The sequence below is a fragment of the Synechococcus lacustris Maggiore-St4-Slac genome (assembly GCF_024345595.1).
Lineage (GTDB): Bacteria > Cyanobacteriota > Cyanobacteriia > PCC-6307 > Cyanobiaceae > Synechococcus_D > Synechococcus_D lacustris.
Genome location: NZ_JAGQBK010000007.1, coordinates 1 through 109,136 on the forward strand (window position 1 = coordinate 1; position 109,136 = coordinate 109,136).

The window sequence follows — 109,136 nt, forward strand, 5'->3', positions numbered from 1 at the left end:
ATTTGGGCAATTTCGCTAGGGGGGGGGGGGGAGTGCCCAATTAATGCGGATATTGCATATTTTTGGCCTTTATTTAGCCAAAGGCCAAACTGATTCAAGCTTCACCTGCCCCTGCCATGGCCAATCTGCTCTTAACCGGCGGGGCTGGTTTTATCGGTAGCCACACGGCCCTAGTGCTTTTAGAAGCCGGCCATCAACTGGTGGTGCTCGATGATTTCCGCAACAGCAGCCCGGAATCCCTGCGCCGGGTGGAGCAGCTCAGCGGCAAAAAAATCAGCCTGGTGGCTGGTGATATCTGCCATCCCGCCTGCCTGCAACGGGCCTTCAGCAGCATCCCCATCGATGCTGTGATTCACTTTGCCGGCCTCAAGGCCGTGGCTGAATCGGTAGCCAAGCCCTTGCTTTATTGGCAGGTGAACCTAGAGGGCACTCGCCTCTTGCTGCAGGCGATGGCAAGCGCCGGCTGCCGCAGCTTGGTTTTTAGCAGCAGTGCCACCATCTATGGCATCCCAGATCAGGTGCCGATCCCAGAAAGCGCAGCGATAAAACCGATCAACCCCTATGGCCACAGCAAAGCAGCTGTGGAACAACTGCTTGCTGACCTAGCCGCCAGTGAAGCCGGTTGGCGCATCGCCCGCCTGCGTTATTTCAACCCCGTTGGCGCCCACCCCAGCGGCAGGATTGGCGAAGATCCCCTTGGCACCCCCAATAATCTCTTTCCTTTTGTGAGCCAAGTTGCCGTTGGCCGCCGCGCCGAATTGCAGATTTTTGGCAGTGATTGGCCCACCCCAGATGGCACTGGCATTCGCGACTACATCCACGTGATGGATTTAGCAGCCGGCCACCAGGCCGCCCTTGATGTGTTGCTGGCGGAAGCACCCCAATTGCTAAGCCTCAACCTGGGCAGCGGCCAGGGTTGTTCGGTATTTGAGGTGGTGAATGCCTTTGCTGATGCCAGTGGTGTTGCCATCCCCCATCGCCTGGTGGATCGCAGGCCTGGTGATGCTGCCATCACCGTGGCTGATCCTTCCCTGGCCCTAGCGCGTTTGGGCTGGCGCACCAAATTGGATCTAGCTGCCATGTGCCGTGATGGTTGGGCCTGGCAGCAGGCCAACCCCAATGGCTATCGCTAAAACTCAACCCCAAGGCGCCCTTGTGCTAGCTGGTGGTGGCCACAGCCATGCCCTCTTGCTGCAGCGCTGGGCCATGGCACCCAGCAGCCGGCCAGCCCTTGGCGCCATCACCCTGGTGAGCCGCAGCGGCAGCAGCCTTTATTCCGGCCTAGTGCCAAGCCTTTTTGCCGGCACCATTGGCCTCGAGGCTTGCCGGATCGATCTACGCCGCCTTTGCAATGCAGCCCAGGTGGCCTTTGTGGAAGCCGAAATCATTGGCCTTGATAGCAGCAAACGCCAACTGCAGCTACGCCATAGCGATGGCAGCCCCCGGCCGCCCCTCAGCTGCCCCTTGCTCAGCCTTGATCTCGGCGCCAGCACCGCTGCGGGCCCAGCCCAAGCAATGGCCATCAAACCGCTTGAACCGGTGCTCGCTGCCCTAGGTGCCCTCACGCCTGGCGCCTTGGTGCAACTGATTGGAAGTGGTGCAGCAGCAGTGGAGCTCAGCTTTGCCCTGCGCCACCGCGGCCTGCAGGTGCAGTTGCTGCTGCAATCAAAAAGCCGCCCCTATTGGGATCGTTTTAGCGATGGCTTACGGGCCGCTGGTGTGGAACTGCATGTGGATTGCGAACCCACCAGCGCTAGCCCGGCCCTGAGGCTGCTCTGCAGCGGCAGCCGCGGCCCCGCCTGGCTTGCAGCCACTGGTTTACCCCTTAATCAGCAGGGGCGCCTCTGCACGGATGCCAGCCTGCAGGTGCTTGGTTTTCCCGGCTTTTTTGCCAGTGGTGATTGCGCCGTAATCCAGCAGCAACCAAGGCCCGCCAGTGGTGTGTGGGCGGTGCGGGCAGCGCCGATCCTGGCCGCAAATCTGCAGCGGCTAAGCCTTGGGAAAAAACTGCGCCTTTGGCAGCCGCAAACCCATGCCCTACAGCTGCTTGGCGATGGCAAAGGCCGTGCCTATGGCCAATGGGGGCCCCTGCGCTGGGGTGCCTCGCGGCTGAGCTGGCTATGGAAGCAAAAACTTGATCAGCGCTTCATGGCGATGTTGCAGCAGCCCAGTTCAGTGATGGCTGGTTCAGAGGAAATGGCCTGCAGTGGTTGCGCCGCCAAGCTGCCAGCCCAAGTGCTCAATCAAGCCCTAAATCAACTCGGCTTGGATCAAACAGGCCCCCAGGATGCCGCCATTGTTAGCAATAGTTTGAGCAATAGCTCCAGCCAGCAGTGGCTGCAAAGTTGTGATGGTTTCCCTGCCCCAGTGGCAGATCCCTGGCTTAATGCACGGCTCACCACCCTGCATGCCTGCTCTGATCTATGGGCCAGTGGCGCCCAAATCCAGAGCGCCCAACTCTTGATCCAGCTGCCCCGCTGCTCGGTTGCACTGCAAAGCGAATTACTAAGCCAAAGCCTTGCCGGTGTTCAAAGTGTGCTTGCTCAACATGGCGCCCAATTGCTCGGCGGCCACAGCCTCCAGGCCATGGCTCAAGAGGCAAACAAACCACTGAGCCAGCAACTGCTGCTGGCCCTCACCGTGAATGGTTTTGCCGCTGATCCTTGGCATAAGGGGCCCCTGCAACCGGGTGATGTGTTGTTGATCAGCCGCTCCATTGGCACGGGAGTGCTGTTTGCCGCGGCCCAACTTGGCAAAGCAAAGTCCAGCTGGATTAGTGAAGCCCTGGAGTTGATGCAACAAAGCCAAGCGGCCCTGCTGCCTTTGCTGGCAGCCCATGGCTGCCAGGTATGCACCGATGTAACCGGTTTTGGCCTGCTGGGTCATTTAACGGAAATGTTGGCTGCCTCCCCGGGGGTGCAATTGCAATTGGAGCTGGATGCAGCACCAGCCCTAAAAGGTGCCCTAACACTGTTGCAACAGGGCATAGCCAGCAGCCTGGCCCCTAGCAACAAGGCCATCCTGGAAAAATGGCCGCAATTAATTAATCATCAATCTGAAGCGATCTTGCAGCTATGGCTTGATCCACAAACCTGCGGGCCGCTATTAGCAGCAATTCCAGCCGCCCAAGCAGAAGCCTGCCTTACTGCAATGCAAACCAATGGTTTTCCCCATGCCCGCCAAATTGCAAGGGTGATGGGTTAGTTAGTTCATGGGTTAGTTAGTTAGTTCATTTAAAAGTGATCCATCGCCTGCAACAGTTCAATTACTGCCGTGGCAGTGGCAATAGCACCATTGGCATCGGCGGGTTCAAATAGATCAGCGGGCGGGGTGGCATCCATCGGATACCTACTGGTGGCAGCCAACCTGCTAAGGCTACGCAGTGGCAGGGCATCAAAGCCATTCACATCGCAGCCAAGCCGTTTTAGATACTTAATTAATTCAGCCAAAACATGGGTGTGGGGCGGTTCAGCCCCTAATTCCAAAATCAAGCCCTTAAGTGCTTTTTCAGCTGCTTGGGAAGCGAAATAACAGGCCTGGGCATTAAAGCCGTTAGCGCAAACCAATTTTGCAACGCCTAAATCATCTTGGGCTTGTTGAAACCAAGCTTGCGGCCTTGCATTCATTGATTTTTACCCGCCAGTAGCTGGGCATCCCGTTTAATCGCTTGCCAATGGAGAGATGATTCGCTGCCTATCGCCTGCCAATAGGCAGCACTCACAGCTATTACATCATCACCAATTAAGCCATCTCTTAATTTATCGGCTTGGATTTCAGCCATTTCTTGGCTGCTGCCCACCACCAATAGATCGGTATCTGAATAACCATCCCAATCACCCCGGGCGCGGGAACCAAAGAGATAAATAGCGCAACTGGGCAGCAAAAAATTGTTCAGCTTTGCCTTTAACTGCTCTAACCATTGGGCATGGGAAGCCAGCCGCAACTGCTGCACGGGCGAAAGGGGCTGCAGGGTGCTATCCACAAAATCATGCTAACTAGCAAACACTCAATTTCAGCAGCCAAACCACTGCTAGAGCGATATTTCTGGCCGCTACTGGCCTTGATCTGGCTGGCCGCCACTGGCCTGGATCGGCTCTGGCTGCATTTGGATCAACGGCTGCCCGCTTGGGACCAGGCCGACTACCTCAATAGCGCCCTCGACCATGGCCGGGCCCTTGGGCTGCTAGCCGGTGGCAGCTGGCAGGGCTGGCAGCCATTGCTGGATTTATCGCCCAAAATCCCGCCCCTGGCTTCGTTGCTTAATGGCACTGTGCTCGCCATCGCCGGCGACCATCCCGACCAAGCCGCATGGGCCCTCAGCCTTTGGTTTGGCTTGTTGCTGCTGGTTGTGGCCCTATGGGGCCGTGAATTAATGGGTGCCGGCCTTGGTTTAGGGGCAGCCCTGCTCTGCTGCTTGATGCCCCTTTTGGCTGAATTAAGGGTGGACTACGTGCTGGAAATACCGGTTTGCGCCAGTTGCACCTGGGCCCTATGGCTGCTGGGGCGTTGGCTAAAAGGCGGCAAATGGCCCCAGGCGCTTGCGGCAGCAGGGGCGATTGCGGCTGCCCTACTGATTAAACAAAGTGCCCTGCTGGTGTTGCTGCTGCCGGTGCTTTGGGTGAGCTTGAGCGCCCTATGGCTGGGCGGCCCTAGGCGTTTGCAGCTGCTGGCGGCCATGGCACTGGTGCTGGCATTGCTGCTGCCCTGGTTGCAGCACAATCTTGTTACCACCTTGGGGGGCACCCAACGGGCCACCTTGGAATCAGCGGCCCGCGAGGGCGACCCCAATGCCAGCAGCCTGGCGGGCTGGCTTTGGTATCCGAAACGGTTGCCGGCCCTTGCGGGTGAGCTGCCCCTATTTGGCGGCATTGCTGGTTTATTAATTGCCACCTGGCGCCGGCCAGTGGCAAAAAAATGGTTCTGGCTAAGCGGATGCCTTGCGGCCGGGGCCCTGCTCACAGTGCTTAGCCCCAATAAAGACCCCCGCTACCTAGCGCCGCTACTGCCGCTGCTGGCCTTAGTGCTAGCCCGCGGTTGGCTGGCACTGCCCCTGCCCCTATTGGGGCTGGGTTTAGTGGTTGCTGGCGGCTTAACAGCCAGCACAAGGGCAAGGGCAATCGAACGCCAAGGCACACCACCGGAACCATTGGAAGCAATCGTGCGCTACCTGCAGGCCCAGAAGCCCATGGCGGATCGCACCTTGATCGTGGTACCCAGCACCGGCAGCCTTAATCAACACAATGTGAGCTACTACGGCCGCCGCGCTGGCGGCCAGCTGGTGGGGCGTCAGTTGGGTAATAACCCGGCCCAGATCCCAACGGCATTAGCGAGTGCTGAGCAGCTGCTGCTAGGCACTGGTTTCCAAGGATCTGTGGGGGCAGAAGCGCAGGTATTTAGTGATTCAATCCGCAAAAGTGGCCTGTTCAAATTGGAGCAGAGCTGGCCAAAACCATGGGGAGGCACTTTTGAACTCTGGCAGCGCAAGCAAACGGCCCCAAAGGCCAAAGGATTTGCTGATCGGTTTTCGCTGCTTGCCGCAGGCTTAGCCGAAGGCCCCAAGGGCTTAGCTCCCTTATTTGATGCGATTGGCGTGCAACATCAACTCGATGGCCACCGCTCCTATCAAGTGCAAGTGCGCCAACAGGCCCTCACTCAGCTGAGGCGAGATCCAAATAACGCCAAGGCCCTATGGAGCCTTGCCCTGCTTGGCGTATTGCAAAACCGCGCCCTAGAAGCGGAGCAGTGGTTTGCACGGCTTGAGCAGCTGGAGCCCCAAAACCCCTGGCCACCGGCCTACCGGGCGGTGGTGCTGAATGCAGCTTGGCAACCGTGGCGGGCAAGGGCTGTGGCGGATGCAGGCCAAAAGCGCAGTGCAAACCCTGTGCTGGAGGGTCTAGGAGATCTCAGTGGCGCTCTAGCGGGTGAAATCTGGCGCCTGGGTGAACTGCAAAAGTCTCTGCCAAAGGCGGTGCAGGCGGTGGAGCAGCAGTTAGCTAAGTGAATGAATTTTTAAGGCAGTGAATCTTTTAAAGCAGTTAGTTTTTCGCGAAATTCACCTTTTTGCATGCCGCCCTTTAACTCGCCGTGGATGCTGAAATCAGCCTCAGGGTTTGATACCAATAGGTAGGTGGGCCAACCCATGCCTTCTTTATTTGGGTATTGGGCCAGCAACACCGGCCGATATTTGCGATATGCAGTGGTGTCTTGCAGCATCACACTCACAAATTCAAAACCCAATTCTTCAGCCACCTTGCTGTCGTAGTGGCTCATGCGATGGCAGGTGCCACAGTCTTCTGAACTGAACTTGAGCAGAGTGATCACGGCCGGCGGGCTACATGGCGGCGATGGTAACCAAAACCTGGCGCTTGTAACCGTGGCTTACCACAGCCAGCAGGCCCTTGAAAGCTTGGCGCAGGACCTCGCCAGGCAACAACAGTGCCAATTTGTTTGGTTGCTAGTGAACAATGCACCGCTTTCGGCTCCCCTCAAGCAAGACCAGCTGGGCTGCAGGGGAGTGGAAATTCGGATCATCAATGGCCAAGAGGGAGAGGGCTTTGGCAGGGGTTGTAACCGCGCCTTTGATGTTTTAAAAGCGCAAGGTTTTAACGGTTGGGTGTGGCTGCTTAATCCCGACACCCAATTGCGACGGGGCGATGAATGTGCCCGCATGATCCAAAAGCTGAAAAGCTGTGATCAACGCACAGTGCTGGGTACCGCTGTTTTGGGAGCTGATGGGATGTTGGAAGCCAGTGGCGGCTGGATTGATCCTGGCTTGCAATTTCGGCGAAGGCGTGTTGGTGAGCAGCTGATCAAAAACAAAGCAATAGAAGCTGCTGCAGTTGAAGTTGATTGGCTAAGTGGTTGCAGTTTGGTATTAAAACCTGAAGCCCACAGGCCAGTGGCACGCTTCGACGACGATTTTTTACTTTATTACGAAGATATTGATCTATGCCTGCGTTTAAAAGCCCAAGGAGCTCAGGTGCTGTGGTGGCCACAATTATTAATTGGCCATCAAAAAGGTAGCGGCAGCCAAGTTCCATCCTCGCGGCGATTAAAACTATCAACCATTAGTTATCTACGTTTTATTCAACGCTATTGCCCCAAGTGGGTGCAACTATTGCGGGCTGCTCGCCTATTAATCAATGCCCTACTGCGTATGCCGTTGCAGCCAAAACGCAGCGTTGCCGTGCTTTCCTCCTTGCAAATCTGGCGCTAAACTCCAGGAATGCAAGCAAAAACAGGCTGGGTAAGGCGGCGGCTGCTTGAGCCGATCCGCGAGCGGTTGGCGCAATTCCCAGCGGTGGCCCTGCTGGGGCCCAGGCAGGTGGGCAAAACTAGCTTGGCGCGCGAGCTGGCAGAGCAGTGCCCAAGTGTGTATTTAGATCTTGAAGCACCAGCGGATCGAGCCCGATTAACGGATCCAGCTCTCTATCTCTCAGCCCTAGCCAACCGCTTAGTGATCCTGGATGAAGTGCAACAAATGCCGGAGTTATTTGCCAGCCTGCGGGGTTTAATTGATAGCGGCCGCAGGCAAGGGCTACGCAGCGGCCGCTTTTTGCTACTTGGTTCCGCCTCTGGAGAGTTAATCCGTCAGAGTAGCGAAAGTTTGGCTGGAAGAATTGCTTATCTAGAACTCACAGGCTTAAATATTTTAGAAGTGGGCGAGAAAGAACAAGATAAACTATGGATTCGCGGTGGTTTTCCTGATAGCTTCTTTTCCACTAATGATGGCTCTAGCGCAATTTGGCGAGAAAATTTTATCCGCACTTATTTAGAACGCGATGTGCCGCAATTGGGGTTACGCATCCCTGCCGAAACATTGCGTCGATTTTGGCTAATGCTTGCCCATCACCAAGGCTGTTTACTAAATGCAGCAGAGCTGGGTAGAAGCCTGGGAATTGATAGCAAAACCGTGGCTCGCTACTTAGATCTGTTGGTAGATTTGTTGCTGGTGCGCCGCCTACAGCCATTACATGTAAATATAGCCAAACGATTAGTGAAATCAGCAAAGATTTATGTGCGAGATAGTGGCTTACTTCATAATTTACTAGGCGTAGATGATCGAGATGCATTATTTGGTCATCCCGTTGTGGGTGGCAGCTGGGAAGGGTTCGTAGTGGAAACCCTATTAAGTGTGGCACCGGAGCGATGCGAAGCCTCGTTTTATCGCACTGCTGCAGGAGCCGAAATGGATCTGGTGTTGGATTTTGCTTGTGGCCAACGCTGGGCAATTGAAATAAAGCGCGGATTAGCACCAAAACTCAGCAAAGGCTTTCACCAAGCCCGAGCTGATCTGAAGCCAAATAAAACCTTTGTGGTGAGCTCAGCAGCAGATCGCTATCCGATTGGGGAAGCCATTGAAGTAATTAGCCTTGCTGAACTAGGTGGATTAATAAGCAATTTCAATGCTATAAACATGTTAAGTTAAATAAGTTTTTCCGCTAAAGCATCCCATGGCACTAAAGTAATTAATTAGCCGAATAAATCAATGAATTCTGCTCAATTTGCTTGGTTCACATACCTATTTCAAGCCGGTTTTTTTAAGCAACCGGGCGCTTTATTAATGTGGCAAACAATATTGCAAAGCCTAGCAACACCTTCTGCCGCATCAAGCATTCCTCCTGCACAATCAAGTTTATTTACGCCATTCTTTGCCTATGAGAGTGGCAGCACCTATCCAACTTCCTATGCCCTTCAAGGCATAACTGGTGGCAATAGTAGCGGTGATTATATTATCACCGGAACAAAAAATTTAGCCAATGGCGGCAACCCAGCAGCACAGGGACTTGTTTACCAAGGCCCCATAAATGCCGCCAATACATCACAAGGAAATGGCAGCGGCACCTGGACAATAATGAATGTTCCCAATGGAATTAACACCATAAATAATCCCACTGTGAATAGTTATACAAATACAAGTATTTATGGGGTAAATAATCTTGGCAGTGGCCTTGTAAATCTTGTTGGTTCAGTTTCACCAGCCAATGTAACCTACGACAGTGCTGGATTTCCAGCAAGTACCCTTGGCTTTTATTACGAAGGGCCAATTACAACAACACCAGATAAAAATAACTTTCAAGTATTTCAACCAAAGTTTAGCGATGGTAGTTTAGCTAATTACACATTTATTCATAGCGTTGATGGTGGATTAGCCGCTGGTGGCTACGATTCTTTCCCAACTCGCCCAGATATTCATGCTTTTATTTATAATCCAACCGCCAGTGATTCCAATAAACAAAAAGACATCATCCTGCCAGGTAGCGACAACGCCCTAACAAAAACAGCCTATGGTATTTGGCATAATCAAGGCTCCAGCTACACCATTGCAGGTGGTGTTGGCCTTCAATATGATGCCAGTCGTAAAAAAATATCGGCAATCAATCCGAGGGCCTTGGCTCCGCCTATCTATTGGATTACGATTCCGTTACAGGCCTATTTAGCAACTACAAAACCTTTAATTACCCATCTACAAGCTCTTCAAAAACGCTTGAAACCCATTTCGAGGGTATTTGGTATAACGGCAACGGCACATACAAATTGCCAGCCACAATTTCACCAGGGCCCAATGGCAGCCTTGGGGCTGCAGCTACTGCAACAATCACCAGAGATAACTTAACTGGTGGATTTTCAAACGCTAGCTGGGAAATACTGCCGCTCAATTACCCTTCCACTGGTGCCGTTCCAGTTTTCACAACAAATGATTCCATCTTTGATAAAGCAAGCGTTGGAGCTTACACATTAAGCCAGGGCAATTTTTCTGATTATGCATTTCTAAATGCAACCTAAAACTAATTATTTACTTTTTATCATTTTTATCAATTTCTTTGGCCCGCTCCTGCCACAGCCGCCTTCCTAATTCCGGCCCCGGTTGATAACCCATTGCGAGCAATTGCTTACCGCTAATTGCTGGCCGCTGCAACCGCCAACGCAATAACCAACGCAGTAAATGATATCTAGCCGGCTCACCAGGCTGCAAAAGCACCAGCAGCACCGCCAATGGTTGGCCGCCATTGCCGGGTTGTTCTAATGCGGCAGTCCATTGAGATGGCCGCCAACCATTGATGGGGCACACCCTTTGCAACCAATGGCGCAGTGCAGCCACCTGGCCAAGCAGCTCCCATAGCCGTTGCGGAATTTGCAAACGCTCTGCAATCGCTTGTTTATCAGCCACAACACCGGGGGCTAAATCGATCAATGCAAACAGCCTTAAATCCACCGCCGTAAACGCCGGCTCCAAAGCAGCTCCCCAGCAACCAAAACGGCTCAAAAAGCGAGCGCTACCCCTTGGCAATCGCTGCCAACCCCGCTGCAGTAGCTCCAAACCACGCCACTGCTCAAGCAACAACAAGGCCCCACGCCAGTTGGTTTCAGCAAACAACAATTCCAATTCCATTCGCAACCTTGCCCCTAAAGCAGGAGCCCCCGGAGGCCAGGGCCAGCTATTGAGCATCACGCTTGCCTGCTCCCAACTCGCGGGGGCCCATTGCAAATCAAACCTTGCCCCGTAGCGCACCGCCCTGATCAAGCGGGTGGGATCATCCCTCAGGCTGCTCCCATGCAGCAAACGCAGCTGCCTTGCGCCTAAATCAGCGGCTCCACCCAAGGGATCCAGCAGCTCCAGCCCTGGTATGCGCATAGCCATGGCATTAAGGCTGAAATCACGCCGTTGCAAATCAATTTGCAAATTTGCAGGTTGCACCACGGGCTGAGCCCCTGGAAAGCCATAGCTTTCACTGCGGGCTGAACTCAAATCACACAGCAACAATTGGCCATTAATTTGCAATTGCAACCGGGCAGTGCCATAGCTGCTGTGGGGGGTGCACTGCAACAGCTGGTAACCAAGCGGCAACTGAGAAGCGGCAGCAGCAGCAACGATCGCCTCAGCCAGCACCAAGGCCGGCCAAGCCATTGGCCCTTCCACCACCAGATCAAGATCCTTCAATGGCAACGGTTGGCCCAGCCATTGATCCCGCACTACCCCACCCACCAAGCTCAACTGCAGCCCCAGGGGAGTAGCTAGAGCCAGTAGCCATTCAAGCCACTCCGCATGGGGCAAACTCATGGGCGCAAGCGCCATAGGCCTGTGAAGGATCGCCCTAAGCCTGCCCGTTGGTGGAACAAGTGCAAGCAACCAAAACGGGTATTAGCGGAAAGGTTGGTGCCAAAACTGGAACGTTGGCGCGGTGAAATCTGGGCTGATTTGTGGCGCTATGGCTTAATTCGAATCCAACCAGGTCTGAGGGCAAGCAAAACGGCAAGCGCTGATTTCAGCCTGCTGTTGCCGCCCGGCTGGCCGATCTCCAAGCGCCAACACAAGCGCCTGAGGCGATTACTAAGTGCCCGGCAACATTGGAGCAATGCCCTTGTTGTTAGCTGCGACGACTGGCTGCCCCAAGCAAATGGCAAACGGGCCTGGCGTCAAAAAGGTTTATTAGATCCCTTTTTAGATGGGGCCAGCGCAGAAGCGGAGGGTCCGCTATTGCTTAGCAATGCTGTTTTGCAACACATGGGCCCGGCGCCATTGGCCGGCCCCGAAAGGATTGAATGGCGCAGCCGGTTACTGGCTTGCGTTGGCCCAGAGCGCTGGGCCCATGTGCCCCTGCCCCTGCTGCAGGCGCCAGCGCCAAGCCCCACGCCCCAGCTGGCTAGCCCAAAAGGCACACCCCTGGTGAGTGTGTTGATCCCCAGTGGTGGTTTTTCCAAAACCATCAAGGGGCGCTCCACCCTGCTGCTGCGCCACTGTCTGGAAAAGTTATTGCAGCGCAGTAGCTATCGCGAATTAGAAATCGTAGTGATCGATGCAGGTGAACTATCACCGGAACTACTTTCTGAACTTGAAACACTCACCAGTTCAAAACTTGGTGCTGGCCGCTGGCGCCATGAACGCAGCTATGAACCCTATAGCTACAGCCAAAGGCTCAACCAGGCCGCTGCCGCCAGCAAAGGTGAATGGCTACTGCAACTAAACGACGACACTGAACTGCTAGAGCCAAATTCAATTGCTTCCATGCTGGCCCAAGCCCAAAGGCCTGAGGTGGGGGTGGTGGGTGCACTGCTGCTCTACCCCAATGGCCGCGTACAACATGCAGGTGTAGCAATAGACAACTTGGCCCCACGCCATGCCTGGGCTAGCTGCAAACCAGAGCGCCTGCCGCCTGGGCTACTAGAAACAGCTAGGGCATTTCAAGCCGTTACCGCTGCCGTGTGCATGTGCAGTGCAAATCTCTGGCGGCAACTGGGTGGTTTGTGCCTTGAGCTACCAATTAACTACGGCGATGTGGACTTCTGCCTGCGAGCTCGCCAAGCTGGCAAGGTTGTGCTGCTGGATCCCGCCAGCCGCTGGATCCATTTCGAATCCGCCAGCCGCAGCCTTGATCTGGTGCCCCCAGAACTGGGTTTATTCCAGGAGCTATGGGCTCAACAGCTGGGCGGCATTTGGTGCACAGACCCCTACGTATCCCGTTGGCGGCAATTACTAGCAATGAAAAGCTGAACGATGCCATTCCAGCAGGCACCAAAGTTTTGGCTCTACAGCCACAACTTCACCCATACCGGTGCACCGCTGGTTTTAGGCGCCATTGCTCGGGAATTAGCGGAGCAGGGCTGGCGCCGGCAGCTACGACTACTCAGTTGGGGAGGCCACCACGACAGGGTGCACACCAAACTGCGCCGCGAACTTGAGGCGGAAGGCTTCCATTGCAGGGTTTTAAACCCGGAGCAAGCAGCACCAAAGCCAAAGCCAAACGACCGCATCCTGCTCAATAGCCTTGCCCTGCCCGAGGCGGTGATCAAAACAGCCTTAGCGCGGCTTGAGTGCGGCGAAATCAAACGCTTGGATTGGTATGGCCATGAGGGCAATCCAAGCCAGCTACTGGCGGATAAGCAGTGGCCCCAAAGGCTATTGCCACTGCTAAGCACAGGCAAATTGCAAATGAGGCTGCCCTCTATTCACACCCTTGGCAGCTATCAAAACTGGCTTGAATACAGCGGCTCAAACCTTGCGGTGCAAACACCTCTATTACCGCTGAAAAACGGTGGGTGTTCATTATTTGATCAACCCCTTCCAACATTTAATAGCTTGCGCTTACAACTCACCGGCATGGCCGGTGATGGCAACAAGGGGCACCTATGGCTATTGCGTTTACTCCAAGCTGTTATCCAAAGTGGAGCAGGTCAAAATCAAAACCAACGACCACTTGAATTACATTTCAATGGCTTAGAAATGGATTCTGGTGCCTATTTAGCTAGGGAGCTACGTTTGTGGGGCCATGCCTTATTGGGTGATCGCTTTAATTCAACCCCCCATGGCAGCCGCAATCAAATTTTAACGGCCATGGCTAATGCCAACCTAGCTGTGAGTTGTTCACGTATTGAAACCTATTCACTTGTGGCCATGGAGGCCATGGCCATGGGTCAACCATTACTGCGCAATCGCACTGGCGGCTGGCAGGAACAACTGAAACCAGATGTTACGGGTTTTGATCTTGGTGAAACGGAATACCATCTGCGTACGGAACAGGTGCAGCTACTGCAAAGATTGCTTGATCCGCAACTCACCCCTTCTTGGCAATTAAGTGCCATCTCCCTTAAGGCCCGCCAACATGCCCAATCAATTAGCCAGGGGCGTTACGCCAACTGGTTATTAGCCTAGGGTGTAGCAATGTTGATGCCATTTGATCTACTGCTACCCCTTGGGGGATTGCTATTTTTGTTGCCCCTAAATCCACTGCTAAGCAGTGTGGCAGCAAGTGCATGGGTGATGGCACAACTTGTGCTGGCACCAAAGCAAAAACGCTGGGCCCTATGGCCCCTAGCAATGGTGATCCTGTTGATGGCTCGCACCTGGTGGCTAAATGAAATGCCCCATCCAGCCTCCAGCCAAGACGGCCTTCTGCTAGTAACTAGCTTGCTTGCGGCAACAGGTATTAGCCAGGCCAGATGGCCATGGCTATTGCGCTTTTCTTTATTGCCACTGCCTCTTTTAATAACTCAAATAACTGCCAAACCCTGGACACCTAATCCGCTGGTGGGCGCAAACCAAGCTGCATATCTACTTGGCTTATTGCTAATAATTGCCATTGCTTGGTGTTGGCAACGGGCTGCGCCATTAGCGGTTTTGAGTGCTATTTTAGCATTGCTAATGGTGTGGCAAACTTCTTCTCGAGCGGCCCTATTGAGCTCGGTTTTAGCACTTGCTTTTGTTTATTTACGCGAAAGGGCTAAAGAAGCTAGTTTGCTGCCAAATCTATTTATTTTAATTGCTTTAGCGATAGCAGGCTTAGCTGGAAAACAACTATTACGTCCATCGAGTACTGGCATTCCTGGATTGAATCCAAGTTCAGATATGGGTCGCCTAGCCATAGGCCAGTGTTACTTCAACCTACCCTTTTCAGGAAACAATCGCTTGCTACATGGGGTTGGATTTGAACGACCAAAAGAGTTTTGTCATCAAATAATTAACGGTGGCATCGCCGACCATGCCCACAACCTCTACCTGCAACTCTGGGCAAATGCAGGCCTTTTGGGGTTGATTGGCCTTGGCCTACTAATAACATTGTTATTGAATAGTTGGCGCCAATCAGAAGGCTTGCTTGAACCTCTACCAAGGCGTGTTGGTCAAGCTGCCCTTGCATATACATTGCTCCAGAGTTTTTTTGATGTGTCCCTCATCCACTGGCCCATCACCCAAGTTTTTACAGGAATATTGCTAGCAATCCCCCTTAGCGTTAACGGCTCAGTTACTACGCCGGATCGGAGCTAAACGCGGATCCAGAATTTTTGGGCCCATGCCAGGAAATTTCACGGCAATTGAGATCTTTTCGCCACTACCAAATAGATGGGTAACTCTGCCTTCCCCAAACACATCATGCTGTAATTGATCACCAACCGCCCAAACTTGGGCAGCATTTCTATTCCCCATGGAAGGGTTTTTAGCCGGTTCGCGATCGATCCTGGTGAGCCGCTCCAGCCGCTGCTCCCTGGCACCGCTGCGGGGAATATCGGCTTGCAGTGAACCCTCCGGCAGTTCAGCTAAAAACGCAGATGGCACCGCCGCCTCTCGCATGCCGCCCCATAGCCTTCTTTCACTGGCATGGGATAAAAACAAACGCTCCTTTGCCCTGGTAATCCCCACATAACAAAGCCGGCGCTCCTCTTCCATCGAAGCTGGATCATCCAAAGAGCGATAGCTCGGGAATAAGCCCTGCTCTAGGCCCACCATGAACACCACCGGAAATTCAAGCCCTTTGCTGGCATGGAGGGTCATCAACACCACCCGTTCTGCGGCTAAATCTTTGTCGTCGGCATCACTTGCAAGGGCTGCTGATGCCAAAAAGCCCTCCAAATTGCCCTCTTCATTTTCCTCTTGATATTGCAGCGCTGCATTCACCAATTCCTGCAGGTTGCGGCGCCTTTCCTCTGCCTCATCTGTTGCTTCAGCTATGAGTTCGGCCAAATAGCCACTGCGCTCCAGCACCAGTTGCACCATTTCGCTTGGGCTTGAAGCATCAAGCTTGCCGCGTAATTCGGCTAATAAATCGGCAAATTGCAGTAGCCCCCGGGCTGAACGGCCCGCCAAGGTGCGCACCGATTCCGCATCGCTCACCACCTCCCAAAGCGGTATTCCCAATTGACTCGAGGCATCATTTAGCCGCTCTATTGTGGTTTTACCAATGCCCCGTTTAGGCACATTCAGCACCCTTAATAAACTCACCGAATCAGCTTGATTAACCAATAGGCGCAGATAAGCAAGCACATCTTTGATCTCGCGGCGATCATAAAAGCGCAAACCACCCACCACGGTGTAAGGCACCCGCCAGCGAACCAAACTCTCCTCAATGGCGCGGGATTGGGCATTGGTGCGATAAAGAACTGCCATATCGCCATAGCGCAATTCAGGGTGGGCAGCCTGCAATTCACGCATGCGTTGCACCACTGTTTCCGCTTCTGCAATCTCATCATCACAACGGCTTAGCCTGATTAATTCACCGGCCCCACGGGTGGGGCGCAGCACCTTATCAATCCGTTCCGTATTACGGGAGATCAAGGTATTCGCCGCCTCTAAAATAGTTGCCGTGGAGCGATAGTTTTCTTCTAATTTCACCATTGTTTGGGTGCTGCCATCTGCCACACCATCACCAAAATCACCCTGGAAACCCATCAGGATTGTGAAATCAGCAGCGCGAAAGCTATAGATACTTTGATCAGCATCACCCACCACAAAAACTGAGCGGTTTTCCCAGCTCTTGAATTGAGCCGGATCCACACCATCGGTTACGATTAACTTTAAGAGGTCGTATTGGGTGCGGTTTGTATCTTGATATTCATCAACTAAAAGATGCCTAAAGCGGCGATGCCAATAGGAACGCACCTGGCTATTTTGCTGCAATAGTTGCACTGGCAGCAGCAATAAATCATCAAAATCAAGGGCATTATTAGCGGCTAAGGCACGGCGGTAACGGCGATAGGTTTCCACCAACAGGCGGCCCCTTTGCCCCTGGCCCAGCTCCTGCTGCTCTAGATGTTGCGGCAACCAACCATGGTTTTTCGCATTGCTAATTGCCCAACGCATCTTTTTAGGTTCAAACCGTTTGGGATCTAATTGCAACTCTTGAACGGTAATTTCTTTAACTAAACTTTGGGCATCGGCTTCATCATAAATCGAAAACTGACGGGTCCAGCTGAGGCCATCTGGATCCGTATATTTATCAATATCAAAGCGCAATAATCTTGCAAATAGGGCATGGAAAGTGCCGATCCATAGCTCCTTTGTTACCTCCCGATAGATGCGGCTGCGCAATTGGCGTTGCTCGTGGCTTGCAAGGCTGGTGAGCGGTTGGCCAAAGCTGCTTTGGGCTAACCGCTGGGTGAGCAGCAGCTCCAGCCTTTCCTTCATCTCCCGGGCTGCCTTATTGGTGAAGGTAACCGCTAATAATTCAGCTGGATCAACGCCGTGGTGACCGATTAGGTGGGCGATGCGGTGGGTGAGCGCCTTGGTTTTACCGCTGCCTGCCCCCGCCACCACCAGCAATGGGCCGCAGTGGTGTCCCACCGCCTGGCGCTGGGCGTCGTTGAGTCCGGCGAGGAAACCCTGGGTCATTCGGGCAGATTAGGGCGCGCCTGCATCTGGCGAGCAAATGCCCATGCCGCTATCATTATAAGATGGAAAGCAGCCCTTCGATTCCCATCTTCATCGGCGTTGATCCCCGCGAACGGGCCGCTGCAAATGTGTTGATCGATTCACTATTAGCCCATAGCAGTGCACCGCTTGCGATCACAGCATTAATCACACCCCAGCTGCAAAAGCAAAACCTCTACTGGCGCCCTAAGGATCCAAAACAAAGCACCGCCTTTTCATTTACTCGCTTCCTTGTGCCCCAGCTGCTTAATTTTCAAGGTTGGGGTATTTTTATGGATTGCGACATGCTCTGCCGCTCTGATATCAGCGAACTATGGGCCCTACGTGATCAAACCTATGCCTTGATGTGCGTTAAACATAACCATAAACCAAATGAAACAACTAAGTTCCTAGGCGAACCGCAAACTGCCTACCCACGCAAAAACTGGAGTTCTTTGATGCTGTTTAATGCATCCAAATGTGAGGCTTTAACAGCTGCCTATGTGAACAGTGCTAGCGGTCTTGAATTACATCGTTTCCAGTGGTTAGAAGATCACAAAATTGGCGCCCTACCCGAGCAATGGAACCACCTTGTTGATGTGCAAACGCCTGATCCAGAGGCAAAACTTTTGCATTTCACCCTCGGCGGGCCATGGTTTGCAGGCCAAGAAAGCAGCCACTCAGCCGAATGGTTTATCGCCCGAGATCGGGCCAGCCAACTTTGGCAGCAGCCCACATGAGCTGCCTTGTAGTTATCCCAGCCAGGCTTGAATCCAAGCGTTTACCCCGCAAATTGCTGGCTGATGTGGGTGGCAAAGCCTTGCTGCTTCGGGTGATCGAGCGTTGCCTACTGGCTCAAACAGCCCCACAGGTGGTGCTCACCACCGATAGCCAAGAGATTAAAACCGCTATCCACGCCTGGGGCCTTGCTGAGCAGGTGCCTGTGCTAATCAGTAGCCCTGATTGCAGTAGCGGTAGTGAACGCATCGCCTCTGTGCTGCCGGAACTGCTCGCTTTAAATAACAATTTAATTAAAAACAATTCAACTAAAAAAAGTTTAGTTGAAAGCAGCTGGATCCTTAATGTGCAAGGGGATCAACCCTTCCTTGATCCAGCGGTGATCGATGCTTTAGCTGCCGCCTGCAAAAGCACCACTGCCAAAGTGCTCACTCCCGTTTATCGGCTACCAGCAAACAAAATCCACAACCCTGCCGTAGTGAAATGTTTGCTTGCCAGCAACGGCCAATGCCTCACCTTTTCCCGCAGTGCCCTGCCCCATGTGCGTGATGTGGAGCCTGAAAACTGGCATCTCCATGCCAACTACTGGGGCCATGTGGGCATCTACGCCTATCGGGCCGAGGTGTTAGCGCAATGGCCAAATCTGTCGCCATCGCCACTGGAGCAGGCTGAAAAGCTAGAGCAGTTGCGTTTGCTAGAGGCCGGCATCAGCATCCACGGCCTTGAGGTGGCTGGTGACTCCCTATCGGTTGATACCGCAGCTCAATTGGCCTTAGCCCGCAAGATCTGCTCCACCAGCTCCCGCACAGCCCCATCACCACCACGTTGATTCAATACCAAATCAGCTTTGCGTTTTAAGGCAATGCAGCCATTGGCGGGGGTTACTAACAACCCAACGCTGGGGCGCACCTGCAGATCATTAACGTCGTCTCCAATAAAAGCAGTGGCAGCAATTGAAATCTGCAACCGCTCCTGCAATTCCGCCAAAACCCCTGCCTTATCTCTTATCGCCGTGAAGCAATGCTTAATCCCCAAATGCCGCGCCCGTTGCTTGATTGCTTCTCCGCGGCCGCCACTTAAAAATGCCAATTCCAAGCCCGCCTGCTGCAGCAATTTCAAACCAAGGCCGTCGCGGGCATCAAAACGGCGTTGCACCACACCATCATCGCCATAAATCAAGCCCCCATCCGTTTGCACCCCATCCACATCTAAAACCAACAATTCAATGGCAGCTAAACGCCGTTTTAAGCCAAACCAATTCATAGGCTTGATGCTGCATAGGCTTCAGCTTGGCTAACGGCGCGAATTGCGAGCAGTTGTTTAAGCAATGGCTCCAGCCGCTGCAACGGCACCATATTTGGCCCATCACTGCAGGCAACTTCAGGGTTGGGGTGGGTTTCCATAAACAAACCATCAACCCCCACGGCCACAGCAGCACGGGCAAGGGGCGCCACAAATTGCCGTTGGCCGCCACTGCTCTTGCCAAGCCCACCCGGTTGTTGCACCGCATGGGTGGCATCAAATATCACCGGGCAAGCCAACGCCTGGAGCTGGGGCAGGCTGCGGTAATCCACCACAAGGGTGTTGTAGCCAAAGCTGCTGCCCCGTTCCGTGAGCCAAAGCTGACCAGGCTCCCTTAAGCCCGCCGCCCGCAATTTCTCCACCACCGCCGCCATATCCCATGGCGCCAAAAACTGACCCTTTTTCACATTCACTGCCCAGGCGCCGCGGCCAGCTAAAACCGCCGCCGCTGCTGCCTGCAAAAGGCTGGTTTGGCGGCAAAGAAAAGCTGGTATCTGCAACACATCAACCACGGCCGCCACGGGCAATGCCTGCTCGCTTTCGTGGATATCGGTAAGCAACGGCAAGCCAAATCGCTGCTTCACTTCAGCCAAAATTTCAAGCCCGCGGTTTAGGCCAGGGCCACGAAAACTATCGCCAGCGCTGCGATTTGCCTTATCAAAGCTGGCTTTAAATATCACCCTGATCGCCAAGCGCTCGCTGATTGCCTTTAGTTCTGCTGCCACCTCCAGCACCAAATCACGGCTTTCGATCACACAGGGCCCGGCGATCAAAGTGAAGGGGAAATCAATGGCCATCAGCTAAAACCCGCCTGCACCAGATCATGGAGCCGCAACAGGCCAAGCAACTCACCATCCTCCGCCTGCACCGGTAGAACTGCGATCGCCTTACGCCGGTTGCGTTCCATTAATTCCAAGGCCGCCACCGCTAATAACTGGGGTTGCACCGTAATTGGGTCTGCCGTCATCAACTGGCTGGCGGTTAGCCCTGCCCATTGATGGGCCTGCTTTTGTTGCAAGGTGCGGCGCAAATCACCGTCGGTGATTAAACCCCGCAGGCGGCCAGGCCGCTGGGGATCCGCCACCCAGGCGGCGCCAACGCCAGCGGCCGTGAGGCCAGCCAACACCTCCGGCAATGGCGCCATGGCGGCAAGGGGCGGCCAGCGCTGCACAGGCAGCATTAAATCAGCAGCGGTGAGGGTTAGCTGGCGACCAAGGGCGCCAGCGGGATGGTTTAAAGCAAAATCCTGGGCTGAGATGCCGCGCCTTTGCATCCACACGGCCGCCAGGCCATCACCAATCGCCATCGCCACCGCAGTGCTGGCGGTGGGTGCCAAATTCAAGGGGCACACCTCCCGATCAACACCACCGTCAAGCACCACTTCACAACTAAGCGCTAATGGAGATTGCAAACCACCGGTAATTGCAATGCAACGGCTACCGCGGCGACGTAGGTGGGGCAGCATCGCCAATAATTCACTGCTAACGCCACTGCGCGATAGCAAAAGCACCACATCTTTTGGCGCTACAACACCTAAATCACCATGGAGGGCATCAAGGGGATTTAGGTAGATGGCCATCAGGCCAATCGATGTGAATGTGGCTGCGATCTTGCGGGCAACGATGCCGCTTTTACCAACGCCAGTTACCACTAATTTAGCGCCGCAGCCCTGGCAGCCCTCAAGCAAAGCCAAGGCGCGATCTACTTCGCCTGGATCCAAGCGCTGGGCGGCGGCGGCAATTGCTGCTGCCTCCTGCAACAACACCTCCTGCACAAGCTTTTGCATCGCCTTAATTAATTGAGCTAAAGCGCTCCAAGCTGGCTAATTCTTGGAAGCTGGCTGATCGCTGCCGCAGTTCGTCAAAACTACCTGAGGCTTTAACTACGCCCTTTTCAAATTCATAGATGCGATCGCAGCGGGCAATCGTGCTGAGCCGGTGGGCAATCACAACGGTGGTGCAGCGGCGACCCACCACCTCAAGAGCATTAATAACTTCGTTTTCAGTGCGGTTATCGAGGGAACTGGTGGCTTCATCCAACACTAAAAAGCCTGAATTGCGATAAAAAGCTCTTGCTAATGCAAGCCGTTGGCGTTGGCCACCGGAAAGTTGATGGCCATTTTCACCCACTTGGGTGAGCAGGCCAAAGGGCAAATCAGCCACATATTCCTCCAGCTGGGCTGCTTCTAATGCTTCCCATACCCGGTCGTCGTCTATGCGGTTGTTATTAATGCCAAAGGCCACATTTTCCCGCACGCTGGCATCTAAAAGCTGAATAAATTGTGGTACCTGGGCGCAATTTGCCTGCCAAGCCGGCACCTCTTCTGCCGTTAAGGGATTGCCATCCAGCTCAAAACTACCCAGCTCCGGTTGCAATAGGGCAAGCAATAGATGGGCGGTGGTGGTTTTACCACTGCCGGTGCTGCCCACTAGGGCGATGCGGGAACCAAGCGGAATCGTGAGATTCACGCCCTTCAAAACCCATTCTTCAGTATTTGGATAGCGATACCAGGCATCCCGCAAGCGAATCGAATGTTGCGGGTAGATGCCGGCAGGGCTTGGCACCCCAGGGCAGCCAAGGGTGAGCCGCTCCACAGGTAGTTCCAATAGATCAACGGTGTGGCTCACCTGGGGCAGCCCCCCCCGCAATTCAGTGAGGGAATGGAATAAATCCTGTAGGGGTGGTGTTAGCCGCTGGGCTGCAATTGCAAGGGCCGAAAGGAAGGGCAAAATTCCCAATACCTTTTGCGGTTCACCCTGCATCAATGCAGGCACTGCACCGATTACAAATATCAAAGTTATTCCCAATGGTTCGATCAACAGCCGCGGCACAATCGGCAACATTGCCGACATCCAGGCATAACGGCGGGCTCTTTCCCCTGCCACACTAAATGACTTTTGGAAATGGGCTTCAGTGCCAGTGAGGGTGATATCCCGCACGGAAGCCAATGATTCCAATAGCAAATGGGTAGAGCGCACCTCTAAACGTAAATTTTGTTGGCGGGCGTGGCGCAGGTATGGGGTAACAAAAGTGGAAAGGCCCAAATAAGCCAGCACCACCGTGATCAAAAGCAAAAAGGCAGGGAAGCGGCCGATCCAAAGAATGCCAAAAGACAAAAGCAGAATTGATACCAGTGCACTAAATATGCGCAAGGTGGGATTGATCACACCACTGGCTGCCTGGCGGATATTGGAAAGGATTGAGGTGGTTAATTCCGCTGTGGAACGGGTGAGGTGATATTCATATTTTTGACGCAACACCCGCGCATGAATTTCATTTGATAAATCACGCCAAATCCGTGCTGTTAATTTCTGCTGAACTAATTGCAGAAATAATTTTGAAAATGATGCAAACCAGGCAAGGCCTATAAACACTGCAATCAACCAAAGGGTTTGATCAAGTGGTTTGCCGCCAAATACACGAACCCCAGGCAACTTATCTTCTAAGTTATTGCCAACTAGGGCCCCCACTAACCTTGCACCCACTGCCACCAGCGCTAAATCCAGCAGCCCTGGCAGCACTGAAATCGGCAGGATTTGCCAGAGGGCCTTGCGCCGTTCCTGGGGCAAATAACTAATTAAGCGTGATAGTTGGTCGATGGTTTGGCTGCGTTTACGCAACCACGCCATGGGCGCTATGCCGCCTACGGACGGCCGGTGGGGTTGATGGGCAGTCACGCCGGCAACCCTATGGCGCCAAAGCGGTTCAGAACAGTCTTTTCAACCGGCTCAAGCGCCGGCCCCAGCGCAATCGCCAACTGGGAACACTTTTTAAGGCCGGTGCACCAGCAAGCAACTGATCCCAATGCTGATTAACAGCGTTTAGGGCCTGCTGCCAGCGCTGCTGCACCTTGCTTTCTGAATGGGCCGCCAGCAGGGCCGCCAGTAATTCAGGCTTTGGCCTAAAGGCATCAGGGTTTGCAACTGCTGCTGTGATCTGCTCCAAATCATTGGCAAGGCTGCCGCAACCGATCTGCCATGCGCTTACGCCTGGATCCAAACTATCGGCGAGGGCATGGTTAAAGCTGCTAAATAAAACGCAACCACTGGCGAGAGCCTCCAGGGGCGGCAAACCAAAACCCTCCGTTACGCCCACACTGCGCCAATAATCGGCGGAGTCGTAAAGCAACACCTTGGCGCTGCTAAACAGGGCCGCTAGATCCTCCACCCAGCCGCTTTGCACCTCAACGGCCACCCCCCGCTTGCGCAGGGCTGGCACCAAGCAATCGAGCACATAACTGCTGGTTTTACGGGCCTGCACCAACACATCAATGCTTCTGGTGTTGCTAGCAGCAGTTGTGTTGTTGCCAAAAGCTGGATCCAAAGCATTGGGCACCAGTTGCAATGGTGCCCTTGGGGCGCGATCACCCCAATAGCCAAGCGTATTTCTACTCACGGCCAGCACCGGCACCCCAGGGGGTAGCTGAAAGCCATAACCACTGCTATGGGCGTGGTAAGCAACGGGTCTACCGCGCAACTGCCGCAATAACGCGGGCACATCAAAACCCCAACTCACAATCCATAGGGCTTCCCCTGGTGTTGCTTCCTGTTGCAACAGATCGGCAAGGAACAGATGGCCCGGTTCCCTTTGGCGATAGGTAACAACCTCCACCGAAGGCGCTAATTCAGCGCATAGGCGAGCACTTTGCAGCTCCACCAGCAAGCCACCGCAGCGGAAACGGGCGCTGGTACCCGGTACTAAAAACCGCAGGGGGCGGCTACTCACTCAGTTATTAACAGTTTCGGTACTGCCAGTGATTTGACGGCGGGTGAGGAAACCAAACAACACCTTGCCAATGGCAGCCACCAAATTGCCATCGAGCTCTTGGAATAGTTTCATATTGAGGTGAAAAGCATGGTTGGCTTCTTCCACCATCCGATCAGCCATCACCTGATCAATCACTAACGCATTCAATGCAGCCCTGTAGGTATTTTTAAAAGCCTTTTCATCCTCAATTGCAGGGAATACATAAAACTGCAAACCAGCATCACCCTGCATATTCATTGCTTTTTGGGCAATGGTTTTCAGAATTTGGCCACCGGATAGATCACCCAAATAACGGGTGTAGTGGTGACCCACCAGTAGTTCGGGGGCGCTATTTGCTAATTCATGGATGCGGGCTACATATTCCTTAGCCGCTGCTGTTGGTTGGATTTGCTCGATCCAATTTTCGCCGTAGTAATAAACAAGATCTGCTTCAAGGGCGCCGCGACGGTTTAAGGCCTCAAAGGCGATCGGTTGCAGCACTGGATTTTGCCGGAGGCGATCGATCTCCTCCTCCATTGCCGCATATACGAAATACAAACTTGCTACCAGCTTGCGATAGCTGAGTTTGTCTACCACCCCTTTTAGAAAGCAGCTAACAAAGCCAGTATTTTCTGCCATGGTGTGGGATTTTTTAGTTCCCTCCCGCAGCTGGGTAGCTAAGGGAACAGCTGCATCAGCGCTAGTGAGGGCAACGTTTGAATCGAGGGCAACAGCCATGGGGCCAGGTGCACGGGCAATCTTGATTGGAGCGTAGGCGCCCTATAGCTAGTAAGGGCTGCAAAAGTTGCGAAGGATTACGAGCCCTTGGGCCAGTTCGGCAGCATCAATAACCGCAGAACACGCAAAACTAGGCTCATCTAACCCATAACTTTTGCGGCTAACGCCCAGATGGCTATCTACGAAAAGCTCACAGCCCCAAGCCGCGGCGCCGCAATTAAATTTGTGGACGGCCTTCCTGTGGTGCCAGCCAACCCGATCATTCCCTTTATTCGCGGCGATGGCACCGGTGTTGACATCTGGCCCGCCACCCAAATGGTGCTCGATGCTGCTGTGGCTAAGGCCTATGGCGGTGAACGCAGCATTGAATGGTTCAAGGTTTATGCCGGTGATGAAGCCTGTGAGCTCTATGGCACCTATCAATACCTGCCCCAAGACACGCTCACCGCAATCGAAACCTATGGGGTTGCCATCAAAGGGCCCCTCACCACACCAATCGGCGGTGGGATTCGCTCTTTGAATGTGGCCCTTAGGCAAATCTTTGATCTCTATTCCTGTGTGAGGCCCTGCCGTTATTACAGCGGCACCCCAAGCCCCCACAAACGCCCCCAAGACCTTGATGTGGTGGTTTACCGCGAAAACACAGAAGATATTTATATCGGCATCGAATGGGCCGCCACCGACCCCGTGGGCCAAGAGTTGCTGCAGCATTTAAACAACACCGTTATTCCCGCCAGCCCGCAATTAGGTAAGAAACGCATTAAGGAGGGTTCTGCCCTTGGTATCAAACCCGTTAGCAAAGCTGGCACCCAAAGGCACATCCGCCGGGCGATGCAGCATGCCCTGCGGCTTGAGGGCAATCGCCGCCACGTAACCCTGGTGCATAAGGGCAACATCATGAAATTTACCGAAGGTGGCTTTAGGGATTGGGGCTATGAATTAGCAACCACTGAATTTCGTGCCGATTGTGTTACCGAAAGGGAGAGCTGGATCCTGGCGAATCAAGAAAAGAATCCACTGCTTTCAATTGCAGATAATGGCCGCTTGATCGAACCGGGTTACAACAATCTCACCCCTGATAAACGCGAGGCGATCGATGCTGAAGTTGAGCTGGTTTTAGCAACTATTGGCGCCAGCCATGGCAATGGCAAATGGCGTGAAATGGTGCTGGTAGATGATCGAATCGCCGATAGCATCTTTCAACAAATCCAAACCAGGCCCCAGGAATATTCGGTGCTGGCAACCCTTAATCTCAATGGTGACTACATCTCCGATGCTGCTGCAGCGGTGGTGGGGGGCCTTGGCATGGCACCAGGGGCCAACATCGGCGATCGCGCTGCCATTTTTGAAGCCACCCATGGCACGGCACCAAAACATGCGGGCCTTGATCGCATTAATCCCGGTTCGGTGATTCTCAGCGGTGTGATGATGTTGGAATTTATGGGCTGGCAAGAGGCGGCCAACTTAATCACTGCTGGCCTCAGCGCTGCCATCGCCAATGCTGAAGTTACCTACGACCTAGCCCGCCTCTTGGAACCGCCGGTGGAACCGCTTAGCTGTTCCGGTTTTGCAGAAGCGGTGGTGCGTCATTTCAAGGCATAATACGTATATAAACTGGACCTGCATGGAGTTTCATCGGATCACCTATAACCCCGCTCAATGTGGAGGAAAGCCTTGCATAAGAGGAATGCGCATAAGAGTTAAAGATGTTCTTGATCTCTTTGCCGCAGGATTAAGCAGCAATCAAATTCTCGATGATTTTCCTGATCTAGAACAAGAAGATCTAAATGCAGCCCTTCAGTATGCTGCCAACGAGATAGACCATCCAGTGCTTTTAGGATGAATCTTTGGCTTGACGCGCAGCTGTCTCCACTGATAGCTAAGTGGATAAATGATCAAGGCCTAAGAGTATCAGCAACCCCGCTCAGAGATATTGGTTTACTGAAAGCAAGCGATCGAGAAATCTTTCAAAAAGCCAGAATGTCTGGCGCAATTATTGTAACCAAAGACAGAGACTTTTTGTTGCTTCTCAAGGATGAAGGCCCACCTCCCCAGGTGATCTGGCTCAGGGTAGGAAATAGCAACAATATTTTTCTTCAGCAAGTTCTTAGTTCCACGCTACCAAAGGCTTTAGAACTGCTGCGGGAGGGTGAACCCTGGGTGGAAATTCGAATGAAGCTAAAAAATAGATCTTTATATGCAGAATAGTTGCTATGAATTCATCTTCAGCCTTAGCCACCGACCCCTGCGTGCACTGCGGCTTCTGCCTGCCCAGTTGCGCCAGCTACCGGGTGTTGGGCACGGAGATGGATTCACCCCGGGGCCGCATCCATAGCCTGAAGGCGATCGAGGCCGGCGAACTAACGCTTGATGCCACCGTGGCTAGTCATTTTGATAGCTGCCTTGGCTGCTTTGCCTGCGTTACCGCCTGCCCCGCCGGAGTGCGTTACGACCAACTGCTTGAGCAGGTGCGCCCCCAACTAAACAACCCCAGCTTGCGCACCCCCTGGCAGCGGCAATTGCGGCGACTTTTACTTGCCCTACTGCCCTACCCCCAGCGGTTGCGGGCCTTAATGCTGCCGTTGCAGGCCTATGCCGGCACGCCGCTGCAGCAACTTGCTCGCCGCAGCGGCATAACGCGCCTATTTGGCGCGGAAATCGCAGCGATGGAACAGCTGCTGCCGCCCTTGCCACCCCAGGCCAAAGATCCGGTGGGGCTGATTCCCGCTGAAGGGCCGCGCCGCGCCAGGGTTGGCCTAGTGCTTGGCTGCGTGCAGCGCGTATTTGATCCTGGCGTTAACGCCGCCACCTTGGCGGTGCTTGCAGCCAATGGGGTGGAAGTGCTGCTGCCGGAGGGTCAAGGCTGTTGCGGGGCGGTGAGTCATCACCAGGGGGAACTAAAACAAACCCAAGCCCTCGCCATGGATTTAGTGGGCAGCTTCAATCGAGCCGCCGCCAACGAACCGCTTGATGCAATCCTTGTTGCCGCTTCCGGTTGCGGCCACACCCTGAAGCAATATCCCCAGCTTCTAGCAGGCAATCCAGGATTTAAGGCAGCGGTAAAAGATGTGCATGAATTCCTCTATGAATTAGGGCTAAGCGATAGTTTTAAGGCGCGGCTTAAACCATTAAAAGAAGCGCTGGTTGTTTATCACGATGCCTGCCACATGATCCATGGCCAAGGCATTAGCCAGCAACCAAGGCAATTGCTTAGGGCAATCCCAGGGCTGGAGTTGCGAGAAGCGATGGAAGCGGGGGTGTGCTGCGGCAGCGCCGGCATCTACAACCTGGTGCAACCAGAGGAAGCAGCGGAATTAGGTGCAATAAAAGCGAAAGATCTAATCAATAGCGGTGCCGCAATGGTGGCCAGCGCCAACATCGGTTGCAGCCTGCAGATACGCCAACACATGCTCGAGCAAAAAAAGCCTTTACCCGTTGCCCATCCCATGGAATTACTGGCCCGCAGCGCTGGTTTATTGGAGTTTGGTTAATTGCTATAGCTAGCAATCCAGCCGCCAAGCTTCTAGCAACTGCCAACACTGCCGCAGGCTGGTGGCATCACCGAGATTGCCGGGGAAGGTAACAATTGGCAGATCGCCCCAGATTGGATGGTGGGGTTGGGGCTGCACCAGGGAAAGGCCCGGCAGCAACTGGCCCAAAAGTTGCAGACGATCTAAACCGAGGCCAGCGCGCAACAAAGTAAAACTGGTGGTGCCGCCCTTAGCGATCACAAAACCCAAAGGTGGCCCCAGGCTTAGGGCTAATTTGGCCATCCTTAGGGCTAGTTGCTGCTGCTGGGCTGGGCTGAAGCCACGCCGTTCACCGCGGCTGCTAAACAGCACTGGCGTTAGCCCCTGGCTGCGGATTGATTGCAGCTTGGTTAATAACAACGGCTCAAAATCTGTTGCTGCTGGCTGATCAACTGGATATTCCACACCCCTGCAGCCGGGTTCAGCAAGCAGCAGTTCCAACTGTTGATCCGCCAGGGGCACATGGGATCCCACTATCACCAAGCCAGGGCCGCGGCAGGGGGGTAGATCAGCTTTGCTAAGTAAACGGGGCTTGAGCTCAGCCAAACCATTCAGCAAGCTGGCGGCGCTTTGGCAAAAGTGACGCCTACCGCCAGCTATCAATTCAAACCGCAGGGTTTTAGCTAACTCATCTAAATCTTCTGGTGTGTGGGCATCAATCACCGCCCATTGGCCTACCGCTAAATCAGCCAATGGTTGATTTGCTCTTAAAAGCGCCACCTGGGCTGCATTTATGCGGCCAGCACTTTTAGTAGCCAACCACTCGCTAAGCACACTGGTTTGATAACCAAAACGCTGATCTGCGGCAAAGGCGCTCAGATGCACCGGTTTGCCATGGAGCAAATGGCTGCCCGCCTCAGTGGTGCGACCCCCCTGGGGGAATGCTGGCACCAACAGGTTGGCGTGGAATGGCCCAAGGCCAGCGCTGATCAGCTCCTGCTCCAAGGGGGTGTGGCCCCTCAAGGTGGAATCACCGCGACTAACCACCAGCCAAGGCCGTTGATAATTTTCCAAAAGCGGCTTGAGCCGAGCGCAGATCAACTGCAGTTGATCCCTCACCTGTTCAGGTTCTAAGGCACGGCTATTGGTGATTAAAAACAAGAGGGCAGAGGGGTCTGCAAGGCCCGCCGCCAGGTTGCTGCTGCTGAAATTCAACAACAAAGAACAACCATGAACGGTTTGTGAGCCTGTGGGGTCATCGTCAAAGACGATGATCTTGATGTTGTGCTCCATCTGCCGGCATGCCGGATCTCGCTCCAGTTGTAATGCCAGAGCGCGAGGAATTAAGCCAATTGGTGCTTGAACTCCATGCCGATGGCAGCCCATGGGTACCGAGCGGCCTTGGCAATCACCTGCATTGGGGTGCTGCCTTGCAGGCGGATGCAGGCATGGTGCTGAGCATGGCCCGCTGCAACCGCGTTATTCACCATGCCGTAGCCGATTTCACCGTAACGGTAGAAGCCGGATTGGGCCTAGCCAAACTGCAGGAGGTTCTTGCCGCCCAGGATCAATGGTTGCCCTTGGATCCACCCCTGGCTGGCCCCAGCAGCATCGGCGGTTTAGTGGCACGGGGTTTAAGCGGCCGCCTGCGCCACCGCTACCGCGACCTGCGTGATCAATTGCTAGGGATCAGCCTCTTGCGCAGTGATGGCACCGCAGCAAAAGCCGGCGGCAAGGTGGTTAAAAATGTGGCCGGCTACGACCTAATGCGTTTGTTTTGTGGCAGCTGGGGCAGCCTTGGCCTGATCAGCGAACTAACCTTGCGCACCATGCCATTGCCCAAGGGGCGGCAAATAGTGCAGCTAAAAGGTGCACTGGAAGATCTACAACAACTGCGCCAACAGTTGCTTTTGCATAGCTCCATGGCGCTGGAATTTATTGAATGGCGCCAGGGGCCAGGGGCAGCAACCTGCCTGCAACTGGGCCTATGCAACCTTGCTCAAGAGCAACAACTGCAATTGCAATTAACGCCAAATATCCAATTGGAAAAGCTCCCCCAACCAACAAGTTCAACAACAACTTCAACAACCGTGGAAGCTGGCCAATGGTTGCTGCGGCTGGGCCTTGAACCAGTAAAAATAATTGAATTTATGCAAGATCCAGTTGCCCAGGGTTGGCAATTGCAATTGGGGGCAGCCAGTGGCCTAGGCCTTGCCCAGGCTGCCTTCGAGGGGATGGCGCCCTACAGGGTGGAAGCCCTTAGGCGGGCCTGCGAAAGGCGCAGCGGCTACCTAACAGTGCTGCAAAGCCCAAATAACAGCAAGCTAGATGCCTGGGCCGATATAAAAGCAAAGCCCCTAATAGAAGCTGTTAAAAAACAATTCGACCCATTGAATCAACTTTGCCGCGGCCGCCTACCTGGTGTTGCCTCCTGTTAAACCTTGGCTATTAAGAAAACGTTGGAATCCTTCTGCTAAACCCTTACTGCCGGAATAGCTAAGGTGATGGCTATCGGCATATTGCAAGGTGCCATCTGGGCGTCGATGTTGCACGCGACCTGCAAATAAAAGTTGATCGGTGGGATCAAAGATATGCACATTTGGTAAACCCTTTGCCACCTGGGCCAGGGTGTTGCGCAGGGTGGTTTGCATCTCGGCTGTGATTGCAGCCGTGGGTGAGCAAAATGTGCCCCCCTCTCGATTAGCTAATAATTTGCCCCAAGCTTCACAAACCACGGGCTCCCTAGCCAGGGTTGGGATATCAAGCACCAACACCAACTGAATGCCTTTTGCCGCTAATTGCTTGGCGATGCGGCGGCTACTTGCAATGTAGGCAGAGCGAACCTGGGCTGGGGTTAGGCGTTTGCCATTCACATAAACCGGGAAATCATTTGGCCTGCCGCGGCCATCAATATCAGCCAATTGTTTATTTAACCAGGTAGAAACCAAAACGATGTCGTTTGGCTTCAGCCGCTGAATGGCACGGTCGATTTCACCTGCTGCAAATGAACGACAGGGTTCATAGGGTTTATTATCAAAGCTAACTGTTATATCAGGGCTGATTAAACAACTACTTTTAAATGTAAAACTAATACTTTGACCAGTTTTATTTGTAACTTGATCTAACATTGGCAGCAGGTGATGGGCATGGGAATCACCAAGCAGAAATATTTCTCCGGCACCGGCACGCCCCGCTTTACTGCAACGGCTGAAATCGGTTCTGTTCTTAATGTTGTAAGGCAACCAATTGGCAACACTGCAACTGGCATCACTGATATCGGTGCCAACAATCACAGGCCGATGTTCAGCAATCTTTTCGAGTTTTGGCACAGGATCTACGCCACTACCAAGAAAAAACTTGCCCCTATAGGGATGGGCTAGAGCGTCGATGCCCGTCCAGGTAACAGCGATGGCTGCCAAGGAAAGGCCCCATTGCAAGGGGGCTGATAGGGGCCGCCGCCGCACCGGCTGCTCCACCAGCACATAGGCCAACCAGGCCAAGCCAAAAGACAAACCAATCGCCAGGCTGTAGAGCCAAAAGCGATCGATGCCGTAGGTCCAGCGCAAAAAGGTGAGCACTGGCCAATGCCAGAGGTAGAGCGAATAGGAAATCAAACCGCAAGCCACTAAAAAGCGCTCAAGGCCTCGCCATGGCAAAAACCGTTCTGATGTAGCCCCATAGCCCGCCTGCAACAGCAACAAAGTTGCTAACACCGCCACCAGGGCGCCAGGGGCTGGAAACCATTGCAGGGAAGATGTTTTAAGCAAGGCCAGCAACATCAGCCCATAGCCGCCAAGGCGCAACCAAAGCCGGTTTAAGTGGCCGCCAAAGCCCTTTAACTGGGCAAGCAACAGCACGGCACCGGCGCTCAATTCCCAAAAGCGGCTGGGCATCAAAAAGAACGCCAATATCGGCGCTTCCTGGGTCCACCACAAACTGAGGCCGAGGGATGCAAGTGAAAGGCCCAGCAGGATTGGTAGTGCCCGCCTGCGGCCCACGCCGATCAGCAATAGCAAGAGCGGAAAGATCAGATAGAACTGCTCCTCAACCCCTAAAGACCAGGTGTGGGATAGGGGGTTGAGGTTGGAATCAAGGCCGAAATAATCGGTTGCTTTTGCCGCAAAGCGATTGTTAGACCAGCCATAGAGCGCTTTTACCGCATCAACAAAGAGGCTGCGGGTTTCTGATGGTGGCACCAGCAGCGCTATGCCAAGGCTGGTTACACCAACAGATGCCAAGAGATTTGGCAGTAGCCGCCGAATTCTGCGCACATAAAAACCAGCCAATTGCTGCCATGGCCCCTCCCCTTGATGACCCAGCAACGATCCGGTTACCACGTAACCGGAAATCACAAAGAAAACATCTACACCGGTAAAGCCACCGGGCAGCCAGGCCTCATTCAGGTGATAAATAAAAACCGCCAATACGGCGATGCCACGCATGGCATCGATATCAGGGCGGTAGTTAAACCTCAGCACTAAATGCTTTCCACCACATAACGGCACTGCAACACCTGGCTTGCACCGGCAGCCAGCTCCAACTTGCCATCGCCACTGATCAAACTTTGACGTGGACCAGTCCAGGGTTCGATGCAAACCATCGGTCTGGGGGGATCAGTCCAAAACACTGCCAGGTTCCAAGGGCTGCTCAGTTCCATGCGTAGGCGCCTTGCTGCTGCCTTATCAACTAAGGCCACATCAGCGCTGGGGCGCACCAGCAGGTCGATGCCCTGCTCTAACTGTTGCAGTTGCTCACTGGTGGCGCCGGGGGCCATCAGCTTGTGGTTTAAACATTCCTCAGGCATCCCTTCAAATTGGAGATCGCCAAGGCCACTCACGTTGAAATAGGGGTGGATGCCAAAGCTAAATGGCAGGGCCTGGTTTGCCCTGTTGTGGAGGGTGGCAGTTACCTCAAGGGCGCCAGGGGCTAGTCGGTAATCAAGCTGCAGCAAAAAAGCAAAGGGGAAATCCAGCAGGGTGGCAGGGGTATCACTGAGCTCTAAACGCACCCCACGGCCATCATCCAGGGCCGATATTTGCCAGGGCATGGTGCGGGCAAAACCGTGCTGCTTAAGGGTGGCGATGCGGCCATCAGCTAGGGGCAACTGGTCGTTTGGCAGGTTGCCGCAAATGGGAAACAACACCGGTGCTCCGCCCCTGATCGACTGGCTTGGATCCAAAAAGCGGGCTTCATCTAGGTAAACGATTTCATTGCCACCGCAACACCAACCACTGAGCAAGCCACCCCGTTCAGGCACTAAACGGATTTGATCACCGCTGCTGGCATCAGTGAATAGCCAATGGGGGTAGGGGCTGGTTTGTTGTTGCAGGGCCATAGCCGTTGAATTTAAGCGAGCGTGCTTAACCATTGCAGCAGCTCTGCATTAACAACTGCCGGCTGTTCATCGTGGGGGCAATGGCCAGCTTCCAAAACCACTTCAGTGGTGGCAGCGGGGGCGTGGCTTTGAAATAGGGCCCTGCGACCAACAGCATTGATCCAGGGATCGCGGATACCCCAAAGCAACAGCAACGGGGCTTGCAACTCAGCAAACAAATGGTCGAGCGGTTCGCCTTTAGGGAAATCAAAAACCGTACGAAACACCCCAAAGGCACCTGGATCCAAAGATGGGGTCCTGATGGCCTCCACCAGGGCTTCATCCACATTGGTTTTATCCACGTAAACCTGATTCAAGGTGCGGCGGATCGTGGCTCTACGGCGCAGGTTTTCAAAGATCAAGCGCTGCAGCACAGGGCTTTGCAGCAAGGCGCCCGCAATGGTTTGGCGGGCGATGGCAGCTAAACCCTGGGCTGGTTTTTGTTCACTACTAAAAGGCCCGGCGGCATTAAGCAGCACCACACCAGCGCACTGCTCCTTGAGGGCGGCACCGGCGGCTAGGGCTGCATAACCGCCCAGGGAATTACCCACTAACACCGTTGGTTCAGCGATGCGCTCGTGCACATAGGCGCAGAGTTGATCACGCCATAGTTCACCGCCATAGGCCTCACCAGCTGGTTTTGCACTGGCACCAAAGCCGAGCAGATCAATGGCATGCACTGGATGGTGCTGCTCCAGGGCGGGGATATTGAAACGCCAGTGGTAGGTGGAAGCACCAAAACCATGCACCAAGAGCACTGGTATCCCGGCGCTGCTGGTGCGCTCAAGGCTGTGAATGGGGTGGCCGCGAAAGCTCCAGGGTTCCTTCACGGCCAAATCAAAGATGTTTGCGGATGCTAAGGATGCTCCACCTGCAACGGTTAGCTCTGCCCATGGTTGATGCTGATTTAAGTGTGCTATTCAGCGGCAGCGCTTTATGGGCACTGGCTTTTTATGTGCCCTTGAGCGGCCCAATCGCGAGGTTTGAGGCTGAATTAGTGGCTGCGGGGGTGGCAGAAATAAAACGCCAAGTGCTTTTGGTGCTGAGCAGTGTGGCCCTAGCGGTGGGAGTTGGCGTGGTGTGGCAATTGCTGTTGAGCTGGGCGCTTAGCCCCAGTTGGGCCGCCAGCATGGCCTTGCTGGCGGTTTTAGCAACTGGTTTCTGGGTACTTGCTAATCGCGAATAGAACTATCTATTTGCACCAACAAATCCACGGATGTAGTCGATTCCCCAATCGAGGGTGTGGGGCGGAAGTTCATATATGTGGTAAAAAATTAAACGTTTAGCAGCTTCGATTCGCTCCATCCCAACGGCCCTGAGATTTGCTTCAGAAGCGATAAAGAATTCAGCCATGGCAATTTGATTGCCATTTTTAACCCCACTCACATACAAATCACGCAGTTTTCCAACAAGTTCAGCTGTGGCAGGGGCAAAGCTAATGAGTTCGTCACCCAGGGGAATAGTCATATTTTTGATGCAGCCCATGGAAAACTTCATGGCGGCCCTGGTTTCTTCCACACTCAAAGCATCATCTGAACCATCTCTGAATTGGTGCTGGATTACACCGTTGGTGCACTCGATCATGCGCAGCAAGGCAACCTTATCTAGCTCTTCAGGGGGAAGGGCGGAAAACAGTGCGTCCCAATCAGAGGTCATGGAAATGAATAATTTTACAAATCGTAACAACTATCGGGAGCAGTTGTGTGGCAGATTTAACCAAATTGAAAAACCAATCTGCATGGCCTTAGTTCCCCGCTGGCAATACATGACAGAGGAATCAAAAGCGCTAGCAAAACGCTTGGCCATTTCAGGTGCGATATTAGTAATTTCCCTGATTATTGTTAGGGCTTTACTACCCTGGGTGTTAGCTGCCTTGGCAGTTTGGTGGCTGTGGAAATTAGTTAAAAAGTGATCAAAAGTTATATATAGCTATATACAATTAATAATCATCACCGTATTTAACACCTGCATCAACATTCATTAATTCAACCGTTGTTTTATAACCCTGGGCAACGGTTAGATCGTGTTGGTAGCCGATGTCACGCAGGGCAGCCACGTCGTATTCAGGGGCAGTGAGCCAACTAAAACCCTTGCCAAAGGTGTTGTCGGGGTTAACCACATACCAATGACATGCGGTGTCGGGCACATGGACTGAACATTTTGTCCAATCGTTATCCCACTGGGGCACCTGCACAAAAGAAAGTGCCGCAAATAAAAAGCCGAAGAAACTAAGAAACATCAGCTGCTTAAGAATTCGTTACACAATAGCAGCCTTTGGCGCGGAAGGGGCAAATAGCGCCGATATCAGGCAAAATCAGGGCAAATTCATTGCTTTAGGAAAAATCACCGATCTACGCTGGCGGCAAAGGCTAGAAAACCTGCAAAGGGCCCTAGGCCAGCTCAAAGCTGCCCTAGAAGCCCACAACGCCTGCATCAACGATGAGGTGATTGGCATGGCTGTTGTTAAAGCCTACGAATTCAGCTTTGAATTGAGCTGGAAAACCTTGAAGGATTTGCTTTCCTACGAAGGCATTGATGCCCAGTTACCAAGGGAGGTTTTAAGGCAGGCATTTAGCTATGGGCTACTTAAAAATGGTCAGTTGTGGATTGATATGCTTGAGCAGCGCAATTTGATGGCCCACACCTACGATCAAGCCAGGGCAAATCAGGCTTTAATGCTTATTCGAGAAACATTTGCGCCAGAATTACTGCAACTTGCAGCTGAACTGGAGAAACGGCCGTGAAGGCAGTTATTGGCGGCCTGCCAAGCCAAACAATTGAACAAATTCAATCCGTAAAGCAAATATATCCAGAAATCCGCTGGTTCAAATTATATGGTTCAAGGGCTCTGGGGCTTGAAAAACAGGGATCCGATATTGATATTGCCTTCAGTAGCCCCATAGATTACAGCACTCAACTGGCAACAGCATTTGATGAACTTGCTACTCCTTACAAAATAGACATAACCCATTGGGAAAGCATTGAACATGGCGGTTTAAAAGCTCATATCGAAGCTGTGGGCATATTGCTATAAATAACGCAAAACCAGAATAAGCTGCCTAGAATATGAGCAAATAGCTTAGGTGCAGCTTGCCGATAAGAAAACTACTAAGAAAAAGCTTGCTTTGGATTTTACGTGAGCCAAATAAAACTGCAATATTGCCAGAACCAACACTGCAGCCAGCTTCCAGCAATCCCGAAACAAAAAATACTAAGGCCGTTAAAGAATGGACCTATTTAATCAAAAAAAGGTGGGATCAAATGCCCACGATCCAAGGCAAAACTGGACTGGTGCTTAAATCACTACTATTAATTCATGAAAAAATAAGTGATGCAAACCCCCTGGAGGGATATGAGGGCTTGCCATTGCAAGTGGAACAGATCTACTGGGAAATCTGGGATTTAATTGATGAACATCAAGATTTGGAAACACCAGCTGAAGTTTTAGAACAATGGATGACTCAGTGCACACCAGGAGACTTTTATTTATAAACAAACAGAATTAAAAATCTACGTTGTGTAATCGGCGTTGATGCGAACATATTCAGCCGACAGGTCGCAACCCCAGGCCCGGCCAGCACCAGAGCCAGATCCCACCACTAAATGAATATCAACTTGATCGCTCTCTAGATATTTGCCAGATCCCTTTGTTTGTAAATACAATGATGCTGCCGGCCGATCAAAATTAAGCGGTTCGCCATTAGCCATTAATTGATGGGTGCCAATCCATAGGGCAACGGCCTCTGGATCAAAACAAACCCCTGCCCTACCCGCTGCTGCAACGATTCTGCCCCAATTGGGATCACGGCCATGGATTGCAGTTTTAAATAAGGAAGAGCCACATATTGTGCGAGCTATTTGGCGGGCCTGGTTATTAGTTTCAGTGCCTTCCACCAACACTTCAATTATACAACTAGCGCCTTCCCCATCACGGGTTATCGCCCGAGCTAAATATTCACACATTTGATTTAAACCAGCTTCTAATAATGGCCAATATTGTTCCTCTAGCTGGAGCCCAGCGGCAAAAGCGATCAATGAATCATTGGTGCTGGTGTCGCCATCAACAGTGATTGAATTGAATGAATTATCAGCAGCCCGCCCTAACATTGCCTGCCATTGCTGCGCAGGAACAGCCACATCACAACTAATAAATGCAAGCATTGTTGCCATATTTGGATGGATCATGCCCGACCCTTTTGCAATACCTCCGAGCCGCACAAGCTGGCTACCTATTTGCAACTCCAATGCATGGCTTTTTGCCACTAAATCAGTGGTGAGGATCGCGGTAGCAGCTGCAGCACCAGCTTCTGAATTAGCAGCTAATGCATCCACCAAGGGATCGATAGCTGTTAATAACACATCCATTGGGATCGGCACACCGATCACACCGGTGGAGCAAATCAACACCTCTTCATGGGCTAAACCAAGCCGATCAGCTAAAGCAGCAGTGGCCCTCAAGCTATCGATTAAGCCAAGATCGCCAGTGCAGGCATTGGCTTGGCCTGAATTTATAAGCACTGCCCTTGCCGTGCCTTGGCTTTGTTGCAACCTCTCAACGCATAGATCAACGCAGCCAGCCCGCACGATGTTTGTGGTGAAAACCCCAGCCGCCAGCGCCGCCTCTGGCGCCAAGAGGAGTGCTAGGTCTTGCTTACCACTGGCCTTAAGCCCAGCTGTGATGCCAGCGGCTTTGAAACCATTTGGGGCTGTGATGCCACCGCTAATTGGTTGCCATTGATTCACGGCCGGTTCACACCACTGGCACCATCCTGCCGGTGAAGATGGTGATGCTCAATCAATTGATTGCCATGGGCCAACGCCGCATCGGCCTCACCGGTGGAATTGCCAGTGGTAAATCGAGCGTGGGGAAACTGCTGCAGGAAAAATACGGCCTGTTGGTTTTAGATGCTGATCGCTATGCCCGCGCTGCCCTAGCCCCTGGCACTACGGCTAGCCAAGCGGTGCTGAAGCGCTATGGGCAAAAGCTATTTTGCGGTGATCATCTTGATCGCAGGGCCCTAGGTGATCTGGTTTTTAATAACCCCACAGAACGCATATGGCTTGAACAACTGGTGCATCCAATTGTGCGGCAAAAGATAGCTGAGGAATTAAATAAATCAACTACAATCGAAACCATAGTGTTAATGATCCCACTCCTATTCGAAGCGGGCCTTGAATCACTATGCACGGAAATCTGGCTTGTAGATTGCGATGAAAATCAACAATTAGAACGCTTAATTGCTAGGGATATATGCACGAATGAACAGGCATTAGTACGCATTAATGCCCAATGGCCTTTAGCCCGTAAGCGCCTCCTAGCCGATCGCCTGATCAACAACCGCGGCAGCAGTGCTGAACTGGAAAACCATGTGGCGCTGGCCTTGGATCATCCTGAAGCCTAGATTTAGGGCACTTCACTGCTGGCGCCATGGTGATTAACTACAACGCCTCGCAACCACTGCTTAGGTGGCTGCTTTTTTTAAATGCCATCTGTTTAGCAGTGCCTTCTTTTGCAGCTGGGGAAACCGCCACAGTGCAAGAAATCCTTGATGGCAATCAACTTTATATTGATGGCAACCAAGCCCGGCTAAAACAAGCGGCCCAAGTTCCCCAAGTAATCAGCACCGGCGATAGCCGCGGCCAGCTGGGTTTTGAAAGTGGTGCCGTTGCAAGAATAAATCGCCAATCCCTGCTCAAATTAGGCAGCAGTTGTTTCCTGCTTAATAAAGGACAAGTCCTGGTGTCTGGCCGCCAAGATGGCTGCACCCGCTCCGCTCGGATGAGTGTGAGGGGCACTAATTATTTGTTGCAGGTAGACGAAAATGGCAATGCTGATCTCGCAGTTTTGGAAGGCACTGTGCAAGTGGAAGCAACTGAATCCAAAACAGCACCCGTAACAGTTCAAGCTGGCCAGCGCTTGCGTTTAAGCCCCGCGGGTGTAGTGCTGGGATTGGTGAAACTTGCCCTTGGTGATTACCAATCAATACTTGATGGCCCTCTATTTAGTGGCTACAGCTTGCCCTTGCCGGCTTATGCAAACCTTGAAAGTTATCTACGCAGCAATATGCCTGGATTAAATCTACCTATTACCCCTAGCCTGCCAATACCAACAACGCCTTCCGTGCCCGGCCTATCCCTACCGCGTTTTTTCTGATCGCAAATCTGCAATAGGCAGCGATGGCCCCCTCCCTTGGATCGAATTCACGTTTAAGCATTTTTGTTTTAAGCCTGGCGATCATTAGTGGTGGCTTGAGCGGTTGGGCTCCTCCGTTATGGCGCAGCTGGGCAATAGCTACCTACAACCAAATACTCGCTTGGGCCGGCCCGCAAACGCCGCCGGCTGGTTTGTTTTTAGTTGCCATAGACGACGCTTCTCTACAGCAGGGCCAATGGTTTGAACAACAACAAAATGCACCTGGCTGGAGCAAAGGTTTAGGCCAATTGCCTTGGCCAAGGGCTAGTTATGCCGTGTTGGTGGAAAAACTCAGGGCCGCTGGCGCCGAAGCAATCGCCCTGAATGTTTTGTTTGAAGGCCCAAGCAGCCGTAGCCCCAAAGACGACAGCCAATTGGCAGCAACCCTGGCTCGCCACAAAGGCCATGTGGTGCTTGCCGCTGAAATGCTGGAACCAAATGATTCCCAGGGGGCTGGTGGGCTCAGCCTGGCGCCGCCCCTTTTGGCACTACAGAAAGCAGCCGGGGGCAGCAAAGCACTTGGGCTCACAAACATGCTTAAGGGGGAAGACAACGCCGTTGGCCCCCACCCCGAGGCCTACATAAGCCAAATCCTTAAGCCCCATGGCATTGGTTTACAGCGTTCACTACCCCTTGCCCTGTTGGATGCAGGCGCACAAAAAAGCCGCCAACCCGATGCCCTAAGGGCCCTGCGCCCATACGGGCCAGAGGGACACCTACCGCGTATATCAGCATGGGAAATACTTGATCCCGATCGCTGGCAACAACAGCCTTTGCGTAAAAAGTTAAAAGGGGCGTTGGTGCTTGTGGGCCCCACCCTTGATCAAGGGGAAAACGGCCACAGCAGCGCCTTTGGCGTGCTTTCGGGCCTGGAATTATTAGGTACCGCCAGTGCCAACTCCATCGACGGCACAGGCCTAGCCCCATGGCCTGCCACAGCTTGGCCCCGCGCCCTGGTGGCATCGCTACCACTGCTGCTAATTGGCCTGATTGGTTTGCAGCGGCCAAAACTGCGCTGGCGCTTGGCCTGCTGCGGCCTTGGCTTGATCTTGCTTTTGCTGATCAGCACGAGCGCACTGTTGCGCTGGCAGCGAGCCCTACCCCTATTGGCTCCCACCGCCGCTCTGATCCTGCTGGCTAGTGGTTTTGGTATTGATGGCTATTGGCGGGAAGAGAAAGAACGCAGGCGACTGCGCCGCACCTTTGAACGTTATGTAGCCCCCAGTGTTGTGGCGGAAATCCTGCAAAACAGAGAGGCAGCCGAGGGAATCTTGCTGGGCCGCACCTTACCCGTAACGGTGTTATTTAGTGATCTAAAAGGATTTACTGCCCTCACCCAACAATTATCTAAAGAAGGACGCAGCACAGATTTAGTGCAGCAACTAAATACCTATTTAGGCGCCATGGTGGAGGTGATCACAGCCCATGGCGGCACCATAGATAAGTTCATTGGTGATGCTGTGATGGCGGTATTTGGCTCGCCCCGAAGCCGTGGTGTTGCCATAGAAGCAGTTCAAGCAGTTCGTTGTGCCCTTGCCATGGGCGAGCGCCTGGAGCAACTAAATCAACAATGGCAAATAGATAACATCGCTCCCCTTGCCAGTGGCATTGGCATTGCCAGCGGAGATGCTGTGGTGGGTCAAATCGGCAGCCCGCAACGGCTGGATTTCACTGTGATTGGCGACACTGTTAATTTGGCAAGCCGGCTGGAAAGCCTCACCCGTGTGTTGGATGCTCCAGTGTTAATCAATCAACGCACTGCCGAATTGATGCAACCGCAAATGGGGGCTCAAAACCTTGGCAAACATTCAATAAAAGGCATGGGCGATGTGGCAGTATTCAAGCCAAATTAATGCAATAAATCAATCAATTGCATTCACAAACTTATCCATCAACCCTTGAGCTTAGTTAACAGGATTTGATTAGCAAGCTTTGGATCAGCTCGGCCGCCAGTTTGCTTCATTAATAGGCCCACAAAGAAGCCTTGTAATTTATTCTTACCGCCCCTAAAAGCTTCCACTTCAGCGGGATGATCCGCAAGCAACTGATCAACAATTGCAGTAATTGCCGCAGGATCACTGATCATTCCCAGGCCCTTCGCTGCCACTATCGCTTTAGCTGAACCACCCTCAGCTAATAACTGGGGCAGGATTTCTTTGGCGATTTTACCGCTGATCTCAGCAGCTTCTATTAAACCCACTAATTCCGCTAATTGCTCAGGCTTTAAGGGCAGATCAACATAGGAAAGTCGATTGGCATTCACGTGGGCTGCGATATCACCGGTTATCCAATTTGAAACCGCCTTTGCATCAGCGCCAGCCGCTACTGTGGCTTCAAAATATTCAGCCATCTGGCGTTCATCCGTTAATACCCTGGCATCATAAATTGATAAACCAAATTGATCTGCGTAGCGATGCCGTTTAGCGGCTGGCAATTCAGGAAGCTCGGCAAGCCAAGCATTCCGTTGAATATCTGATACTTCAATCGGCCCTAGATCCGGCTCCGGGAAATAGCGATAATCGGCGGCACCCTCCTTGCTGCGCATGCTCTTGGTGTGCTGTTTGCTTTCATCCCATAGGCGCGTTTCCTGCACCACCCGCTCACCACTTTCGTAGGCCTTTATCTGGCGCTGGATTTCAAAATCAATCGCCTTTTGAATTGCTGAAAATGAATTCATATTTTTTATTTCCACCTTTGTGCCAAAGGGTGCATCCGGCCCCCTACGCACAGAGATATTCACATCGCAGCGCAATGATCCCTCTTGCATATTGCCATCACTAACACCTAAATAACGCATGATGCGGCGAATTTCAGATGCATATTCAGCCGCCTCCCTGCCGGTGCGGAGATCAGGTTTACTAACAATTTCGGCCAGGGCCACACCCGCCCGGTTGTAATCCACGAGGGAATGGGTGCTGCCGGCTAATCGATCGCTGCCGGCATGCACCAACTTGCCCGCATCCTCCTCCATATGCAAACGTTCAATGCCAATGCGTTTTAGATAGGTTTCTTTGCCTTTTTCAGCCACCTCAACTTCTATCCAACCATCCTCAGCAATCGGTTGGTCAAATTGTGAAATCTGATAGTTCTTTGGTAGATCTGGATAAAAATATTGCTTACGATCAAATTTGCTATGGGCTGCAATATTCAGATTTAAAGCTAAAGCTGCCTTCACGGCATATTCGAGCACCTTTTGGTTTAACACCGGTAGGGTGCCAGGCAATCCGCAAACCACAGGATCGATGTGGGTATTTGGCTCATCACCGAAAGCGGTGGAGGCACCGGTGAAGATTTTGCTGGCCGTAGCCAGTTGAACATGGGTTTCTAAACCGATCACCGCCTCCCAATTGGCCTCTGCCATCGCTCTGCTCCAGCCTTGAATGGCATTGATCCTATGAACTCAGCCGCTATGGATCGATCTGAACCAATCCTGATCCTTGGCGGTGGCTTAATTGGCCTTGCCATTGCCCATGGCCTCGGCCGCCGTGGCCATGCCGTAACCGTGTTGAGCCGCCGCCGCAATGAAGCGGCTGGCTTTGTGGCAGCAGGCATGTTGGCCCCCCATGCGGAAGGCCTTAGCGGTGATCAACTGCTGCTGGGGCAAGCCAGCCTGGCGGCCTATCCAAGCTGGATAGCCCAGGTAGAGGCAGATAGCGGCATCAATTGCAAACTCAAACCCTGCGGCATCGTGGTGCCCTTTAAAAGCGCTAGCAACCGGGATGCCTATCCCACTGCTGCCATGGGTAAAAGCCTTGATCGAGCTGGCCTGGAGCAGGAAATACCTGGGATTGGCCCCCAATGGCAGGCGGGCTTGTTGTTTGAGCAAGACGGTCAAATTGATAATCGCCGCCAATTGATGCGGGCCCTAGAGCGGGCCTGCACAGGCCTTGGTGTGCAATTTCAAGAGGGTGCCCAGGTGCAAAAGCTGCAGCGCCAGCAAAACGGGCACCTAGAGGCTGTTGAGCTGATCAGCGCAGAAGGTGAACGGCAGCGGCTGCCATGTGGCCATGCCGTTCTCGCCTGTGGTGCTTGGAGTGGTGAGTTGTTATCAAACCTGCCCGTTTTTCCGGTGAAGGGGCAAATGATGTCGTTGCAGGCACCGCGGCAGGCCCTAGGGCGAGTGTTATTCGGCCCCGGCACTTACTTAGTGCAAAGGGATGATGGTTTGCTGGTGGTGGGTGCCACTAGCGAAGCGGAAGCCGGCTTTACCGATGGCCTCACCCCAACGGGGCAACGGCAATTGCAGCAAGGCATTTGCGCCCTCCTGCCGGAAGCAAGCCATTGGCCGCCCATGGAGCGCTGGTGGGGTTTTCGCCCCTGCACCCCCGATGAGGGCCCGCTTCTTGGCCGCAGCGCCGTGCCAGGCCTATGGCTAGCAACAGGCCACCATCGCAATGGGGTGTTGCTGGCAGCAATCAGCGTTGAACTGATAGTTGCCGCCATCTGCAATCAACTCGATCCTGATCAAGCGGCAATGCTCGCCTGCTTCAGCTACAAACGATTTGAGTAGTTAGTTATTTAACTAGCTTTCCGTGCGCCACCCCTGGTCGGCAGGGGTCCAGCTGCTTAATTCAGCGGCTTGGAACCAGAGGCCAATTTCAAATTCAGCTGTTTCTGCTGCATCGGAACCATGGATCACATTGCGGCCGATATTCACCGCCAAATCACCGCGGATGGTGCCGGGTTCAGCTTCTAAAGGCTTGGTGGCACCAATCAATTTACGGGCGCTAGCAATTACGCCATCACCTTCCCAAACCATTGCCACCACAGGGCCACTGCTGAGGAAATCCACCAAACCAGCAAAAAATGGCCTTTCGCGATGCACGCCGTAGTGCTCCTCCACCAAGCTGCGGCTAGGGGTTAGCTGCTTAAGCCCCACCAGCTTGAAGCCCTTGCGCTCAAAGCGGCCGAGGATTTCACCCACCAGTCCCCGTTGAACACCATCGGGCTTGATGGCAATAAAAGTGCGTTCGGTGGCCATTGGGCAGGGGGAAAGCTCGGCCCCATGGTGGGTGCCTGGGGGGCTGCTTGGCAAGAACACAGTTTCAAGCTCCAATCACTTGCCTATAGTCATGTGCCTATAGTCATAATTAGAGACTTGTTTTTATGGCTCTACCCCAAGATCAGGGCCCATGGATTTCAAAATCCCTATTCAAAAGCAAGGCTTTGGAATATTTCCGCCATGTTGAAACCAGCGGCGAAACCATTGTGGTTACCGATCACGGCCACCCCACCTTGGAAATCCGCCCCTATGAGCCCCTGCCAAATTCCGAGCTAGACCCTTTGGATCAACTGCGCAACTCAGTAATTAGCTACATCGAACCAACGGAACCGGTGGATCAAGGGCACTGGGAAGCATTGCAGTGATTTTGCTTGATACCCATGTGCTGATCTGGTGGGTAAATGGTGATTTAAGCCGTTTATCAAAAGCAGCCCTAGCTGCGATAGATCTACATAAACAATCCAATCAAAAACAACAACTTCTTGTAAGTGCAATCAGCTGCTGGGAGGTGGCAATGCTGCTAAAACGCGGCCGCCTAAGCCTCAGCATGGATAGCGAAAAATGGTTCAACCTGATCAGTTCCATCCCTGCCATCAAATTCCTGCCCCTTCAGCCTCGAGTTGCCATAAACGCCACCCAACTGCCAGAACCGTTCCATGCCGATCCAGCCGATCGCTTCCTTGTGGCTCAAGCTCGCCAACTAAATCTGCCGTTGGTGTCTGCTGACGCCAGAATCAGGCAATACGCCCACGTGCAATCGATATGGTGACTTCCAGCCCCGCACAAGCCTGGACCAGTGCCGATAGCGCTGCCCTATACGGCCTAGAGCGCTGGGGTGATCCCTATTTCAGCGTTAATAGTTGCGGCCATGTGATCGTGCAGCCCCGCGGTGACCGTGGTGGTTCCCTGGATTTGGTGGAACTGGTGGAGGGCCTGCAAAACCGCAACCTGCACCTGCCACTTTTGATTCGCTTCGACGACATCCTGGAAGACAGGCTGGAGCGGCTCCATGGCGCCTTTGAACGGGCAATCGCCCAATACGGCTATGGCGGTAGATATCAGGGTGTTTTCCCAGTTAAGTGCAACCAACAGCGCCATGTGGTGGAACAGCTGGTGGAGAGTGGTCGCCGTTGGAATTTTGGCCTTGAGGCGGGCAGCAAAGCGGAATTACTGATCGCCCTATCGCTACTAAACGATCCCGCTGCGCTGTTGATCTGCAACGGCTACAAAGACAATCGCTATATAGAAACCGCGATCCTGGCAAGGCAGTTGGGCCGTCAACCGGTGGTGGTTATCGAACAAGCCGATGAGGTGGAACGCATCATCAGCGCCAGCAAAACCCTTGGTGCCGCACCTTTAATAGGCATTCGGGCCAAATTATCTACCCGCAGCACTGGCCGCTGGGGCAGCTCCGTGGGGGAAAGGGCAAAATTTGGCCTATCGGTTCCCGACCTGTTGGCCACCGTGGAGGCATTACGGGCAGCAAATCTACTTAATGATCTGCGGCTGCTGCATTTTCATATCGGCAGCCAAATTAATAATATTGCAGTGCTCAAAGATGCGCTCCAGGAGGCGGGTCAGCTGTATGTGCAACTTGCCGAATTAGGTGCACCCATGGGTTACCTAGATGTGGGCGGTGGCCTTGGTGTTGATTACGACGGCAGCCGCACGGCCAGCGCTGCTTCCACTAATTATTCACTGCAAAACTATGCAAATGATGTGGTGGCAACCATCAAAGAATGCTGCGAACCAAAAGCGATCGCGGTGCCAACTTTAGTTAGTGAAAGTGGCAGGGCGATAGCAAGCCACTTTTCAATATTAGTTTTTAACGTTCTTGGTAATACCGCCGTTGCTGATCAGGTGCCTGATCAGCAACCAGAGGAACCATTAATTGTGCGCAATTTGCGCGAAACTCTCGCTGGCATTAATCCCCAAAATCTACAAGAAGCCTGGAATGATGCCCGTAAATTTAAAGACGATGCCCTATCTAGTTTCAGGCTTGGTTACTTAAGCTTGCAGCACAGGGGCCTGGCGGAACAGCTTTACTGGGCCTGCTGTTGGGCCATAACCCGTGAATTACCTTCAACTGAAGTGCCAGAGGATCTCCGCAGCTTGCAAGCTGCCTTAGCCCACACCTACTACGCGAATCTATCGATTTTTCGCTCCGCTCCAGATACCTGGGCAATTGATCAATTATTTCCGGTGATGCCAATTCACCGCCTAAATGAAAAGCCAAATCAATTGGGCAGTTTTGCTGATTTAACCTGTGATTCCGATGGTAAATTAGCCCGTTTTATTAATTCTGGTAGTGAGAAGCCATTACTAGAACTGCATAGCCTTAAACAAGGGGAACCCTATTGGATTGGCCTTTTCCTTGCTGGCGCATACCAAGAAGTTATGGGTAATTTACATAACTTGTTTGGTAGCACTAATGCCGTAAATATTCGCTTAGGTGCCGGCAGCCAATATCAAGTTGATCACGTGGTACGCGGCAACACAAATGCAGAAGTATTAAAGGCTATGGAACATAACCCAAACATCCTGCTTGAGCGCCTGCGTCAAGCCAGTGAAGCTTCAATCTCCCGCGGTGAGTTATCGATTGCAGCTGCCCGCAAATTAATGGAACACCTTGAACAATCGCTTCAACAAAGTACCTATCTAGAAGCCGATTACCAAGGGGAACCCATCAATTGAATGCCACCCCAAAAATAGGGATGGGTTAATCCCGATGCTGCTATGCGCCTTTGGCTTGCATCCAAACCAGCCAGCAATACTTCACCAGAAGCACCAACTACACGATCAGCTTCTAAACGTATTAAGCCCCTAGAAAAAGCTTGGCGGGTGAGTTGTAAAGCCTCAGCCTTTGGCACGCCAGCTTCTAAATGGCGATAGGTTTGCACAAAGAAAGCAGAAGTTGCCACATCATCCACATACCAAAGGCTACCGATTGCACTGCGAGCACCCGCCTGAAGCGCAAGGCCCGCAAAACCAAGTTCGCTATCAGGATCACCAATGGCCGTACGGCAAGCGCTAAGGCTGATTAGATCAAGGCTGGCATCAGCGCGGCGACTGCGCAAGGAGGCGAATTCCTTGAGCGCAACAGCTCCTGTGCCGGTATAAATGCGCGATTGGGATGGACCACCCGGCAAAAATTCAGCATGGGTAGCCACATGAACCCGCCGAAAACGCGGGTCGGCAGCTGATATCAAAAGTGCGCTTGGGGTGAAAGCTTGATTAAGAAAAATCTCTGATTTTTGACCAATCGACACTGCCCGCAATTCCTCTGGCACCAGCGGTAAGGGTGCCAAACCATCAAAGCTAGATGCGCCTAGGGCAAGCAGATCACCACCGCGGCCAAGGGGTGCCTGAAGATTAGTGAGATTGAGAGAAGGCGTAAGTGATAAACCATATTGTTCACCTAGAAATTGCTTACCGTTATGTAATGCCGCATAGGGAATTGCCTGTAAACCTTGATCGGCGCTTAAAAGCAAGGTGGTGATCTTTTGCTCCTGCAGAATTGGCTCTAGGGAAGTAAAGATTTGGCGATATAAACTGCGGGAAGGGCCATTCGCATCATTAACTGCCAGATTTTCCTGACGGGAAAGTGCCCCATAAAGCTTTTGCAGTGAATCGCGGAAATCAGCTTGGCGCAATGGCACACGGATTCCTTTTGGTTCGCCTGTTGCTGTAATTAAAACCAAATCTAATTGAGCATCAAAGCCGCCAACAGCAGCATTTGAGTAGCGCAGATGCAAAACCGCTGGATTATAAGCAGCGCGATTAAAAGCAGGATTAAGCAGCGCCTGATTGTTAGTTGCAGCGCTTGCTAGCAAACCAAGGCCGGGATCAAGCCCTAATCCTGCTTGCTTTCCAGCCGCTGTTCTCACTGATGTAATCGCAGTCTTTAAGCCATTTTGAATATCAACAGTGCTGAGTGATTTCGCAGCCTCCTGCAACGAAAGCCCTAAGGCAACAGCTACTTTTTCACTATTTCTTTGCTCAGATTGCTCCAAAGAAGCAATCACCTGAGCCGATGCAATTCGCTCAGATGCAGTAGGCGCTAACGCCGGAGGCGGTGCTGCGGCCGCAGGGGCTGGAGCGGCAGGTGCTGGTGCTGGAGCCGCTGGTGCTGGAGCCGCAGGGGCTGGTGCGGCAGGTGCTGGTGCTGGTGCAACTGCGCGCGGCGCGGGCGTTGGCGCTGGCGGCGTTGGGCGGGGCTTTTGATCTGGTGTTGGTGTAGGCGTAGGTGTAGGTGTAGGCGTAGGTGTTGGTGTAGGCGTAGGTGTTGGCGTAGGTGTAGGCGTAGGTGTTGGTGTTGGTGTAGGTGTTGGCGTTGGCGTTGGCGTTACTGAATTTGGTAATGAAACTAAGGATTGATAAAGCCCGCCGCCTAAATAGGGAGTGAAGTTGGCAACTGTGCCGCTGGTGATGTTATTTGCAACAGTCCATGGCCCAAAAATTGTTTCACGGCCGGTTACTCTTAAGGAAGTTGCAGTATTATCGTAAGGTTCAATATTAGCTTTAATTTGTATACTACCTGAAGGGCAATTAGCCCCGCACGGCACTCCAAAACCAGCTAAATTGTTCAAGTCGGCCGTAGTGCTTACAAAGCCAGATTGTGAAGCGATGCCACCCACCTGGGAAGCACTTGTATAAGGAGTAAATGTGCCAGCACTTGGGTTATAACTACCCACCTGAAAATCAGTAGCAATATCTGAAGAAGGTGCTATAAAAGTACCGTTAAAAGCTTGGGCATAAATACGCAACTTATCCACTTTTAGAGGATCACCTTCGATATTAATTTTTGAGCCAGCAAGATTTAAGTGGGGCAAACTAAAGCCCCCCTGCACACTAATAGGAGCACCGCCTTGCCCCTGGGCCATTGTTGAACTGGTGGAATCCATTAGAATTCCCACATACTCCGCTGTGATCCAATTAGGAGTTGTTACTTGCAACCCGCTTCTATCAATATTCATATCAAATGGAAATAAAGCTTGGCTTGATGGATCACGAAACATCAATGCATCCACCGCAAACAGTGATAGAGGCGTTAAACCACTGCTCGAAAAGCCCTTTTCCACGATGAATCCAAACGGATTCATCAACATCAACGCAGGGCTGGCACCGCCCCAATTGCGACCTCCCAAAGGACCTGCCAATTTGCTTGGCCCCGTTTCGATCCGGCCAAAAATCATCCCGACGCCAGTACTGCCGCTGCCATCAAATACGGCGGAACTGCCCGGAGCTATATCAAAACGACTAAAAGAATGGAAAAGCTTGTTGCCCCGCTGGGTGCCCCCTGTTATTACCGCTTCAGAACTGGTGCCACCAACCTGTGTAGATAAATTACGCGCTCCACTGCTACCCAGCACTTGGGCAGTGGCATTGGTTGACAGCCCAAAACTCAAGCCCAGCACTGCAAAAAGGCCTACTGTGATGTTCCGATTTTTTGCCAGTGCCATGGGCTGCCAGTGGAATTGGTGAATCCTCCCCCCAGACAATCTCATAAACACAGGCAAAAATCACTAAATACTGTGCGGCCCCTCACAAATGCTTTGGCTGCTAGCCCAATTGGTTGAACCGGCCCTGCAGCCAGGCCCCGTAAGGCTGCCGAGCAATGTGCCAATCGAAAGAGCCGCGCCAGCCACGGCCGCGCCAGCGGTTGAACTAAGCCCAGAATTAAAAGATTCTCGTTTATACACGCCAGAGGCATTGCAAGATCAATTAGAGCGCTGCCAGCAAGAGAATCCAATTAATAATAATATTCAAAACCTGAACAATTGCGCCGCTGCCCTCACCGCCCAGCTCGTTGCAAAGGGCTACTTAAATTCAAGGGTAATCGTTGATCAACTAACAAATCCAGCGCGGTTGGAATTAGTGGAAGGCAGGCTAGTTGAATTAAGGGTGCAAAGCAGTAATGCCTCCTTAGCGCGCAGAGTTAAAGCATGGTTGGCACCTCTCCAACAGGGGGCTTTACGGGTAGATTTATTAGAAGAAAGCTTACAAAAGCTTAGACAGCGGCCTGATATAGCAGCGGTGCGGGGCAACTTGGGCCGTTTGGGTAGTGATCCAGCCAAGGCTGTGTTAAACATCACAGTGGAGCCCGCTGCTCAACCGATCAGAGGTGAAATAAACCTTCGCAATGATGGTAACCCAGGCACTGGAGAAGCCCGCGGAGTGCTTGGTCTTAGCAAAATTGGCCTTCTCCAAAACAGCGATCAACTCCTTGTTTTTGCTGAAATCAATACCGATCGCGACCCAGAAGTTGGCTATGTACTCGGATCAATTAGTTACACAGCTAATCTAAATAATCAACTGAGTTTCACCAGTGCCTTTGGTTATAGTCGCCGCAATCTAATCGAAATAGATCAACCATACCATGATCTTTCCTACAGGCAATTACAAGGTTATGGTCAATTAAATTGGAACCTAATAGATGGCTTAAGTTCTCAATTGTACGCATTCACTGGGCTCAGTGTTAACCGCAACGATGTGTTTTTAGCAGATAAAGCAGTTCCCCTACTTGTTGGTGGCAATAGCAACGGCTGGTTGCGCACCGGTTTCATTCGAGCAGGCCTTGGCTTCAACAACTCTGGCCAATCCCTTGCCTGGGGAGGGCAGTTATATGGCTTACAGGGAATTCAGGGCTTTTCCACCCCCAGCCAACAGCTTGCCCTTGGCGAAGTTGGCATTCGCCCTGGAGAAGCCAGGGCAATAGGGGCAAGCCTATCGGGCAGTTGGTTAGCCCTACCCCAATTGCAATTAAGCATTCGCAGCGCTGCCCAATGGGCCTTTAACCCCCTCAGCAGCGACATGGGATTCAGCATTGGCAGTGATAGCGGCCTCCGCGGTTTGCCGGGCCAGCTGGTTAGTGGCGACAGCGGCTATCTGGGCTACATAGAGGCCGCCTATACCCTTTGGAAAGGTGGCTCTAATCGCCTACAGCTAGTGCCTTTTATCGGTGCCGGCGGGGTTGAAAGCAACCGCAACTCAATCAATTTCAACGACACCGCTGGAGCGGGGGGGGCATTTTTACGTTGGCAGCAGGGAAATACTTGGAGTGCGGAGCTCGGCTGGGTGGGTCCCTTCCAAACAGAAGCGCAAACCCTTTGGAATAACTGGCTGATAAGTGATGGTTTGTATAGCCAACTAAAAGTGCGTTTTTGAAAATGCTTTTTCCCAGCCCAAGGCGCTGGAACCACTGGATCAGCTTAGTAACCCCCTATGGGGTTGCTGGAATTTTGCTTTGGGGATTAAGCAGTAGCGGCATTGGCGAAAACCTCAACCTTTTGCTCTACGACGCCAGCATCCAAGTGCGCAAAGCACCCAGCGGTATCGATACACCAATTCGCTTAATTGGTATCAATGAATCGGATATCCGTAGATATGGCTGGCCCATAAACGACAGGCAGCTCACAGCAGGTTTGCAAATCCTTAGGGCAGCTGGCGCCACCGCCATCGGCTTAGATATCTACCGCGATAAGGGTGTCGATCCAGGTAGTGCTGAATTACGCCAAGAGTTAAAAGAAAATCCAAAGTTGGTGGCAATTTTTAATGCCGCTGAGGCAATTCCAGCGCCTCCGGGCACCCGCCCCCAGCAGCAAGCTTTCAATGATCTGGTTTTAGATGGCGATGGGGTGCTACGGCGCGACCTGGTGCACGTTGATGGCCAACCACCTGCCTATTTAGCTTTACCGCTACGCCTATGGGAAAAGGCTCAAAGCAATCAGCAACTGCGTTCAACTTTTAACAATCCCCAACTGCAAAGTCGCTGGTTAACACCAGGTTCCGGTGGATACAGGCAAGTTGATGCAGCTGGTAGACAAAGAATGCTGAGTTTTTTACAACCTGGTAGCTTTCCTATTTGGAACCTCTCATCCCTTTTAGATAACAAAATTCCAAAGGCTGATCTAAAGGGCAAAATTATTTTAATCGGTAGTGTTGCACCCTCTCTTCGGGATAATTTCAACACCCCCCACACCCGTTTTAGTGGTGCGGCACAACTGGCCACAATGCCTGGCGTGGAAGTGCATGCCCACCGCTTAGCAGCCCTAAGCCGCCTAGGGCAGGGCAACCACTACCAGATGAATGTGCTACCGGCTTTCACTGAAACCATTGCCCTAGCACTGATTACAGCCGCTGGCATCGCCATTGGCGAAGGAATTAAGGCCCTACGGCGCAGCGGTTGGATTTTGCTTAGTGGCGAGCTTTTACTGCTGGCCATTGGTTTTGGCCTGCTGCTTCAAGGCATTTGGATTGGCATCAGCATCCCCATGACTACCCTTGCCTTGATCACAGCCGCCGGTTGGCTGCGGCGAGGTGCTGCCGGGCAGTTACAACGGCGCCAAATCGAACGTTTATTGGGGCAAACCACCTCTCCCGAGGTGGCTGCTGAATTGTGGAAACAACGGGAATCACTATTGGAGGAGGGGCGCTTTCCTGGCAGGGAATTAGCCGTAACGATTCTATTTGCCGATATTGTTGGCTTCAGCCAAGTGGCTGAGGGATTTCAACCGGCTGAAACGCTGCAATGGGTTAATGCCGGCATGGAAAAATTTGTGCAGGTAATCCATAGCAATGGGGGCATGGTAAATAAATTCACCGGTGATGGTTTCCTTGCGGTATTTGGGGTGCCCCTAGCTCAAAACCCCACGCAAACCGCAAACCAAGCTTTAAATAGTGCCGCCGCATTGCAGCACACATTACTTGAATTAAATCAACAATTACTAGCGGAAAATCGGCCTGCAATGAAATTACGGGTGGGCCTCCATAGCGGCGAAGTAATCACTGGCTCCATGGGTAGTAGCGAACGTATGGAATATGCCGTTATTGGCGATGTAGTAAATGTTAGCTCGCGCCTTGAATCACTGAATAAGGAACGCCAGGTTAATCTCTGCAGGGTATTGCTATCGAAGGAGACCCTAAATCTATTAACAAATCCCGAGCAATGGCAATTCAACTGCTGGGGCAGCTTCCCCCTCAAGGGCAGAGATCAAAGCGTTGAGGTATACGAATTAACAGGTATAAATAACTAAAGTTTCTGACAGCGCACCGGTAATTGCTCAGGCCAATTACCTGGCAGAGGGTCACCACCTAAAAACTTGCTTATTTCAGTTGTAGGAATGCTTGAACCACAGCTTGCCGCCAGGCGGTTGAGGAGGGTTCCAGATCCAACCCCTTGCCCGGGGCGAATCAAGCTAAGGGCAGGCGGCGAGGCAGTGGTAATAAAACCAAGGGGGTCGCCAGCTAAACCAACTGCCCCAGGGCAAAGGAAAGAACTCTCCCAGCGGGTTTCAGCCGTTAAAGCGGGCAGGGTAATTAGCCTCACCCCAGCGGCCATGGGCTCCAACTGGTAGGAGCGCAGCCCCTGCAAATTTATTAATAGTGGATAGGTTTGGACAGCGGGGCCCTCCAAAATGGCAATGGTGGCTGGTTTGCCCTTGGCCACCTCTTGAATATTGGCAGGCAACACCAGGTGGGCAACCAACCTTGAAGTGCATTCCCCCCTGGTGCCTCCCCCCACCCGGCGGCCAGGGAATTGACTGCGGGTATCTGTTGTTTGGGCGAAGCCAAGGCTTGGTAGCAGTGCTGTGGCGCACAGCGCAAAAAGCAAGTGTTTAAACAAACCCATAATCAACTGCCTGGAACACCCATTTACCTTTGCACAACTTGTTGAATCAAGCCCATGGCCCAACACAAGGGCCGCCGTGATTTAACTCACAACAAGCAGCGCCGTTTGAGCGGTTCTTCACTCAATAAACGCATACCTGCAGCCGTTTCCTCCAGATAACCCCGCTCCCGCAATTTGCTTAGGGTGCGCGAGGTTGTTTCCCTTGATAAACCAGCGATTGCCGCCAGTTCCCGTTGGCCAAGGGCGGGGAACACACTCAACACATTGGCGCCAGATTGGCTGAGGCAAGCCAATTGGGCCAAAGCATTCAAGAGGCGGGTGCTGGCATCGGCTGAATGGATCGCAAAACGGCGATTTAACTCCCGCAAGCGCTTGCTTTGCAATTGGGCAATCGCCAATGAAAGGGGCGCTCGGCTAAGCATCAATTGCCGAAATAATGCGCCTGAGAACTTAACCAAATTCAATGGAGTGAGGCTGAGCACATCAGCGGAACGCGGTTTTTCATCCAATAAAGCCATTTCGCCGAAAACATCACCAGGCCCAAGCAAACACAACACCACTTCTTCGCCATCAGGGCTGAAACATCGCACCTTTGCTAAACCAGCACGGATCAAAAAAAGGGTTTCACCCCAGTCGCTCTCCTGCACAAGCAACTGATCTTCTCCAAGGGCACTGGCCAGATGACGCTCCAGCAGCCGCTCTAAATCAGCCTGTTCTAAACTTTCAAATAGTGGGAAAGCGCGCAGCAGTTCAGGGGTGAGGGGAGCGATGGCCATGGCTAAACGGCAAACACAACAATGGCCAGCAGGGTCCAAATTGCTTTAGAAAACAAATGCAAACTTTGATCAACGGGTAAGCGATACAAATTTCGGCACTTGCCCCAATCAATCAACATATGCACAAGCCATTCAGCAAGGCCAAGCAACGGTACCCCAGTTAATAAAGCCACGATCAAACCATGAATTGCACCATGGGCTGTTAACCAATAGCCCCATGGCAAGGAATGGTTGGGCCCCGCGCATTTCTCCCTCGCCATGCGGCCGTTCTGGAGAGCAAAGTCGCCAAGGAAATGCCCCATCAGCAGCAGCAGTAGCAAGTTGATGAACGCCATAGAAAAGCCCTTTGGGCATTGATAAAGAACGATCTGGCGCCAGGATGAGGTTTAAATCTCCCCCAAACGCCATGGCTGCGTGGCTGATCTGCATAGCCGCCCTATTTCTACTGCAGCTGTTCAGCCGCAGCATCCATAGGTTTTGGGGCTATCGCTTCCCCTGGCGCATCAGCAGCGCCGCCCTTTTGGCCTGGGCCCTTGGCGCCACATTTCCAATGTCTGGCGGTTTTGGCCTAGCCGATGACTTGCTAGTGGCCCTTGCAATCACAAGGGTGCTGCTTTGGTTTGGCCTGGAACTATTACCCCGCTGGCGCCTGCTGCCCCATAGCCCGAAAATCCTGCGGGATCTGCTTTTTGTGCTGATTAGCGGTTTGCTTGTGGTGATTACCTTGCAACAGCGGGCCAAGGTAGACCTGCTCGGCATCGTTACCACCTCAGCGGTGCTAACTGCAATTATTGGTTTGGCGGCCCAGGAACCGCTTAAAGATCTGCTCGGCGGCCTCAGCCTGCAATTGGAGCAGGTGCTTCGGGAGGGAGATTGGATTGAGGTGGGTGGTTTGATCGGCCAAGTGCAATCGATCAGTTGGCGCGACACCCAATTGCGTTGTGTGGATGGTTCAAAACTTGTTATGCCCAATGCCCGGGTAACCGCTTCTGACCTACGCAATTTCAGCGGTTATGGGCCCCATGCCAATCGCATCTTTGTGGGCCTCGACTACAGCCTGCCACCGGGCCAAGCCAAAGAACTACTGCTGCTGCTGGCACATCAACACCCACTGGTATTGAGCGATCCAGCCCCAGTGGTGCGCCTTGCCGGCTTCGACGACAGTGCCATCCGCTACGAATGGCTGGTGTGGCAAGCCAGCTACGGCAACAGCTTGGGATTACGCAGCGATCTACTCGAACAACTGTGGTATGCCCTGGCTCGCCAAGGCCAAAGCATCCCCTATCCCATCCGCGACGTACGCCTTAGCGATGCCAAAAACACAACAAATACTTCAAATAAAAATGAGATCAAACAGCTACTTGAAGAAACACCCCTGTTTGGCGGCCTTAGCTCAACCCAGTTGGAGGATCTAATCGAAGCAAGCCAATGCAGTAGCTATGGCAATGGTGAAACTGTGGTTGCAGAGGGAGACGATGGTGATTCATTATTTGTGGTGTGCCACGGCCGCATGGCGGTAAGCCGCTTGCAAAGCAATGGCGAGAATTTGGCGATTGCAGAACTAAAACGGGGCGATTTATTTGGTGAAATGACCCTATGCACTGGCGAATGTCGCTCCGCCACGGTGCGAGCTGAAGGGGAGGTGCGCCTATTGGAAATCGATCGCGAAGCCCTAGCCAGCCTTTTAAATGATGATCCAAGCCTGCTCGATCGCATTGGCCTTTTAGTGAGCCGTCGCCAAGCTCAACTACAACAACTTGAAGCAGAAGCGGCAAAAACCCAACAACAAGACCTGCTGCTGCGCATGCAAAGGCTGTTTAAAGCGTGGCTACTGTGAGCCTTTGCGCTAGTTGCCGCAATAGGTCGCGGCTGAACTGAGGGGAGCGATGCAGCAATTCCTCAAAGGCATCGCTTGGCAATTGGAAAGCCCTGAGGCCCTCTGGGCCGGCCAAAACGGTGCGGCTGCGGCTCATGCCAGTAATCACACCCATTTCACCAAGGGTTTGGCCGGGCCCAAGGATCACAACAGATCCCCCTTGACCAGTGAGGCGTCCTTCACCAGCCAGCACCACGGCAACCCCATCACTAACAGCCCCCTGCTCAATCACCACCTCGCCAGGTTGCCACTGGTGGATATGGCCTTGGCTTGCCACCCAAACCAAACCAGCCGGCAGTAGATCACTAAACAGTGGTGATGAGGCAAGAAAAGGAAATTCCGCTGCATCTTGGTGGGATTGGCCGCTTAATTGGATTTCCAAAAATGCTGAACTAGCCAAACCTTGGCGCGGATTTTGGAGCCTGCGGGCAAGCCTCTCTGGAAATAACTCACGTTCAAGTAGCAATACCCAACCTGCGGTGTCGGGGTCGGGGTCGCTAAAGAGCAAATCCAAAGCCTCTTCCAAGCTGCCCGCCGGCTCCACGCAGCTGGGCAGTGGCTCTAAATTTGCCTGCTGCAATTTTGGAATCAGCAACGCCTCAAGCCCTGCGCAGCGCAATTGCATCGCTAGCAACAGGGGGCGCAACAAGGCGATTTGCTCGCTTTGTTGTTTTAGTAGAGCGGCCAAACCAGCCTGCTGATGCCAATCAGCCACCTGCTGGCTGAGCCGAGTTAGGGCTTGTTCCCCCTTAGGGCCAAACTTTGCCAAGGCACTTTGCCAATTTTCCTCAGCCAGGCCGCAGCTTTGACGGATCTGCTCCAAGCGTTGCTTCAATATTTCACTAATGCTCGCTAGATCCAGCACCTGCAGGCCAGCAGTTGCAAGCAACTCCTCAATGGCCTCGGTAACCGCTTCCTGGCGTAGATCATTGATCTGGCGTTGGCGCGCATCAAGTTTGAGCAGATTGGGTTCCTCTTCTGCCAATAAACGCATCGCTTCGTGGTGGTCTTGATCCTCTAGGTGCAGGGTTTGGCGCAAATCCTGCAGTTGCAACAGGGAACTGGCCCGCTCCAAGCGGCCGGAGCGCAACATGTCTGCAATTACACCGCGATAGATATTGCGAGCTTGTTGTTGCCCCACCGCAGGCAGGGCCTTTGCCAAAGTGAACACCTCCTGGGGTGAAAGCTCCTCTAAGGAACGACCATCGAGGGCCTGCTGCAATTCAGGTAGATCCTGCAGTTGTTTCCGCAAACTTTCGCTAGTGCTTTCACGCCTATAGGTGGCCTGATCCCGCTGCCAACCGCGAAAGATCCAAATCGCCGAAACCGTTAATACCAAGGAGCGAATCACTTGGCCGCCATTGGAGCCAAGGGCCCCTTGGCTTGGATCCACAAACCAAAAGAAGCTATTAATCGCCAAAAAACTCGCAATTAAGCGGCAACGGCTGGTAGCCAATGCTTTCGCTTCGCGGCGACCTAACCGCTCATATTGCTTTTGCATCTGGCTTTCAAGCCAGCGAAACAAAACAACTGATATAGCCGCCGCGAGGCTAAGGGCAATGGGCACCGCCACCAGGGCAGGCATGGGCAACCACGGCTCTATGGGCTGCAGAGCCCGTTGCGGCAGGTTTGCGTCGTAGGCCCATAAACCGTTGCGCAAATAACCAACATGGGCGCTGTAATCGGTGGCACCAGCCACCATTCGGCGCATTAATTCAAAGAAGGCCAGCACCAGGCCCGGGTAGGAATACCAGGCCCATTCCAAACCTGGTTTTGCCGCCAAATTGTTCCAGAAATGACGCTCTGCATCGATATCAAGGCAAGGGGCCTGACAAGCCACACAGGCGCTTTGCTCCTTACCGCTGTCGCCGATGGTGCGGCACATTGATTGGCTGATTTTTGAACTGCCGATGTGGGCAGTGCTGCCCAGGGGGCCCCGCGGACCGGTGAGCACCGTTTGCACTGGCCCCATGGGGCAAACGTATTGACACCAGGCCTTACCGCCATAGGCCCAACCCACCAGCACTGCAGCGCAGAGGGTGAGCAGCAAAAGCACCGCCAACCCAATGGGGCTGCTGTTCACCAGCAACAGGCGCAGGCAAAGCCCTGAGATCAATAAAGACCACTGCAGCTGAATGTGATGGCGCCCCAGCCATGAATCGGCATTCACCTTCACCACCTCAGGTTTGCCGCCCTTACCGAGGCGAGTGCGTTGGCGACCTAAGGCGCGAAACAATTGCGATGCAAAGGCCAAGGGGCAGATGCGCCGCCATAGCTCGTGGCTGAGCAGCACAATCAGCATCAAGCCCGATGGCACCACCACACCCCAAAAAAGGCGGTTACCCGGATGGCGATGCACCATGCATGAATCCATCCAATCGGCGCATGCCGGTGTCAGGCCCTCCGGCAGGGCAATCACTGGAAACAACAAGGAAACTATCAACAGCAACCAGCCGAGCAGCAAAACCCAGCGCACCAACCGTGCTTGCGATTCAGGCCAGCGGCTGAATATCTGCATCATTTGCTTTAAAGCTGCATTGAAATTAGGTTGCTTTGATGCAGATAACAAAACCGAGTGTTTTAGTTACAGGTGCCTCCAGTGGAATTGGCGCTGCTACCGCAAGCCTGCTGCTGGATCGGGGTTGGCGAGTTTTTGCCGCCGCGCGCCGTTTAGAGCTAATGGCACCCCTAGCGGCCCAGGGGGCGGAGCTCCTGGAGCTTGATCTCAGCAATGCTGAATCCCGCAGTGATCTAGCAGCTCAAATAGCAAACCGGGTTGGTGCCTTGGATGCTTTGGTGAATAACGCTGGCTTTGGCGAAGTGGGCCCCCTAGAAACAATGGAATTGGAGAGAGCCCGGGCAATTTTTGAGGTGAATGTTTTTGGCCTGATGGGGCTCACCCAACTGTTGGTGCCTGCCATGCGGCAACGGGGCTGCGGCCGCATTGTGAATGTGTCTTCCATTGCCGGGCGTTGGGTAACACCTGGTTCCGGCTGGTATGGCGCAAGCAAATTCGCCCTCGAAGCCCTTAGTGATGCCCTAAGGCTGGAATTAAAAAGTTTTGGGCTACAGGTGGTGATCGTGGAGCCCGGTTTAATCGCTACCAATTTTGGTGAGATTGCTTTTCCTTCTATGCAAAAAGCATTGGAATGCAACATCTACGGCAAAATGATGCGCAATGTGCGCGCCGGCTGGGAAAGGGTTTATCAAGGCGCCTCCTCGCCTTTGCTGGTGGCGCAAACGATTGAAAATGCCTTAACAAAACCAAAACCAGCCGCCCGCTACCGCTGCGGCCATCAAGCAATTTCAGTGTTAGCCAGTGAATTACTACCCACAAGCATTTGGGATCGGCTAATTAGCGCCCAGATGCTTCAAAACGCAGATTGAGATTTAAGCGGCCAGGAGCAATTGCTGCAGCTTGGGCCACAAGCAACGCAACCTTATCGGCGGGGGTGCCATCAACGCTTGTTCCACCAGGGGGTTCCATCACTAAATTGAATCCCCAAGCACCCACCACGGTATTGATTTGGCGTTCCTTGTAGCCCTGGGCGGTTAATTCAGTTTTTAATTTTGTTAGTAAGTCTTCTGGGCTCGCGCTGAGCTGGGTATTTAGGCTCGTTTGGCCAAGGCCATTGGCGGCAAATAAAGGAGCTGCTGGCTTGGGTAAAGGCAATTTAAGGCGAGCTAATAATCCAGCAGCCGGCGCAGCAAATGCCAAGGAGGTTTGCAAGCTCAGGGCTAGGCCGATAAGGGGCAGGTACCAACGCATTGGAAAAACTGCAGCTGTGCAACCAGATTAAGCCGATAACAGTTCCAATAATTCCAATCGGGCTGCAGCCAATGCGCCTGGCAGGGCCCCTGGATCCCTGCCGCCGGCCTGGGCCAAATTCGGCCGGCCGCCACCGCCGCCGCCGCAAGCTTTTGCAACAACGCCCACGAATTTGCCGGCCTGTAAACCACGTTTGATTAACTCAGGGCCAAAGGCCACCACCAATGTCACCTTGGCTGGCTCAGGCACCCCTGCAAGCAAAACAGCTGCCCCATCCCCGAGCTGCTCCTGTAGTTGCTGCGCGGCGGTTTGCATTCCATCAGCGCCAATGCCATCAAGGCGGGCCACCAAAATTTGATAATCCCCCACGGTTTCGGCCTGGTTCAGCAATGCCGCTGCTTTAACTAATGCCAGTTCCTCCCGGGCTGCAGCTAATGCCTTACCAGTGGCTTTTAATTCCTCCTGCAAAAGCGCAACCCGTTCCAGGATTTCAGTGGGTTGCACCTTGAAACGCTCGCCGAGGGCCTTCACCACCCCATCACGCTGGTTTAAGTAGGGCAAAAGGGCAGAGCCAGCAACCGCTTCAATCCGACGGATGCCTGCGGCAACGCCTGATTCAGCAATAATTTTGAAGGCACCAAGTTCAGCGGTGTTAGCCACATGGGTGCCGCCGCATAACTCCATCGACACACCCGGCACATCCACCACCCGCACTAGATCGCCATACTTTTCACCAAACATCGCCACCGCCCCAGCGGCCTTGGCCTGCTCGATCGCCATCTCGGCCACCTCCAGAGGGTGGGCCTCGCTGATCCAGCCATTGATCAAAACCTCGATCTGCTCGAGCTCCTCAAGCGTTACGGCACGGGGCGAATGGAAATCAAAGCGAAGCCGCTCAAAATCCACCAGCGACCCTGCCTGGGCAATGCTTGGATCCACTAATTGCTTGAGGGCAGCCTGCAACAGGTGGGTGGCAGTGTGATTTGCCTGGGCGCGGCTGCGGCTAAGGCGATCCACCTGGGCAACTACGCCATCGGCTACGGCAAGGCAACCCCGTTCAACAGTGCCGCTATGCACAAATACACCGCGGTTGCGGCTAACAGCATCAATATTCACTTTTAAATCGCTGCCGGCGGCGCCAACCAGCACACCCCGATCACCCACTTGGCCGCCACCTTCGCCATAAAAGGGGGTGCCATCGAGCAGCAATTGCACTCGATCGCCGGCGGTGGCCTGCTGGGCTGGTTCACCGTTCACCACAAGCGCTAAAACAACAGAAGAGCGCTCAAGGCTTTGATAACCAGTGAAGGTGGTAGCAATAGCGGCGGCGGCCAGCTGATCGATAGCCCCTTGGAGGGTGAGATCAATGCTTACCGCGGCAGCTTTGGCCCGTTTGCGTTGGGCCTCCATTGCCATTTCAAAGCCGGCTAGATCAACCTTGAGACCCTGTTCCGCTGCGATCTCTTCCGTTAGCTCCAGGGGGAAGCCATAGGTGTCGTAGAGCTCAAATGCCTGTTCACCAGTTATTTGGCTGGGCTCACTGGCAAGCACCTCCGCCATCAATTTCTCGCCCCGCTCGAGGGTTTCGAGGAACCGCTCCTCCTCCCGGCTCAGTTCGCCAATAATCGCCTCGCGACGCTCCAACAATTGGGGGTAGGCCTCAGCCATTAGGGCGATCGCCGCTTCACCCATAGTGGTTAAAAAAGGTTTGTTTATTCCTAGTAGCCTTCCGTGGCGCACCACCCGCCGCAGCAGTCGCCTGAGGATGTAGCCGCGACCTAAATTACTGGCGCTTACGCCATCGCAGATCAATTGGGTAATTGCACGGGAATGGTCGCCGATCACCTTTAGCGAGGTTTTGGCTTTGGCATCGAGGTTGCTGTAGTTCAGGCCCGCCAACTCGGCAGCGGTTTCAATTAGGGGGAAGATCAGGTCGGTTTCATAGTTATTGGGCACCTGCTGCAGGATCTGGGCCATGCGCTCTAGGCCCATGCCGGTGTCGATATTGCGATTAGCTAGCGGTGTGAGTTCACCCTCGGCATTGCGGTTGTATTGCATAAACACGAGGTTGTAGAACTCGATAAAGCGCGAGTCGTCTTCTAAATCGATATTGTTGTCGCCCAGTTCAGGTTTGAAGTCGTAATAAATTTCAGAACATGGTCCACAGGGACCGGTGGGGCCTGATGCCCAAAAGTTATCGGCCTCATCCATGCGAATAATCCGTTTGGGGTTAACGCCTACGCTGCTGCGCCAAATCTCAGCGGCTTCGTCGTCTTCCCGGAACACACTCACCACCAGGTTGTTTGCTGAAAGCCCAAATACTTCGGTGCTCAGCTGCCAAGCCCATTTGATTGCATCTTCCTTGAAGTAATCAGCAAAAGAAAAATTGCCAAGCATTTCAAAAAAGGTTTGGTGCCGTGCGGTGCGGCCCACGTTTTCAATGTCGTTGGTGCGAATGCATTTTTGGGAACTGGTGGCCCGCGGCGCCGGCCGCTGCTGCTGGCCCAAAAACACCGGTTTAAAGGGCAACATGCCGGCGATTGTGAGCAGCACCGTGGGGTCTTCCGGCACCAGGGAGGCGCTGGGCACCCGTTTATGGCCCCGCTGTTCAAAAAAAGCGAGGAAGGCTTCGCGGATTTCGGCTCCGCTACGGGGAATGCCGTTACGGGGGATACTTGCCATGGTGAAGCTTCTTAAGCCTGATCAGGCCATGATGCAGCCCCCTATGCCGCTAAGGCCATGAGCCTGCTGCATGCCGTTTGGCTGCAGAAACCTGCTGACCCATGCCTAGCCCTCTGGGCAGATGATTGGCAGGTGGCAAAACCACTGCAACTACACCAGTTACAGCAGGTTCAACAGCACCCCCTCGCCCTTGATGAGGGCCAATTAAAAGCTTGGCTTGGCGAACAGCAACTCCTGCCGGAGGGATTTAGGGGCGAGGAACTGCAGCTGAGCCTGCCCACCCGCAGCAATGGCCTGCCGCTGATGGCTGGTGAAGTTTTACCTAAGCAGTTGGAGTGGTGGCCCTGGCGGGTGGCGGCCCTTGTGGTGCCAGCAGCAAAAGCTGCCCCGTGGCTTAGCAAATTACCCCTGGCGAGCGGCAGCAACCACTGCCTTGGCGATGAACTGTTGTGGTGGAGCCACCTGCAGCGCTGGGTATTGAGCTTGATCGCAAGGGGTCGCTGGCTGCCGGTTGTGCAAAACGGGCAAGGCGGCAAAGCAGAAGCCCGCTGGGAACCACTGCTCAACCATGAGGACGACCGCCGCCGCCTCGAGGATCTAGCCAACCGCATGCCAGCGGTGGTTCTTAGCGCTAGCAGCCATGAAGCAACGGCGATCGCCTGCCAAAAACCAACAGCGGCGCGTCAGCAGGTGGCAGCCATCCTCGCCGTGCTGCTCGATGGCCAATTGCGCGCTGATCAAACAATTGATTCCAGCAAGCTCAACCCCCTGCTCAGCGCCTGGCAGGCGGCCCTAGCCAGCCCCACAGCCAGCCTTGAACTGCCCCCAGAAGAGGGGGAAAGGCTTGCCACCGCAACGGCCCATTGGCGCGAAACAGTGGCGGGACGCATGGCACCAGCCAGGGCCCTTCTGGAACTGCAGGTGCCACCAGAGGGCAGTGAACTGTGGCAATTGCAATTTGGCTTGCAGGCCGAGGCTGATCCCAGCCTGCAAAAACCGGCAGCGGCGGTGTGGGCTGCAGGCGCAGGCAACCTGCAGCTGGGTGAGATTTTGGTGCCAGAACCGGCGGAATTATTGCTGGAGGGCTTGGGCAGGGCCCTGGTGGCATTTGAACCCCTGGCCAGGGGTTTGGAGGAAGCCACCCCTGAACAAATGCAATTGGCCCCAGCCGAGGCCTTTGTTCTGGTGCGCACAGCCACTAACCGCCTGCGGGATGTGGGCGTTGGGGTGGTGTTACCGCCAAGCCTCAGCGGCGGCCTTGCCAGCAGGCTTGGTTTGGCAATTACAGCTGAATTACCAACTGGCACCAAGGGCTTCAGCCTGGGAGAAAGCCTGGATTGGCAGTGGGAGCTGATGATCGGCGGCGTAACAATCAGCCTGAAAGAGCTGGAACGGCTCCAGGCCAAACGCAGCCCCCTGGTGCAACACAAAGGGGCCTGGCTTGAATTACGCCCTGGCGACCTGCGCAATGCTGAAAAATTTTGCGCCATCAATCCAGCCCTCAGCCTCAATGACGCCCTCAGGCTCACTGCCACAGAAGGTGAAAGCCTGCAGCGCTTGCCCGTTCATCAATTCCAAGCCGGACCACGGCTACAGGCGGTTTTAGAGCAATACCATCAGCAAAAAGCCCCCGACCCCCTCCCCGCCCCTGAGGGCTTTAACGGCCAGCTGCGCCCCTATCAGGAACGGGGCCTTGGCTGGCTTGCCTTTCTGCATCGCTTTAACCAAGGCGCCTGCCTGGCAGACGACATGGGGCTTGGCAAAACAATCCAACTGCTGGCCTTTTTGCAACACCTAAAAACAGAAAAAGAATTGCGCCGGCCGGTGTTGTTGGTGGCACCCACCTCAGTGCTCACCAACTGGCTGCGGGAAGCGGCCCAATTCACACCAAAACTGAAAGTGCTGGAGCACTACGGGCCAAAACGAGCTGCTAGCGAAGCTGCCCTAGCCAAAAGCCTTAAGGGGGTAGATCTGATGCTCACCAGCTATGGCTTGCTGCAAAGGGACGGCAACCTGCTGGAAAGTGTTGATTGGCAGGGGGTGGTGATCGATGAAGCCCAAGCGATTAAAAATTCCGCCTCAAAACAAAGCCAAGCCGCCCGCCAAATTGCTCGGCCCCTGCGGCAGGGTCGCTTTCGCATTGCCCTAACCGGCACCCCAGTGGAAAACCGGGCCAGTGAATTGTGGCCATTGCTGGATTATCTAAATCCGCTCGTATTAGGGGAGGAGGATTTCTTTAGGCAACGCTATAAATTACCAATTGAGCGCTATGGCGATAGCTCGTCGTTAAAAGATCTCAAAGCTAGGGTGGGTCCCTTTATTTTAAGGCGCCTAAAAACAGATAAATCAATAATTAGCGACCTACCAGAAAAACTTGAGCTAAATGAATGGGTTGGCCTTAGCCAAGAGCAAAAACAGCTATATACAAAAACCGTTGCCGCTAGTTTAGAAGCGATTCAAAGGGCACCACTCGGCAAAAAACATGGCCAGGTGCTTGCCCTGCTAACCCGCCTAAAGCAGATTTGTAATCACCCAGCCCTCGCCCTTAAGGAGGAATCAATTAGCGATGGATTTGCTGCCAGGTCGGCCAAATTACAACGTTTAGATGAACTACTTGAGGAGTTATTAGAAGCAGGTGATCGCGCCTTACTATTTACCCAATTTGCTGAATGGGGCCACCTTTTACAGGCCCATCTACAGCAGCGCTGGCACCAGGAAGTGCCCTTTTTACATGGGGGCAGCAGTAAAAATGATCGCCAGGCAATGGTGGATCGCTTCCAGCTGGATCCCCGCGGACCGCAACTATTTTTACTATCGCTAAAAGCCGGTGGGGTGGGCTTAAATCTCACCCGTGCCAGCCATGTTTTTCATATCGATCGCTGGTGGAATCCGGCCGTAGAAAACCAGGCCACCGACCGCGCCTATCGAATTGGTCAAATCAATAGGGTGCTGGTACATAAATTTATTACCAGCGGGTCAATTGAAGAGAAAATAGATCGCATGATTCGTGAAAAAGCAAAGCTTGCTGCTGATATTATTGGCAGCGGGGAGGAATGGTTAGGGGGGCTTGAATTCAGCCAATTGGCAGATCTGGTAGCCCTGGAGGATAATTAAACAATGCCAGCCAATAGCTCAAACAATTCGATCACCACCCAATTGGGTAGCGATGGCTTAGGCCAGCAGCCCTGGTGGGTTTTGGAATGGATGGAATTAATTAATTCCTATCGCTATAAAAAGCGTTTGGAAAGGGCTTGGATATATGCGCGGGAGGGGAATGTGCTCTCCATACGTTTTGAGGGTCGCAAGGTGCAGGCCCAAGTGCAAGGCACCGAAGCAGAACCCTACAGGGTGAAATTATGGCTTGATGTGTTAACTGATGAGGATTGGGAATTTGTTCTAGAGGCCCTCAGCCAAAAAGCGCGCTGGGCTTGTCAACTACTGGCGGGGATCATGCCCCAGGATATTGAGCGGGCATTTGCCGCCAGTGGCCGCAGGTTATTTCCATTTAAATTAGACGAAGTTGGCAGTGAATGCAGCTGCCCTGACAAGGCAAACCCCTGCAAACATATAAGCGCTGTTTATTATTTAATGGGTGATCGTTTCACTGAAGATCCCTTTGTGTTGTTTCAATTGCGCGGCCGCAGTCGCAATCAATTACTGCAGGAGCTAGCCGAAAGGCGGCGGTTACTATTGCAAAACAGCAGTGCCCCTGCAAAACAAACTGCTGGCTCTAACAATGGCCCCGATCCAGCGAACTGGTGGAGCTACAACTCCCCATTAGACCCTGATTTGGTGGTGATCACCCCTGCAATCGAAGGGGGTACGGGCTTAGCGGAGGCAGGTGAACTGCCTTTAGCGGAGGAGCCACTGCACCCCCAGGCAAATCAATTGTTTTTGGAGCGTTTACGAGAACACGGCAACCAAAAAGCCCAACTGGCCATGGTTGAAGCGATGGCCGCAGCCGCCGCTGGCAGCCCATGAAGCTAACAATGCCTGCGGATCCGCCATGGCTTAGCCCCCAAGCCCTGGGGCTGGTGAGCTTGATCCTGCAATCCCATCAAAAACTATTCGGCCGGCCCCTGATTAAGGCCCAAGGCAGCCGCCTTGCCGCCCAGGAGTTATTTGTGCTCGACCAGGTGGTGCTATGCCACAACGGCGCTGAAGATCCAAGTTTTATTTATGCCAATCGTGCCGCCCTATGTCTTTTTCAGCGCAGCTGGCAGGAGATGGTGGGTATGCCATCTCGGCTTAGCGCCAGCCAACAGCAACGCTTAGATCGTGAAAAGTTTCTCGCTCAAGTAAGGGAAAAGAATTGCATTGATGGTTATGCAGGTGAGCGTATTAATAGCCAAGGCAAACGCTTTCAAATAAGAGGTGCAAGGCTATGGAATTTGTTTGATGCCGAACAGCACTATCGGGGTCAGGCCGCTTGCTTTAGCGATTGGTGGTGGTGTGGAGAACCGAATCTGGTATGGAGTGCCGAACCAAAAAGTACGGTTGCCCCACTACGCAGAAGCATTTCCATTGCCGAAGATTGATTCGTTCATTGATATTCGAATCATGCTCACCCGCCACACCACTCCCTTTGATCTTTTCGAAAAACTTGAGCAGCAATTAGCCCAAGCCGAAAGGGTGCCCGCAGCTGAAGTTATTGAAACCAACGACAGCTACCAAATCGCCCTGGAATTGCCCGGTGTTGATCGCGAATCAATCGATGTGAAAGCAACCGAGCGCAGCTTGGTTATTAGCGCTGAACGCAAGGCGCCCGAATCAGCAAACGAAACCGAAGCCCAAGCCCTGGTGAGAGAGTTTCGCTACGGCAATTGGAGCCGCAGCTTTCGCTTCCCCCGCGGCATCAATCACAACAGCTTAAAAGCCAACTACAAAGATGGCTTATTGCAAATAAATGCACCAAAAGCAGAATCAAATGCTGCCGTAAGTGTTGTGGTTGAGGGCTAAACCCAAAGGGCCCATGTGGAGCATTTAGGTTTAGGCCACCAGCAAACCGAGATGCTCCACATAGGGCAAAAAATCACGATCAGAAAAAAGCAACGGCAGTTTTGTTTCAATACATGCTGTAGCAATAATTCCATCGATTGTTTTACGCACGGTGATTCCTTTGCTTCGCAAATATCGATAGTTTTCCACAGCTTTATATTTACAATTATCAGCAAGCATTTCTATGCTGCCTAGGGAACTAAATATTTCACTGGCAACCTCCATATCCTTGCTATTGCGAAAACCTTGCAAAACCTCCACTAGGATTAAATCGCCAATGGCAATGGGCGTAACACCCAAACAAGATTCCAAACGCTCCACCTCAAGGGTATTTTTTCCATTAAAAAAATCAATCCACACGGAGGAATCAACAACGATCATTTATTAATCTGATCGATCCATTCTCATTAGCTCCAGATCAGCATCCCAAGGCAATTGGCCGCGAAAATTTTTTATCAAACGCTGCTGATTTAGCAGCACAAGAGCACGCAAACCCTTCTCCACAACCTCTCTTTTTGTGCTAGCACCACTCGCCAGCATGGCCTCCTCCATCAACTGATCATCAATAACAATGTTTGTTCGCAATTTTGACGCCGCGCGAAAACATACACACATTATAGCCTGCTTCTACACATGGGCCAAGGTGGCCTAGGGCACAGTTGTTTAAGCCTGCAACAGGTAAGACTCATTAAGAATCAATGCACGGTATGGGATGGAATTGGTTCGCGTTTGCACAGCCACCGCCCCAGGCTTACGCATTTGGCTAAACGCCCTGCGTAAAGACCTCATGCGTTTGGGCCACCGGGTGGAGATTATCGACAACGGGGCAGTGCACGGAGCACTGCGGGCCAGCCACCCAGATATTGAAGGTTTGCTTTGCCTTGATGCCACCCTGCAGCCGGATCGAGAACAAGGGGGCCTTGAACTTTTAACCCGCCTTCAATGGCACGGGGAACCGGGCACCGATGAAACCCTGCAGCAATTTCGCGATCAGGTGTGCGCCCTGGTGGCATCTATCCCAGGGCTGAGCTTGCGCAACAACAGCATCAACCCAGCCTTAGGCTTGGTTTAGTGATTAATTGCCATGGAGCCCCGGCTCACCCTGCAGCAGGCTGAAATAGCCGCCGATACCACCACCTTGCGGTCGCTTGATTGGGATCGCAGCCGTTTTGACATTGAATTTGGCCTCCGCAATGGCACCACCTACAACGCTTTTTTGCTGAGGGGTGAACGCACCGCCTTAATTGATTCAAGCCACGCAAAATTTCGTAACCAATGGCTACCGGCCTTAACGGATTTAATTAATCCCACTGAAATTGATACCTTAGTTATTTCCCACACAGAACCAGACCATTCCGGTTTGGTTGCAGACCTATTAGATCTCAACCCCGAACTAGAAGTTGTTGCCTCCAAGGTGGCGATCAATTACCTCGAAAGCATGGTGCATCGCCCCTTTCGCAGCCGCGCCGTAAAAAGCGGTGATTTCTTGGATCTTGGCACTAATAGCAGCAGTGGTATCAACCACAAACTTGAATTTCTCAGTGCGCCGAATCTGCATTGGCCAGACACTATTTTCAGTTTTGATCACGGCACCGCCGTGCTTTACACCTGTGATGCCTTTGGCTTGCACTACTGCAGCAATGAAATTTTTGATCTGGATCCTGGTGCAATCGCTCCAGACTTTCGCTTCTACTACGACTGCCTGATGGGCCCCAATGCCCGCAGTGTATTGCAGGCCCTTAAACGAATTGAGGCGCTGCCACCGCTGAAGCTAATCGCCACCGGCCATGGCCCTTTATTGCGCGATCATCTCAAGCTATGGCTAACCGACTACGGCGATTGGAGCCGTGAACGCAGTAAAGGCGACCGCTACGCCGCTGTTGTTTACGTGAGTTCATATGGCTTCTGTGATCGCCTCAGCCAAGCCATATCCCGCGGCATAAATAAAACCGAATTGCCTGTGCAACTGGTTGATCTACGCGGCACCGATGCCCAAGAGCTATCAGCCTTAATCGGGGAAGCGGCTGCAGTAGTGCTGCCCACACCCCCCAGCAACAGGGATAGTGAATTACAAAACAATTGGGGCACCGTGTTAGCTGCCCTTAATGCCAAGCAACCCGTGGGTTTATACGACGCCTATGGCGGCAACGACGACCCCATAGATGCCATTGCCGGCCAACTGCGGGAGTTGGGTCATGCTCAAGCCTTTGCACCCCTAAGGATTCGCACGGTGCCTGATGCGGCCGCCTATCAACTCTGCGAAGAAGCAGGCACAGATCTGGGCCAATTGCTGCTGCGTGATAAGGCAATCGCCGCCATGAAGGCCCTTGATGCCGACCTGGACAAAGCGCTCGGACGCCTCAGTGGTGGCTTGTATGTGGTAACTGCGAAACAAGCCGAACGCAGTGGTGCCATGGTGGCCAGTTGGGTGAGCCAGGCCAGTTTTAATCCTCCTGGTATCACCGTTGCAGTAGCTAAAGATCGCGCCATCGAAGCGCTAATGCAGGTGGGAGATAGGTTTGTTTTAAATGTGTTAGCTGCCGATAATCACCAGAATCTATTGCGGCATTTCCTCAAGCGCTTCCCCCCCGGCGCCGATCGCTTTGCTGGTGTTGCCACCCTTGAGAATGCAGCGGATGGTGGTCCGGTTTTGAGTGAAGCCCTGGCCTTCCTTGATTGTGAAGTGAAGCAGCGCCTTGAATGCAACGACCATTGGCTCATCTACTCCCATGTTCGCAACGGCAACGTTGCTAACCAACAGGCCCTCACCGCCACCCATCACCGCAAAGTGGGGAACCACTACTAATGGCTGATCGTTGGGTTATCCAGATACCGCTGGAAGATGGTTTGGTTTGCCTGCGGGGCATAAGCCCTAGGCGCTTGCGCTTTGAGGTGGAATATGGATTAGAGCGTGGCACCTGTCACAACAGCTTTTTATTTCAAGGTGTTGGCAATTCAGCCCTGTTGGTGCATCCCCCAGGTGCTGCTTTTGCTGAACCATTTCTGCAGGCACTCACTCAACTGGTGCCAACCCAAAGCAAATTAACGGTTGTGCAGGGTGATGTGAATCCAAATCGGGTGGCATTACTGCAGCAATTAGTGCAAATCTGGCCCCAATTCAATTTGGTGGCATCTAATGCAGGCGCCAAGCTACTAGAGGAGCTTTGGCAGCAAACACCACTACCAGCGATTGAGATAGTTAAACATGAACTTCAACTACCCCTAGCTGATGGGTTTGAGTTGCAACTGTTGGCATTGCCAACACCCCGTTGGCCCGGCGGTTTAGCTGCTTTCCATGGCGCCAGTGGCCTCCTGATGAGCGGACGATTTTTTGGCGCCCATCTCTGCACCGAGAGCTACGCCGAAACCAACCCAACAAGCAGTAGTGAAGATCGCCGCTACTACTACGACTGTTTGATGGCACCGATGGCAAACCAGGTGGAGCTGGTGGTGAATCGCCTGGAGGAATTAGCAATCCGCAGCATCGCCCCGGGCCATGGTCCAGCCATTGTTGATAGCTGGCGCAGCCTGCTTGCCGATTACCGCCGCTGGGGGGAAGCCCAACGCAAAGCCAGCCTTGTTGTAACGCTGTTGTATGCCAGCGCCTACGGCAACACCGCAGCGATTGCCGATGCCATCGCCCAAGGCATAGCAAAAACAGGTGTGCGGGTTAACAGCCTCAATTGTGAATTCAGTGAAGCCCCCCAACTGCTGGCTGGAATTAAAAATTGCGATGCCGTTCTAATTGGATCGCCAACCTTGGGGGGCCATGCGCCAACACCAATCGTGTCGGCCCTTGGCACCTTGCTGGCTGAGGGTGATCGCAGCAAACCTGTGGGGGTATTTGGCAGTTTTGGCTGGAGTGGAGAAGCCTTGGATTTATTGGAAAGCAAGCTCACTGATGCTGGCTTCCAACAGGCTTTTGAAACGATTCGGGTGAAATTCAGCCCTGATCCACCAACGCTTAAACGCTGCGAGGAAACCGGTATGGCCCTAGCGCGGCTACTGCAACAACAACAAAAACGCCAACAAAAACGCAATTCTGGTGGCCTCAGTGAAAGCCGCAGCGACCCGGCTGTTTTAGCCCTAGGCCGGGTGATCGGCTCCCTATGCGTGCTCACAGCCCAAAAAGGGGAAGGGGAGCAAAGCCTCAGTGGCGCCATGGTGGCCAGCTGGGTGAGCCAGGCAAGTTTTCAACCGCCTGGTTTCAGTGTGGCGGTAGCTCGAGATCGCGCCGTGGAGGCATTACTACACATTGGCGATCGCTTTGCCTTAAACGTGCTGGCAGAAGGCCGTGAATTGGCAACGATGAAGCAATTTCTCCAACCCTTCAGCCCCGGCAGTGATCGTTTTGCTGGGCTTGAATTGCGCAGTAGCCCTGCCGGCCAGCCGCTGCTGCCGGAGGCCCTAGCTTGGCTGGAAGCCACGGTGCAACAAAGGATGGATTGCGGCGACCACTGGGTGCTCTATGCCCAAGTAACGGCGGGGGGCTTATTTGATGAAACAGCACTAACAGCTCTGCACCACCGCCGCAGTGGCGCCAACTACTAACCGCTTAATTATCTGGCTTTAGCAAAAAAGCGTGCCAACAGCTGAAAGTTGGGTTCAAATGGCATTGAGAAAGGGATTTCTAGTTGTGCAAGCAGGCGAACCGATCAGCAAAACCCTAGAACCAGCGGTTAGATACAGGGGTTTTGTATTAATACCCCAACCAGATTTGAGTTGGCTGGTGCGGCCTGAACGCAGCCCAATGCATGTGTTGCCTTTTCGGGCACCTGCCTGTTCAATTTCTGATGTGAAAGCCTTGGTGGATTGGCGCCTAGCGCGGTTGGGAAGGGATAGGCGGCCGCGGCTCGATCTACTTCCTAAACAAACCGATTCACGGGGCATTAGCCCCAGCCAATTGCGCCTAGAGGCAATGGCGGGGAAACAACAAAAATATTGCGCTTAAGCGGCTTGGGGTGGTGGCGTTGGATCCCAGCTATGGATAGGTAAAACCAAGGTTGCCCAATGTTCAGGGCGTTCGGGCCGCCGGCGCTTGGCCTTGCGCACTCCAAATGGAACCCTCACCACATTGGTGCCTTCCACATTTATGGTTTCGCCATTCGCCAAGATCTTTGGCAGGAGAGCTTCTGTGTTTAAAGCTTCCCTGTTTTTGGTGTCGCTAAATTTGCTGGCCATGATCCCCATCAAGCAGCGTTGAGCGAAAAACCGCGGGGTTTCCACCGCAGTTGGACCAGATAATGCACCAAAGGCAAGCCACAAATCAAGTAGAAAATCTTAAATTTTAATTGGCTGGATTTAATCGCTTCTAAACTTTTGGCCAAATCCCAGTTACAGCAGAGTTTTAGCCAGATTCCAGCTCCTGCACCGATGGGCAGCTACACACAAGGTTGCGATCTCCGTAGGCGTTGTCGATGCGGGCCACAGCTGGCCACAACTTGTTTGTTTTCAAGCCAGCCACGGGAAAAGCAGCTTGTTGGCGGCTATAGGGCCGATCCCATTGATCTGCGGTGAGGGCTGCTTGGGTGTGGGGCGCCCTTTTGAGTGGGTTGTTCTGGGGATCTGATTGGCCCGTTTCAATGGCTGCCACCTCAGCCCTAATCGCCACCATCGCCTCCACAAAACGATCCAGTTCCTTAAGGGATTCACTTTCTGTGGGCTCCACCATCACAGTGCCCGCCACTGGCCAACTCACCGTGGGGGCATGGAAGCCGTAATCCATCAGCCGTTTGGCCAAATCATCCACCTCCAAACCAGCACTGTTTTTTAAAGGTCGTAAATCGAGGATGCATTCATGGGCCACCCGGCCATTGGCACCGCGATATAGCACTGGGTAATGGGGATCAAGCCTTTCAGCTAAATCATTGGCAGCCAGCAGCGCCACTGCAGTGGCCTGGCGCAGGCCTGCACCTCCCATCATCCGGATATACATCCAACTGATCGGCAGGATGCTGGCGCTACCCCAAGGGGCCGCCGCTACGGCACCAATGGCCTGGCTGCCGCCGCAGCTCACCAGGGGGTGTCCCGGCAGGTAGGGGGCCAAGTGGGCTGCCACCGCAATCGGCCCCACCCCTGGCCCACCACCGCCATGGGGGATGCAGAAGGTTTTGTGCAGGTTTAGATGGCACACATCAGCGCCAAACCCCCCCGGCTTGCACACTCCCACCTGGGCATTCAAGTTGGCCCCATCGAGATAAACCTGGCCCCCATGGCCATGTACCAGGCTGCAGATCTCAGTGATGCCCTCCTCAAATACCCCATGGGTGGAGGGATAGGTAACCATTAATGCCGCCAGTTGGTTGCTGTATTCAGCTGCCTTGGCGGCCAAATCTTGACGATCGATATTGCCATTGCTATCGCATTGCACTGCCACCACCTGCATGCCTGCCATCACTGCACTGGCTGGGTTGGTGCCATGGGCGCTGGTGGGAATCAGGCACACCCTGCGATGGCCCTCCCCCCTACTGCGGTGCCAAGCGCGAATCACAAGCAGGCCGGCATATTCCCCCTGGGAGCCAGCATTGGGCTGCAGCGACACCGCAGCAAAGCCCGTGAGCAGCGCTAACCACTGTTCCAAATCAGCAATTAAACGGCTGTAGCCCCTGTATTGACCTGCCGGCGCAAAGGGATGCATGGCACTGAAGGCAGGCCAACTAACCGGCAACAGTTCCGCCGCCCCATTCAGCTTCATGGTGCAGCTGCCCAAAGGGATCATCCCGTGCACCAGGGAAAAATCCTTTGCCACCAACCTTTGGATGTAGCGCAGCAATTCGGTTTCACTGCGATAGCACTGGAATACCTCCTGCTGCAGCCATGGTTTCAGCCGCGGCCCAATCCCCCCCACCCCAGGGGGACAAGCCTCAAACAAGCTTGCTAGCGGCGGTGCAGCTAGCCCTAAGCCAGCGGCAAATAGGTTCAAGAGCTGCTCCAGCTCCTTTTCATCGCTGCAGGCATCAAGGCTGATGCCCAGCCCATCAGCCAGCTCTAAAAAGTTGAAACCCGCCGCTTCAGCCCTGGCAATCCAGCTGGCGGGATCCGCCACAACTAGCCGCAAGGTATCGAAACTGGGCTCGGCTACCAACTCAAAACCCAGCTGGCTTAAACCCTTGGCCAAAGCTGCCGTTAAACGCTGCACCTGTTGGGCTTGGGCCCGCAAACCAGCGGGGCCGTGGTGCACGGCATAAAAGCCAGCTAACACCGCCAGCAGCACCTGGGCGGTGCAGATATTGCTGGTGGCTTTATCGCGGCGGATGTGCTGCTCCCTGGTTTGCAAAGCAAGCCGCAGGGCTGGATTGCCTTCTTTGTCTTTGGATACCCCAACCAAACGGCCGGGGATTTGTCTTTTATAGGTTTCGCTGCAAGCAAAAAAAGCGGCATGGGGTCCGCCAAAGCCCAGTGGTACGCCAAACCTTTGGGCGCTACCAACGGCAATATCAACCCCTAAATTGGCTACTGGTTCCATCAACACCTGGGCCAGGGGATCCACAACGGCAATAACCAGGGCCCCAGCTGCTTTTGCCCGAGCGATTACCGCCCCAGGGTTTGGGCAAGCACCACTGGCCCCTGGCAGCTGCAGTAGTAGGCCAAAGCTATCGCTGCTGAATTCCATCTCGGCCGGATCCTCCAGCACCAACTCAATGGCTAGGGGTTCAGCGCGGGTTTGCAGCACCGCCAGGGTTTGGGGAAACAGATCCGCTTGCACATGGAAACGCTTTGACTCCGGCCGGTTGCTCACTCCCCGAGCTAGGCCCATCGCTTCCGCTGCTGCGGTGGCCTCATCCAGCAGGGAGGCATTGGCGATCGGTAAGCCGGTGAGCTCACTGATCAAGGTTTGGAAATTGAGTAGGGCCTCGAGGCGCCCCTGGGCAATTTCCGCTTGATATGGGGTGTAAGCCGTATACCAGGCCGGATTTTCAAACACATGGCGCTGCAACAGAGCCGGGGTGGGGCAGCTGTAGTAGCCGAGGCCGATCAAACTGCGCAGCAACTTATTTTCACTGGCCAGTTTTTGCAGATCGGCCAGGGCCTCACCTTCAGGGCAACCCTCGGGTAAACCGCCAAGGGCCTCCTCAGGGCTCAGCAGGATCGCCGCAGGAACGCATTGCTGCAGCAACTCCTCCAGGTTTTGGCAGCCAAGCCGCTCCAGCATTAATGCTTGATCAAAAGGGGAAGGGCCGAGGTGGCGCTGCACAAAACCATCGATTTGATTCACTTGCTACTGCCCTCCACCTTGGCGCCATAGGCATCTGCGTCCATGAGGGCAGCAAGCTGTGCCGCATCTGTGGCTTCCAGCTCCAGCAACCAGCCGGCCCCATAGGGATCGCTTTGGAGCAACTCAGGCTGATCGATCACCGCCTGGTTGCAGGCCAGCACCCGCCCTGCAATGGGGGCATACATCTCCTCCACCGCCTTAACGGATTCAACGGTGCCAAAGCTTTTGCCCTGCTCTAAAGCAGTGCCAGGGCTTGGCAGTTCAACAAAAACGATGTCGCCCAGTTGCTGCACCGCAAAAGCACTGATGCCCACCCGCATGGGGGCTGCATTTGGAGCTACATATTCATGGCTATCTGCATAACGCAGATCAGCGGGAAAGGAGAGGGCCATCGCCATGGGCTGGAAAGCTCCCTCAGTTTGGAGCAAGGGCCCACCAGCTTGTGAGGGCAGCGGCAAGGGCTAGGGCCCCATGGCTGCGATGGGTGCCCCCTTGGCTATAGAGCACATAGGGTTCCCGCAGGGGGGCATCGGCGGAAAATTCACTGGTGCTGCCATCGATAAAACTGCCGCCTGCCATCAGCAATTCGCTTGCGTATCCAGGCATGGGCGCGGGCACAGGCTTTAGGTAACTCTCAACAGGAGAACAGCTTTGGAAGGCATTGCAAACCACCTGCAACGCCCTGGGATCGCCAAATTTCACCGCTTGAATCACATCGCTGCGGGCTGCCCCCGCTAGGGGTTGCACCTCTAAAGCTTGATTGCTGAATACCTGGGCGATTAGATCAGCATTGATCAAAGCTTCCGCCACCATTTGGGGAGCGAGAAATAAACCCTGAAATAAAAGGCGATGCAAATCAAAACCACTGCCGCCGGCTGAACCGATCCCAGGGGCCGTGAGCCGGCAGCAAGCCTGCTCCACTAATTCAGCCACGCCAGCCACATAGGCACCACTGGGAACAATGGTGCCACCGAGGTTTTTGATCAGGGAACCAGCGATTAGATCGGCCCCCACAGCGGTGGGTTCCTCAAATTCCACCAATTCGCCATAGCAGTTATCAACAAACACCAACACACCTGGCTGGATTGTTTTCAGCTGCTCCACCAGTCGGCCGATCTGAGCCACTGAAAGCGAAGGGCGCCAGCTGTAGCCGCAACTGCGCTGGATCAACACCATGCGGGTTGGCTGGCTGAGGGCATCGCTAAGGCCCAGCTCATCCACATGGCCCTCGCCAGTGAGCGCTAATTCGCTGTATTGGATCCCAAATTCCGCCAGGGAGCCCTGGCCGCTGCCGCGGATGCCGATCACCTCCTCCAGGGTGTCGTAGGGGCGGCCGGTGATCGATAAGAGCCGATCACCAGGGCGCAACACCCCAAACAGGGCAGCGGCAATCGCATGGGTGCCGCTCACAAATTGCAAACGCACTGCGGCCCGCTCCGCCCCCAGCACCCTGGCAAATACCCGATCAAGGGTGTCGCGGCCCTGGTCGTTGTGGCCGTAGCCATTCACCGAAGCAAAGTGATGGCTGCCAAGTTTTTCGGCTTGGAAAGCAGCCAACACCTTGGCTAATTGGGGTTGCACCGCTGCGGTGCGCTGCTTGGCAGCAGCTTCCAGCTGGGCTTGGGCGGCCGCAACGGCATCCCAGGCGGCGGGGCTTGCCTCGGGCCAGGTGGGATAGGAGTACAAAACAAAAAATTGCTAACCACTAACCACATTCCTGCAGCGGTGGCACCCTCGATACCGTTAAATTTGAACCTTCAGTTGTTTTAAACAAAACAAGCTGGTTTCCCCGGTTGCAACAACTGGGCTTTTTCTGGAGATTCAATTGGTTGCCGCTGCCCAGCCTTCCCCTAACGCCTCTTTGAGTACCGCCGCATTAAGTGAGCAAGAACTGCAGGAAAGGCTGTATGCCAAGCGCAACCCGTTGCCGCCAACACAAAGAAAGCTAAAAAAAGGCACCTTTTTGTTCATGCTGGCCAACCATGTGGGGGCCGTGGCGGCACTGCTGCCGATGTTTTGGAGTTGGTGGGGACTACTGGCTTTTGCAAGCCTCTATTGGGTAACAGTGCTTGGCGTAACCCTTGGCTTACACCGATTGGTGGCCCACCGCAGCTTTGAAACGCCCCAATGGTTGGAGCGCCTGCTGGTGTTGATGGGCACCTTGGGTGCCCAAGGCGGGCCGGTGGAATGGGTGGGTTTGCATCGTCACCACCACAAATTTTCCGACCAGGAAAACGACCACCACGATGCCGGCAGGGGTTTGTGGTGGGCCCACAGCCAATGGATGTTGCACAACATCCCTGCCCTGGAACATGTAGATAAATTCACTGGCGACCTGCGCCGCGATCCCTTCTACAACTGGTTGGATCGTTGGTTTTTATTGCTGCAGTTACCCCTTGGTGGGCTGCTCTATTGGTTTGGCGAAGCAAATCAAATCCACGGCGGTGGTTTAGGCCTAGTGCTTTGGGCGATACCGCTAAGGCTCACCGTTGTTTATCACGTTACCTGGCTTGTTAATTCAGCCACCCACGTATTTGGATATCGCAATTTCGCCTGCCCAGATCGCTCAACCAACTGCTGGTGGGTGGCGCTTTTGAGCTTTGGTGAGGGCTGGCACAACAACCACCACGCCTTCCCCCATTCCGCCCGCCACGGCTTGCGTTGGTTTGAATTTGATATCACTTGGCAACACATCAAAGTGCTGCGTCGCCTTGGCCTTGCCCGCAAGTTGCGCCTTGCCCGCTATCCCGGTTGACGCAAACGCTCCAATAACTTATCCACGCTGGGAAAGTTAATTTCCAACGCATTAAGCGCTGTTAGCAGTTCTGGTAATTCCAGATCCAGTTCACTGGCGTTGTAATCCTGGAGGCCAGCCATCACAGCGGCAAATTTGTCGCGGCGCTGCCGCTTTTCAACGCCATAGGCCGCCATTACCCGGCCGCTGCACTTGCGCCAGGGCTGGCCAGCCGCGAGCAGATCAGCCAAGGCAGCGCTTAGGGCTGGGGATTCCGCTTCGCTGATGCGCAGATCAAAACCAGGGGGAAGGGGCCTTAAACCAACAAAGATTTCCAGCAATTCACCAGCGCCTAACACCAGGCCAGCGGCATCGATTAGGGCATGGGGAGCTGCCCCGATGCCATCGCTTAGTTCCTGCTGATCGGCAATTTCGGCGAGGGGGATCGGCGTTTGCGCTAACCACTGGTTGCAGCAGCCGAGGGCAAGGAACACCTCTGGGCCAGGGGAAGCCAACTTGCGATTGCGCAGATTTGAGAGCTGGGAGCTGTGCAACCTGCCAAGATCTAGGCGCTCCGCCAGGGCTGGCAGCACCCTGTGGGACCAGCCATTGCGTTCATGCCAGGCCCTCAAAAGGGCAGCAAAAGCGCCGTGGCCCTGCTCCAAGCGCTGGCGATAATCCACCAATGGTTAGCGATGGGAATTCGTATGCGGCTCAGCTTAATGCTCCTCCACACCCAAGTCCTTGCTTAATCCGAATACGTATTGCTATGATTTGATGATCAATACGAATTAGATCTGAATGACCAGCGCAGCATTCGCCAGCATCTCTCCCCCCAGGCGCTCCCCCAGCCTGGGCAACCCCCGCAAAGGCGAGCAAGCGGGCACGGTGCCAAAGGGCGCCCGCTGGGCCACCCTCGGCTTCATGCTGGCAATTCATCTGTTGGCGGCCTATGCCCTGCTGCCCCAATTTTGGAGTTTGCCGGCCCTGGCTTCTCTGCTGGTGCTCTATTGGCTCACGGCCTGCCTCGGCGTAACGATTGGCTATCACCGCCTGCTAAGCCACCGGGCCTTTCGCCTACCGCAATGGCTAGAGCGCTTCTTTGCCACCTGCGGCGCCCTCAGCGCCCAACACGGACCAATCGATTGGGCAGGCCTGCACCGTCATCACCATAAGTTCTCCGATACGGATGCTGATCACCACAACAGCCACCGGGGCTTTTGGTGGAGCCACATGGGCTGGATGTTCCAGGAAATCCCCGCCATGGCCTCCGTGCCCAGGCTCACTGGTGATCTGGCCAAAGATCCCTACTACCGCTGGTTGAACAAGTGGTTTCTGGTTTTGCAGTTACCCCTTGCCGGCTTGCTTTTTTGGATCGGCAGCGTAACCGGCGCCGGCGGCTGGGCCCTGGTGCTCTGGGGCATCCCCCTGCGCTTAGTACTTGTGTATCATATCACTTGGCTTGTGAATTCCGCCACCCACTGCTGGGGCAGCATTGCTTATCCCAGTGGTGATGGCTCCCGCAACAACCCCTGGGTGGCTGCACTCACCTTTGGTGAAGGCTGGCATAACAACCACCACGCCTTCCCCCACTCCGCTAAGCACGGTTTGCAACCGGGTCAAATCGACCTCACCTGGCAACACATCCGCCTTTTAAAGGCCCTAGGCCTTGCCACAAAGGTGCGCTTACCAGCTGGTGCCGTAGGCTGATGGATCGACCCAGCAGTAGCACAACTCTCAATTAAATCCCATGGCTAAGCGCGTTTCGGTGGTTCTCAGCGAAGACATCTATACCCTTGGAAAAAACGGCGACCTGGTGGATGTGGCCCCCGGCTATGCCCGTAATTACCTTTTGCCCACCGGCAAGGCCCTTGCCGTTACCCCAGCGGTGCTGCGCCAGGTGGAGCACCGCCGCGCTAAGGAAGCCGAACGGCAAGCGGCCTTGAAGGCTGAGGCCGTGGCCTTCCGCACCGCCCTAGACACGATTGGTCGTTTCACCGTGAAGAAACAAACCGGTGGTGATGATGTGCTGTTTGGCACCGTTACCAACGTGGATGTGGCCGAGGCGATTGAAGCAGCCACTAAGCAGGCGGTTGATAAGCGTAATATCAATGTGCCTGAAGTGCATCGCACCGGCAGCTACAAGGTGCAGGTGAAGCTCCACCCCGAGGTAACAGCTGAGATCAATTTGGAGGTGGTGAGCCACTAATTCACCAATGGTTGCTGTTCCCATAAACGAACCCGAACGGGAACGCCCCAAACGCACTGGTGTGGAGCTGTTTGAAGCCACACCAGATCAATTGCCGCCCCAAAACCTGGAGGCGGAAGAGGTAATTCTTGGCGGCATATTGCTAGATCCCGATGCCATCGGCCGGGTGGCTGATGTGTTGCAACCGGAAGCTTTTTACCTGGGCGCCCATCGAGAGATCTATCGCACCGCCCTGATGCTGCACAGCCAGGGCAAACCCACCGACCTCACGGCGATGGGTGCCTGGCTGGCCGACACCGGTCAATTGGAAAAAGTAGGCGGCACCAGCCGTTTAAGCGAACTGGTTGAACGCACCCTCAGCACCGCCTCAATCGACGAGGTGGCGAAGTTGGTGATGGATAAATATCTGAGGCGTCAATTGATTCGCTCTGGCAACCAAGTGATTCGCTTGGGGTTTGATCAAAGCAAACCGATGGAACAGGTGCTGGATGAAGCGGAGCAGGAAATATTTGCCATCAGCCAAGCAAAACCAAGTATTGGCCTCACCCCAACCGCTGAAATCCTCACCCGCACATTTGAAGAAATCGAAACCCGCTCCCTAGGCACAGCCGTAGCTGGGATCCCGGTCAATTTCTACGACCTCGATGCCATGACCCAAGGCTTACAACGCAGCGATTTGATAATTGTTGCTGGCAGGCCGGCCATGGGTAAAACATCAATTGTGTTAAACATGGCCAAAAATGTGGCCCAGCTCCACAACTTACCTGTGTGTGTATTCAGCCTAGAGATGAGCAAGGAACAACTCACCTATAGGTTGTTATCGATGGAGGTGGGCATTGAAAGCGGCCGCCTACGCACGGGAAGGCTTCATCAAGATGAATGGCCATTGCTGGGGCAAGGCATTAGCAACCTTGGTAGATTGCCATTATTTATAGACGACAAGCCAAATACTGGCGTATTAGAAATGCGCTCTTTATGCCGGAGATTAATGGCAGAACATGGCCGTGAATTAGGCTTAATTGTGATCGACTATCTTCAATTAATGGAGGGTTCAGGTTCTGAAAATCGGGTGCAGGAACTATCAAGAATTACGCGGGGTTTAAAAGGTATGGCACGGGAATTAAATGTGCCTGTGATTGCCCTATCCCAGTTGAGCCGTGGCGTAGAAGCACGCACTAACAAAAGGCCAATGCTCAGCGACCTGCGCGAATCGGGTTCAATCGAGCAAGATGCCGATATCGTAATGATGATTTACAGGGATGAGTATTACAACCCGGAAACCCCCGACCGGGGCATCACCGAAGTAATCATCACCAAACATCGCAACGGCCCCGTGGGCACCGCCAAGTTGTTATTTGAACCGCAATTCACCCGCTTCCGCAACCTGGCGGCACCAAGCGGCTTTTAATTCAAAACCAAACAACAGCAACATAATTTATAAATATGACCCTCTCCACTGCAGCAACTGAAAGCTTCGAGCTAATTGTGGTGGGGGGCGGCCATGCCGGCTGTGAGGCGGCCCTCACCGCTGCCCGGCTGGGGATCAACACTGCCCTTTTTACCCTCAATTTAGATCGCATCGCCTGGCAGCCCTGTAATCCAGCTGTGGGCGGACCCGCTAAAAGCCAGCTGGTGCATGAGGTGGATGCCCTTGGTGGTGTGATCGGCCGCCTTGCTGATGCCACCGCTTTGCAAAAACGGGTGCTTAATGCCAGCCGCGGCCCTGCGGTTTGGGCCTTGCGGGCCCAAACCGATAAGCGGGCCTATGCCCAACAGATGCTGCAGTTGCTGCAAAACACCCCAAACCTCTCCCTGCGGGAGGCGATGGTTACCGGCCTCGAGGTGGAAGGGAAACCAGGCGAAAATGGCCGCATCTGTGGCATCAACACCTATTTCGGCAGTGTTTATGGCGCAGACGCCGTAGTGCTCACCACCGGCACATTTTTGGCTGGCACCATCTGGGTGGGCAACCAATCGATGAGTGCTGGCAGGGCAGGGGAGCAGGCAGCTGTTGGGCTAAGCGAAGCACTCAAGGCCTTGGGCTTTCAGATGGGAAGGCTAAAAACCGGCACCCCAGCCCGGGTGGATCGCCGCAGCATTGATTTTTCTGGGCTTGAGGAACAACCAAGTGATGCGGCCGATCGCTTCTTTTCCTTTGATCCAGCCGCCTGGGTAAGCGGAGAGCAGATCAGTTGCCACATCACTCGCACCACTGCAGCCACCCATCAACTAATCAAAAACAACCTGCACCTAACGCCTATCTATGGCGGCTTTATCGATAGCAAAGGGCCCCGCTATTGCCCCTCAATTGAAGATAAAATTGTTCGGTTTGCTGAAAAGGAAAGTCACCAGATCTTCCTGGAGCCAGAGGGGCGCCATACACCAGAGATCTATGTGCAAGGCTTTTCTACCGGCCTACCGGAAAGGTTGCAACTTGAATTGCTGCGCACCCTGCCGGGCCTTGAGCAATGCGTGATGTTGCGGCCGGCCTACGCCGTTGATTACGACTATCTCCCCGCCACCCAACTGAAACCATCTCTTGAAACCAAGCGAGTGGCTGGGCTTTTCTCCGCAGGCCAATTGAATGGCACCACCGGCTATGAGGAGGCCGCTGCCCAAGGCCTTGTGGCGGGGCTGAATGCTGCACGAATGCTGAGGCAAAAGCCAGCGGTGCATTTTCCAAGGGAGGGCAGTTATATCGGCACGATGGTTGATGATTTGATCAATAAAGATCTGCGCGAGCCCTACCGGGTACTCACTAGCCGCAGTGAATATCGCTTGATATTGCGCGGTGATAATGCCGATCGGCGCCTCACTCCATTGGGCCGAGAGTTGGGTTTGATCGATAACCGTCGCTGGCAATTATTTGAACAAAAACAAGTTGCCATAACAGCTGAAATTCAACGTTTAGAACAACAACGGCTGCGGCTAAATGATCCTGCAGCAGAGGCTGTAATCGCTGAAACCGGCGCTCCGATTCGCGGTTCGATCACCCTTGCCGATTTATTGCGGCGCCCTGGATTCCATAGCGTTGATTTAGTTCGCCATGGCCTAGCAGCTGCCAACCTGCCTGCAGCTGTGCAGGAGGGGGCGGAAATTGATGTGAAATACAGCGGCTATTTAGCCCGCCAAGAACAGCAAATCCAACGGGTACAGGAGCAGGGCAAAAGGGCTATCCCCATGGCAATGGCCTACGCCGATATCAACACCCTATCGAGGGAAGCGCGTGAAAAATTAGCTGCTGTGCAACCCCTAAGCCTTGGCCAAGCGGCCCGTATTCCTGGCGTTAGCGCCGCCGATATCACCGCCCTATTGCTGCATTTGGAATTGCAAGAACGGCAAGCAAAACAATTAGCCCTCGCCAGTAACCCCAAAGATCGATAGGTTGGCACGTTCGCGGCGCCCTCCCTGACCACCAACCTGCGCCATCTCGATCAAGTGCGTCGCAACCGTTCCTATTGGGAATTGCGGGCAGAACAGATCATGGACCGGGTATTTGAACCCCTGGAGGGAAGCCCTGCGCGTCAAAAAACGATCGTTACACCAACACTTACGCCATCAATTCCCAGTAAGCCAGCAGCTAAGCGCTGGCAGCTCACCACACCAACGGCTCTGTTAATTGGCCTCACCTTGGCCAGTGCGGTGGCAGCCATGTTTTCAATGCTGCTATGGCGCAGCTGGATGCAGGCCCGGCAAGACCTGCACCAGGAACGTCAACTCTTGGTGCTGGAGAGATTGCGGGAACTCGGTCCCATCAGCCCCCCCAATCCAACCCTGATTCAACTGCCGCCGCCATTGCCTCCTCAATTGCTGCCGCCCAGTGAAACCAACCTGCCGGAACTGGATGCCGGCTCGTTTGAAACAGCTGAGCGCACTCCAGAGCCAATTCGCGTGCCGATTCCAACCAAGCCAGCAGCAGCCGGCACATCAAATACGGCAACACCACCCCTACCTGAACTGCTTGGGGTGGTGCAGGTGCCTGGCCGGGGCAGCACAGCCATCTTCAACACCAGCAACGGTTCAGTAACAGCGGCCATTGGTGATGCCATAGGCAACAGCGGCTGGCGCTTGCAAAGTGCCAGCAATGATCAAGCCCAAATCAGCCGCCAGGGGGTAATCCACCAGCTCAGCTTGAGCAGCCGCTGAGATGGATCAAACGCTGCAACCCTCACCGCCAGCGCTCTGGACAGCCCCCAACCTCGATGGTGAACCGCTCAGCGGCCCCTGGCAATTGCTGCTGCTTGGTGATGGCAGCCCCACCCGTCATTTGCAACTGCTAACCGGCCACGCCGTGGAGGTGGAGGTGGCAGCAATGGCAGCAGATCAGCAACTGAGCGCCGCGCCACAGGAGGTGCAGGAACTACAGGCACCGCTATTAAGGCGCCAGGTGTGGCTGATCTGTGGCGGTGAAACCATGGCCTGGGCTGAAAGCTGGTGGAACCAAAGCCAGGCGGATCAAAATCTGAAGGAGCGCCATCAACCGATTTGGCGCAGCCTCACCAGCAACCGCAGCGAACTATTTCGTGAGGTGGATGGCCTCACTGTGGTTCAAGCCCCATGGCTGCAGGAACGCTTCCAGAGGCCAGGACCTTTTTGGAGTAGGCACTACCGCTTTTTCCGGCAGGGGGCAACCCTCACGGTGATCAGAGAGGTGTTTTCGCCTGCCCTGGAAGGGTTGCTGGGCCCCGCCTGCGCAGCAAAAAATAATGAATTTTTGTTAAACGTGTGTGGGGATGCTGCCAAAGCGGCTTGACAGGTTGCGTTTTTCTGCTCTCGCGGCAGGATGTTATCACTATGGGAATTCCAAATGGATCCCAACCAACCCTGGTTAACCCTCACCGACCTTGGTCGCTTATTTGGTATCTCAGCCGTGTTCTGCGGCAAATTACTGAGTGAAGCTGGCCTGCGCGACCCAGACGGCATGCCAAATGATGCAGCCCTTGATGGCGGCTACGCCTTCCGCAGGCCTGAACACAACGCCAATCGCTCAATCCTTTGGCACCAACAGCGTTGCTCCGAATTGCTCTTAGAAAAAGGTTTACAACCCATGGATGAACAACAACTGGTATTGCAATGGGCCGACTTGCTCGCCGCCCTAGATGAAGGCTCCCCTTCCATCGATGCTTCCCCTGCTCAAATGGCCGAGGATCTACCCGGTCATCTGGTGCCTGCTGTGAACCAACGGCTCCAACTGCTTGGCAGTTCCTTCCAAGTAAGTGGCCGTGAAGCCGTAGCCGCTGGCAACAAGAAATAAACGCTTCGTTTATGAATCTTGCCCGGCGAGAGTTTTTATTGTTGCTTGGCGGCACTGCCGCTGGCCTTGCCTTCAACCAAGCCGGAATCGCTAAACCTGCAGTAGCGGCATTAGCCAATAAACCGCTTGCTTTTAAACCACTACGCACGCCGTTGCCATTGCCCACCGACGGCCTAAGTGCCGCTGAGCAGTTATTGCAATATCGAGTTGTAACTATCAACGATCGCCTCGAAATCCCTGAGGGCTATAGCCAAGAGTTATTAGCCAGCTGGGGAGATCCGGTTGGCAATAGTCGATTTGGCTACAACAACGACTACTTGGCCCTCACCCCCCTAAGCCAGGAGCAGGCACTGCTCACGGTGAATTTCGAATACATCAGCCCCCTGCCCTGGCGCCAGGCATTCACTGAGGTGTTAGCTGAAAAGCTGCCCTACAGCAGCGTGGTGGCTGGGCTTGAACCCCATGGCGGCAAAATCAATGCCTGGGGCTTGCCGGCAGCTGATCCATTGCGGCTTGAGATCGAAAAGCTGGCGCAACAGGCATTAATCGATCAAGGTTTAGGCGTAATCCAACTGCAACGCTTGAGCAATGGCGGTTGGCGCCGCAACCCTGGCCGCCTCGATCGCCGCATAACTGGCCTGGCGGGCCTTAAGGAGCCAAGCCAAAGGCTGCGCAGCACTGGCCCTGCCGTTGCAGTGTTTAAAAGCAGCAATCGCCAGGGTTTTAACGATGGCCTTGGGGAGGCAATTATCGGCACTTTTGCTAATTGCGCCGGGGGCACCACCCCCTGGGGGACGGTGTTGAGTGCAGAGGAAAACTTTCAATCCCAGGTGCCGGAGGCTGTTTATGCCGACGGCAGCTCCTTTCCCCCCAGTGCCAAACCATTCCAATGCACGCAACAATCGCTTTATGGCCTCGGCAATCCCTTTGGTTTAGCTGGTAATAAATATGGCTGGATGGTGGAGCTAGATCCGGCCAACCCAAACGACCCCGGCACAAAACACACAGCTTTGGGTCGCTTTCGCCATGAGGCGGTAGCCATCAGGGCAGATGCCGGAAAGCCCTTAGAGGTTTATTCCGGTTGCGATCGCCGCGGCGGCCATATCTATAAGTTTGTGAGCAATGGGCTGGTGCAAAACCCTAAAGATCCAGCCAATAGCGAGCTGTTTCATACCGGCGTGCTCCATGGCGCTGTTTTCAATCCCAATGGCAGCGGTGAATGGCGGCCCCTACTGCCCACAACAGCTGTAGCTCCGATCGCTGCACCGGTGCTAGTGCCCCATGCCAACCGCAAACAAGGGGGCGCCCAACTACTCAAACAAAGCAGCGAAATCAGCGCCTATAGCAACCAATACCGCAACCTTGGCGATCTATACAGCGAATTGGGCGCGATCTTGATCGATGCCCACCTTGCCGCCAATGCGGCTGGCATCACAGGCACCGCCAGGCCAGAAGACACTGATATTGATCCCCGCAATGGCGATTTATTAATTGCCTTCACCTCCGGCCTACCCGGTGATGAAGGGGTGCCCGACCAAAGCATCTTTAAGGGGCCTAAGGGCCAAACCCCCTGGAATGGCGGTTGGATTATGCGGCTGCGGGAAAGCGGTGGCGGCAAATTCAAATGGAGCATGGTGGCAACTGGCGGCACACCCCAAGAGGGGGGTCTTGGCTTTGCCAATCCCGACAACCTTGCCTTCGATCCCAGCGGTGCCCTTTGGATGGTTACCGACATCGGCACCAAAGAGCAAAACGACTACCGCAGCGGTGGTGAATATGGCAACAATGCCTGCTGGGTACTGCCCACTGGCGGCAGCCAAGCGGGCAAGGCTTTTTGCTTTGCGATCGGCCCGATGGAATCGGAACTCACCGGTCCGTGCCCCAGCGCTGATGGCCGCAGCCTTCTACTCGCCGTGCAGCATCCAGGCGAATTAAACGGAAGGCGGCAACGGGGAGCAAAGGAAGCCCGTGGCTTTGAACTGCAAAACAATGCAGGCAAAAGCTTTAAGCAATTGCGCTGGGTACCCCTTGGCTCCAATTGGCCCCAGGGAAGCAGTGATGCCTGGCCCCGCCCTGGGGTGGTGGCGATTCGCCGCAATGATGGCGCGCCCCTGTTGGGTTAGGGCCTAGCCCAGTTTTTTAGTGGCTTGATCGAGCATTTCCTGCAGGTGAGCCTCATCCGTGTGGCTGAGGTTGGTTTGCAGCAGATGGGCATGGGGGGCATGGCTGCGTAGTTTCTCGATCACCCGATCAACTGTTGCCTCTTTCACCATCAAGCAAAGGGCAGCTGTATTGGGCCTAAGGGTGTCGCCCACCTCCCGCAAAAAGCCATCATTTATGCCCAGGTCGGTGAGGGCACCGGAGGCAGCGCCTACACCAGCACCAACAGCAGCACCAAGCAGGGGATTAAGGAAAATCAAACCCACCAAGCTGCCCCAAAAACCACCACTCACAGCGCCTGCGGTGGTGAGATTTAGGGCCTGATGCAGTTCAACTTTGCCTTCGCTATTGCATTCCACCACCACCGCATCCTCAAGGGCGATCAGGTGGTCTTGCTGCAGAGCAACCAATTCCTTACGCACATCTTGGGCTTCTGCGGCGCTATCAAAGCCAAGAACAATCAACTGACCCATGGGTGCTGATAAAAGCTGCCTAATGCTTAGCAGGCCCAGGTGAAATAACCCACCTAAGTGTTACGGCGCCGATGGGAACGGGGCATTGGCCTTGAGCTGGGTGCTGGATCTGGAGTTGGTTCCACCGCTGGTCTGGGCTCAGGGCGTTGCCAATGGGGTGTTGTGAAAATATCGTTGTCGGGCCAGCTTTCCTGGGCTGGCGAACGGCGTGAAATGGCATCTAAGGGGCGTTTGGATGGGCGGCGTGAACCGGGGCGAGCACCGGCAACCCCATCAACAAACTCCCGGCCACGATCTAGCCAGCCCTCAAGCCGTTCTTCTAAACCAGCATCAAAAAAACGTTCTGCCATCTGCCATCAGGGCCTTGCTTGCACCTTAATGCTGCTGCGGCGCAATTGGCTTTCCCGCCATAGGCCAACGGCGCTGATCACCCAGCCACTCACCAATATTCCGCCCAGAAATTCAGCCAAGTTGCTTAACGGTATTAGGGCTGAACTTAAGGGCAAAACGGGCATCCCACACCCCAGCGTTGTGGCGTTCGCAACAACTGCGGCAGGCCAGGCCCTTACGGCGGCGGCGGTAGGCAATTTTTTTGCCGCAGTTAGAACAACTGGCCCACCAGGCGGCAGCCTGCACCGGCAGGGGGTAGCTATGGCGCAAACTCACCTGGAAGCCAGGCTGGGCCTGATTTATGTGGGCCATGCGCGCCTTGAATTGGGGCCCATGCACCTCTTTCAAGCCCAACACCCGATCCACCCAGGCGTGGATCATTTCATGGCAAAGGGTGCTCAAAGTGGCCTCTGGCGGCAGGGGAACGAGCACCACCCGCGACAGCACAATTTCACTAATCCCTGGGCCAAAGCGGTAGAAGCCAGCGGTGCGGCTGAGGCGGCCATCACTCCAACGCAACAGCAAAGGGGGGTTAATTAAGGCGGCTAGGGAAGCATCGAAATATTGCCGATCTAAGCGATGAAACAGTGGTAGTAACGGTTCTAGGGGCATGGCTTGATTTTGACGCCAGCAAAAGGCCAACGCAATGGAACGCCGTCCTTCAGACTCACACCACTTCAACTCGCCCACCCGTGGATCTGGATTGGTCTGTTGTTCGAGGTTTAAGCAGCAAGTTGCTGCTGGCTGGTGCTGGCGCCTTACTGCTGTATTGGACCATCAGCGCCGTGAAGCTGGTGATCAGTGCCCGGGGCATCAATCCCTTGCTAAAGCAGTTCTTTAATCAAATTGCCTCTGGCCGGGTGGATGCCGCCTATCTCCTAACCACCAAAAGCTATCGGCAACATGTAAATAGGCAGCAGTTCATCCGTTTTCTGGCTGGTTTACAGCTGAATAAATATCGCAATTTGAAATCAGGGCGCCCCAGAATTCAAGAAGGCCAAATCATGCTCACGGTGAAGTTAAAAAGTGATGCCAAAGAAGAACTACCGCTTGATTTCACCTTTGTAAAACTTGAAGACAACTGGCGGGTGGAGCGGATCAACCGCTTGGATTCCTAAGCAGAGCTTTATTGATGGCTTCCGCTGCTGCCACCGCTAGGTATGAAGAGTTGCGGCGTGTATTAATCCAAGCCGCCCATGCCTACTACGTGCTGGATTCTCCAGCCATGGAAGATGCGGTTTACGACAGGCTTTATCGAGAATTATTAGAGCTAGAGGCAGCAAACCCAGGGCTAATCAGCGCCGATAGCCCAAGCCAACGGGTGGGTGGTGCACCAGCTGCGGGCTTCCAAAGCGTGGCCCATCGCATTGGCCTGCTGAGCCTTGATAACGCCTTCAACGCAGCTGAATTAACCAACTGGTACGCCAAATTGTTGCGGGTGCTCGAACTTAACCCCAGCACTGAATTAGCGCTGGTGGGGGAGCTGAAGATCGATGGCAATGCCCTAGCCCTTAGCTACGAAGCGGGGGTATTGGTGCGTGCCGCCACCCGCGGCGATGGCGAAAGCGGGGAAGACATCACCCCCAATGGCCGCACAATTCAAAGCGTGCCCCTCAGGCTTCACCTGGATAATCCACCGGCTTGGGTGGAGGTGCGGGGGGAGGCGTTTATTCCTGATTGCACCTTTGCTGCAATCAATGCCGAACGGGCTGGCCGCAATGAAGCCCTATTTGCCAACCCCCGCAATGCCTGCGCCGGCACCCTGCGGCAATTAAATCCCCAGGTGGTAGCCGCACGGAAACTGGATTTCTTTGCCTACACCCTGCACTTACCAAACGGCAGCGATAACCCCAGCAGCCAATGGGAAGCACTGCAGTGGCTAAAAAAAGCCGGCTTCAAGGTGAATCCAAACACCGCACTACTCGCCAATTTGCAAGCGGCTGAACAATTTTGTAGCGATTGGGAATTGAAGCGCCAGCAACTCGCCTATGCCACCGATGGGGTGGTGTTGAAATTAAACGAATTGCAGCTGCAGGCAGAGGCGGGCTTCACCCAAAAAGCACCACGCTGGGCGATCGCCCTGAAATATCCGGCTGAAGAGGCGCCAAGCCGTTTGCTACGGCTCAGCTGCCAGGTGGGTCGCACGGGGGTGATCACACCGGTGGCTGAATTTGAACCGGTAGCCCTTGCCGGCACCATGGTGAGCCGCGCCACCTTGCATAACGCCAACCGCCTAGCCGAACTTGATCTGCATGCCGGCGACACGATCGTGGTGCGCAAAGCGGGCGAAATCATCCCCGAGGTGGTGCGGGTGCTGATCGAACTAAGGCCCGCTGCTGCCATGGCCTTGGCCTTGCCCCACAACTGCCCCGAATGCGGCTCTGAGCTGATGCGCGAGGCGGATGAGGCCGCCACCCGCTGCATTAACAACAGTTGCCCAGCGATATTGCGGGGAACCCTGCGCCATTGGGTGAGCAAAGCGGCGATGGATGTGGATGGCCTCGGCTCAAAACTGATTGAACAGTTAGTGGAACAGGGCCTGGTGCGATCGATCGCTGATCTCTACCGGCTTGATGGAGCCCTGCTGGCCAGCTTGGAGCGCATGGGCCTGAAGAGCGCAGAAAACCTGGTGGCCGCTTTGCAGGCATCAAAACAAAAGCCCTGGCATCGGCAGCTTTATGGGCTTGGCATCCACCATGTGGGCGACGTGAACGCAAAAGCGCTAGCTAAAACTTTTAGATCTGTTGATGCCCTGGCAACTGCTGCAAGCGAAACGCCGGAATTGATCACCGAAGTGTTTGGCATTGGCACTGAAATCAGCCAAAGCCTGCAGCAATGGTTTGCCACCAATGCCAACATTGAATTAATTGAGCAGCTGCGTTCCATCGGTTTTAGCCTTAGGGATACAACAGAAACGGAATCAAACGAAGCGGCGCCATTGGCGGGTAAAACCTTTGTGATCACTGGAACATTGCCAAGCATGGGGCGCAGTGAAGCCCAGGAGTTGATCGAAGCAGCAGGCGGCAAGGTAACAAGTGCCGTTAGCAAAAAAACCAACTACCTAGTAGCAGGTGAGGAAGCGGGCAGCAAACTAAGCAAGGCGCAAAGCCTAGGGGTGCAAGTGCTGAGCGAGGAAAACCTAAAAGAAATGCTGCATAACCAAAACAAAAGCGTTTCATAACCTGCCCACAACGAATTGCAAAGTAATTCTTAACCAAAGCAATGCATCATCATAAAAGTTATAAGATTTTTTGTGAGCTTAACTTTCGTTGGCTTGAATCCTGCAACTGAAGCGGTTAACGGTGTAATAAATTTATCAGCACTTGGTGCTAACGCTGAGATAACAGCTTTTAATAGCAAAACAGGATATGGATACACGGTTGGTGGTGGTTCCGGTGCGATAATAGTATTAGATTTAAGGGATCCGTCTAAAGCAAAAGCGGTTGCAAAAGCTGCCCCAACAGTAACTGGTCAAACCCTTCAAAGTGCAGCAGTATTTGGAAATTTGCTGGCAGTAGCAGTACAAAATACTGTCAAAACAGAACCAGGTTTTGTTCAATTCTACAACCTAAGTGATCCAGCCCTGCCAGTGCATGTGAGCACGGTTACAGTTGGTGCACTGCCAGATATGGTTAAATTTAATGCAGATGGAACTAAACTTATTGTAACCAATGAAGGAGAACCCAATAGTGATTATACTATTGATCCAATTGGCTCAATCTCTTTAATCGATACTAGCAAATACAGCGGTACATCACCGATTGCACCCGCTCAAAGCAATGTAGCAACGGTAGATTTTAGTGCCTGGAACAATCGCAAAGAAGAACTTATAAACCGCGGCATAAGAATAACTGGAAAAACAGGCGTAACAACAAATCTTGCCCAAGATATTGAGCCGGAAGCAATTGCAATAGCAGCAGATGGTAAAACAGCTTACATTTCACTGCAAGAAAACAATGCAATTGCAGTTCTTGATATCAGCACTACCACCCCTAAAATAACTTCATTCTTTTCAGCCGGCATTCAAGATTGGGATCGGGGCTCAGCCACAGCTAAAAATTATAGCTATACTCTTTCTTATGCAAGAGGCAATTCAAATCTGCCAACAGGCGTTCAAGCTGGAGGCCTGTCAGGTTTAACATTTAGTGGAACAGAAACTATTGATGGTAAAAGCCTAGATATCTACTATTCCATCACAGACCGTGGGCCTAATGGAGCCATAGTTGATGGCAAACGACAATTTCTAGATCCAACATTTCAACCTACTATTTATAAACTTGGCATGGATCGTGCCACGGGTGCAGTAACCGAAATAAGCAAATTAGGTTTAAAACGCGCAGATGGAACGGCCTTAACAGGCCTACCTCAGCTTTCCGGCAAAGACGACATCCCCATCACAGCTAGCAATGCAGCCATTGCCTATGATCCCTTTGGCATAGATTCAGAAACAATTTCAGTATTCGAAACAAATATTGGAGGCGCAAATAAGAAAGTATTTGCGATTGGTGATGAGTATCGCGGCCAAATAGCAATATTTGATTTCACAACAGGTAACCTGATCCAGCGCTACATTCCCTCAGGACAAAAAGCATTACTACAAACCCAACACAATGTGGGTGGAGCAACTCCAATTGGGGCTGAAACAATTGATAGTCTTCCTGCGATATACGGCAACCGATGGAGTAATCGCGGAATTGAAGGAATGGCATACAACAGCAAAGATGGTTTGCTTTATGCATTCATTCAAAGCCCTCTAGATGTTGATAGCAATAATGATGGAGTGGTGGCTGAGCGAAGCAAATCTCAATTAACCAGAATTCTTGCAGTGAATCCTGCAACGGGCGCAGCGGTTAAGGAGCACTTTTATCTTCTAAGCGGCCGTTTAAACCAGGACAAAATTGGTGATGTTGCCTACGACGCCAGCCGCGATGTGTTCCTTGTTATGGAAAGAGATAGTTCAAGATTAATCGATGGCTTTAAACATGTATATGAAGTAGACATGCGTGGCGCCACTAATACTTTAGCAATAACCACGGCAACTAATCAAACTACTGATGGCTGGCTGAAGAAAATAAATGTTGCTAGCCCCGAATTACTAGATAACACATTAACACTTGTAGACGGCGTATATAAATCATCTAGTGCTGATTTGCTAGCTGCAGCAGGTATTAAAATTGTAAACAAGGTTGAACTATTCAACCTACCTTCAGTGGGTGGCAGCCTTGGCTTCGATAAACCCGAAGGCTTAACCATAAGAGATGATGGTTCCTTAGTAATCAATTACGACAACGACTTCGGCCTTGAAGGGGCAAATGGAAACGCCTTTACAGTTGTTAACTTCAGCGACCCTGGATTAGATACAGAAGATGAAAACTCAGCAAAAGTTAAAGACGGTTTTATTCCAGCCAAAAACCATGATGTTTATGGCCTAGTAATGCCAGATGGCCTAGCAACAATGAGTTATAAAGGGCAAACATTTATTTTAGCTGCTGGTGAAGGGGATGATCGCAATGATTTCCTCAATCCAGACGAAACAGAAAGAGTTTCAGCATTACTTACGGCGGCAACAACTGCAAATGCCACAACCGCGCAAAAAGCGGGTTTAACAGCAACAAACTCGGCTAGGCTAGCAGTATTCAAAAATGCTGGCGATTATGATGCTGATGGATTTATAGACCAAGCCTACACACATGGATCAAGATCCTTAAGAATATTTGATTCCAAAGGCAACGTTGTATTTGATTCAGGATCTGCCCTTGAAGATTTAGCTAATAGCAAAGGGGTGTATCCAGTTAATGATCGTGAAGATGCAAAGGGTGTTGAGCCAGAAATGGTTGAAGTAGCGATTATTAACGGACGGACCTATGCATTTGTAGCACTTGAGCGCACTACAACAAGCCTTGCTGCAATATTTGATGTTACAAACCCATATAAGCCACTAGCAATAGACCCAATCCAATTTCCTGGCGCAAAGCGAATTGAGGGGCTCACATTTCTCACTGCTAATGATAAGCGCTATGTAATAGCTTCAAGTGAAGATAACGATGTTGTATCAGTACAAGAAACAAGTCTACCAACAAATTTCAAACTGCAATTGCTGCATTTGGCAGATGGTGAGGCCGGGTTGTTGGCCTCACAAACAGCACCTTATCTTGCAGCTTTAATTGAAGGTTTTGAAAGCTCCTATTCAAATAACCTAATTTTAGCTGGAGGTGACAACTTCATACCAGGACCCTTTGCTAATGGAGGAACCGATATAAGTGTACGTGATGAATTAAATGCAACTACGGGCTCAACAATTAGTTTAGCTGCAACAACTAACCATCCAACATTTGCAGTGGATATAGCTATTCATAATATCTTGGGTGTTGAAGCTTCAACTATTGGCAACCATGAGTTCGACCTAGGCTCAAGGGTTTTTAAGGATAGTTTTACAGCAGGATCTGGGTGGGTTGGTGCACAATTCCCTTACCTTTCAGCTAATCTTGATTTCAGCGCAGATGCCGATCTAAAAACAAGTTTTACAGACACTGTTGCCACTGCTGGCCTAGAAACTGCAAGCAGCCTGAAAGGCAAGATTGTTCCATCAGCAATTATAGAAAAAAATGGTGAGAAGATTGGTTTAGTTGGAGCAACAACTCAGGTTATTGAACAGATATCATCAACTGGCGGTGTAGAAGTAAAAGGATTTGCTGGCGATGGCAGCGAGAAAGATAATATGGTTTTGCTTGCAAGCCAGCTACAACCTGTAATTGATGATCTAATAAATCAGGGCGTAAACAAGGTGATCCTCATGGCTCACCTACAACAAATTAACAATGAAAAAACCCTTGCACCACTTCTTAAAGGTGTAGATATTATCCTCGCAGCAGGATCAAATACTCGCTTGGGTGATAGCAACGATGTTGCGGTTGCGTTCCCTGGCCATGCTGCCAATTTTGCTGATAAATACCCGCTGCTAACGGCGGGCGCAGACGGGGCACCAACAGTAATTATTAATACTGATAATGAATACACCTATCTAGGTAGATTAGTTGTTGATTTTGATTCCCAAGGCAAAATAATTCCAGCAAGCATAGATCCATTAATCAGCGGTGCCTATGCTGCAACTGCTGCAAATGCAGCGAAGGCTTGGGGAGTGGCAGAAGCTGAACTTACAACAACTGCTTTTGCAGAAAACAGCAAGGCAGAGAATGTTCAAGATCTAACTGATGCTGTTCAAGAAGTTATAAGTTCAAAAGATGGACAAATTTGGGGTTACAGCAATGTTTACCTTGAAGGCGAACGCAATATTGTTCGCAATCAGGAAACAAATTTAGGTAATCTTAGCGCAGATGCAAATCTTGCATTTGCCAAATCTGTTGATCCAACAGTGGTTCTCTCCCTAAAAAATGGGGGTGGCATTAGATCACAAATTGGTTCTATTGATGTTGTAAGTGGAGCAAAAACAACCACCACCGCAAATTCCACTGCAAACAAAGCTGCAGGAGCAATTTCAACCCTAGATATTGAAAACTCACTAAGGTTTAATAATTCACTTTCGCTGGTAACAATAACAGCTACTAAATTAAAGGAATTACTTGAGCATGGCGTTGCAGCTACACCAAATCAAGGCAGATTTCCTCAAGTTAGCGGAGTTTCTTTCAGCTACGACCTAACAAAACCAGCTGGCAGCCGCATCGTGAGTGCCACCATAGAAGATAGCGAGGGTGGAGATCTTGATGTGGTGGTTCTAGGGGGGAATCTAGTTGGTGATCCAAACAGATCCTTCCGCATGGTTACATTAAACTTCCTTGCAGGTGGAGGCGATAGTTATCCTTTTGCCAAAGATAATGTAGGCGAAAACAGAATTGATTTGTTAAAAACTGGAGCACCAAAAACTGGTTCTGCCACTTTTGCAGATAACGGATCAGAGCAAGATGCTTTAGCAGAATTCCTTAAAACAAATTATCCAACACTTCAAAACGCCTTTAGTAAATCAGAAACCACGGACAAATTAGACACACGCATTCAAAATCTAGCCGTAAGAAATGATGAGATAATTGATCCTGTAAGAGTTGGAACAACAGGTGATGACAATGCAATTCCAGGCCAAACAACAATTGCTGGATTTAATGGAAAACTAGATCAATTATTTACAGGCGCTGGCAATGACACAGTTGACACGGCCATAGCAAGTGGATACGAAAATAAAATATTCACCGGATCAGGAGTTGATACTATTTTCGCCAGCAGCAGAGATATTATTACTGGGGGAAGCGGTAATGATGAACTTTATGCCTACAATGGTGATAATAATCGTCTTAGCGGCGGCACTGGAAACGACAATTTCTACCTTGGCAGCTCTGGCAATCGTGCCCTAGGCGGCGACGGCAACGATGTATTCAACGTTGGTGGTGAAGCAGGCACCAACTACATCAATGGTGGTGCCGGCGTTGATCAGTTCTGGCTAGTGAGTGGTTCTAAAGACCTGCCCGCTGCCAAACAATTCGTGATGGATTTCACCCCAGGCGAAGATAAAGTTGGCCTGCGCGGATATAGCTTTGCGGATTTGAGTTTCACTCAAGCCGGCAGCGATACCCTTCTAACCATCGCCAGCACCGCCGTTGGACATTTCAGCAACACCAGTGCTAGTGCACTGAACAATGCCAATAACTTTGCCTTCTGAAATTAGGATTGATTCTGGATGTATTTCAGAAAACACCGCAATTAAGTTCAACTAGATAGTATTAGTAAGATAAACGAGTTGTTTATCAAGAGATTAAGACTTAATTAGTTCTTATTCATCATCTTTACTTCCCATGAGCACACACACCAACCACAACTCAATCACCACCGAGCAACAGTTCATATCTTTGATTACTAGCTATGCATCATCAAAGTCTACAATCGCGTCCTTCTCTAACACCGCGCCATTCGACCCCACCTACGCACGCGGCCTGAGAGCGACGGTTGGCACCGACACATTCCAATGGAATGTTGACACCCACGCAGGTAATCCAAGCAACAACACAGGACCTCACGCCACACGCAATGGCGCTAACTTGAGCTTCACTGCTAATGAACTTCAGGCCTTGACCGCCCATCCAAAAACGATCGGTCAAGTAACAGCCTTAATTCCTGAGGCAAGCACTGCCAATGATGCCTTTGAGCGTATTGATGGCAAGAGTGGTGATACGGCGTTTCCCTATGCAAAATTCAAAGCATTGGCTACTGTTGGTGAAATTGATCCAGTAACTAAAAAAGCTTTAACCGGCTACCCAGACGGCAATGCAGCCTGGCTTAAAGATAACGACACAGTTCGTGTTGCATATCAGAGTGAATCCTATGCAACGATGTCGAATCAAACATACGGCTGGGAAATGAGCAGCGGTGTTAAATTTACAGGATCACATATTCATACAATCGATTATGATCGAGCAAAATTTGCAGACTTCCTAGACAACGGCTCCTCAGCGAGCGAAATGTTTAAAGCTTCGGGCAATCTTTTTAATAAAGTTTATAACGTATTTGGCCAAGAAGTTACCAAGAAAAATACTACCAAAACTGATTTAGCTGCAAAATGGGGAAATCAAACCAATCCCGATGGCACATTAGTTGAATTTATTGCAGGTAGTCCTGCAAGCGGCACAACGGCTGCTGTAAAAGACATGCGCCTTACCGAAGGCGATTTCTTCTTCCATTCATTCTGTGGATCTTGGTACGAGCCAGCTAATAAATACGGCACTGAAATTGGCTTCAAAGATGATATTTGGCTAACGGGAGAAGAATGGAATATCGGCAGAAGTATGTTTGCAGATCCTGATGGCAGCACTGGACCCCTAACCGGAACAGACGTAGCCAATGGCACCATGGGCCTTGCTTCCATGGTTGTGGATGTTAAAAACGGTGTTGCCTACACGGCACCGGCCCTAGGCCAAGCAGGCTATGAAAAATTAATGCCAATCAACCCTGGTAATAGCAGAGATTTCGTAGTAATTGTTGCTTCGGGATACAACCATGATATGCAGGTTGCTCCTCTTAAAGTTTATGTTGGCCGCAAGGGTTTAGATGCAGCAGGTAATGCAATTACTGATTCTGCTAATGCAAGGGATAAATTTCTAGCTAATAATGGTTTGCTTTATGGGCAACTTTATGGCATGGCAGCAAGCGCTGCCACCTATCAAACACTTGGTATCACAACTGTTGATGCGGATGCCAAGATGCTTGATGCATATCTCACCAACAAAGCAGCACCAGCAAACTTTGATGCCCGCTTCTACCCAACTACCTTTCGTTGGAATGGATTTGACACTCCAGAAGCTGTAAAAGACACTGAAATGTTACTTTGGCAGAAAGATGGTGATACCCCAACTGGTGGAACAGCCGAAGCAAATCTTCAACCCACTGGTTATACGTATTTTAATAGTGACACCAAAGTTGAGCATCCAGCGGCCGATCCAGATATCACTAAATCACGTTACTTTCAAAATCACACCGCAACAGGTGGCCTATTAGCAGTTGATTTCACAAGTTCAATCCTTGCAGATTTAAACTTAACTAACAACGACAAAGACAACAACAAACTACCCGACTATTTATCTGCCAAAGTTACTCGTGCACTCGCTGGAGTTGATGGCGCCCTGAAGGTTGATGTGGGTGGCAAAGGTGTGGCTCACTTTGACGCAACAGTTAATCCAACAGGAGCAAAAACAGCTTCAATTCATGTAGGTGCAAACAAAGCTCAATTGGTAGCACCAGACGGATTAATCTGGACCAAATCATCAGATGGCGATGTTCTAATTCTTGATGAAGATTCCGGAAATGCCTATGGCGAGAGAAAGATTGCCCTCGTAGTTAATCCCACCACGTTAAATGTTACGCCTGATGGCACTGGCTATTTTATCGCTCAAGCTGGTGGCTCAAAAAACCCTCGCGCAACAGATAAAGTTGCGGCAATGGAGGGAACCTATCAATCCGCCAGAGGAGCTGAGTTTTCTGGCTCATGGGACGTAACTGCACTTGTTGCCCGTAAAGACAATGGTAGTTTTTATTCCACTGAAGAACTAAAAGGGGGTGGTGCTCAAATTGTTGAACAATCACGCCCACTATCAGAACACCTATTCATTGGTGTAGTTCAACAACCCGGAGAATCAGGTGGTCAAGTAGCTGCACAGAAGGCAGATTATGGCGGTCAAATATTCCAATTCAGTTTGGATCTTCCCAATGTGGCTCCTAAACCAGTGTTGGGTACCAACGGCGACGACAAACTGCTGGTAGCAGATGCAAGCAAAGGTGCAGCAATGATAATGAATACCATCATCACAGGCTCAGGAAACGACGAGGTTGAAATCGCAGCCAACCGTGGTTTTGAAAATAAAGTATTCTCTGGTTCTGGCGTAGATACTATTTTTGCCGGAACACGTGACGTAATCACTGGTGGCAGTGGAAACGACGAACTTTATGCCAATGGTGGCAATGGAAACCGCTTAAGCGGCGGCACTGGAAACGACAACTTCTACCTTGGCAGCTCAGGTAATCGTGCCCTAGGCGGCGACGGCAACGATGTGTTCAACGTTGGTGGTGAAGCTGACACCAACTACCTCAATGGTGGTGCCGGCGTTGATCAGTTCTGGCTAGTGAGTGGTTCTAAAGACCTGCCCGCTGCCAAACAATTCGTGATGGATTTCACCCCAGGCGAAGATAAAGTTGGCCTGCGCGGATATAGCTTTGCGGATTTGAGTTTCACTCAAGCCGGCAGCGATACCCTTCTAACCATCGCCAGCACCGCCGTTGGACATTTCAGCAACACCAGTGCTAGTGCACTGAACAATGCCAATAACTTTGCCTTCTGAAATTAGGATTGATTCTGGATGTATTGCAAAATACATCAATACTAAATTGAGCAAGATAGTATTAAAAAGATAAACGTGAAGTTTATCCAGAGATTAAGACTTAACTTCCTACCTACTTCCACCCTTTTTATTCTTCAATCATGGCAAAAAACGTAATTCTGATCATTGGCGATGGCATGGGTTGGGAAATGTCCCGCGCAAGTGGCATTTACAATCAAGTGAAAATTGAAATTGATGGTCTTTTAAAGGCAGGCAAAACCGCTGCAGAAATTACTACAACATTTTCAACTAGAACTCTCGATTCTTATTACACATCAGGAAAAGGTTCAGGTACACCGTACCAGTTGTTTGAAGGATACCAATTAGCAACAACAGGATCAACCTATATTGATGGAAGCACAAATAATAGTGCGCTGCAGGGATCTACAGCAACTCACAACACAGGTGATGCACCTGTTCGCCCAGGCTTTAATTTTGATCCAACAGTAAATTACGTAAATTTTCTTCAATCAAAGGGTGGTGATCTACCGTGGGATGCTGATTACTACGCAGATAGAGGTAAAACTTCTGTTGGATTCGATCCAGAATACATAAAAAAAGATTATCCCGATTCAGCTAACACAGCATCAACATTATATGGTGGTGAAAAAACATATAATGGAGCAATTTCAGTTGATATTCATGAGCGTGGTTTCGAAACCATTCTTGAGCAAGCAAAGAATCAAAATAAATCTGGTGGCGTTGTAACATCTGTTCCAATTAACCACGCTACCCCAGCTGCAGCGATATCCCATGTAAATAGCAGAAATAAATATCAAGAATCTTCTAATGCGGGCAAATTTGGAGTTGACGGTCATCCGCTCGATCTAATAGATAATATCCTTGATGATATTTTATTTATTGGCAAACCTCAAGTAGTATTGGGAGGTGGCAATCCTGCTGGTGGCGAAACATACGTAAACAATAAAACTATTGCTGCTCTCGTAGCCGGAACATATCAAGAAAGCAAACAAACAATAACCGGTAAAGATGCAACTGGAAAAGATATTATAACGACAACTCCATTCGGTAAAACAGTCTCAGATGAGGGCTGGAAAGTTGTTGCTCGCCCTGATAATTATACTGATGCCAATAAGGATAAATCTGGTTTAGAAATCCTTGAGGCCGCAGTTACCGCATTTGATCCAGAAAAGGGTCAACTAATGGGTATTTACGGTGCAAAAGGCCAAGGTGGTAACCTTCCATGGCGTACAGCAGATAGTGATTATTCAGCAACAGGTACCGGTGCTTACGTTGATAACTCAAACACAACAGCCACAAACACCGCGCTATCTGGAGCTGCGTTAGCTGCCGAACTCAAGCAAAATCCAACGGTTGCGCAACTTACAGAACAAGCCCTAAAAGCCCTGGGTAAAGATAAAGATGGCTTCTGGTTAATGATTGAGGTTGGTGATATTGATTGGGCAGCACATGCTACAAACATGGATTTATTACTTGGTACCCAACATGATATCAATGATGTAACAAATACCGTTACGAAATGGGTTGAGGCAAATGGGGGCTGGTCGCAAAACCAAGTTATGGTTACTGCAGATCATGATCATTACCTTACTCTTTTACCCAACTATCCAAAAGAAGTTGCTGAATCAATCCTCCTCAGTATTGCTGCAGGTACAACCGGAACAAACGAAGCAACAACCGGAACTAATACCGGTTATGACATATCATTAAACCCAACATTAACAAAAAGTGGCACAAGCCAATGGAAAGCCGGAGATGCAGAAAAGGTTGGTCATTTCTGGGGTACAACAACAAAGCTTGCAGATGCATCTACTGGAATTGGAGATGGCTGGTGGACACATACTCAGCGTCCAGTACCTCTTTATTACAAGGGTGAGGGAAGCGAAATTGTTGATCTGTTCGTAAGTACAGGTATTGAAGCCTATGGCACAGTGATTAAGGGTATACCTGGTTTCGTAGACCAAGCACACGTTGCTAATGCAATGAATTCAATTTTACTGGGTGGCAGCACAGCGGAAGCACGCTTATTAAATGCCCAAGAATCAGTAGTAAGCCCAGTAGTTTCATTTACAAGTGCAAACGATAACCTAATTGCTGCTAACAATGAAGCTCAATTAACATTTAAATCAAATACTATATTTACAGGAGGCGGGGAAGACATGGTTGATAGTTCCTTAAATAAGGGATTTCAAAATACAATTTTCACTGGATCTGGTGCAGATACTATATTCAGCAGTAATGGCGACATTGTAACAGGTGGAAGCGGCAATGATTCACTTTATGCCGAAGCTGGAAACAATAACCGCCTCAGTGGTGGAGCCGGAAACGATACCATTTATATCGGAAGCACTGGAAACCGTGCCCTTGGTGGTGATGGTGCAGACATTATTAATATCGGCGGAGAAGCTGGCACCAATTACCTCAATGGTGGTGCAGGTGCAGACCAATTCTGGCTAGTGAGTGGTTCTAAAGACCTGCCCGCTGCCAAACAATTCGTGATGGATTTCACCCCAGGCGAAGATAAAGTTGGTCTGCGCGGATATAGCTTTGCTGATTTGAGTTTCACTCAAGCCGGCAGCGATACCTTACTTACCATAGGCGCAACTGCTGTTGGCCATTTCAGCAACACCAGTGCAAGCGCACTGAACAACACCAATAACTTTGCCTTCTAATTAAGCACCATCCTTTAATTGGCTGATATTCCCCCCTAATCAGGGGGGATTTTTATAATTTAGTTATTTACCACCAATCACCAAGTTGAACCATGCCTGCACTATTTAGCACCAGCTATAGCCAAGATTTCAACAGCTTGGCTGCAAGTGGAACAGCTAATGCATGGGAAAATGATAAAACCATTCCTGGTTGGCATTTATTTCGCCAACCAGCAAGCACCCCCGTTGCGATTGCTGCATATAACGCCGACACAGGTGCTACTAACACCGGAAGTTTTATTAGCTATGGATCAGTAGACAATAGTGATCGGTCTTTAGGCGGTTTAGCTTCAGGGGGTACTTATTTTGGTGCACCAGCATCAGCGGCGGTAGCCGGCTGGATAGCTCTTTCACTTAAAAATCAAAGTAGTTCCAATATCAGTTCTCTAACTATTGGCTTCAGTGGTGAACAGTGGCGAAACGGTGGTAACGCAGAAACACAAAGTATGTTGATGGAATATGGCTATGGCACTAATTTTAGTGACGTATCAACTTGGAACAAACCAGCAAGTTCATTTAAAAACTTCACATCTCCCATTGCCACCACAACAGCAGCGGCCGTTGATGGCAATAATGCAGGTAAAATATCAAGCCTTGGTGGTAACCTCGATCTAACAACAACCCCCTGGACCCCAGGATCTAACCTTTGGCTGCGTTGGATAGATAATAATGATACCGGCAATGATCACGGCTTAGCTATTGACGATTTAAGCATAACAACTTCAACTCCTACACCTACACCTACACTTCCAGTTATATCAATAGCTTCACCTGATGCCTCTTCCGGTGAATTTGGCGATGCCGCTAGCCTACGAATCAGCCGAACTGGTACAACCACCTCTGCATTAGAAGTGCAATTAAGCTTGCGCAGTGGAGATGCGCTAGCCACAAATGCGGATCTTAAAACTGAATTGCCCGCATCACTAACAATTCCTGCCGGTGCAGCAAGTATTGATTTAGCCATTGAAGCATTAGATGATTCCATCAGTGAAGCCACTGAAAATCTAATAGTTGAAATTAAAGCTGCTGGCACATACAGCATTTTAGAAACAGCTGGAAACGCAACAGTAGCAATAATTGACAACGACAGAATTAGTAAAATATCTGCAATTCAGGGCAACTCAACTGCAACTCCTTTGCTTAACCAAAGCGTTACACTTAGTGCTATCGTAGTTGGAGATTTCCAATTAACAAGCGAACTAGGTGGTTTCTTCCTTCAAGAAGAGCTTAGTGATTGGGATACTAGTTCTTTAACTTCTGAGGGTATTTATGTAGCCTACCCGTTCTCAGGAACCAACGTTAATGTGGTAATTGGTGATCGTGTAATTCTCACTGGAACTGTTGGTGAACTCTTTAATCAAACCGCAATTACCACTGTTAATGCTCTAAAAGTAGACTCCCAAGCGCGCTTAGGTGATACACAGCGTGTTGATGTTCCCGACCTACTAGCTCAACGCACCAATAGCCTTGATCTAGAGCCCTTCGAGGGGATGTGGGTGCGCTTTCCCGAGAAATTAACTGTTAATGGCTTATATGGTCAATTCCGTTTTGGAGAAATTGAATTAAGCGCTGTTGGTTTACCCCAGCAACCCACTAATGTGATGGCACCTGGTGCAGCTGCCTACGCAGCTGAGCTTGCTACAGCTAAGCTTGAATTAGTTTTAGATGATGGCAGCAACAGTAGCTATCGCCCCGCATCTGCAGCAACACCTGCCGCACCAGTACGCGATCAATTACTGCGACGCGGAGATAGTATTAAAGCCGTAGAGGGAATCATTAGCTACGGTTTTGATAAGTACCGCCTGCAACCAACTACAGCACTTTCATTTACAACAGAAAACCCAAGACCAGCAGCTCCAATTGCAGCAAAAACTGGAGAAGTAAGGATCGCAAGTTTTAATGTATTAAATACATTTAGCACACTAAATACAACCGGAGCTTTAGTGGGGAGCACGGGGCTAGCTCCTAGAGGTGCAAACACAGCTGAAGAGTTAGAACGGCAACTCAGCAAACTTACGGTTGCACTTAATGGCTTAAAAGCAGATATTATTGGTTTAATGGAGTTGGAAAACGATTCAGATGATAAAACCCTGAAAACAATTGTTGATCGCCTCAATGCTTCCCAAGCCAGCGGATCCACAGCCAACTATAGCTTTATACCCACGGGAACAATTGGAACAGATGCAATAAAAGTTGGCATAATATACAACAATAAAGTTGTTACACCGTCTGCAAATGGCAAAGCAATTCTAACCGATTCCAGCTTTACTGATCCACTCTCAAGTGGCGTATCTAAAAATCGTCCAGCTCTAGCTCAAGCATTTAGCGAAACAGCCACTGGCGAAGTTGTTAACGTAGTTGTAAATCATCTCAAATCAAAAGGTGCCGGGGGAGATACGGGGCTTGATGTGGATCAAAAAGATGGCCAAGCTGCCTTTAATGCAACCCGCACTGCTGCAGCCAAAAAACTACTCGATTGGATCTCCACAAAACCAACGGGTAATAGCGATGCTGATTGGATAATCCTGGGTGATATTAATGCCTATGCAAAAGAAGATCCAATCAAAGTTTTTGAAGCAGCCGGTTATCGAAATGCATTGCCATCATTTACAGCTGAACCCGCCTCAAGCTACGCCTTTTATAACCCTGTTGATATGAGTGGGGCCTTGGATCATATGATGATATCTGCTCCATTAGTTAAACAGGCAATCAAGGCAGATGATTGGAATATAAATTCAGCTGAGGGTTCTTTCCGCGATTACAACCGAGATACCAACAGCAATGGCAACGCAACTGTTCGCGATTTCTATGCGGTTGATCCCTATCGCACCTCAGATCATGATCCTGTAATCCTGGATTTAGATCTGGGCCGCGCTTTACCTACAGGGCTCAAATTCAATCACGGCGTTGCTTCTGGTGACCCATATGCAAATTCCGTTATCCTTTGGAGCCGCATTTCACCAGCCAAAGATTTCGCTGGCCTTATTGATGTTCAGTGGGAGATATCTAAATCAGCTAGCTTTAGTGCTGGATCAATAGTTGATAGTGGAGTATTCAGCACAAGCGCCGCCCGCGATTGGACAGTGAAAGTTGAGGCTGATGGCCTCAGCGCGGATACCGACTATTTCTATCGCTTCCGTAGTGGTGATTTAATCTCTGAAATTGGTAAAACCAAAACACTTCCTGTTGGTTCCGATCCAGTTCGATTAGCCGTATTCTCATGTGCAAATTTCACCGCAGCTGAGCAATTCTCAGCATACGGGCGTGCAGCTTCTGAACATGAAAAAACTCCCTATGATGCCCTTTTACATCTAGGCGACTATATCTATGAATACGGTGCCGGTGGTTATGGAGCAGCTGAATCCGCAGCAACTAGCCGTGGTTTTGAACCAAATCGAGAGATAGTAAGCCTAGAAGATTACCGTTTACGTTATGCCCAATATCACAGTGATTTAAATCTACAAAGACTACGTTCTTCTGCGCCATTAATTGCAATTTGGGACGATCACGAAACCGCAAATGATAGTTGGGCTGGTGGAGCTCAAAATCACCAAACAGAAACCGAAGGGGAATGGCAAACCAGGCGTGATGCTGCTCTCAAGGCCTACCATGAATGGTTACCTATTCGCGAGCCTGGCTTACGCCAGGCAAGTGATGGAGCTACTGCACTATCACCACTTAGCCAAGGCTATCGGAGCTTTAACTTTGGAGATGTGTTGTCTTTACACATCCTTGAAACAAGGCTTACCGCAAGAGATGAACAGCTTGAATATCCCGATGCTGCTGCTGTACAAGCCCGAATTGGCGCTATCCTCGCAAATCCAACGCTCACTGCTACCTATGCAACTAATTATAAATTAACCGCTCCTAAATCTGCAGCAGATGTTCCAACCTTCGGCGCAGCTCTTGCGCAACCTGTTACGCAAGAGCTAGTTTTTGCTGCAGTACAGAAAGCATTAGGTGATCCAGAGAGAGATTTAATTGGAGATACACAATTAGCCTGGTTGCAAACTCAACTTGCAACTTCAAAAGCTCCTTGGCAAATACTTGGCCAGCAGGTACTAATGCAATCAATGGCCGTACCGGCAGAATTATTACTTGATCCAGGTAATCCAGCCCTGTTAGATAAATATGCAGCACCGCTCCAAAAACTTGCCACTGGCACAGCCTTTGCAAACCTACCCGCAGCTGAGCAAGCATTGTTTGCAGAAGCGGCAAAGATTCCTTATAACCTCGATGCTTGGGATGGTTATGGAGTTGAGAGGGAAACAATTCTCCAAAGTGCCCTTGCGCTCGGCAAAAAGTTAATAAGCTTGGCAGGAGATACCCATAATGCTTGGGCTGGCGTTTTAGATACTTTTACAGCCGCACCCTCTGGCAATAAACCAGCAGGAACAGTAGTTGGTGTTGAATTTGCCACCCAGGGTGTTACATCACCTGGCTTTGAAAAATATTTACCTGGCGGAGATGCTTACATCAGGGCCAAGTATCCTGCAGTTGATGGTTTAGATGGTATTTTCACAGGCTATGTGAATGGTTTAAAATACGCTGATTTAAATCGTAGAGGCTACCTAGATCTCACAGTGAGCCCAGCTGCTGCAGTTGGCACATTTATATTCACAGATGGGGCTACAGAAACTGTAGTAGCAGATGCCAAACTAAATATTGCCTTAAATTCTGCACCAAAAACAATTAGCTGGTTACCTTCCTGGCACGAACTTGAT

Annotated in this window: 91 protein-coding genes and 1 pseudogene; 55 read left to right on the forward strand and 37 right to left on the reverse strand. The window is 52.3% G+C overall.

Going from position 1 to position 109,136, the window contains the following annotated elements:
* Positions 1-116: 116 nt before the first annotated feature.
* Positions 117-1,133, forward strand: coding sequence for a UDP-glucose 4-epimerase GalE (gene galE, locus KBY68_RS06785; RefSeq protein ID WP_255096444.1), 1,017 nt, complete (start codon positions 117-119; stop codon positions 1,131-1,133).
* The gene (gene selD, locus KBY68_RS06790; protein ID WP_255096445.1) at positions 1,120-3,204 is read left to right on the forward strand and encodes a slr1591 family oxidoreductase/selenide, water dikinase SelD; all 2,085 of its coding nucleotides are present in this window, start codon (positions 1,120-1,122) and stop codon (positions 3,202-3,204) included. The genes galE and selD overlap by 14 nt, the downstream gene beginning before the upstream one ends.
* A 29-nt stretch (positions 3,205-3,233) precedes the next feature.
* Here the strand turns inward: selD and KBY68_RS06795 are convergent, their stop codons facing one another.
* Both KBY68_RS06795 and KBY68_RS06800 read right to left on the reverse strand, forming a co-directional pair.
* The gene (locus KBY68_RS06795; RefSeq protein WP_255096447.1) at positions 3,234-3,626 is read right to left on the reverse strand and encodes a HEPN domain-containing protein; all 393 of its coding nucleotides are present in this window, start codon (positions 3,624-3,626) and stop codon (positions 3,234-3,236) included.
* The gene (locus tag KBY68_RS06800) at positions 3,623-3,982 is read right to left on the reverse strand and encodes a nucleotidyltransferase domain-containing protein (protein ID WP_255096448.1); all 360 of its coding nucleotides are present in this window, start codon (positions 3,980-3,982) and stop codon (positions 3,623-3,625) included. The genes KBY68_RS06795 and KBY68_RS06800 overlap by 4 nt, the downstream gene beginning before the upstream one ends.
* Positions 3,983-3,988: 6 nt before the next feature.
* On the opposite strand from KBY68_RS06800, the gene KBY68_RS06805 reads away from it, so the two are divergent.
* On the forward strand, positions 3,989-6,001 hold the full coding sequence (locus KBY68_RS06805; RefSeq protein ID WP_255096449.1) for a glycosyltransferase family 39 protein: 2,013 nt from the start codon (positions 3,989-3,991) through the stop codon (positions 5,999-6,001).
* An 8-nt stretch (positions 6,002-6,009) separates the two neighbouring features.
* Here KBY68_RS06805 and KBY68_RS06810 read toward each other — a convergent pair whose 3' ends face one another.
* Positions 6,010-6,318 (reverse strand): thioredoxin family protein, encoded by a 309-nt coding sequence (locus tag KBY68_RS06810; RefSeq protein WP_255096529.1) that lies wholly within the window; start codon positions 6,316-6,318, stop codon positions 6,010-6,012.
* On the opposite strand from KBY68_RS06810, the gene KBY68_RS06815 reads away from it, so the two are divergent.
* Genes KBY68_RS06815 through KBY68_RS06825 form a run of 3 tightly spaced genes read left to right on the forward strand, consistent with a single transcriptional unit; the run spans position 6,314 to position 9,616 of the window.
* On the forward strand, positions 6,314-7,216 hold the full coding sequence (locus KBY68_RS06815) for a glycosyltransferase family protein (protein WP_255096450.1): 903 nt from the start codon (positions 6,314-6,316) through the stop codon (positions 7,214-7,216). The genes KBY68_RS06810 and KBY68_RS06815 overlap by 5 nt on opposite strands.
* Before the next feature lie 9 nt (positions 7,217-7,225).
* Positions 7,226-8,428, forward strand: coding sequence for an ATP-binding protein (locus tag KBY68_RS06820; RefSeq protein ID WP_255096451.1), 1,203 nt, complete (start codon positions 7,226-7,228; stop codon positions 8,426-8,428).
* A 60-nt stretch (positions 8,429-8,488) separates the two neighbouring features.
* On the forward strand, positions 8,489-9,616 hold the full coding sequence (locus tag KBY68_RS06825; protein ID WP_255096452.1) for a hypothetical protein: 1,128 nt from the start codon (positions 8,489-8,491) through the stop codon (positions 9,614-9,616).
* A gap of 180 nt (positions 9,617-9,796) precedes the next feature.
* Here the strand turns inward: KBY68_RS06825 and KBY68_RS06830 are convergent, their stop codons facing one another.
* Positions 9,797-11,077 (reverse strand): tRNA nucleotidyltransferase/poly(A) polymerase family protein, encoded by a 1,281-nt coding sequence (locus tag KBY68_RS06830; protein ID WP_255096453.1) that lies wholly within the window; start codon positions 11,075-11,077, stop codon positions 9,797-9,799.
* Here KBY68_RS06830 and KBY68_RS06835 point away from each other — a divergent pair.
* Genes KBY68_RS06835 through KBY68_RS06845 form a run of 3 tightly spaced genes read left to right on the forward strand, consistent with a single transcriptional unit; the run spans position 11,048 to position 14,761 of the window.
* A complete protein-coding gene (locus KBY68_RS06835; RefSeq protein ID WP_255096454.1) occupies positions 11,048-12,493 on the forward strand; it encodes a glycosyltransferase family 2 protein in 1,446 nt (481 codons plus the stop codon). The genes KBY68_RS06830 and KBY68_RS06835 overlap by 30 nt on opposite strands.
* Positions 12,494-12,496: 3 nt before the next feature.
* The gene (locus KBY68_RS06840) at positions 12,497-13,651 is read left to right on the forward strand and encodes a glycosyltransferase (protein WP_255096455.1); all 1,155 of its coding nucleotides are present in this window, start codon (positions 12,497-12,499) and stop codon (positions 13,649-13,651) included.
* A gap of 15 nt (positions 13,652-13,666) precedes the next feature.
* Positions 13,667-14,761: an O-antigen ligase family protein gene (locus KBY68_RS06845; protein WP_255096456.1), complete on the forward strand. Its 1,095-nt coding sequence runs from the start codon at positions 13,667-13,669 to the stop codon at positions 14,759-14,761.
* Here KBY68_RS06845 and KBY68_RS06850 read toward each other — a convergent pair.
* A complete protein-coding gene (locus tag KBY68_RS06850) occupies positions 14,735-17,098 on the reverse strand; it encodes a UvrD-helicase domain-containing protein (protein WP_255096458.1) in 2,364 nt (787 codons plus the stop codon). The two genes, KBY68_RS06845 and KBY68_RS06850, sit on opposite strands and share 27 nt — an antisense overlap.
* A 62-nt stretch (positions 17,099-17,160) precedes the next feature.
* On the opposite strand from KBY68_RS06850, the gene KBY68_RS06855 reads away from it, so the two are divergent.
* On the forward strand, positions 17,161-17,856 hold the full coding sequence (locus KBY68_RS06855) for a glycosyltransferase (protein ID WP_255096459.1): 696 nt from the start codon (positions 17,161-17,163) through the stop codon (positions 17,854-17,856).
* Positions 17,853-18,683, forward strand: coding sequence for a 3-deoxy-manno-octulosonate cytidylyltransferase (kdsB, locus tag KBY68_RS06860; protein WP_255096460.1), 831 nt, complete (start codon positions 17,853-17,855; stop codon positions 18,681-18,683). The genes KBY68_RS06855 and kdsB overlap by 4 nt, the downstream gene beginning before the upstream one ends.
* On the opposite strand, the gene KBY68_RS06865 is transcribed toward kdsB, so the two are convergent.
* From KBY68_RS06865 to KBY68_RS06890, 6 genes are read right to left on the reverse strand one after another with little or no spacing between them, the layout of a single operon-like run.
* On the reverse strand, positions 18,617-19,117 hold the full coding sequence (locus KBY68_RS06865; RefSeq protein WP_255096461.1) for a KdsC family phosphatase: 501 nt from the start codon (positions 19,115-19,117) through the stop codon (positions 18,617-18,619). The genes kdsB and KBY68_RS06865 overlap by 67 nt on opposite strands.
* On the reverse strand, positions 19,114-19,953 hold the full coding sequence (gene kdsA / locus KBY68_RS06870; protein WP_255096462.1) for a 3-deoxy-8-phosphooctulonate synthase: 840 nt from the start codon (positions 19,951-19,953) through the stop codon (positions 19,114-19,116). The genes KBY68_RS06865 and kdsA overlap by 4 nt, the downstream gene beginning before the upstream one ends.
* Complete coding sequence (locus tag KBY68_RS06875; protein ID WP_255096463.1) at positions 19,953-20,942, reverse strand: KpsF/GutQ family sugar-phosphate isomerase; 990 nt, start codon at positions 20,940-20,942, stop codon at positions 19,953-19,955. Before KBY68_RS06875 ends, kdsA begins: the two co-directional genes overlap by 1 nt.
* Before the next feature lie 4 nt (positions 20,943-20,946).
* Complete coding sequence (locus KBY68_RS06880; RefSeq protein WP_255096464.1) at positions 20,947-22,833, reverse strand: ABC transporter ATP-binding protein; 1,887 nt, start codon at positions 22,831-22,833, stop codon at positions 20,947-20,949.
* 28 nt (positions 22,834-22,861) lie between these two features.
* Positions 22,862-23,881, reverse strand: coding sequence for a glycosyltransferase (locus KBY68_RS06885; RefSeq protein WP_255096465.1), 1,020 nt, complete (start codon positions 23,879-23,881; stop codon positions 22,862-22,864).
* Complete coding sequence (locus tag KBY68_RS06890) at positions 23,882-24,640, reverse strand: biliverdin-producing heme oxygenase (RefSeq protein WP_255096466.1); 759 nt, start codon at positions 24,638-24,640, stop codon at positions 23,882-23,884.
* A gap of 171 nt (positions 24,641-24,811) precedes the next feature.
* Between KBY68_RS06890 and KBY68_RS06895 the strand changes: the two genes are divergently transcribed.
* From KBY68_RS06895 to KBY68_RS06910, 4 genes are read left to right on the forward strand one after another with little or no spacing between them, the layout of a single operon-like run.
* Positions 24,812-26,242, forward strand: coding sequence for an NADP-dependent isocitrate dehydrogenase (locus tag KBY68_RS06895; RefSeq protein WP_255096467.1), 1,431 nt, complete (start codon positions 24,812-24,814; stop codon positions 26,240-26,242).
* Between the two features lie 22 nt (positions 26,243-26,264).
* A complete protein-coding gene (locus tag KBY68_RS06900) occupies positions 26,265-26,483 on the forward strand; it encodes a DUF433 domain-containing protein (protein ID WP_106500013.1) in 219 nt (72 codons plus the stop codon).
* Positions 26,480-26,848, forward strand: coding sequence for a DUF5615 family PIN-like protein (locus KBY68_RS06905; RefSeq protein WP_106500014.1), 369 nt, complete (start codon positions 26,480-26,482; stop codon positions 26,846-26,848). The genes KBY68_RS06900 and KBY68_RS06905 overlap by 4 nt, the downstream gene beginning before the upstream one ends.
* Before the next feature lie 5 nt (positions 26,849-26,853).
* Positions 26,854-28,131 (forward strand): (Fe-S)-binding protein, encoded by a 1,278-nt coding sequence (locus KBY68_RS06910; protein WP_255096468.1) that lies wholly within the window; start codon positions 26,854-26,856, stop codon positions 28,129-28,131.
* A 9-nt stretch (positions 28,132-28,140) separates the two neighbouring features.
* Here the strand turns inward: KBY68_RS06910 and KBY68_RS06915 are convergent, their stop codons facing one another.
* On the reverse strand, positions 28,141-29,403 hold the full coding sequence (locus KBY68_RS06915) for a four-carbon acid sugar kinase family protein (protein WP_255096469.1): 1,263 nt from the start codon (positions 29,401-29,403) through the stop codon (positions 28,141-28,143).
* Positions 29,404-29,411: 8 nt separating this feature from the next.
* Between KBY68_RS06915 and KBY68_RS06920 the strand changes: the two genes are divergently transcribed.
* Entirely contained in the window at positions 29,412-30,548 is a 1,137-nt protein-coding gene (locus tag KBY68_RS06920; protein WP_255096470.1) for an FAD-binding oxidoreductase, read from the forward strand.
* Here the strand turns inward: KBY68_RS06920 and KBY68_RS06925 are convergent.
* From KBY68_RS06925 to KBY68_RS06935, 3 genes are read right to left on the reverse strand one after another with little or no spacing between them, the layout of a single operon-like run.
* On the reverse strand, positions 30,525-32,615 hold the full coding sequence (locus tag KBY68_RS06925; RefSeq protein ID WP_255096471.1) for an acyltransferase family protein: 2,091 nt from the start codon (positions 32,613-32,615) through the stop codon (positions 30,525-30,527). The two genes, KBY68_RS06920 and KBY68_RS06925, sit on opposite strands and share 24 nt — an antisense overlap.
* Positions 32,588-33,478 carry an aldose epimerase family protein gene (locus tag KBY68_RS06930; protein WP_255096472.1) on the reverse strand — a complete coding sequence of 297 codons (891 nt, stop codon included), beginning with the start codon at positions 33,476-33,478 and terminating at the stop codon, positions 32,588-32,590. Before KBY68_RS06930 ends, KBY68_RS06925 begins: the two co-directional genes overlap by 28 nt.
* Positions 33,457-34,314: an alpha/beta fold hydrolase gene (locus KBY68_RS06935; protein WP_255096473.1), complete on the reverse strand. Its 858-nt coding sequence runs from the start codon at positions 34,312-34,314 to the stop codon at positions 33,457-33,459. Before KBY68_RS06935 ends, KBY68_RS06930 begins: the two co-directional genes overlap by 22 nt.
* Before the next feature lie 23 nt (positions 34,315-34,337).
* On the opposite strand from KBY68_RS06935, the gene KBY68_RS06940 reads away from it, so the two are divergent.
* Complete coding sequence (locus tag KBY68_RS06940; protein WP_315855652.1) at positions 34,338-34,670, forward strand: hypothetical protein; 333 nt, start codon at positions 34,338-34,340, stop codon at positions 34,668-34,670.
* 2 nt (positions 34,671-34,672) lie between these two features.
* On the opposite strand, the gene KBY68_RS06945 is transcribed toward KBY68_RS06940, so the two are convergent.
* Positions 34,673-35,140: a hypothetical protein gene (locus tag KBY68_RS06945; protein ID WP_106500020.1), complete on the reverse strand. Its 468-nt coding sequence runs from the start codon at positions 35,138-35,140 to the stop codon at positions 34,673-34,675.
* 4 nt (positions 35,141-35,144) lie between these two features.
* Between KBY68_RS06945 and KBY68_RS06950 the strand changes: the two genes are divergently transcribed.
* Positions 35,145-35,396 (forward strand): hypothetical protein, encoded by a 252-nt coding sequence (locus tag KBY68_RS06950; RefSeq protein ID WP_255096474.1) that lies wholly within the window; start codon positions 35,145-35,147, stop codon positions 35,394-35,396.
* A gap of 27 nt (positions 35,397-35,423) precedes the next feature.
* Here KBY68_RS06950 and KBY68_RS06955 read toward each other — a convergent pair whose 3' ends face one another.
* The gene (locus tag KBY68_RS06955; protein ID WP_315855653.1) at positions 35,424-35,630 is read right to left on the reverse strand and encodes a DUF8643 family protein; all 207 of its coding nucleotides are present in this window, start codon (positions 35,628-35,630) and stop codon (positions 35,424-35,426) included.
* On the opposite strand from KBY68_RS06955, the gene KBY68_RS12305 reads away from it, so the two are divergent.
* The 3 genes from KBY68_RS12305 (at position 35,620) to KBY68_RS06970 (ending at position 36,976) form a co-directional block, all read left to right on the forward strand.
* A complete protein-coding gene (locus tag KBY68_RS12305; RefSeq protein ID WP_255096475.1) occupies positions 35,620-36,228 on the forward strand; it encodes a nucleotidyltransferase substrate binding protein in 609 nt (202 codons plus the stop codon). The genes KBY68_RS06955 and KBY68_RS12305 overlap by 11 nt on opposite strands.
* Complete coding sequence (locus tag KBY68_RS06965) at positions 36,225-36,518, forward strand: nucleotidyltransferase domain-containing protein (RefSeq protein WP_255096476.1); 294 nt, start codon at positions 36,225-36,227, stop codon at positions 36,516-36,518. Before KBY68_RS12305 ends, KBY68_RS06965 begins: the two co-directional genes overlap by 4 nt.
* An 86-nt stretch (positions 36,519-36,604) precedes the next feature.
* Entirely contained in the window at positions 36,605-36,976 is a 372-nt protein-coding gene (locus KBY68_RS06970) for a hypothetical protein (protein WP_255096477.1), read from the forward strand.
* 18 nt (positions 36,977-36,994) lie between these two features.
* On the opposite strand, the gene argJ is transcribed toward KBY68_RS06970, so the two are convergent.
* Complete coding sequence (gene argJ / locus KBY68_RS06975; RefSeq protein WP_255096479.1) at positions 36,995-38,227, reverse strand: bifunctional glutamate N-acetyltransferase/amino-acid acetyltransferase ArgJ; 1,233 nt, start codon at positions 38,225-38,227, stop codon at positions 36,995-36,997.
* On the opposite strand from argJ, the gene coaE reads away from it, so the two are divergent.
* From coaE to KBY68_RS06990, 3 genes are read left to right on the forward strand one after another with little or no spacing between them, the layout of a single operon-like run.
* Entirely contained in the window at positions 38,209-38,886 is a 678-nt protein-coding gene (coaE, locus tag KBY68_RS06980; RefSeq protein WP_315855654.1) for a dephospho-CoA kinase, read from the forward strand. The two genes, argJ and coaE, sit on opposite strands and share 19 nt — an antisense overlap.
* A 26-nt stretch (positions 38,887-38,912) precedes the next feature.
* Positions 38,913-39,638, forward strand: coding sequence for a FecR family protein (locus tag KBY68_RS06985; RefSeq protein WP_255096480.1), 726 nt, complete (start codon positions 38,913-38,915; stop codon positions 39,636-39,638).
* A 23-nt stretch (positions 39,639-39,661) separates the two neighbouring features.
* A complete protein-coding gene (locus KBY68_RS06990) occupies positions 39,662-41,530 on the forward strand; it encodes an adenylate/guanylate cyclase domain-containing protein (protein WP_255096482.1) in 1,869 nt (622 codons plus the stop codon).
* A 38-nt stretch (positions 41,531-41,568) separates the two neighbouring features.
* Here the strand turns inward: KBY68_RS06990 and gatB are convergent, their stop codons facing one another.
* Complete coding sequence (gene gatB, locus KBY68_RS06995; RefSeq protein ID WP_255096483.1) at positions 41,569-43,038, reverse strand: Asp-tRNA(Asn)/Glu-tRNA(Gln) amidotransferase subunit GatB; 1,470 nt, start codon at positions 43,036-43,038, stop codon at positions 41,569-41,571.
* Between the two features lie 33 nt (positions 43,039-43,071).
* Between gatB and KBY68_RS07000 the strand changes: the two genes are divergently transcribed.
* On the forward strand, positions 43,072-44,187 hold the full coding sequence (locus KBY68_RS07000; protein ID WP_255096484.1) for an FAD-dependent oxidoreductase: 1,116 nt from the start codon (positions 43,072-43,074) through the stop codon (positions 44,185-44,187).
* 12 nt (positions 44,188-44,199) lie between these two features.
* On the opposite strand, the gene ndk is transcribed toward KBY68_RS07000, so the two are convergent.
* A complete protein-coding gene (gene ndk, locus KBY68_RS07005; protein ID WP_106500705.1) occupies positions 44,200-44,658 on the reverse strand; it encodes a nucleoside-diphosphate kinase in 459 nt (152 codons plus the stop codon).
* Positions 44,659-44,783: 125 nt separating this feature from the next.
* Here ndk and KBY68_RS07010 point away from each other — a divergent pair, with 125 nt between their 5' ends.
* From KBY68_RS07010 to speA, 3 genes are read left to right on the forward strand one after another with little or no spacing between them, the layout of a single operon-like run.
* Positions 44,784-45,044 (forward strand): type II toxin-antitoxin system Phd/YefM family antitoxin, encoded by a 261-nt coding sequence (locus KBY68_RS07010; protein WP_255096485.1) that lies wholly within the window; start codon positions 44,784-44,786, stop codon positions 45,042-45,044.
* Entirely contained in the window at positions 45,041-45,448 is a 408-nt protein-coding gene (locus tag KBY68_RS07015) for a type II toxin-antitoxin system VapC family toxin (protein WP_255096486.1), read from the forward strand. Before KBY68_RS07010 ends, KBY68_RS07015 begins: the two co-directional genes overlap by 4 nt.
* On the forward strand, positions 45,442-47,373 hold the full coding sequence (gene speA / locus KBY68_RS07020) for a biosynthetic arginine decarboxylase (RefSeq protein WP_255096487.1): 1,932 nt from the start codon (positions 45,442-45,444) through the stop codon (positions 47,371-47,373). Before KBY68_RS07015 ends, speA begins: the two co-directional genes overlap by 7 nt.
* On the opposite strand, the gene KBY68_RS07025 is transcribed toward speA, so the two are convergent.
* On the reverse strand, positions 47,349-50,141 hold the full coding sequence (locus KBY68_RS07025) for a CHAT domain-containing protein (RefSeq protein WP_255096488.1): 2,793 nt from the start codon (positions 50,139-50,141) through the stop codon (positions 47,349-47,351). The two genes, speA and KBY68_RS07025, sit on opposite strands and share 25 nt — an antisense overlap.
* Positions 50,142-50,229: 88 nt before the next feature.
* Here KBY68_RS07025 and KBY68_RS07030 point away from each other — a divergent pair, with 88 nt between their 5' ends.
* Complete coding sequence (locus KBY68_RS07030) at positions 50,230-51,846, forward strand: ShlB/FhaC/HecB family hemolysin secretion/activation protein (protein WP_255096490.1); 1,617 nt, start codon at positions 50,230-50,232, stop codon at positions 51,844-51,846.
* A 2-nt stretch (positions 51,847-51,848) separates the two neighbouring features.
* Positions 51,849-53,714: a CHASE2 domain-containing protein gene (locus KBY68_RS07035; protein ID WP_255096491.1), complete on the forward strand. Its 1,866-nt coding sequence runs from the start codon at positions 51,849-51,851 to the stop codon at positions 53,712-53,714.
* On the opposite strand, the gene KBY68_RS07040 is transcribed toward KBY68_RS07035, so the two are convergent.
* The 3 genes from KBY68_RS07040 to KBY68_RS07050 all read right to left on the reverse strand — a co-directional run bounded on the left by KBY68_RS07040 (position 53,711) and on the right by KBY68_RS07050 (position 55,421).
* Positions 53,711-54,310, reverse strand: a complete 600-nt coding sequence (locus KBY68_RS07040; RefSeq protein ID WP_255096493.1) for a hypothetical protein — start codon at positions 54,308-54,310, stop codon at positions 53,711-53,713. The genes KBY68_RS07035 and KBY68_RS07040 overlap by 4 nt on opposite strands.
* An 86-nt stretch (positions 54,311-54,396) precedes the next feature.
* Complete coding sequence (locus tag KBY68_RS07045) at positions 54,397-55,086, reverse strand: Crp/Fnr family transcriptional regulator (RefSeq protein ID WP_261345765.1); 690 nt, start codon at positions 55,084-55,086, stop codon at positions 54,397-54,399.
* Positions 55,087-55,088: 2 nt separating this feature from the next.
* A complete protein-coding gene (locus tag KBY68_RS07050; protein WP_255096495.1) occupies positions 55,089-55,421 on the reverse strand; it encodes a DUF3307 domain-containing protein in 333 nt (110 codons plus the stop codon).
* Between the two features lie 71 nt (positions 55,422-55,492).
* Between KBY68_RS07050 and KBY68_RS07055 the strand changes: the two genes are divergently transcribed.
* The gene (locus KBY68_RS07055) at positions 55,493-56,923 is read left to right on the forward strand and encodes a mechanosensitive ion channel family protein (RefSeq protein ID WP_255096496.1); all 1,431 of its coding nucleotides are present in this window, start codon (positions 55,493-55,495) and stop codon (positions 56,921-56,923) included.
* Here KBY68_RS07055 and KBY68_RS07060 read toward each other — a convergent pair.
* Positions 56,904-59,483: a cyclic nucleotide-binding domain-containing protein gene (locus KBY68_RS07060; RefSeq protein ID WP_255096497.1), complete on the reverse strand. Its 2,580-nt coding sequence runs from the start codon at positions 59,481-59,483 to the stop codon at positions 56,904-56,906. The two genes, KBY68_RS07055 and KBY68_RS07060, sit on opposite strands and share 20 nt — an antisense overlap.
* A 35-nt stretch (positions 59,484-59,518) precedes the next feature.
* Between KBY68_RS07060 and KBY68_RS07065 the strand changes: the two genes are divergently transcribed.
* Positions 59,519-60,349 (forward strand): SDR family NAD(P)-dependent oxidoreductase, encoded by an 831-nt coding sequence (locus KBY68_RS07065; RefSeq protein WP_255096499.1) that lies wholly within the window; start codon positions 59,519-59,521, stop codon positions 60,347-60,349.
* On the opposite strand, the gene KBY68_RS07070 is transcribed toward KBY68_RS07065, so the two are convergent.
* The gene (locus KBY68_RS07070) at positions 60,318-60,731 is read right to left on the reverse strand and encodes a hypothetical protein (protein WP_255096500.1); all 414 of its coding nucleotides are present in this window, start codon (positions 60,729-60,731) and stop codon (positions 60,318-60,320) included. The genes KBY68_RS07065 and KBY68_RS07070 overlap by 32 nt on opposite strands.
* Before the next feature lie 27 nt (positions 60,732-60,758).
* Positions 60,759-63,413: an alanine--tRNA ligase gene (gene alaS / locus KBY68_RS07075; protein WP_255096501.1), complete on the reverse strand. Its 2,655-nt coding sequence runs from the start codon at positions 63,411-63,413 to the stop codon at positions 60,759-60,761.
* 57 nt (positions 63,414-63,470) lie between these two features.
* Here alaS and KBY68_RS07080 point away from each other — a divergent pair, with 57 nt between their 5' ends.
* From KBY68_RS07080 to KBY68_RS07095, 4 genes are read left to right on the forward strand one after another with little or no spacing between them, the layout of a single operon-like run.
* Complete coding sequence (locus KBY68_RS07080) at positions 63,471-66,527, forward strand: DEAD/DEAH box helicase (RefSeq protein ID WP_255096502.1); 3,057 nt, start codon at positions 63,471-63,473, stop codon at positions 66,525-66,527.
* A gap of 3 nt (positions 66,528-66,530) precedes the next feature.
* Positions 66,531-67,394 carry an SWIM zinc finger family protein gene (locus KBY68_RS07085; protein WP_255096503.1) on the forward strand — a complete coding sequence of 288 codons (864 nt, stop codon included), beginning with the start codon at positions 66,531-66,533 and terminating at the stop codon, positions 67,392-67,394.
* Complete coding sequence (locus KBY68_RS07090; RefSeq protein WP_255096504.1) at positions 67,391-67,951, forward strand: MEKHLA domain-containing protein; 561 nt, start codon at positions 67,391-67,393, stop codon at positions 67,949-67,951. The genes KBY68_RS07085 and KBY68_RS07090 overlap by 4 nt, the downstream gene beginning before the upstream one ends.
* A 22-nt stretch (positions 67,952-67,973) precedes the next feature.
* Positions 67,974-68,372, forward strand: a complete 399-nt coding sequence (locus tag KBY68_RS07095; protein ID WP_255096505.1) for an Hsp20/alpha crystallin family protein — start codon at positions 67,974-67,976, stop codon at positions 68,370-68,372.
* 30 nt (positions 68,373-68,402) lie between these two features.
* Here the strand turns inward: KBY68_RS07095 and vapC are convergent, their stop codons facing one another.
* Together vapC and KBY68_RS07105 are read right to left on the reverse strand one after the other, a co-directional pair.
* Positions 68,403-68,792, reverse strand: coding sequence for a type II toxin-antitoxin system VapC family toxin (gene vapC / locus KBY68_RS07100; RefSeq protein WP_106500824.1), 390 nt, complete (start codon positions 68,790-68,792; stop codon positions 68,403-68,405).
* Positions 68,793-68,795: 3 nt separating this feature from the next.
* Positions 68,796-68,996, reverse strand: a complete 201-nt coding sequence (locus KBY68_RS07105) for a type II toxin-antitoxin system VapB family antitoxin (protein ID WP_106500825.1) — start codon at positions 68,994-68,996, stop codon at positions 68,796-68,798.
* Positions 68,997-69,123: 127 nt separating this feature from the next.
* Here KBY68_RS07105 and KBY68_RS07110 point away from each other — a divergent pair, with 127 nt between their 5' ends.
* The 4 genes and pseudogenes from KBY68_RS07110 to KBY68_RS12355 all read left to right on the forward strand — a co-directional run.
* Positions 69,124-69,483: a hypothetical protein gene (locus KBY68_RS07110; protein WP_255096506.1), complete on the forward strand. Its 360-nt coding sequence runs from the start codon at positions 69,124-69,126 to the stop codon at positions 69,481-69,483.
* A gap of 12 nt (positions 69,484-69,495) precedes the next feature.
* A complete protein-coding gene (locus tag KBY68_RS07115) occupies positions 69,496-71,217 on the forward strand; it encodes a diflavin flavoprotein (protein ID WP_255096507.1) in 1,722 nt (573 codons plus the stop codon).
* Positions 71,217-72,962 (forward strand): diflavin flavoprotein, encoded by a 1,746-nt coding sequence (locus KBY68_RS07120; protein ID WP_106500962.1) that lies wholly within the window; start codon positions 71,217-71,219, stop codon positions 72,960-72,962. Before KBY68_RS07115 ends, KBY68_RS07120 begins: the two co-directional genes overlap by 1 nt.
* Before the next feature lie 58 nt (positions 72,963-73,020).
* Positions 73,021-73,233: pseudogene (locus KBY68_RS12355) on the forward strand (hypothetical protein); the annotation flags it as partial.
* Positions 73,234-73,358: 125 nt separating this feature from the next.
* Here the strand turns inward: KBY68_RS12355 and KBY68_RS07130 are convergent.
* The 4 genes from KBY68_RS07130 to KBY68_RS07145 form a co-directional block, all read right to left on the reverse strand.
* Positions 73,359-73,592 (reverse strand): hypothetical protein, encoded by a 234-nt coding sequence (locus KBY68_RS07130; RefSeq protein ID WP_255096509.1) that lies wholly within the window; start codon positions 73,590-73,592, stop codon positions 73,359-73,361.
* A 166-nt stretch (positions 73,593-73,758) separates the two neighbouring features.
* Complete coding sequence (gcvP, locus tag KBY68_RS07135) at positions 73,759-76,626, reverse strand: aminomethyl-transferring glycine dehydrogenase (RefSeq protein ID WP_255096510.1); 2,868 nt, start codon at positions 76,624-76,626, stop codon at positions 73,759-73,761.
* Positions 76,623-77,018: a glycine cleavage system protein GcvH gene (gene gcvH / locus KBY68_RS07140; protein WP_106499700.1), complete on the reverse strand. Its 396-nt coding sequence runs from the start codon at positions 77,016-77,018 to the stop codon at positions 76,623-76,625. The genes gcvP and gcvH overlap by 4 nt, the downstream gene beginning before the upstream one ends.
* 22 nt (positions 77,019-77,040) lie before the next feature.
* Complete coding sequence (locus KBY68_RS07145) at positions 77,041-78,312, reverse strand: methionine gamma-lyase family protein (protein ID WP_255096511.1); 1,272 nt, start codon at positions 78,310-78,312, stop codon at positions 77,041-77,043.
* Positions 78,313-78,487: 175 nt separating this feature from the next.
* On the opposite strand from KBY68_RS07145, the gene KBY68_RS07150 reads away from it, so the two are divergent.
* A complete protein-coding gene (locus KBY68_RS07150) occupies positions 78,488-79,381 on the forward strand; it encodes an acyl-CoA desaturase (RefSeq protein WP_255096512.1) in 894 nt (297 codons plus the stop codon).
* On the opposite strand, the gene KBY68_RS07155 is transcribed toward KBY68_RS07150, so the two are convergent.
* Positions 79,369-80,043: a DUF8644 domain-containing protein gene (locus KBY68_RS07155; protein WP_255096534.1), complete on the reverse strand. Its 675-nt coding sequence runs from the start codon at positions 80,041-80,043 to the stop codon at positions 79,369-79,371. The genes KBY68_RS07150 and KBY68_RS07155 overlap by 13 nt on opposite strands.
* Positions 80,044-80,161: 118 nt before the next feature.
* Between KBY68_RS07155 and KBY68_RS07160 the strand changes: the two genes are divergently transcribed.
* Genes KBY68_RS07160 through KBY68_RS07195 form a run of 8 tightly spaced genes read left to right on the forward strand, consistent with a single transcriptional unit; the run spans position 80,162 to position 88,946 of the window.
* Positions 80,162-81,070 (forward strand): acyl-CoA desaturase, encoded by a 909-nt coding sequence (locus tag KBY68_RS07160; RefSeq protein ID WP_106499644.1) that lies wholly within the window; start codon positions 80,162-80,164, stop codon positions 81,068-81,070.
* A 40-nt stretch (positions 81,071-81,110) separates the two neighbouring features.
* Positions 81,111-81,569, forward strand: a complete 459-nt coding sequence (gene rplI / locus KBY68_RS07165; protein ID WP_255096514.1) for a 50S ribosomal protein L9 — start codon at positions 81,111-81,113, stop codon at positions 81,567-81,569.
* Positions 81,570-81,576: 7 nt separating this feature from the next.
* Positions 81,577-82,977, forward strand: coding sequence for a replicative DNA helicase (gene dnaB, locus KBY68_RS07170; protein WP_255096515.1), 1,401 nt, complete (start codon positions 81,577-81,579; stop codon positions 82,975-82,977).
* A 35-nt stretch (positions 82,978-83,012) separates the two neighbouring features.
* Positions 83,013-84,953: a tRNA uridine-5-carboxymethylaminomethyl(34) synthesis enzyme MnmG gene (gene mnmG, locus KBY68_RS07175; RefSeq protein ID WP_255096516.1), complete on the forward strand. Its 1,941-nt coding sequence runs from the start codon at positions 83,013-83,015 to the stop codon at positions 84,951-84,953.
* 54 nt (positions 84,954-85,007) lie between these two features.
* A complete protein-coding gene (locus KBY68_RS07180; RefSeq protein WP_255096517.1) occupies positions 85,008-85,715 on the forward strand; it encodes a hypothetical protein in 708 nt (235 codons plus the stop codon).
* A 1-nt stretch (position 85,716) separates the two neighbouring features.
* A complete protein-coding gene (locus tag KBY68_RS07185) occupies positions 85,717-86,322 on the forward strand; it encodes a chorismate lyase (protein ID WP_255096518.1) in 606 nt (201 codons plus the stop codon).
* A 54-nt stretch (positions 86,323-86,376) separates the two neighbouring features.
* Positions 86,377-86,823: a hypothetical protein gene (locus KBY68_RS07190; RefSeq protein ID WP_255096519.1), complete on the forward strand. Its 447-nt coding sequence runs from the start codon at positions 86,377-86,379 to the stop codon at positions 86,821-86,823.
* Positions 86,824-86,834: 11 nt separating this feature from the next.
* The gene (locus KBY68_RS07195) at positions 86,835-88,946 is read left to right on the forward strand and encodes a PhoX family protein (protein WP_255096520.1); all 2,112 of its coding nucleotides are present in this window, start codon (positions 86,835-86,837) and stop codon (positions 88,944-88,946) included.
* Between the two features lie 3 nt (positions 88,947-88,949).
* Here KBY68_RS07195 and KBY68_RS07200 read toward each other — a convergent pair whose 3' ends face one another.
* The 3 genes from KBY68_RS07200 to KBY68_RS07210 all read right to left on the reverse strand — a co-directional run bounded on the left by KBY68_RS07200 (position 88,950) and on the right by KBY68_RS07210 (position 90,458).
* Positions 88,950-89,456 (reverse strand): DUF1269 domain-containing protein, encoded by a 507-nt coding sequence (locus KBY68_RS07200; protein WP_106499652.1) that lies wholly within the window; start codon positions 89,454-89,456, stop codon positions 88,950-88,952.
* 53 nt (positions 89,457-89,509) lie between these two features.
* A complete protein-coding gene (locus KBY68_RS07205; protein WP_255096522.1) occupies positions 89,510-89,806 on the reverse strand; it encodes a hypothetical protein in 297 nt (98 codons plus the stop codon).
* Positions 89,807-89,918: 112 nt separating this feature from the next.
* On the reverse strand, positions 89,919-90,458 hold the full coding sequence (locus tag KBY68_RS07210; RefSeq protein WP_106499703.1) for a SprT family zinc-dependent metalloprotease: 540 nt from the start codon (positions 90,456-90,458) through the stop codon (positions 89,919-89,921).
* Positions 90,459-90,544: 86 nt separating this feature from the next.
* Between KBY68_RS07210 and KBY68_RS07215 the strand changes: the two genes are divergently transcribed.
* The 6 genes from KBY68_RS07215 to KBY68_RS07240 form a co-directional block, all read left to right on the forward strand.
* Positions 90,545-90,964, forward strand: a complete 420-nt coding sequence (locus KBY68_RS07215) for a hypothetical protein (RefSeq protein ID WP_106499704.1) — start codon at positions 90,545-90,547, stop codon at positions 90,962-90,964.
* A gap of 14 nt (positions 90,965-90,978) precedes the next feature.
* On the forward strand, positions 90,979-93,027 hold the full coding sequence (gene ligA, locus KBY68_RS07220) for an NAD-dependent DNA ligase LigA (protein ID WP_255096524.1): 2,049 nt from the start codon (positions 90,979-90,981) through the stop codon (positions 93,025-93,027).
* A 93-nt stretch (positions 93,028-93,120) separates the two neighbouring features.
* Positions 93,121-98,514 (forward strand): choice-of-anchor I domain-containing protein, encoded by a 5,394-nt coding sequence (locus tag KBY68_RS07225; protein ID WP_255096525.1) that lies wholly within the window; start codon positions 93,121-93,123, stop codon positions 98,512-98,514.
* Positions 98,515-98,647: 133 nt separating this feature from the next.
* Entirely contained in the window at positions 98,648-101,680 is a 3,033-nt protein-coding gene (locus KBY68_RS07230) for a calcium-binding protein (RefSeq protein WP_255096526.1), read from the forward strand.
* Positions 101,681-101,820: 140 nt separating this feature from the next.
* A complete protein-coding gene (locus KBY68_RS07235; protein WP_255096527.1) occupies positions 101,821-104,373 on the forward strand; it encodes an alkaline phosphatase in 2,553 nt (850 codons plus the stop codon).
* Positions 104,374-104,465: 92 nt separating this feature from the next.
* On the forward strand, positions 104,466-109,136 hold a 4,671-nt coding region (locus tag KBY68_RS07240; protein WP_255096528.1), incomplete at its 3' end, for an ExeM/NucH family extracellular endonuclease.

Coding starts and splice junctions, on each gene's coding strand:
- galE (WP_255096444.1), top strand. CDS start 117: ATGGCCAATCTGCTCTTAACCGGCGGGGCTGGTTTTATCGGTAGCCAC.
- selD (WP_255096445.1), top strand. CDS start 1,120: ATGGCTATCGCTAAAACTCAACCCCAAGGCGCCCTTGTGCTAGCTGGT.
- KBY68_RS06795 (WP_255096447.1), bottom strand. CDS start 3,626: ATGAATGCAAGGCCGCAAGCTTGGTTTCAACAAGCCCAAGATGATTTA.
- KBY68_RS06805 (WP_255096449.1), top strand. CDS start 3,989: ATGCTAACTAGCAAACACTCAATTTCAGCAGCCAAACCACTGCTAGAG.
- KBY68_RS06820 (WP_255096451.1), top strand. CDS start 7,226: ATGCAAGCAAAAACAGGCTGGGTAAGGCGGCGGCTGCTTGAGCCGATC.
- KBY68_RS06825 (WP_255096452.1), top strand. CDS start 8,489: ATGAATTCTGCTCAATTTGCTTGGTTCACATACCTATTTCAAGCCGGT.
- KBY68_RS06835 (WP_255096454.1), top strand. CDS start 11,048: ATGGGGCAAACTCATGGGCGCAAGCGCCATAGGCCTGTGAAGGATCGC.
- KBY68_RS06830 (WP_255096453.1), bottom strand. CDS start 11,077: ATGGCGCTTGCGCCCATGAGTTTGCCCCATGCGGAGTGGCTTGAATGG.
- KBY68_RS06840 (WP_255096455.1), top strand. CDS start 12,497: ATGCCATTCCAGCAGGCACCAAAGTTTTGGCTCTACAGCCACAACTTC.
- KBY68_RS06845 (WP_255096456.1), top strand. CDS start 13,667: ATGCCATTTGATCTACTGCTACCCCTTGGGGGATTGCTATTTTTGTTG.
- KBY68_RS06850 (WP_255096458.1), bottom strand. CDS start 17,098: ATGACCCAGGGTTTCCTCGCCGGACTCAACGACGCCCAGCGCCAGGCG.
- KBY68_RS06855 (WP_255096459.1), top strand. CDS start 17,161: ATGGAAAGCAGCCCTTCGATTCCCATCTTCATCGGCGTTGATCCCCGC.
- kdsB (WP_255096460.1), top strand. CDS start 17,853: ATGAGCTGCCTTGTAGTTATCCCAGCCAGGCTTGAATCCAAGCGTTTA.
- KBY68_RS06865 (WP_255096461.1), bottom strand. CDS start 19,117: ATGAATTGGTTTGGCTTAAAACGGCGTTTAGCTGCCATTGAATTGTTG.
- kdsA (WP_255096462.1), bottom strand. CDS start 19,953: ATGGCCATTGATTTCCCCTTCACTTTGATCGCCGGGCCCTGTGTGATC.
- KBY68_RS06875 (WP_255096463.1), bottom strand. CDS start 20,942: ATGCAAAAGCTTGTGCAGGAGGTGTTGTTGCAGGAGGCAGCAGCAATT.
- KBY68_RS06890 (WP_255096466.1), bottom strand. CDS start 24,640: ATGGCTGTTGCCCTCGATTCAAACGTTGCCCTCACTAGCGCTGATGCA.
- KBY68_RS06895 (WP_255096467.1), top strand. CDS start 24,812: ATGGCTATCTACGAAAAGCTCACAGCCCCAAGCCGCGGCGCCGCAATT.
- KBY68_RS06900 (WP_106500013.1), top strand. CDS start 26,265: ATGGAGTTTCATCGGATCACCTATAACCCCGCTCAATGTGGAGGAAAG.
- KBY68_RS06905 (WP_106500014.1), top strand. CDS start 26,480: ATGAATCTTTGGCTTGACGCGCAGCTGTCTCCACTGATAGCTAAGTGG.
- KBY68_RS06910 (WP_255096468.1), top strand. CDS start 26,854: ATGAATTCATCTTCAGCCTTAGCCACCGACCCCTGCGTGCACTGCGGC.
- KBY68_RS06915 (WP_255096469.1), bottom strand. CDS start 29,403: ATGGAGCACAACATCAAGATCATCGTCTTTGACGATGACCCCACAGGC.
- KBY68_RS06920 (WP_255096470.1), top strand. CDS start 29,412: ATGCCGGATCTCGCTCCAGTTGTAATGCCAGAGCGCGAGGAATTAAGC.
- KBY68_RS06930 (WP_255096472.1), bottom strand. CDS start 33,478: ATGGTTAAGCACGCTCGCTTAAATTCAACGGCTATGGCCCTGCAACAA.
- KBY68_RS06940 (WP_315855652.1), top strand. CDS start 34,338: ATGCTAAGGATGCTCCACCTGCAACGGTTAGCTCTGCCCATGGTTGAT.
- KBY68_RS06945 (WP_106500020.1), bottom strand. CDS start 35,140: ATGACCTCTGATTGGGACGCACTGTTTTCCGCCCTTCCCCCTGAAGAG.
- KBY68_RS06950 (WP_255096474.1), top strand. CDS start 35,145: ATGAATAATTTTACAAATCGTAACAACTATCGGGAGCAGTTGTGTGGC.
- KBY68_RS06985 (WP_255096480.1), top strand. CDS start 38,913: ATGGTGATTAACTACAACGCCTCGCAACCACTGCTTAGGTGGCTGCTT.
- KBY68_RS06990 (WP_255096482.1), top strand. CDS start 39,662: ATGGCCCCCTCCCTTGGATCGAATTCACGTTTAAGCATTTTTGTTTTA.
- gatB (WP_255096483.1), bottom strand. CDS start 43,038: ATGGCAGAGGCCAATTGGGAGGCGGTGATCGGTTTAGAAACCCATGTT.
- KBY68_RS07000 (WP_255096484.1), top strand. CDS start 43,072: ATGAACTCAGCCGCTATGGATCGATCTGAACCAATCCTGATCCTTGGC.
- ndk (WP_106500705.1), bottom strand. CDS start 44,658: ATGGCCACCGAACGCACTTTTATTGCCATCAAGCCCGATGGTGTTCAA.
- KBY68_RS07010 (WP_255096485.1), top strand. CDS start 44,784: ATGGCTCTACCCCAAGATCAGGGCCCATGGATTTCAAAATCCCTATTC.
- speA (WP_255096487.1), top strand. CDS start 45,442: ATGGTGACTTCCAGCCCCGCACAAGCCTGGACCAGTGCCGATAGCGCT.
- KBY68_RS07025 (WP_255096488.1), bottom strand. CDS start 50,141: ATGGCACTGGCAAAAAATCGGAACATCACAGTAGGCCTTTTTGCAGTG.
- KBY68_RS07030 (WP_255096490.1), top strand. CDS start 50,230: ATGCTTTGGCTGCTAGCCCAATTGGTTGAACCGGCCCTGCAGCCAGGC.
- KBY68_RS07035 (WP_255096491.1), top strand. CDS start 51,849: ATGCTTTTTCCCAGCCCAAGGCGCTGGAACCACTGGATCAGCTTAGTA.
- KBY68_RS07040 (WP_255096493.1), bottom strand. CDS start 54,310: ATGGGTTTGTTTAAACACTTGCTTTTTGCGCTGTGCGCCACAGCACTG.
- KBY68_RS07045 (WP_261345765.1), bottom strand. CDS start 55,086: ATGGCCATCGCTCCCCTCACCCCTGAACTGCTGCGCGCTTTCCCACTA.
- KBY68_RS07050 (WP_255096495.1), bottom strand. CDS start 55,421: ATGGCGTTCATCAACTTGCTACTGCTGCTGCTGATGGGGCATTTCCTT.
- KBY68_RS07055 (WP_255096496.1), top strand. CDS start 55,493: ATGGCTGCGTGGCTGATCTGCATAGCCGCCCTATTTCTACTGCAGCTG.
- KBY68_RS07060 (WP_255096497.1), bottom strand. CDS start 59,483: ATGATGCAGATATTCAGCCGCTGGCCTGAATCGCAAGCACGGTTGGTG.
- KBY68_RS07065 (WP_255096499.1), top strand. CDS start 59,519: ATGCAGATAACAAAACCGAGTGTTTTAGTTACAGGTGCCTCCAGTGGA.
- KBY68_RS07070 (WP_255096500.1), bottom strand. CDS start 60,731: ATGCGTTGGTACCTGCCCCTTATCGGCCTAGCCCTGAGCTTGCAAACC.
- alaS (WP_255096501.1), bottom strand. CDS start 63,413: ATGGCAAGTATCCCCCGTAACGGCATTCCCCGTAGCGGAGCCGAAATC.
- KBY68_RS07080 (WP_255096502.1), top strand. CDS start 63,471: ATGAGCCTGCTGCATGCCGTTTGGCTGCAGAAACCTGCTGACCCATGC.
- KBY68_RS07085 (WP_255096503.1), top strand. CDS start 66,531: ATGCCAGCCAATAGCTCAAACAATTCGATCACCACCCAATTGGGTAGC.
- KBY68_RS07090 (WP_255096504.1), top strand. CDS start 67,391: ATGAAGCTAACAATGCCTGCGGATCCGCCATGGCTTAGCCCCCAAGCC.
- KBY68_RS07095 (WP_255096505.1), top strand. CDS start 67,974: ATGCTCACCCGCCACACCACTCCCTTTGATCTTTTCGAAAAACTTGAG.
- vapC (WP_106500824.1), bottom strand. CDS start 68,792: ATGATCGTTGTTGATTCCTCCGTGTGGATTGATTTTTTTAATGGAAAA.
- KBY68_RS07110 (WP_255096506.1), top strand. CDS start 69,124: ATGGAATTGGTTCGCGTTTGCACAGCCACCGCCCCAGGCTTACGCATT.
- KBY68_RS07115 (WP_255096507.1), top strand. CDS start 69,496: ATGGAGCCCCGGCTCACCCTGCAGCAGGCTGAAATAGCCGCCGATACC.
- KBY68_RS07120 (WP_106500962.1), top strand. CDS start 71,217: ATGGCTGATCGTTGGGTTATCCAGATACCGCTGGAAGATGGTTTGGTT.
- KBY68_RS07130 (WP_255096509.1), bottom strand. CDS start 73,592: ATGGCCAGCAAATTTAGCGACACCAAAAACAGGGAAGCTTTAAACACA.
- gcvH (WP_106499700.1), bottom strand. CDS start 77,018: ATGGCCCTCTCCTTTCCCGCTGATCTGCGTTATGCAGATAGCCATGAA.
- KBY68_RS07160 (WP_106499644.1), top strand. CDS start 80,162: ATGACCAGCGCAGCATTCGCCAGCATCTCTCCCCCCAGGCGCTCCCCC.
- rplI (WP_255096514.1), top strand. CDS start 81,111: ATGGCTAAGCGCGTTTCGGTGGTTCTCAGCGAAGACATCTATACCCTT.
- dnaB (WP_255096515.1), top strand. CDS start 81,577: ATGGTTGCTGTTCCCATAAACGAACCCGAACGGGAACGCCCCAAACGC.
- mnmG (WP_255096516.1), top strand. CDS start 83,013: ATGACCCTCTCCACTGCAGCAACTGAAAGCTTCGAGCTAATTGTGGTG.
- KBY68_RS07185 (WP_255096518.1), top strand. CDS start 85,717: ATGGATCAAACGCTGCAACCCTCACCGCCAGCGCTCTGGACAGCCCCC.
- KBY68_RS07190 (WP_255096519.1), top strand. CDS start 86,377: ATGGATCCCAACCAACCCTGGTTAACCCTCACCGACCTTGGTCGCTTA.
- KBY68_RS07195 (WP_255096520.1), top strand. CDS start 86,835: ATGAATCTTGCCCGGCGAGAGTTTTTATTGTTGCTTGGCGGCACTGCC.
- KBY68_RS07200 (WP_106499652.1), bottom strand. CDS start 89,456: ATGGGTCAGTTGATTGTTCTTGGCTTTGATAGCGCCGCAGAAGCCCAA.
- KBY68_RS07205 (WP_255096522.1), bottom strand. CDS start 89,806: ATGGCAGAACGTTTTTTTGATGCTGGTTTAGAAGAACGGCTTGAGGGC.
- KBY68_RS07210 (WP_106499703.1), bottom strand. CDS start 90,458: ATGCCCCTAGAACCGTTACTACCACTGTTTCATCGCTTAGATCGGCAA.
- ligA (WP_255096524.1), top strand. CDS start 90,979: ATGGCTTCCGCTGCTGCCACCGCTAGGTATGAAGAGTTGCGGCGTGTA.
- KBY68_RS07230 (WP_255096526.1), top strand. CDS start 98,648: ATGAGCACACACACCAACCACAACTCAATCACCACCGAGCAACAGTTC.
- KBY68_RS07235 (WP_255096527.1), top strand. CDS start 101,821: ATGGCAAAAAACGTAATTCTGATCATTGGCGATGGCATGGGTTGGGAA.